At 33.9% G+C, this 115,343-nt stretch carries 109 protein-coding genes and 3 tRNA genes (1 of these 112 running past the window's edge); 65 read left to right on the forward strand and 47 right to left on the reverse strand.

Annotated elements, in window-relative coordinates; all coding sequences use genetic code 11:
• Positions 1 to 144: 144 nt before the first annotated feature.
• The 7 genes from V6246_RS14685 to V6246_RS14715 all read left to right on the forward strand — a co-directional run bounded on the left by V6246_RS14685 (position 145) and on the right by V6246_RS14715 (position 3,745).
• Positions 145 to 312 (forward strand): hypothetical protein, encoded by a 168-nt coding sequence (locus V6246_RS14685; protein WP_341560703.1) that lies wholly within the window; start codon positions 145 to 147, stop codon positions 310 to 312.
• 45 nt (positions 313 to 357) lie between these two features.
• Complete coding sequence (locus V6246_RS14690) at positions 358 to 525, forward strand: hypothetical protein (RefSeq protein WP_341561189.1); 168 nt, start codon at positions 358 to 360, stop codon at positions 523 to 525.
• Between the two features lie 45 nt (positions 526 to 570).
• Positions 571 to 738, forward strand: coding sequence for a hypothetical protein (locus tag V6246_RS14695; protein WP_341561189.1), 168 nt, complete (start codon positions 571 to 573; stop codon positions 736 to 738).
• A gap of 45 nt (positions 739 to 783) precedes the next feature.
• Positions 784 to 951: a hypothetical protein gene (locus tag V6246_RS14700; protein ID WP_341560703.1), complete on the forward strand. Its 168-nt coding sequence runs from the start codon at positions 784 to 786 to the stop codon at positions 949 to 951.
• A gap of 45 nt (positions 952 to 996) precedes the next feature.
• A complete protein-coding gene (locus V6246_RS14705) occupies positions 997 to 1,164 on the forward strand; it encodes a hypothetical protein (protein ID WP_341560703.1) in 168 nt (55 codons plus the stop codon).
• A gap of 67 nt (positions 1,165 to 1,231) precedes the next feature.
• Entirely contained in the window at positions 1,232 to 3,061 is a 1,830-nt protein-coding gene (locus V6246_RS14710; protein WP_341561190.1) for an ATP-binding protein, read from the forward strand.
• A 9-nt stretch (positions 3,062 to 3,070) separates the two neighbouring features.
• Entirely contained in the window at positions 3,071 to 3,745 is a 675-nt protein-coding gene (locus tag V6246_RS14715) for a DNA-binding response regulator (RefSeq protein WP_341561191.1), read from the forward strand.
• Between the two features lie 267 nt (positions 3,746 to 4,012).
• Here the strand turns inward: V6246_RS14715 and V6246_RS14720 are convergent, their stop codons facing one another.
• Positions 4,013 to 4,516 (reverse strand): DUF456 domain-containing protein, encoded by a 504-nt coding sequence (locus V6246_RS14720; RefSeq protein ID WP_159019094.1) that lies wholly within the window; start codon positions 4,514 to 4,516, stop codon positions 4,013 to 4,015.
• Between the two features lie 140 nt (positions 4,517 to 4,656).
• Here V6246_RS14720 and V6246_RS14725 point away from each other — a divergent pair, with 140 nt between their 5' ends.
• From V6246_RS14725 to V6246_RS14735, 3 genes are all read left to right on the forward strand, one after another.
• The gene (locus tag V6246_RS14725; RefSeq protein WP_042496832.1) at positions 4,657 to 5,022 is read left to right on the forward strand and encodes a BlaI/MecI/CopY family transcriptional regulator; all 366 of its coding nucleotides are present in this window, start codon (positions 4,657 to 4,659) and stop codon (positions 5,020 to 5,022) included.
• On the forward strand, positions 5,019 to 6,623 hold the full coding sequence (locus tag V6246_RS14730; protein WP_341561194.1) for a M56 family metallopeptidase: 1,605 nt from the start codon (positions 5,019 to 5,021) through the stop codon (positions 6,621 to 6,623). Before V6246_RS14725 ends, V6246_RS14730 begins: the two co-directional genes overlap by 4 nt.
• A 163-nt stretch (positions 6,624 to 6,786) precedes the next feature.
• A complete protein-coding gene (locus V6246_RS14735) occupies positions 6,787 to 7,263 on the forward strand; it encodes a hypothetical protein (RefSeq protein ID WP_341561196.1) in 477 nt (158 codons plus the stop codon).
• Between the two features lie 38 nt (positions 7,264 to 7,301).
• Here V6246_RS14735 and V6246_RS14740 read toward each other — a convergent pair whose 3' ends face one another.
• Both V6246_RS14740 and V6246_RS14745 read right to left on the reverse strand, forming a co-directional pair.
• Positions 7,302 to 8,429: a glycosyltransferase family 2 protein gene (locus V6246_RS14740; RefSeq protein WP_341561198.1), complete on the reverse strand. Its 1,128-nt coding sequence runs from the start codon at positions 8,427 to 8,429 to the stop codon at positions 7,302 to 7,304.
• Positions 8,426 to 9,391, reverse strand: a complete 966-nt coding sequence (locus tag V6246_RS14745) for a hypothetical protein (protein ID WP_445819001.1) — start codon at positions 9,389 to 9,391, stop codon at positions 8,426 to 8,428. The genes V6246_RS14740 and V6246_RS14745 overlap by 4 nt, the downstream gene beginning before the upstream one ends.
• Before the next feature lie 97 nt (positions 9,392 to 9,488).
• On the opposite strand from V6246_RS14745, the gene V6246_RS14750 reads away from it, so the two are divergent.
• The 10 genes from V6246_RS14750 (at position 9,489) to V6246_RS14795 (ending at position 16,756) form a co-directional block, all read left to right on the forward strand.
• On the forward strand, positions 9,489 to 10,127 hold the full coding sequence (locus tag V6246_RS14750) for an outer membrane beta-barrel protein (RefSeq protein ID WP_341561202.1): 639 nt from the start codon (positions 9,489 to 9,491) through the stop codon (positions 10,125 to 10,127).
• On the forward strand, positions 10,124 to 10,693 hold the full coding sequence (gene ruvC, locus V6246_RS14755) for a crossover junction endodeoxyribonuclease RuvC (RefSeq protein ID WP_042504451.1): 570 nt from the start codon (positions 10,124 to 10,126) through the stop codon (positions 10,691 to 10,693). The genes V6246_RS14750 and ruvC overlap by 4 nt, the downstream gene beginning before the upstream one ends.
• Positions 10,694 to 10,702: 9 nt before the next feature.
• Positions 10,703 to 11,935 carry a radical SAM family heme chaperone HemW gene (hemW, locus tag V6246_RS14760; protein WP_341561411.1) on the forward strand — a complete coding sequence of 411 codons (1,233 nt, stop codon included), beginning with the start codon at positions 10,703 to 10,705 and terminating at the stop codon, positions 11,933 to 11,935.
• Positions 11,936 to 11,949: 14 nt separating this feature from the next.
• Positions 11,950 to 12,702, forward strand: a complete 753-nt coding sequence (locus V6246_RS14765; protein ID WP_042504450.1) for a cyclase family protein — start codon at positions 11,950 to 11,952, stop codon at positions 12,700 to 12,702.
• Between the two features lie 46 nt (positions 12,703 to 12,748).
• Positions 12,749 to 13,357: a DUF4230 domain-containing protein gene (locus V6246_RS14770; protein WP_341561204.1), complete on the forward strand. Its 609-nt coding sequence runs from the start codon at positions 12,749 to 12,751 to the stop codon at positions 13,355 to 13,357.
• Positions 13,358 to 13,368: 11 nt separating this feature from the next.
• Positions 13,369 to 13,770: a GNAT family N-acetyltransferase gene (locus V6246_RS14775; protein ID WP_341561205.1), complete on the forward strand. Its 402-nt coding sequence runs from the start codon at positions 13,369 to 13,371 to the stop codon at positions 13,768 to 13,770.
• Between the two features lie 22 nt (positions 13,771 to 13,792).
• Positions 13,793 to 14,158: an MmcQ/YjbR family DNA-binding protein gene (locus V6246_RS14780; protein WP_341561206.1), complete on the forward strand. Its 366-nt coding sequence runs from the start codon at positions 13,793 to 13,795 to the stop codon at positions 14,156 to 14,158.
• Positions 14,159 to 14,312: 154 nt separating this feature from the next.
• The gene (locus V6246_RS14785; RefSeq protein WP_341561208.1) at positions 14,313 to 15,134 is read left to right on the forward strand and encodes a hypothetical protein; all 822 of its coding nucleotides are present in this window, start codon (positions 14,313 to 14,315) and stop codon (positions 15,132 to 15,134) included.
• Between the two features lie 130 nt (positions 15,135 to 15,264).
• A complete protein-coding gene (locus V6246_RS14790; protein WP_042496858.1) occupies positions 15,265 to 15,843 on the forward strand; it encodes a PhnA domain-containing protein in 579 nt (192 codons plus the stop codon).
• 268 nt (positions 15,844 to 16,111) lie between these two features.
• On the forward strand, positions 16,112 to 16,756 hold the full coding sequence (locus tag V6246_RS14795) for a hypothetical protein (RefSeq protein ID WP_341561210.1): 645 nt from the start codon (positions 16,112 to 16,114) through the stop codon (positions 16,754 to 16,756).
• Here V6246_RS14795 and V6246_RS14800 read toward each other — a convergent pair.
• Together V6246_RS14800 and V6246_RS14805 are read right to left on the reverse strand one after the other, a co-directional pair.
• A complete protein-coding gene (locus V6246_RS14800; protein WP_341561212.1) occupies positions 16,753 to 17,415 on the reverse strand; it encodes a polysaccharide deacetylase family protein in 663 nt (220 codons plus the stop codon). The two genes, V6246_RS14795 and V6246_RS14800, sit on opposite strands and share 4 nt — an antisense overlap.
• Before the next feature lie 3 nt (positions 17,416 to 17,418).
• On the reverse strand, positions 17,419 to 20,802 hold the full coding sequence (locus tag V6246_RS14805) for a glycosyltransferase family 117 protein (protein ID WP_341561213.1): 3,384 nt from the start codon (positions 20,800 to 20,802) through the stop codon (positions 17,419 to 17,421).
• 162 nt (positions 20,803 to 20,964) lie between these two features.
• Here V6246_RS14805 and V6246_RS14810 point away from each other — a divergent pair.
• Positions 20,965 to 21,037: transfer RNA gene (locus V6246_RS14810), tRNA-Gln, on the forward strand.
• Between the two features lie 152 nt (positions 21,038 to 21,189).
• On the opposite strand, the gene V6246_RS14815 is transcribed toward V6246_RS14810, so the two are convergent.
• Positions 21,190 to 21,546 carry a hypothetical protein gene (locus V6246_RS14815; RefSeq protein ID WP_042496862.1) on the reverse strand — a complete coding sequence of 119 codons (357 nt, stop codon included), beginning with the start codon at positions 21,544 to 21,546 and terminating at the stop codon, positions 21,190 to 21,192.
• Positions 21,547 to 21,693: 147 nt separating this feature from the next.
• On the opposite strand from V6246_RS14815, the gene V6246_RS14820 reads away from it, so the two are divergent.
• The 6 genes from V6246_RS14820 (at position 21,694) to V6246_RS14845 (ending at position 28,506) form a co-directional block, all read left to right on the forward strand.
• Positions 21,694 to 22,209 (forward strand): CvpA family protein, encoded by a 516-nt coding sequence (locus V6246_RS14820; RefSeq protein WP_341561215.1) that lies wholly within the window; start codon positions 21,694 to 21,696, stop codon positions 22,207 to 22,209.
• Positions 22,210 to 22,481: 272 nt separating this feature from the next.
• Positions 22,482 to 23,897, forward strand: coding sequence for a PSP1 domain-containing protein (locus V6246_RS14825; protein ID WP_341561216.1), 1,416 nt, complete (start codon positions 22,482 to 22,484; stop codon positions 23,895 to 23,897).
• Positions 23,881 to 24,378 carry a gliding motility lipoprotein GldH gene (locus V6246_RS14830; RefSeq protein ID WP_445819002.1) on the forward strand — a complete coding sequence of 166 codons (498 nt, stop codon included), beginning with the start codon at positions 23,881 to 23,883 and terminating at the stop codon, positions 24,376 to 24,378. Before V6246_RS14825 ends, V6246_RS14830 begins: the two co-directional genes overlap by 17 nt.
• A gap of 48 nt (positions 24,379 to 24,426) precedes the next feature.
• Positions 24,427 to 26,763: a penicillin-binding protein 1A gene (locus V6246_RS14835; protein WP_341561218.1), complete on the forward strand. Its 2,337-nt coding sequence runs from the start codon at positions 24,427 to 24,429 to the stop codon at positions 26,761 to 26,763.
• 299 nt (positions 26,764 to 27,062) lie between these two features.
• Positions 27,063 to 27,764, forward strand: coding sequence for a CoA transferase subunit A (locus V6246_RS14840; RefSeq protein ID WP_341561220.1), 702 nt, complete (start codon positions 27,063 to 27,065; stop codon positions 27,762 to 27,764).
• A gap of 88 nt (positions 27,765 to 27,852) precedes the next feature.
• Positions 27,853 to 28,506, forward strand: a complete 654-nt coding sequence (locus tag V6246_RS14845; protein WP_159019114.1) for a CoA transferase subunit B — start codon at positions 27,853 to 27,855, stop codon at positions 28,504 to 28,506.
• Between the two features lie 347 nt (positions 28,507 to 28,853).
• On the opposite strand, the gene V6246_RS14850 is transcribed toward V6246_RS14845, so the two are convergent.
• The 7 genes from V6246_RS14850 to hemB form a co-directional block, all read right to left on the reverse strand.
• A complete protein-coding gene (locus V6246_RS14850; protein WP_341561222.1) occupies positions 28,854 to 30,530 on the reverse strand; it encodes an ABC transporter ATP-binding protein in 1,677 nt (558 codons plus the stop codon).
• Positions 30,530 to 31,243, reverse strand: a complete 714-nt coding sequence (locus tag V6246_RS14855) for a 3'-5' exonuclease (RefSeq protein WP_159019116.1) — start codon at positions 31,241 to 31,243, stop codon at positions 30,530 to 30,532. Before V6246_RS14855 ends, V6246_RS14850 begins: the two co-directional genes overlap by 1 nt.
• Positions 31,240 to 32,391 (reverse strand): serine hydrolase domain-containing protein, encoded by a 1,152-nt coding sequence (locus V6246_RS14860; RefSeq protein ID WP_341561224.1) that lies wholly within the window; start codon positions 32,389 to 32,391, stop codon positions 31,240 to 31,242. Before V6246_RS14860 ends, V6246_RS14855 begins: the two co-directional genes overlap by 4 nt.
• A 65-nt stretch (positions 32,392 to 32,456) precedes the next feature.
• Positions 32,457 to 32,981: a DUF4442 domain-containing protein gene (locus V6246_RS14865; RefSeq protein WP_341561225.1), complete on the reverse strand. Its 525-nt coding sequence runs from the start codon at positions 32,979 to 32,981 to the stop codon at positions 32,457 to 32,459.
• A 1-nt stretch (position 32,982) separates the two neighbouring features.
• Positions 32,983 to 33,456, reverse strand: a complete 474-nt coding sequence (locus V6246_RS14870) for a methylated-DNA--[protein]-cysteine S-methyltransferase (RefSeq protein ID WP_341561227.1) — start codon at positions 33,454 to 33,456, stop codon at positions 32,983 to 32,985.
• Positions 33,456 to 34,541: a CNNM domain-containing protein gene (locus tag V6246_RS14875; RefSeq protein ID WP_159019120.1), complete on the reverse strand. Its 1,086-nt coding sequence runs from the start codon at positions 34,539 to 34,541 to the stop codon at positions 33,456 to 33,458. The genes V6246_RS14870 and V6246_RS14875 overlap by 1 nt, the downstream gene beginning before the upstream one ends.
• A 189-nt stretch (positions 34,542 to 34,730) precedes the next feature.
• Positions 34,731 to 35,723 (reverse strand): porphobilinogen synthase, encoded by a 993-nt coding sequence (gene hemB / locus V6246_RS14880; protein WP_341561229.1) that lies wholly within the window; start codon positions 35,721 to 35,723, stop codon positions 34,731 to 34,733.
• Between the two features lie 53 nt (positions 35,724 to 35,776).
• Between hemB and V6246_RS14885 the strand changes: the two genes are divergently transcribed.
• Positions 35,777 to 38,404: a DEAD/DEAH box helicase family protein gene (locus tag V6246_RS14885; protein WP_341561231.1), complete on the forward strand. Its 2,628-nt coding sequence runs from the start codon at positions 35,777 to 35,779 to the stop codon at positions 38,402 to 38,404.
• A gap of 15 nt (positions 38,405 to 38,419) precedes the next feature.
• Here the strand turns inward: V6246_RS14885 and V6246_RS14890 are convergent, their stop codons facing one another.
• The 10 genes from V6246_RS14890 to hemA all read right to left on the reverse strand — a co-directional run bounded on the left by V6246_RS14890 (position 38,420) and on the right by hemA (position 48,383).
• Positions 38,420 to 39,193 carry a hypothetical protein gene (locus tag V6246_RS14890; protein ID WP_341561232.1) on the reverse strand — a complete coding sequence of 258 codons (774 nt, stop codon included), beginning with the start codon at positions 39,191 to 39,193 and terminating at the stop codon, positions 38,420 to 38,422.
• 15 nt (positions 39,194 to 39,208) lie between these two features.
• The gene (locus V6246_RS14895; protein ID WP_042496887.1) at positions 39,209 to 39,595 is read right to left on the reverse strand and encodes a YchJ family protein; all 387 of its coding nucleotides are present in this window, start codon (positions 39,593 to 39,595) and stop codon (positions 39,209 to 39,211) included.
• Positions 39,596 to 39,613: 18 nt separating this feature from the next.
• Positions 39,614 to 40,516: an oxygen-dependent coproporphyrinogen oxidase gene (hemF, locus tag V6246_RS14900; RefSeq protein ID WP_341561234.1), complete on the reverse strand. Its 903-nt coding sequence runs from the start codon at positions 40,514 to 40,516 to the stop codon at positions 39,614 to 39,616.
• A 6-nt stretch (positions 40,517 to 40,522) separates the two neighbouring features.
• Positions 40,523 to 41,068: a GNAT family N-acetyltransferase gene (locus V6246_RS14905; RefSeq protein ID WP_341561235.1), complete on the reverse strand. Its 546-nt coding sequence runs from the start codon at positions 41,066 to 41,068 to the stop codon at positions 40,523 to 40,525.
• Entirely contained in the window at positions 41,055 to 41,816 is a 762-nt protein-coding gene (locus tag V6246_RS14910; RefSeq protein WP_341561237.1) for an EI24 domain-containing protein, read from the reverse strand. The genes V6246_RS14905 and V6246_RS14910 overlap by 14 nt, the downstream gene beginning before the upstream one ends.
• Before the next feature lie 158 nt (positions 41,817 to 41,974).
• A complete protein-coding gene (gene hemE, locus V6246_RS14915; protein ID WP_159019127.1) occupies positions 41,975 to 43,000 on the reverse strand; it encodes a uroporphyrinogen decarboxylase in 1,026 nt (341 codons plus the stop codon).
• Between the two features lies 1 nt (position 43,001).
• Positions 43,002 to 43,718, reverse strand: coding sequence for a potassium channel family protein (locus tag V6246_RS14920; RefSeq protein ID WP_341561238.1), 717 nt, complete (start codon positions 43,716 to 43,718; stop codon positions 43,002 to 43,004).
• Between the two features lie 29 nt (positions 43,719 to 43,747).
• The gene (locus V6246_RS14925) at positions 43,748 to 45,499 is read right to left on the reverse strand and encodes a TrkH family potassium uptake protein (RefSeq protein WP_341561240.1); all 1,752 of its coding nucleotides are present in this window, start codon (positions 45,497 to 45,499) and stop codon (positions 43,748 to 43,750) included.
• A 54-nt stretch (positions 45,500 to 45,553) separates the two neighbouring features.
• Positions 45,554 to 47,128, reverse strand: coding sequence for a hydroxymethylbilane synthase (hemC, locus tag V6246_RS14930; RefSeq protein ID WP_341561242.1), 1,575 nt, complete (start codon positions 47,126 to 47,128; stop codon positions 45,554 to 45,556).
• Positions 47,121 to 48,383: a glutamyl-tRNA reductase gene (gene hemA / locus V6246_RS14935; protein WP_341561244.1), complete on the reverse strand. Its 1,263-nt coding sequence runs from the start codon at positions 48,381 to 48,383 to the stop codon at positions 47,121 to 47,123. The genes hemC and hemA overlap by 8 nt, the downstream gene beginning before the upstream one ends.
• 182 nt (positions 48,384 to 48,565) lie before the next feature.
• Here hemA and V6246_RS14940 point away from each other — a divergent pair, with 182 nt between their 5' ends.
• From V6246_RS14940 to V6246_RS14965, 6 genes are read left to right on the forward strand one after another with little or no spacing between them, the layout of a single operon-like run.
• Positions 48,566 to 49,474, forward strand: a complete 909-nt coding sequence (locus V6246_RS14940) for a helix-turn-helix transcriptional regulator (RefSeq protein ID WP_304405947.1) — start codon at positions 48,566 to 48,568, stop codon at positions 49,472 to 49,474.
• Between the two features lie 50 nt (positions 49,475 to 49,524).
• Positions 49,525 to 49,680: a hypothetical protein gene (locus tag V6246_RS14945; RefSeq protein WP_199270281.1), complete on the forward strand. Its 156-nt coding sequence runs from the start codon at positions 49,525 to 49,527 to the stop codon at positions 49,678 to 49,680.
• A gap of 11 nt (positions 49,681 to 49,691) precedes the next feature.
• Positions 49,692 to 50,396 (forward strand): ThuA domain-containing protein, encoded by a 705-nt coding sequence (locus V6246_RS14950; RefSeq protein ID WP_341561247.1) that lies wholly within the window; start codon positions 49,692 to 49,694, stop codon positions 50,394 to 50,396.
• A 5-nt stretch (positions 50,397 to 50,401) separates the two neighbouring features.
• A complete protein-coding gene (hemH, locus tag V6246_RS14955; RefSeq protein ID WP_341561248.1) occupies positions 50,402 to 51,433 on the forward strand; it encodes a ferrochelatase in 1,032 nt (343 codons plus the stop codon).
• 2 nt (positions 51,434 to 51,435) lie between these two features.
• Positions 51,436 to 52,791 carry an MATE family efflux transporter gene (locus tag V6246_RS14960; RefSeq protein WP_341561250.1) on the forward strand — a complete coding sequence of 452 codons (1,356 nt, stop codon included), beginning with the start codon at positions 51,436 to 51,438 and terminating at the stop codon, positions 52,789 to 52,791.
• Positions 52,792 to 52,798: 7 nt separating this feature from the next.
• Positions 52,799 to 53,347: a CopD family protein gene (locus V6246_RS14965; protein WP_341561252.1), complete on the forward strand. Its 549-nt coding sequence runs from the start codon at positions 52,799 to 52,801 to the stop codon at positions 53,345 to 53,347.
• A gap of 51 nt (positions 53,348 to 53,398) precedes the next feature.
• Here V6246_RS14965 and V6246_RS14970 read toward each other — a convergent pair whose 3' ends face one another.
• The gene (locus V6246_RS14970; RefSeq protein WP_159019137.1) at positions 53,399 to 54,223 is read right to left on the reverse strand and encodes a universal stress protein; all 825 of its coding nucleotides are present in this window, start codon (positions 54,221 to 54,223) and stop codon (positions 53,399 to 53,401) included.
• Positions 54,224 to 54,437: 214 nt separating this feature from the next.
• Between V6246_RS14970 and rimP the strand changes: the two genes are divergently transcribed.
• The 4 genes from rimP (at position 54,438) to V6246_RS14990 (ending at position 59,886) form a co-directional block, all read left to right on the forward strand.
• Positions 54,438 to 54,899: a ribosome assembly cofactor RimP gene (gene rimP, locus V6246_RS14975; RefSeq protein ID WP_341561254.1), complete on the forward strand. Its 462-nt coding sequence runs from the start codon at positions 54,438 to 54,440 to the stop codon at positions 54,897 to 54,899.
• 13 nt (positions 54,900 to 54,912) lie between these two features.
• A complete protein-coding gene (gene nusA, locus V6246_RS14980; protein ID WP_042496918.1) occupies positions 54,913 to 56,145 on the forward strand; it encodes a transcription termination factor NusA in 1,233 nt (410 codons plus the stop codon).
• 100 nt (positions 56,146 to 56,245) lie between these two features.
• The gene (gene infB / locus V6246_RS14985) at positions 56,246 to 59,101 is read left to right on the forward strand and encodes a translation initiation factor IF-2 (RefSeq protein WP_341561256.1); all 2,856 of its coding nucleotides are present in this window, start codon (positions 56,246 to 56,248) and stop codon (positions 59,099 to 59,101) included.
• A gap of 95 nt (positions 59,102 to 59,196) precedes the next feature.
• A complete protein-coding gene (locus V6246_RS14990) occupies positions 59,197 to 59,886 on the forward strand; it encodes an aspartate/glutamate racemase family protein (protein ID WP_341561258.1) in 690 nt (229 codons plus the stop codon).
• Here the strand turns inward: V6246_RS14990 and V6246_RS14995 are convergent.
• The 7 genes from V6246_RS14995 to V6246_RS15025 form a co-directional block, all read right to left on the reverse strand.
• Positions 59,883 to 60,785, reverse strand: coding sequence for a serine/threonine protein phosphatase (locus tag V6246_RS14995; protein WP_341561259.1), 903 nt, complete (start codon positions 60,783 to 60,785; stop codon positions 59,883 to 59,885). The two genes, V6246_RS14990 and V6246_RS14995, sit on opposite strands and share 4 nt — an antisense overlap.
• Before the next feature lie 118 nt (positions 60,786 to 60,903).
• Positions 60,904 to 64,350: a hypothetical protein gene (locus V6246_RS15000; RefSeq protein WP_341561261.1), complete on the reverse strand. Its 3,447-nt coding sequence runs from the start codon at positions 64,348 to 64,350 to the stop codon at positions 60,904 to 60,906.
• A gap of 159 nt (positions 64,351 to 64,509) precedes the next feature.
• The gene (locus V6246_RS15005; RefSeq protein WP_341561263.1) at positions 64,510 to 65,688 is read right to left on the reverse strand and encodes an acyl-CoA dehydrogenase family protein; all 1,179 of its coding nucleotides are present in this window, start codon (positions 65,686 to 65,688) and stop codon (positions 64,510 to 64,512) included.
• A gap of 172 nt (positions 65,689 to 65,860) precedes the next feature.
• Complete coding sequence (locus V6246_RS15010) at positions 65,861 to 66,574, reverse strand: tRNA1(Val) (adenine(37)-N6)-methyltransferase (protein WP_341561265.1); 714 nt, start codon at positions 66,572 to 66,574, stop codon at positions 65,861 to 65,863.
• Positions 66,575 to 66,611: 37 nt separating this feature from the next.
• Complete coding sequence (gene rimM / locus V6246_RS15015) at positions 66,612 to 67,142, reverse strand: ribosome maturation factor RimM (protein ID WP_159019145.1); 531 nt, start codon at positions 67,140 to 67,142, stop codon at positions 66,612 to 66,614.
• A gap of 190 nt (positions 67,143 to 67,332) precedes the next feature.
• The gene (locus V6246_RS15020; protein ID WP_159019146.1) at positions 67,333 to 67,848 is read right to left on the reverse strand and encodes a 30S ribosomal protein S16; all 516 of its coding nucleotides are present in this window, start codon (positions 67,846 to 67,848) and stop codon (positions 67,333 to 67,335) included.
• Between the two features lie 118 nt (positions 67,849 to 67,966).
• Positions 67,967 to 69,037, reverse strand: a complete 1,071-nt coding sequence (locus V6246_RS15025; RefSeq protein ID WP_341561267.1) for a lactonase family protein — start codon at positions 69,035 to 69,037, stop codon at positions 67,967 to 67,969.
• Between the two features lie 200 nt (positions 69,038 to 69,237).
• Between V6246_RS15025 and V6246_RS15030 the strand changes: the two genes are divergently transcribed.
• The 7 genes from V6246_RS15030 to V6246_RS15060 all read left to right on the forward strand — a co-directional run bounded on the left by V6246_RS15030 (position 69,238) and on the right by V6246_RS15060 (position 76,978).
• Positions 69,238 to 69,687, forward strand: a complete 450-nt coding sequence (locus V6246_RS15030) for a ferritin-like domain-containing protein (protein ID WP_341561269.1) — start codon at positions 69,238 to 69,240, stop codon at positions 69,685 to 69,687.
• Between the two features lie 188 nt (positions 69,688 to 69,875).
• A complete protein-coding gene (gene dnaE / locus V6246_RS15035) occupies positions 69,876 to 74,264 on the forward strand; it encodes a DNA polymerase III subunit alpha (RefSeq protein ID WP_341561270.1) in 4,389 nt (1,462 codons plus the stop codon).
• A 264-nt stretch (positions 74,265 to 74,528) separates the two neighbouring features.
• Entirely contained in the window at positions 74,529 to 74,846 is a 318-nt protein-coding gene (gene trxA / locus V6246_RS15040) for a thioredoxin (protein ID WP_042496930.1), read from the forward strand.
• 85 nt (positions 74,847 to 74,931) lie between these two features.
• Complete coding sequence (locus tag V6246_RS15045; protein WP_042496933.1) at positions 74,932 to 75,477, forward strand: ClpP family protease; 546 nt, start codon at positions 74,932 to 74,934, stop codon at positions 75,475 to 75,477.
• Positions 75,478 to 75,586: 109 nt separating this feature from the next.
• Complete coding sequence (locus tag V6246_RS15050) at positions 75,587 to 76,516, forward strand: DUF58 domain-containing protein (protein WP_133968982.1); 930 nt, start codon at positions 75,587 to 75,589, stop codon at positions 76,514 to 76,516.
• 81 nt (positions 76,517 to 76,597) lie between these two features.
• Positions 76,598 to 76,671, forward strand: a tRNA-Asp gene (locus V6246_RS15055).
• A 233-nt stretch (positions 76,672 to 76,904) separates the two neighbouring features.
• A tRNA-Asp gene (locus V6246_RS15060) sits at positions 76,905 to 76,978 on the forward strand.
• Between the two features lie 271 nt (positions 76,979 to 77,249).
• On the opposite strand, the gene V6246_RS15065 is transcribed toward V6246_RS15060, so the two are convergent.
• The 6 genes from V6246_RS15065 to V6246_RS15090 form a co-directional block, all read right to left on the reverse strand.
• Entirely contained in the window at positions 77,250 to 78,701 is a 1,452-nt protein-coding gene (locus V6246_RS15065) for a TolC family protein (RefSeq protein WP_341561274.1), read from the reverse strand.
• Positions 78,691 to 81,945 (reverse strand): efflux RND transporter permease subunit, encoded by a 3,255-nt coding sequence (locus tag V6246_RS15070; RefSeq protein ID WP_341561275.1) that lies wholly within the window; start codon positions 81,943 to 81,945, stop codon positions 78,691 to 78,693. The genes V6246_RS15065 and V6246_RS15070 overlap by 11 nt, the downstream gene beginning before the upstream one ends.
• A gap of 28 nt (positions 81,946 to 81,973) precedes the next feature.
• The gene (locus tag V6246_RS15075; RefSeq protein ID WP_341561277.1) at positions 81,974 to 83,056 is read right to left on the reverse strand and encodes an efflux RND transporter periplasmic adaptor subunit; all 1,083 of its coding nucleotides are present in this window, start codon (positions 83,054 to 83,056) and stop codon (positions 81,974 to 81,976) included.
• 149 nt (positions 83,057 to 83,205) lie between these two features.
• Positions 83,206 to 83,637 (reverse strand): hypothetical protein, encoded by a 432-nt coding sequence (locus V6246_RS15080; protein ID WP_341561278.1) that lies wholly within the window; start codon positions 83,635 to 83,637, stop codon positions 83,206 to 83,208.
• A 218-nt stretch (positions 83,638 to 83,855) separates the two neighbouring features.
• Complete coding sequence (locus tag V6246_RS15085; RefSeq protein WP_341561279.1) at positions 83,856 to 84,293, reverse strand: hypothetical protein; 438 nt, start codon at positions 84,291 to 84,293, stop codon at positions 83,856 to 83,858.
• Between the two features lie 104 nt (positions 84,294 to 84,397).
• A complete protein-coding gene (locus V6246_RS15090) occupies positions 84,398 to 85,633 on the reverse strand; it encodes a 3-deoxy-D-manno-octulosonic acid transferase (RefSeq protein ID WP_341561281.1) in 1,236 nt (411 codons plus the stop codon).
• 161 nt (positions 85,634 to 85,794) lie between these two features.
• Here V6246_RS15090 and V6246_RS15095 point away from each other — a divergent pair, with 161 nt between their 5' ends.
• Positions 85,795 to 86,949, forward strand: a complete 1,155-nt coding sequence (locus V6246_RS15095) for a DegT/DnrJ/EryC1/StrS family aminotransferase (RefSeq protein ID WP_341561283.1) — start codon at positions 85,795 to 85,797, stop codon at positions 86,947 to 86,949.
• Entirely contained in the window at positions 86,942 to 87,964 is a 1,023-nt protein-coding gene (gene galE, locus V6246_RS15100; RefSeq protein ID WP_341561285.1) for a UDP-glucose 4-epimerase GalE, read from the forward strand. The genes V6246_RS15095 and galE overlap by 8 nt, the downstream gene beginning before the upstream one ends.
• Positions 87,965 to 88,045: 81 nt before the next feature.
• Here galE and V6246_RS15105 read toward each other — a convergent pair whose 3' ends face one another.
• Positions 88,046 to 88,912, reverse strand: coding sequence for an MBL fold metallo-hydrolase (locus V6246_RS15105; protein ID WP_341561286.1), 867 nt, complete (start codon positions 88,910 to 88,912; stop codon positions 88,046 to 88,048).
• 115 nt (positions 88,913 to 89,027) lie between these two features.
• On the opposite strand from V6246_RS15105, the gene cyoE reads away from it, so the two are divergent.
• The 14 genes from cyoE to tsaB all read left to right on the forward strand — a co-directional run bounded on the left by cyoE (position 89,028) and on the right by tsaB (position 101,341).
• Entirely contained in the window at positions 89,028 to 89,921 is an 894-nt protein-coding gene (gene cyoE / locus V6246_RS15110; protein WP_341561288.1) for a heme o synthase, read from the forward strand.
• 2 nt (positions 89,922 to 89,923) lie between these two features.
• On the forward strand, positions 89,924 to 90,505 hold the full coding sequence (locus V6246_RS15115; protein ID WP_159019165.1) for a cytochrome c oxidase subunit 3: 582 nt from the start codon (positions 89,924 to 89,926) through the stop codon (positions 90,503 to 90,505).
• 316 nt (positions 90,506 to 90,821) lie between these two features.
• On the forward strand, positions 90,822 to 91,814 hold the full coding sequence (locus tag V6246_RS15120; protein WP_159019166.1) for a cytochrome c oxidase subunit 3: 993 nt from the start codon (positions 90,822 to 90,824) through the stop codon (positions 91,812 to 91,814).
• 52 nt (positions 91,815 to 91,866) lie between these two features.
• Positions 91,867 to 92,247 (forward strand): cytochrome C oxidase subunit IV family protein, encoded by a 381-nt coding sequence (locus V6246_RS15125; protein WP_159019167.1) that lies wholly within the window; start codon positions 91,867 to 91,869, stop codon positions 92,245 to 92,247.
• A 191-nt stretch (positions 92,248 to 92,438) separates the two neighbouring features.
• Positions 92,439 to 93,155: a hypothetical protein gene (locus V6246_RS15130; RefSeq protein WP_341561292.1), complete on the forward strand. Its 717-nt coding sequence runs from the start codon at positions 92,439 to 92,441 to the stop codon at positions 93,153 to 93,155.
• 9 nt (positions 93,156 to 93,164) lie between these two features.
• On the forward strand, positions 93,165 to 93,908 hold the full coding sequence (locus tag V6246_RS15135) for an SCO family protein (protein ID WP_341561294.1): 744 nt from the start codon (positions 93,165 to 93,167) through the stop codon (positions 93,906 to 93,908).
• Positions 93,901 to 94,431 carry a DUF420 domain-containing protein gene (locus tag V6246_RS15140; protein WP_304405970.1) on the forward strand — a complete coding sequence of 177 codons (531 nt, stop codon included), beginning with the start codon at positions 93,901 to 93,903 and terminating at the stop codon, positions 94,429 to 94,431. Before V6246_RS15135 ends, V6246_RS15140 begins: the two co-directional genes overlap by 8 nt.
• Positions 94,432 to 94,494: 63 nt before the next feature.
• Entirely contained in the window at positions 94,495 to 94,713 is a 219-nt protein-coding gene (locus V6246_RS15145) for a hypothetical protein (protein ID WP_042496959.1), read from the forward strand.
• A gap of 161 nt (positions 94,714 to 94,874) precedes the next feature.
• A complete protein-coding gene (locus V6246_RS15150; protein ID WP_042496961.1) occupies positions 94,875 to 95,576 on the forward strand; it encodes an ABC transporter ATP-binding protein in 702 nt (233 codons plus the stop codon).
• A gap of 37 nt (positions 95,577 to 95,613) precedes the next feature.
• Positions 95,614 to 96,798 (forward strand): ABC transporter permease, encoded by a 1,185-nt coding sequence (locus tag V6246_RS15155; RefSeq protein ID WP_341561297.1) that lies wholly within the window; start codon positions 95,614 to 95,616, stop codon positions 96,796 to 96,798.
• A 2-nt stretch (positions 96,799 to 96,800) separates the two neighbouring features.
• Positions 96,801 to 98,045 (forward strand): ABC transporter permease, encoded by a 1,245-nt coding sequence (locus V6246_RS15160; RefSeq protein ID WP_159019172.1) that lies wholly within the window; start codon positions 96,801 to 96,803, stop codon positions 98,043 to 98,045.
• Positions 98,046 to 98,057: 12 nt separating this feature from the next.
• The gene (locus tag V6246_RS15165) at positions 98,058 to 99,182 is read left to right on the forward strand and encodes an efflux RND transporter periplasmic adaptor subunit (protein ID WP_341561300.1); all 1,125 of its coding nucleotides are present in this window, start codon (positions 98,058 to 98,060) and stop codon (positions 99,180 to 99,182) included.
• Positions 99,172 to 100,521, forward strand: a complete 1,350-nt coding sequence (locus V6246_RS15170; protein WP_341561301.1) for a TolC family protein — start codon at positions 99,172 to 99,174, stop codon at positions 100,519 to 100,521. The genes V6246_RS15165 and V6246_RS15170 overlap by 11 nt, the downstream gene beginning before the upstream one ends.
• A gap of 139 nt (positions 100,522 to 100,660) precedes the next feature.
• Complete coding sequence (gene tsaB, locus V6246_RS15175; protein ID WP_341561303.1) at positions 100,661 to 101,341, forward strand: tRNA (adenosine(37)-N6)-threonylcarbamoyltransferase complex dimerization subunit type 1 TsaB; 681 nt, start codon at positions 100,661 to 100,663, stop codon at positions 101,339 to 101,341.
• A gap of 94 nt (positions 101,342 to 101,435) precedes the next feature.
• On the opposite strand, the gene V6246_RS15180 is transcribed toward tsaB, so the two are convergent.
• From V6246_RS15180 to V6246_RS15195, 4 genes are all read right to left on the reverse strand, one after another.
• Positions 101,436 to 102,251, reverse strand: a complete 816-nt coding sequence (locus V6246_RS15180) for a mechanosensitive ion channel family protein (protein WP_341561304.1) — start codon at positions 102,249 to 102,251, stop codon at positions 101,436 to 101,438.
• Between the two features lie 321 nt (positions 102,252 to 102,572).
• Positions 102,573 to 104,678 carry a thioredoxin domain-containing protein gene (locus V6246_RS15185; protein WP_341561306.1) on the reverse strand — a complete coding sequence of 702 codons (2,106 nt, stop codon included), beginning with the start codon at positions 104,676 to 104,678 and terminating at the stop codon, positions 102,573 to 102,575.
• 119 nt (positions 104,679 to 104,797) lie between these two features.
• Positions 104,798 to 104,998, reverse strand: a complete 201-nt coding sequence (locus tag V6246_RS15190) for a dodecin family protein (RefSeq protein ID WP_042496972.1) — start codon at positions 104,996 to 104,998, stop codon at positions 104,798 to 104,800.
• 85 nt (positions 104,999 to 105,083) lie between these two features.
• Positions 105,084 to 105,986: a NifU family protein gene (locus V6246_RS15195; RefSeq protein WP_042504340.1), complete on the reverse strand. Its 903-nt coding sequence runs from the start codon at positions 105,984 to 105,986 to the stop codon at positions 105,084 to 105,086.
• A 172-nt stretch (positions 105,987 to 106,158) separates the two neighbouring features.
• Between V6246_RS15195 and V6246_RS15200 the strand changes: the two genes are divergently transcribed.
• Positions 106,159 to 107,163: a PorP/SprF family type IX secretion system membrane protein gene (locus V6246_RS15200; protein ID WP_042496974.1), complete on the forward strand. Its 1,005-nt coding sequence runs from the start codon at positions 106,159 to 106,161 to the stop codon at positions 107,161 to 107,163.
• A gap of 216 nt (positions 107,164 to 107,379) precedes the next feature.
• Here the strand turns inward: V6246_RS15200 and V6246_RS15205 are convergent, their stop codons facing one another.
• Complete coding sequence (locus V6246_RS15205) at positions 107,380 to 108,561, reverse strand: vWA domain-containing protein (protein ID WP_341561310.1); 1,182 nt, start codon at positions 108,559 to 108,561, stop codon at positions 107,380 to 107,382.
• A gap of 219 nt (positions 108,562 to 108,780) precedes the next feature.
• Between V6246_RS15205 and V6246_RS15210 the strand changes: the two genes are divergently transcribed.
• The 3 genes from V6246_RS15210 (at position 108,781) to V6246_RS15220 (ending at position 112,328) form a co-directional block, all read left to right on the forward strand.
• Positions 108,781 to 110,958, forward strand: coding sequence for a histidine kinase (locus V6246_RS15210; protein WP_341561312.1), 2,178 nt, complete (start codon positions 108,781 to 108,783; stop codon positions 110,956 to 110,958).
• Between the two features lie 69 nt (positions 110,959 to 111,027).
• Positions 111,028 to 111,762 carry a LytR/AlgR family response regulator transcription factor gene (locus V6246_RS15215; protein ID WP_341561314.1) on the forward strand — a complete coding sequence of 245 codons (735 nt, stop codon included), beginning with the start codon at positions 111,028 to 111,030 and terminating at the stop codon, positions 111,760 to 111,762.
• 50 nt (positions 111,763 to 111,812) lie between these two features.
• The gene (locus V6246_RS15220; protein WP_341561316.1) at positions 111,813 to 112,328 is read left to right on the forward strand and encodes a gamma carbonic anhydrase family protein; all 516 of its coding nucleotides are present in this window, start codon (positions 111,813 to 111,815) and stop codon (positions 112,326 to 112,328) included.
• 15 nt (positions 112,329 to 112,343) lie between these two features.
• Here V6246_RS15220 and V6246_RS15225 read toward each other — a convergent pair whose 3' ends face one another.
• From V6246_RS15225 to rodA, 4 genes are all read right to left on the reverse strand, one after another.
• Positions 112,344 to 113,636 (reverse strand): integrin alpha, encoded by a 1,293-nt coding sequence (locus V6246_RS15225; RefSeq protein ID WP_341561318.1) that lies wholly within the window; start codon positions 113,634 to 113,636, stop codon positions 112,344 to 112,346.
• A gap of 126 nt (positions 113,637 to 113,762) precedes the next feature.
• On the reverse strand, positions 113,763 to 114,542 hold the full coding sequence (gene murI / locus V6246_RS15230) for a glutamate racemase (protein WP_341561320.1): 780 nt from the start codon (positions 114,540 to 114,542) through the stop codon (positions 113,763 to 113,765).
• A gap of 1 nt (position 114,543) precedes the next feature.
• The gene (gene def / locus V6246_RS15235) at positions 114,544 to 115,179 is read right to left on the reverse strand and encodes a peptide deformylase (RefSeq protein ID WP_341561322.1); all 636 of its coding nucleotides are present in this window, start codon (positions 115,177 to 115,179) and stop codon (positions 114,544 to 114,546) included.
• Between the two features lie 33 nt (positions 115,180 to 115,212).
• A protein-coding gene (gene rodA / locus V6246_RS15240) for a rod shape-determining protein RodA (RefSeq protein ID WP_341561324.1) crosses the window boundary here: on the reverse strand, positions 115,213 to 115,343 show its 3' end. The gene runs 1,147 nt beyond the window's last position; 131 of the gene's 1,278 nt are visible here — the last part of the coding sequence; its start codon lies off the right edge, out of view — the gene reads right to left on this strand; it ends in the stop codon at positions 115,213 to 115,215.

Consider the following 115,343-nt stretch of genomic DNA (forward strand, 5'->3'; position numbering starts at 1 on the left):
GACTTAAACGATGATAGCTTATTAGCCGGAAATGAAACAGAAGTTAACGATACAGGCGGAGACATTGATGAATTTACAGGCGGCGATATCGACGAGTAAAAGATTAGTAACAAATAATACAATTCACCTTAAAACATAAATAACATGAAAGCATTAAAAATTACATTCTTATTAGCACTATTAGTTACCATATTCACATCATGCACAGAGCAAGACTTAAACGATGATAGCTTATTAGCTGGAAATGAAACAGAAGTTAACGATACGGGCGGAGACATTGATGAGTTTACAGGCGGCGATATCGACGAGTAAAATATTAGTAACAAATAATACAATTCACCTTAAAACATATATAACATGAAAGCATTAAAAATCACATTCTTATTAGCACTATTGTTTACCGTATTCACTTCATGCACAGAGCAAGACTTAAACGATGATAGCTTATTAGCCGGAAATGAAACAGAAGTTAACGATACAGGCGGCGATATTGATGAATTTACAGGCGGCGATATCGACGAGTAAAATATTAGTAACAAATAATACAATTCACCTTAAAACATAAATAACATGAAAGCATTAAAAATTACATTCTTATTAGCACTATTGTTTACCGTATTCACTTCATGCACAGAGCAAGACTTAAACGATGATAGCTTATTAGCCGGAAATGAAACAGAAGTTAACGATACAGGCGGAGATATTGATGAATTTACAGGTGGCGATATCGACGAGTAAAATATTAGTAATAAATAATACAATTCACCTTAAAACATAAATAACATGAAAGCATTAAAAATTACATTCTTATTAGCACTATTAGTTACCATATTCACATCATGCACAGAGCAAGACTTAAACGATGATAGCTTATTAGCTGGAAATGAAACAGAAGTTAACGATACGGGCGGAGACATTGATGAGTTTACAGGCGGCGATATCGACGAGTAAAATATTAGTAACAAATAATACAATTCACCTTAAAACATATATAACATGAAAGCATTAAAAATCACATTCTTATTAGCACTATTAGTTACCATATTCACATCATGCACAGAGCAAGACTTAAACGATGATAGCTTATTAGCCGGAAATGAAACAGAAGTTAACGATACAGGCGGAGACATTGATGAATTTACAGGTGGCGATATCGACGAATAACTAGTTAAAAATTTAATCAACTAAGAAAATAATAATACATTTGAAGTAATCATAAAATGCATTATTGTTGAGACTCAGTATATTTATAATATTATTTATCTGTAATTTTTCCTTTAGCCAGCAGGAAGATGCATTTTTAGAAATAGATTCGTTAAAGAAAACCGTTTATAATAATAAAGAACAAGACTCTTCTTTAATCGCGGATACGGATTATTTAATAGCTCATACATTTAGAAAGAATACTACCTATGCCGATAGTGCATACTTTTACTACCAAAAAGCTGAAAAGATATATCGGAACTTAGGTGATAATTTTAAATTAGCCCGTACTATTTATGGTATTGCTGTTATATTAAAAAATGAAAAGGATTTTATAGGGAGTGAGGTTGCTAGTTTTGAAGCTATAGCTTTATTAGAGCCGCTTTATGAAACCAGATCGGTTATAGAAACCAAGTCTTATATTTATAATAATTTAGGTATTGTTTTTAAAGAATTAGATGAATTTGATGAATCTATAGAATACAATAAAAAATCTCTTGAATTAAAATATAGGTTAAATGTTAAAAGCAGTATTGATGCTTCTAAAAACAACTTAGCCAATACTTATAAAAAAAATAAGCAGTATAATCTAGCTCTAAATTATTACAGTGAAATTTTATCCAATAAGGATCTTGTTAAAGAACGTCCAAGGATATTTTCATTGGTGCTTGATAATTATGCACATACACGATTTCTTTCTGGTAACTTGAGAGAGCTTCCAGAGTTATATCACAAAGCTTTAGAAGTTAGTAATAGTGTAGGTAAAGACGATTACTACTCGATAATTATCAACCAACATTTGTCAGAATATTACTTCGACAATAAAAGAAATATTGACTCAGCAAGATACTACGCTTACAGAGCAAAAAATATTTCAGAAAAATATTACACAGACGATTTATTAAAATCCTTACTCTTACTATCTAAAATAGAAGAAGATCACAAGGCTGTAGAACACTTCAACGCTTATATTAAATTGAGTGATAGTCTACAAAAAAATGAACGTGCCATTCGTAATAAATTTGCACGTATTCGTTTTGAAACCGGACAGAAAGAAAAAGAAAATATACAACTAACCAAAGAACGGATGTGGTTGTTTATTATATCTGTTGTTGTTGTAATATCTTCATTTTTATTATATCTCGTAATAACACAAAGAAATAATAATATTGAATTAAAATTTGTTCAAAAACAACAAGAAACAAACGAAGAAATTTATAATCTAATGCTTTCTCAAAACGAAAGTATAGAAGAAGCTAGAGATTTGGAGAAAAAACGTATTTCTCAGGAGCTACACGATGGTGTTTTGGGGCGCTTATTTGGCACCCGTTTAAGTTTAGATAGCCTGAATAGAAACCATAGCGAGGAAGCTATTAAATCGCGAGATTTATATATAACCGAGTTAAAAACTATTGAAGATGAAATTCGAAAAGTATCTCACGAATTAAATACAGATTTTGTTTCAGGTTCAGGATTTATAGATATTATTAAAACGCTTGTCGAAACTCAAACATTGGCTTACGGTTTAGGTTATGATTTAAAGCATGATGAATCCATAAGTTGGGATGATGTTAACAATAAAAAGAAAATACATATTTATAGAATTATACAAGAAACAATGCATAATATTTACAAACATGCCAATGCAGTACATGTAAATATTAGTTTAGAATTAAAAAATGATGTAATTTGCTTGTCGATTATAGACGACGGTTCAGGTTATGATGTAGAGAAAGCAAGGTCGGGTATTGGTTTAAAAAACATGAACTCAAGGATTAACGAAATTAACGGTATATTAAAAATAACTTCAATTAAAAACCAGGGAACAACTGTAATGATTGAGGTACCAATGATCTAACCAAGAAAAATGATTGAAAAATTAAAAATATTAATGATCGATGATCACCCGATGATTATTGAAGGATATCAGAACACATTACTTTTTACTAAAAAAGAAAATCAAGAATTAGAAATAGATATCGCAAATAATTGTGATGAGGCCATTATGTATATGGATCAGGCAGTTGAGAAAAGTTTACCTTATAATGTGCTGTTTGTAGATATTAGTATACCACCTTCTAAAGATGGTATTATGAGTTCTGGAGAAGATTTAGCGGAGTATGCGAGAAAAGTGTTACCGAAAGCCAAAATCATTATTCTAACCATGTTTAATGAGTCTTTTAGAATACATAATATTATAAAAACCATCGATCCAGAAGGTTTTTTAATTAAAAGTGACTTAACATCAAGTGAATTGGCTAGTGCTTTTCAGGCTGTAATTAATAATCCGCCATTCTATAGTGGTACGGTTAACAACCATATTCGTAAATCTATTGTTAGTGATATTGTAATAGATGATAAGAATAGAAAAATACTTCATTTATTATCACAAGGTGTAAAAACTAAAAACCTAGCATCGCATTTAGATATCTCATTAAGCGCCGTAGAAAAGCGTAAAAGACAATTAAGAGATATTTTTGATGTGCAAGACGGTCAGGATGAGACCTTATTGAATGAAGCAAGGAAAAAAGGATTTGTGTAGTTTTTCTTACTAAAACGTTAAGTTTATAAGTTTTTTAGTAAAACTTTAATTTTTTTTTATTCCCGAAAGTAGCGCTATACTTCAATTGTCGTATTTATCCATAAATCCGTTACGGGTTTCCCGCAGTTTGAAAAGAAAAAATATTTTTATCTTTGATGCATCAACACTTCGAAAATTAATTAATCCCTCAATTTTTTTGTTGATAATAGCAATTTACATAAACCCTGTGGAGGTGAGAGACCCACAGGGTTTCTTCTTTATAATAGTTTAATAGGCAAAAATAGCACTTCCGTAGTCTATTAATATCCCAATAAAAAGGCCTAAATAAACAACAGCAACAACAAACTTTATAAACGTTGAGGTTAAAAAACCGATAAACGATCCAAAGGCTGCTTTTGTTGCGGTTTTAGCATCATTTTTATTAATAAGTTCTCCAATTAAGGCTCCAAAAAAAGGACCAATAATAATTCCTCCTGGAATAGGAGCAAATAAGCCTACAATAAGGCCTACCGTTGTACCTATTACTCCATATTTTGTTCCGCCAAAACGTTTTGTGCCAATAGCCGGAATAATATAATCGAGCACCCAAATAGCAATCGCGATAAGCAATGTTATAATTAGAAAAGATTTATTCATGGGTACAGCGTCCGTGAAATGTGCTATTAAAAGTCCAAACCAACTGGTTATTGGTCCGGGTAAAACAGGTAAAAAGCTCCCAATAATACCTAATAATATAAAAAGAGCGGCAATAATAATTAAAATAATATCCATATAAAGTGTTATGTTTTATAATAATAAGACGAAATACTATGCCAAATGTTACATTTTAAACTAAAAGATTAGTTTGAACTAAATATTTAGTTATATTTGTTGAACTAAGTTTTTAGTTGAATAAATAATTCTTATCAAAAATGAAACAACTTACTAAGGCAGAAGAAGATATTATGCAAATACTGTGGCAATTAGAAAAAGCCAATGTAAAGGCAATAATAGAGGAGTTTCCGGAGCCAAAACCAGCTTATAATACAGTATCGACTATTGTGCGTATTTTAGAAAGTAAAGGTTTTGTAGATTATGAAAAAGCAGGAAAAGGCCATGTGTATTTTCCGTTAATGCAACAACAGGATTATAGTAATCAATCTATAAATAAGTTAGTCGATAATTATTTTCAAGGATCATTTAAAAGCATGGTGTCTTTCTTTATGAAGAAAAATGATATTAGTTTAAACGAGCTAGAATCCGTGTTAAGCGAGATTAATAAAAAGGATAAATCATGATACATTATATTATTCAAACTATTGCTTTTCAGGTGTTCTTTTTACTCATTTACGATGTGTTCTTAAAGAAAGAAACCTTTTTTAACTGGAATAGGTTTTATTTAATAATCACGGCGTTAATGTCGTTAGTGATTCCTATTGTAGAGATTGAAAGTTTCAAAAATGTTGTTCCAGAAAATTATATCATTAGGTTACCTGCAGTTATTTTGGGGCAAACACAAGCAAATGTTAAAGCCGAACAAATAAATCAAACCATTTTACCTTCTAACTTTTCTGTTTTAGAATTAATATTTTATGTTGGTGTTGGAGTAGTAGTGTTACTGTTTATCTATAAGCTGAGTAAACTTGTAAGGTTAATTAAATCAAACCCTAAGGAATATAAAAAACAATTTATTATAGTAAGGCTTTTAAAAAGTAGTGCTTCATTTTCATTTTTTAAATACATTTTTTTAGGTGAAAGCCTTAGTTCCGAAGAAAAAATAATCATTTTAAAGCATGAAATAATACATGTAAAACACTGGCATAGTCTAGATTTAATGTGTTTTGAATTGTTACGCGTTCTATTTTGGTTCAATCCGTTAATTTATATTTATCAAAGTAGAATCACAGAATTGCACGAGTTCATCGCCGATGCGGAAGCTGTAAAAATAGAAGGGAAATCAATTTATTATCAAAGCTTATTAGCTCAAGTTTTCGATACCAAAAAAATATCATTCATCAATCCATTTTTTAATCAATCATTAATCAAAAAACGAATCGTTATGTTACAAAAATCAAAATCAAAACAAGTTTATTTATTTAAGTATGCACTGTTAGTTCCTATGGTTTTCGGTATGCTAGTTTATACCTCATGTGCTGATAATACTGGAGAGAAAGAAGTGCCCGAATTAATTAGTCCTGACAATAATCAAGAAACAAAGTTAGTTAAAACAGTTAACGAAGTAAAATATCAAATACAAATTCAAGGTGATATTAGTGATCAGGAAGAAAAAGGACTAGATCTTTTACTTCAAACTGTTAAAGGTTCTGGGTTAAGTAGCTCGTTGGTAAATGATGTGCAAGAATTTATAGCAAATAAAGATGAAACTAAACTAACTGAAAAAATTTCTTATGTCTTTGAGCAAATTCAAGCTAAAGGTGAAGTTAGCGAAGCGGAAACAAAAGCCTTAAAAGGTTTATTAATTTTAACTAGTGAAGATGGGTTTAATGATCCGTTTTTTGCTGATGTTTTAAATGATGTTGAAATACCTTTCGGAATTATCGACCAAGTACCTGTTTTTCCAGGTTGCGAAGATTTAGAGTCTAACGCTGATAAAAAAGCGTGTATGTCCAAAGGAGTTCAAAAGTTAGTTATTCAAAAGTTTAATACTGATTTAGCTGATGATTTAGGCTTGAAGGGTAGACAGCGAATTAATGTTATTTTCAAAATAAATAATGAAGGAGATGTTGTCGATGTTAGAGCTAGAGCACCGCATCCAGCATTATCTGAAGAGGCCATTCGAGTTATAAAAACACTACCTAAAATGATTCCCGGAGAACAAAAAGGTAAAAAGGTAAATGTACCTTATTCATTACCAATAGTTTTTCAAGTGCAGGAATAAAAATAAAATCAATACTATTTTTAAAACCGAAGTGGGAGCTTCGGTTTTTATTTTGCTTTAATTTTGGAAATAAAATGCCATACATCGCTATTAAGTGCCTTATTTTGAACAAAAAGAGTTTAAAAACCAAAAAAATCGTACTTTTCGGCTTTAGTTTTAATCTATGAAACAAATTTGTGTTTTTCTATCTGTTTTAATGCTTTGCTCTTGCGAGTATTTTAATGTGAAAAAAACATCATCAGAAGCTATTTTGAAAGAGGAACTACAAACCTTTAATTGGAATGATGTTGATGCTTATCCTAGTTTTTCGGAATGCGATTCGGTAGAAACTAAAACCGATAAAAAATCTTGTTTTGAAAATGTTTTGACACTGCATATTTGGGAGTTTTTACAACGCGAAAAAATTGTGGTCACTAAAGATGTTAGCGATACTATTATTTTAAGTTTTCGAGTCTCAGAAACAGGCGATTTAAAGCTAAATAATGCTAAAATAGATTCTGTAACGCGTCGTGAAATACCAGAAATAGAAAAGCTGCTGTATAAAAGCTTAGAACAATTACATCCTGTTTTTCCTGCAACAAAACGTGGACAACAAGTTAAAACTGAATTTCAGTTACCAATTATTATAGATATTCAGTAAACGTTTACAAACCAATTTCAAACTAGAACACGGAGTCTTTATTTTTTAAAGGTTCTGCCTTTCCAATTATAGGTTTTAAAAATAGATAAGAAAGCAATGTACACGCTAAAAAACGGATAGATAAAGAATGAAGGCATATAACTTTCAAAAACCTTTTTCTGATTGAAAAAAGTAGCCGTTTTACTTATTAAATAAAAATCGATATTGAATTTAATAACCAAAACATAAAACAAGGCTTTTAAAGGGAAGCACCCGAGTAGTAAAAGTATAATTACTGATATGGTTAAAACATTCATGAGTAAAACAATAAGGCCAGTAATTTTACCAAAACTACTATTGTATGCACTAGTTTTAGAAGCCCACCTTAAGCGTTGCTCTATTAAACTACCCCAAGTAGGTTGGGCATTTGTTTTAACTATGGCTTGCTCGCATTTTAAATAATGAAGCTCGTTGGCACGATTTTTAGCAATTTTTTCTAGCATAAAAACATCATCACCACTAGCAATATCTGTATTACCTTCAAAACCATTTATTGTTTTAAAGATGGCCTTTGTGTAGGCGAAATTGGCACCATTACATAAAAAGGGTTTTTTAATACCAAAGCCACCAATAGTTGCACCTTGTAAACTTAAAATATCTAAAGTTTGAAATCCGTTTAAAAAAGATTTCTCAAGATTGTAGGTTACTGGCGCCGCAATGCATGCTGTATTTGTGGTTTGGATAAATTCATCAAAACTATCGAGCCAATATTTTGGAAGATAACAATCGGCATCGGTAGTAACAATCCATTCATGCTCGGCTATGTTTATAGCTGTGGTAATAGCATCTTTTTTAGGTGAATGCGTTAATCGGTGGTTAGGAATAACTTTAAAATTCTGTTTCTTCTTATTATTAAAAAAAGATGTTATTATTTGCGAAGAATCATCGGTAGATTCATCGTCAATAAAAATAATTTCAAAAAGATGAGTTGGATAATTTAAGTTTTCAATAGATTCTAGTAATGCCGGCAGGTTTTCGGCTTCATTCCTAAAAGCAATTAAAACAGAGAATTTAGTTGTGTGTTCTAGGTTCTTTAAAGTAAAATCGGGAGTTTTACCAAAGCCATAAACAAACCGCCATATCAAAATGAGGTAAACTAAACTTATAGAAATGCTTAATAAAATCATGAGTTTGTTTGGGGTTTGGGCATTTTAAATTGGATTACAAAATAGCTTCCAATAAGACTTGGCAATACAAAGTTGAAAATCCACATAATGGTGATTACACTTAAAACTACCAATTCATTTACGCCCAGAAATTCAAACAAATATACGGCTACGCTTCCTTTAATCACAACATCAAAGATAAAAATTGTAGGAATAATAGACACGAGTAAATACATGGTTGTAATAACCATCATACTATCTAGATAGCTAATTTCAATTTGAAAAATTTGTAGTAAATAGAAAAATTGAAATGAAAAAATTGCATATCTCACAAGAGAAAGACTAAAACCAATACGTATTTTCTCTCTTGGAAAGTTCTTAATGAATACTTTTAGCTTTAGTAAAGGAGTCCATTTTATACCGATTTCATATTGTGCCAATCCTAACAAAATAAGGCTAACCGTAATTATGCCAATCACTACAGTTACAATAAGACGACCATAATTTGCTTCTAAATTGTAAGTATTAATAAAAGCAAATAAACCAATAGCTCCCAAAATAATGGTAATACTCATTTGTTGTAGGTTGCCTATTAAATTTGTAAGCATAACACGTTTGCGTAATTGGGGTAGGTAAAACATGGCTTTTGCTCCATATTCTCCAATACGGTTTGGTGTAATTAGTGATGCGGTTAAAGATCCTAAAGTTTGTTTTGTAGCTTGGTTTAAACTTGTTTTTTTTAAGGTTGAAATTAGAGTTTGCCATTTTATTATTTCAAAAAACCAATTAAAGCCGCTTAAAATCAATAGAATAAGAGTGTTTTGAATTGAAAAAATAGCCTTTGCCGATAGAAATGAAATAAAATTAGAGAAACTGAGTTCACTGTTGTAAGCTAATTTTTGATAGATAAAATAAAAAGCGACAACAACTATGCTCAATTTAATGAGCACAAAAAAGAATTGTTTAGTTTTGTGAAGTCGCATTCAATTAAAATAGTCTTCCATTTAGGTTTGGCAAATCGCATTCGTTTTTAGCCACTTTTCCGGAAGAATAAAGTGCAAATTAAATTAATATTATAACATGGCTCTTATTTTTAAATTTAATAAGCAAAAGCTAATCGCTTTAGTTTTTGTTTTATTTTCATATTTAGGTTTTTCTCAAAGTGATACTAGCACATTTAAAGCACAGTTTGCCTTAGGTGTTAATAGTCCGTCGAGCAACGGTTTTGTAACTAATTTTGAAGCAAATAGTGTTAATTTTCCAACTATTAATTTAGGCTTACAATATATGTTTAAGCCTTTATTTGGTTTAAAGTTAGATTTGGGTTACAACCGATTTTCTAGTGCAGAAAACTCACCAGAATTTAAAACCAATTATACACGTGTTAATGCGCAATTGGTTTACAATGCATCCAACGTTTTAGGTTTATATAACAATCTGGGCATATTTGCTCATGCAGGTCCTGGTATCTCCATGATAAAACCATTGGGAGATTATGGTGAAAACAAAACGAGCTATTTAAACGCTATGGCAGGTTTGGAGTTTCATTATGCGGTTTCAGAAAAATTATCACTGTATTTAGATACGGCTTATATTTTAGGGTTCGGGAAAGATTTTGACCCAGTAAATGATGGTTTTGGTTCGTTTAACGGAAATTTATTAACCATAACCCTTGGTGCATCTATTTCGCTAAGTGGTTGTCAATATTGCGGACAATGAAGCAGGAAAGAATTATTTTAGGTATCGACCCGGGTACAACCATTATGGGTTTCGGACTTATAAAAGTGGTTGGTAAAAAAATGGAGTTTTTGCAATTAAACGAGTTGGATTTAAAAAAATACAGCGATCATTATTTAAAATTAAAACTCATTTTTGAGCGTACTATAGAACTTATAGAAACGCATAATCCAGACGAAATTGCTATTGAAGCACCATTTTTTGGTAAAAATGTACAAAGTATGCTTAAGCTCGGTCGGGCTCAAGGTGTAGCTATGGCTGCAGGTTTAAGTCGCGAAATACCAATAACGGAGTATTTGCCTAAAAAAATAAAAATGGCCATTACTGGGAATGGAAACGCTAGTAAGGAGCAAGTTGCTAAAATGTTGCAAAGTGTGCTAGGTTTAAAAACGCTACCAAAAAATCTGGATTCTACCGATGGATTGGCAGCGGCGGTTTGTCATTTTTATAACTCGAGTAGAGTGGAAGTAGGTAAAAGTTACACCGGTTGGGATGCTTTTGTAAAACAGAATGCAACCCGAGTTACTAAACGAACTTTAAAAAAATAAGTGCTAGAAATAAATAATACTCAAAACAGTGGCAATTCCGAGACATCGGAACAAAAAGCAGGCGCCATTTATATTCATATTCCGTTTTGTAAACAAGCTTGTTTTTACTGCGATTTTCATTTTTCTACATCATTAAAAAAGAAGGATGAATTAATTCAATGCTTAGTAAAAGAGTTAGAATTAAGAACAAGTAAATTTGATGCGGTTACTGTAGAAACCATTTATTTTGGAGGAGGAACACCAAGTTTATTATCTACTGAAGAGATTCAGCTTTTAATAGACACAGTTTATAATAATTACAAAGTTGTAGACAATCCGGAAATAACTTTGGAAGCTAACCCGGACGATTTATCAACAGAAGTTATTCTTCAGTTAGCAAAAAGCCCAATAAATCGATTAAGCATTGGAATTCAATCTTTTTTCGAAGACGATTTAAAAAGCATGAATCGCGCTCACAACAAAGAAGAAGCCTTGCGTTGTTTGGAAGAAGCAACCAAGTATTTTGATAATATTACTATCGATTTAATTTACGGGATTCCAAATATGAGTTTACAAAAATGGAACGAAAACTTAGAGATTGCTTTAAATTTCGGTATTAATCATATTTCTAGTTATGCTTTAACGGTAGAACCAAAAACGGCCTTAGATACGTTTGTTAAAAACGGAAGCTATCCGCCAATAGACGAGGCTTTAGCTTTAGAGCATTTTAACCATTTGGTTGAAAAAACGGAAGCGAATGGTTTTGTACATTATGAAATTTCAAACTTCGGAAAACCTAATTATTTCTCTAAACACAACACCAGTTATTGGCAAGGGAAACCGTATTTAGGTATTGGTCCGTCGGCACATTCTTTTTATGAAAACGAACGGAGTTGGCATGTGGCTAATAATACAAAATACATACAAGCTATTCAAAAAAACGAATTGCCTAATACCTTAGAAATCCTTTCTAAAGAAGATCAATTTAATGAATACGTGATGACGGGTTTGAGAACCATTTGGGGTGTTTCATTTAACAGAGTTCAGGCTGAATTTGGAAATGTATTTCTTCAGCATTTAAAAAAATATTCAGATAAATTTATAAAAGAAAACTTGTTAGTTATTTCTAATAAAAAAGAGCAAATGTCTCAAAGTAAATTGGATACCGATTTAAAAAGTAACGCGAGTAGCCAAATTTTGAAAACAACCCAAAAAGGTAAGTTTCTTGTTGACGGAATTGCTTCCGAATTATTCATGATTTAACTATATTTGATGATATGCAAACAACAATTCAATATAATTCCAGAAAACTTCAAATAGATTTAAAAAAGCCTATAGATATTTCAATCGCAATTCAGGCTTCTAGTAACAGCGTAAATGCATGGTACATCGATGGACCAAAAATTGAGCCTGCAGTAGATGGCGAGTGGATTGCAAGTGTGAAAGAAGGTGCGGCGGTTAATTTTAATAACATCAATTTTAATCCGCATGCGCATGGTACGCATACCGAATGCGTTGGGCATATTACCGAAAAGGTACATTCTATTAACCAAAACTTAAAGCAGTTTTTCTTTTTGGCAGAGGTTATTACTGTAGCGCCAGAACGTTTAGATGACGATTTTGTTATTTCTAAAAAGCAATTACAATATGCTTTAGGGAATAAAAAACGTGATGCTGTAATAATACGTACATTGCCAAATACAAAAGGGAAATTATCGCGTCAATACTCTAATACAAACCCAACTTATATATTAGAAGAAGCTGCTATTTACTTGCGTGAAAAAGGTGTAAAACATTTATTGGTAGATTTACCAAGTGTTGATAAGGAAAAGGATGAAGGCGAGCTTTTATCGCATAATGCCTTTTGGAATACCAGCGGAAAATTACGGATGGACGCTACAATAACTGAATTTATTTATGTAGATAATAGCGTGGAAGATGGTGAGTATTTTTTAAACTTACAAATAGCATCTTTTGAAAATGATGCAAGCCCAAGTAAACCTATTTTGTATAAAGCAGAGCCAGTTTAATAATTTTTGGAACAAAACTTGATTTCAAAAAACTAAAAACGAATTAATGGAAGCATTTTTAGGTATAATAATTGGCATTTTAACAACAATGGGTGTGGTAACTTATACCAAATCGATTAAAAAGAAAAGCTTGGTAAACGCACAGTCGGTTTTATTGCTAGATAAAATTAAAAAAGTGTGCAAGTTTATTACGGTTGAAGGTGATTTTGCTGAAATTTACCATTATGAAGATGTAAAAGAACGTTTTTTAAAACTGGTAAGTAGCCGAAAAAAAGCTTTGGTTATTATTAATGCTAAAGCCCATGTGGGTTACGATTTGGCTAAAATTGATTTAACGGCAGATACTGAAAATAAAAAGATTGTTTTAGAACATTTTCCGCAACCCGAAATTTTATCGATAGAAACAAACTTAAATTATTACGATAAATCTGACGGTATTTTTAACCGCTTTGAAGCTTCAGATTTAACGGGTTTACACCAAGAGGCCAAATTACATATACAAGAGAAAGTACCACAAAGCGGACTGATAGAAATAGCTCAAAAAGAAGCTTTAGAAACCATTTTACTTATGGAAACTATAGTTGAAACTATTGGGTGGAAGCTGGATTATTCAGCTTTAAAAATTGAAGAAAAAGGTACAAAGTTGATTAAATAAATTATTTCATCATGATTGAAATTTCAACAGGTAAAAGTAAACTTCAAATAGATGTTATTCATCAGTTTATCACCAATGCCTATTGGGCAAAAGGCAGAACGGTTGCTGAGGTTAAAAAAACAATAGAACATTGTTTTTGTTTTGGTGTATATTTAGATGATAAGCAAATTGGTTTTGCAAGAGTAGCCACAGATTATACGGTTTTCGCCTATTTAATGGATGTTTTTATTCTTGAAGAACATCGCGGAAAAGGCTATTCAAAAGCGTTAATTGCACGTATACATGAAGCCGAAGAATTAAAATCATGCAAAGTATGGATGTTAAAGACGGCCGATGCTCATGGTTTGTATAAACAGTTTGGTTATACAGCGTTAATGAATCCAGAAAAAGTAATGGAGCGAATTTTGAAATGATTTTCAACTTAAAACCGTTAAAATGAATATTGAACAACTTCGCAATTACTGCTTGAGCAAAAAAGGAACTACAGAAGACTTTCCATTTGATGAAGATACTTTGGTGTTTAAAGTACTGGGGAAAATGTTTGTTTTGGCAGGCTTGTCAAAATGGGAGCGTGGCGAAGCATCCATAAACTTAAAAGCAGATCCTGAATACTCCCAAGAATTACGCGCAGAATATGAAAGTATACGCCCAGGATTTCATATGAGTAAAAAACATTGGAATACTATTTATATGCACGAAGGAGAATTATCTCCTGAATTTATCTATAAACTTATCGATCATTCTTACGATATGGTCTTAAAAGGAATGAGTATAAAAGTGCGAAACACGTTGCTTGATTGAAATGTATGTATTTTTAATTTAGTTATTTTGTTGTATGTTTGTGTGAATCTCTCTCTCTCTCTTCGCAATAAAATTTTAGCATAATCTATCTAGGCTTCTAAGCCTTAAAGTCGTAATTAATTAACCATTATATTAACTTTAAAACTAACAGATTATGAAAAAAACGAGTAAATTATTCGCTACAATTGCTGTGTTATTATTGTTTTGCGTAACAACTCTTCAAGCACAAGAAAAAAAAGAAGTAAAGTATGTTACAGTAACTAAAAGTCATTGGAATCTCGATAAGAAAGATTTTAAAATGTCCGAATGGAAGGCTGCTGAAAAAGAATACTTAGACAAAGTAATCAAGAAAAATGAATATATTTTGAGTGCTTCAACATATATACACAACTTAACGCCCGATAATACTGAAGTTTTAAGCTCTATGAGTTACGCTTCCTGGGAAGATATAGACAAGCAAGTAGAACGAAGTGCTGAGCTTGAGAAAGAGGCTTGGCCAGATGAAGCTGAAAGAAAAGCATTTTTGCAAAATTTAAATTCATACTATTCTAATCAACATTCCGATGAGATTTATAGTTCGCTTTTTGGGGCAAAGTTTTTAACTGAAAGACCCACTAAAGACATGGTGCCTTACGTTCGAAAAAGTTATTTGGCATTTCCAAAAGATGGGACTATGAAAGAGTTTGAGGACTTAAGATTAGAAGGTAACACAATTATCACTCAAAAAAACGAATATATTAAGGGGTATTTTCCTTATGTTCATGCTTGGGGAGCCGATAAAACCGAATATATAGAGGCTTATTTTTTAGATTCACTGGCAGATATAGAAAACATGTTTGATGAAGATGATGAGTTGTTTAAAGCTGGTTATGCAAGGAGTGAAGCGAATAAGGTTAAATTAGAAACGTGGGGTACGTATTTTACGGGTGTTCATGGAGATTATGTGTATACTTTTATTCACGACCTTTTAAAATAAATAATTAGTATTATAATGTTAAAAAAGGACGCGCTATGCGTTCTTTTTTATTTAATAAAAATATTACAGAATCCTAAATTTGTACAATCCTCGATTTTGCTGTACTATTGCAAAAATCAAAATTATACTTATGAGCGTTTTACAAACATTACAAGAGCGAAGCAATTCTAGTTGCGAATTATGTACTTCTAAAGAAGACTTAAACCAATATACAATTCCGCCATCGTTGAACGAAAATGTAGGGAACGATGTTTTGGTTTGTAAAACTTGTTTAGATCAAATTAACGGTGATGTAGATATGGATGCTAACCACTGGCGTTGTTTAAACGATAGTATGTGGAGTGAGCATGTTGCTGTGCAAATTATGGCGTGGCGTATGTTACAAAGGTTAAGAAATGAAGGTTGGCCAAAGGATTTGTTGGATATGATGTATCTTGATGATGATGCTATGGCTTTAGCAAGAGCTACTGGAGAGCATGAAGATGCTGCAAGTAAAATTATTCATCGTGATGTAAACGGTGTTATTTTAGAAGCAGGAGATAATGTAGTGTTAATAAAAGATTTAAAAGTGAAAGGTTCTAGCATGGTTGCCAAACAAGGTACAGCTGTTAGAAATATTAGATTAGATCATGAAAATGCTGAGTTTATAGAAGGTAAAGTTGGACCAACACAAATTGTAATTATTACAAAGTATGTGAAGAAAACATAATTTTTATTCAACTTAAAAATATTTAAACGGTTAAAGTTTTATTGATAATTTCAATAAAGTTTTAATCGTTTTTTTTGTTTCTGTTTTATTCTGAACACCAAATATGTCTTATTGATGCCGGCTTTCTACAATGTTCTAAAAGGTGTAGGTTTTTTGTTTTATATGAAAATTGACAGTTGAGTCTCAAAAAAATACAATTGAGAAATAAAAAATTCTGTAAATTGAAGAATAATCTCAAATTTGAAGTAACAAAACTAATTAACTACAAATGGAAGAAGCGATTAAAATTTTGATTTACATTCATGCCTTTTTTGGTGGCCTTGGATTAATTACAGGAATAGGAAGTGTTATTGTAAAAAAGGGAAGTCGTGCACATAAAAAAATGGGGAAACTATTTTCTATTGGTATGCTGGTGAGTTCTTCTATTTCGTTACCAATTTCGTGTATGCCAAATCATGAAAATGTGTTTTTATTTTTAATTGGCTTATTTACAATTTATCTCGTTTTAGCAGGGAATCGTGCATTAACTTTTAAAACAAAAAAAGAGGCTGACATGAGAGATAAATTGATTTCGGGTTCTATGGTGTGCTTTTCGGTATTAATGATCTTAAATGGTGCTTATGGTATTCTAAATGGTTCTTCTATGAGTGTTCTGTTTCTATTCTTTGGTGGTTTTGGATTATTTATGAGTATTCAAGATTTTCGATTCTATAAAGCGCCTAAAAAAGTTAAGAATACTTGGTTGCGATTACATATCGGAAAAATGATAGGTGCTTTAATTGCATCCATTACAGCTTTTGTTGTTGCAGGTTTGGGTGTGGGCAACATAGTAGCTTGGACGTTGCCAACTATTATCGGGACACTATATATTATATATTGGAAAAGAAAACTGAAACTAGGAACTAAGTCTTAAAAGGCTAAAGATTTAAATTGATAACCTTGCTCGCTAAAATGTTTTAAAACCTTTGGGAGTACATATTGCATGTTTTTTGAAGCCTTTACACTATCATGAAAAACAACAATGCTGCCACTTTTAGTTTTCGAAATAACATTTTTTAAGCAAGTAGTTTCACTTATAGAGTTCTGCCAATCGAAGGATAAAATATCCCACATTATTATTTTGTAGCCAAGGTTAATGAGATTTTTACCTTGTGCTGGTTTTATTTTGCCATAAGGTGGGCGAAATAATTTAATATCACTAGATGTTGCAGTGTGATGTTGAGGTTTTTCTTTTTGAATGTTATTCTCAGCGGCATCAACTTCAGTTAAATAATCGGCTGTTTTAGTTTTCCAACCTTTAACATGGTTTTGAGTGTGGTTCCCAATGGCATGTCCATTTTCTATAATGTCACGGAAAATTCCAGGATGCTTTTCAATGTTATTTCCTATACAGAAAAATGTAGCTTTCGCTTGATAAGCTTTTAATGTATCTAGAGTCCAATTTGTTATTTCTGGTGTTGGACCATCATCGAAAGTAAGATAGATTGTTTTTTCATTTGTTGAGATGTCCCAAATATAATTTGGGAACATCTTTTTTATAACAAATGGTGTTTTTACAGGTGTTAAGGTCATGCCTTATTCTATAGGTTCAATGGTGTCTGTACTTACGCCTGCAGGAATATCTTTGTTTTCTTCTGGAGCGTATTCATCTTGATCACTATCACCATAAAAATATTTAAACATTTTTAGGTGGTCGTTAAAAATATCGCCTTCAGTTTCTGCAAAAGGGATGTCGTATTTTATTAAAACATCAACTAAGCCTTTGTAGCGTTGTATGTCGGTATAAATATCTTCAAACAAACGTTCTTGTTTATCTGTTTTTAACTTACTGTAATATACTAAGTTTTCTTGATATTTTTGAGCAACTTCTTTAAATAAACGCTGTGCTTTTTCTTTATTTCCTACTTCGTAATAAGCACTAATGTAAGGCTCTAAAAGTGTGTAATAACCAAAGAATTCAACAGGCATGTTTTCCATAGCTATATCTGCTATTTCTTCAGCTTTATCTATTTTATCCTCATTGATTAATTGCTCGGTTAATCGTGCTAAATTTCCACGATATGTAATTGAGTTTTTACGAGTTTCAACATCGTGATAAATGTCTGGACTTCCGCTATTTCCCCAGTCCCATTTTTTAACTTTTTCATACATTAAATCGCTGTCTACACGACCCATATCAAACGGGTTCGATCTATCAACTTCCGTTCTAATAGGTACTAGTTTGTAGCACATGCCATCAAGTTGAAGGTAATCTTTCATCCAAATATAATCGTCGTCACCAAAGCTTCCGCCAGTAAAGTAGATTGGGCGATTCCATTCATTGTTAGCTACAATGTCTAACATTAGTAAACGGTTTTTGTATAGCGCACCACCTTTAATTGTAAGGTCTATATAAGGCACAATTTTATCAGCATCTTCGGGTTTAACAATACCCGAGTTTAATGCATTTTGTTTATTTACCGGCAGACGTAATGTTTCGGTAGGTAAATAACTAGCTTTTAGATCTTGTCTTCTTACTTGAGAAATATCGACACCTTGCTGCTCTAAAACATATTTGTATTTAGTTTTAGGATTATCACTTGCAATGAAGTCTAAAAATTGCTTCACTTCAATGGTGTCTTTAGTTACAGGCTCTATCACGATATAATCGTTAGTGCCGTATTTGTATAAATCGTGCGTTAATTGAGACGGTACAGGATCACTTTCGTAAGCCTTGCGTTTCATTTGGTCGATGTACCAATCGGTTTGGAATAAACTTGTGTTTACTACACGTACATCGGTTCTGTAACCTTCAATTTCTTGAGCATACCAAAGTGCGAATGTATCGTTGTCTCCAATGGTAAATAGAATACCATTTTCTGCACAAGAATCTAAATACATTTTAGCCATAGCATTGGCAGTGTATTTTCCAGAACGGTCATGATCGTCCCAGTTACTAGCAGCCATAATTCCAGGGACTAGAATTAAACAGACTATAGTAACTATTGGTGCGGTAAGTTGTTTTGGTAAATATGTTTTAAAGAAATCGTACAATGCGTAAACTCCAAAACCAATCCATAGAGCAAATACGTAATAAGATCCTACAACCGAGTAGTCACGCTCACGTGGTTCAAACGGACGTACATTTGTATAAACTTGTATGGCAATTCCTGTAAACAGAAAGAATACAAGCATTACCCAAAATAATTTTTTGTCTTTATTGTAAAGGAAGAATAAACCAATAATGCCTAGAATAAGCGGAAGCATGTAGTATGCATTTCTCGCCTTGTTGTTTTTAACATCGCTAGGTAAGTGGTCTTGAGAGTAGCCTAAATGCCATTCGTCAATAAATTTAATTCCTGTTATCCAGTTACCGTGATTATCATAACGGCCTTGGATATCATCTTGTCTTCCAGAAAAATTCCACATAAAATAACGCCAGTACATGTAACCCAATTGGTATTCAAACATGTAAATAACATTACTAATTATCGAAGGTTTTTCAACTTCAATTAAACTTTTTTCCTTTTTCAAGAAGTTGTTATAATCTTCGTAATCTACATTGCCTTGTGCCACCTGATTTTTAAAATCATTAAGTTGGGCTTTGTATTTTGTAATTTGATTTAAGGCGTAAGTTTTAGCTTGTTCCTCGGTTGCTCCAGCGTTAATAGCACTTCTATAATATGTGTTTTGTGCATCTGGTTTTACTTTAAAATCTAAAAAGCCAGAAAACATCATGTAATTTTCGGCATGCTCGGCACTCCACATTCTTGGTAGAATAGAAGCGTGTTTAGAGTTGTAGTTCTGTTTTGCTTTTTTCCAATCGTTTACAACAACGTATTCCCCTTTTTCTTCATCTTTCTCATACTTAGGTTTGTCGTCTATGTACGGGTTGTTTTCATCTAAATAAGCATATTGGTCTGTAAACTGAGGTCCGTAAAACAAGTGTGTTTCAGGGTATTGCTCTAAGTTGTAATATGCTAACAATTCTCTTGCACTCGATGGGTTGTTCTCGTTAATAACCACATTAGCATTAGCACGAATTGGTAACATTAACCACGTAGAGAAACCAATAATAACAAAGGTTAAACAAAGAATAGCTGTGTTTAAATGTGCAAAGTGTTTCTTCTTAGTGTATTTTAAGCCGTAAGTAATAAGGCCAACAAGTAGTAAGCCTGCAATAATAGATCCTGAATTAAAAGGCAAGCCAATAGTGTTCACGAAAAATATTTCGAAAGCACTAAATATTTTAAGAATATTAGGAGCCAAAAGTTTAAAAACGAATAATAAAATACCAACCGAAGCAATATTTGCAATAATGAAGTTTTTTATAGTTACGGTTTTATAATTCTTGAAAAAGTAAACCAACCCTATGGCAGGTATGGTTAATAAGCCCATAAAGTGAACTCCAAAAGAAAGTCCGATAACAAAGGCAATTAAAATAAGCCATCGATTTCCTCTTGGGTTATCCATATCTTGTTCCCAACGTAAGCCTAGCCAGAATAAAACAGACATAATTAATGTCGCCATGGCATAAACTTCGGTTTCTACAGCATTAAACCAAAACGAATCGGTAAAAGTAAAGGCTAAACTGCCAACTAAACCACTACCTAAAATTGCATAAGCTTGGTTTTTATTTATCTCACCATCTGCTGTAACCAGTTTTTTTAATAGAATTGTTATGGTCCAAAACATAAAAAGAATAGTGAATGCACTAGAAACAGCACTCATCATATTCATCATCCAGCCAATTAAAGCATTATTTCCAAATGTGAAAATGGAGAAAAAAGCACCTAACATTTGAAATAATGGCGCTCCCGGTGGGTGGCCAACTTGTAGTTTAGAAGAGGTTAAAATATATTCCCCTGCATCCCAAAAACTTACTGTTGGCTCAACAGTTAAGCTATAAGTAATAAGTGCTATTAAAAAAGAGAGCCATCCTAAAATGGTATTCCATTTTTTAAAGTTAAAATTTGCCATAAAAATCTATACATTAATTGCTTTGGCGAATTTAATAATAAATACTTAATACCTTATGTTTTTAAGGAAACGTTAAGTGTTCAAAAAAAATAATTGAAAAAAAATTTAAAAAAGTTTGCACAAAGGAAAAAAAGTTCTAAATTTGCCGTCTCGAATAAAGAATGGCCCATGGTGTAACTGGCAACACGTCTGTTTTTGGTGCAGAAGAGTCTAGGTTCGAGCCCTAGTGGGCCAACTCTGAAACCAACCCTGATTACGAAAGTAATTGGGGTTTTTTTTGTGCTCTACTTTTAAGGTTTTACAGATAAAAAAAAGCTCCATATAAAATTTATGGAGCCTTTAAAAGTATAATTAGCAATTGGTTTTGCTGAAAATTTTAAAAAAGAGTTAATCAATATACTCGGTTTCTAGAAAGTAATTTACAATAGCTTCTTTCATTAAAACACTTTGTTCGCCAGCTTTTAAATGTGGTAAAGCTTCTAGCGCTGTGTAATGTGGCCAACCATCTTTATCTACAAAATCGAGTTGGTAATATCCGTAAGGCATTAATAATTTGCAAATAGCAATATGCATTAAGTCTAATTTTTGATCTTTTTTAAAAGCGCGCTCCAATTGTCCGAGTTCTTGTACGCCTATTAAATATATAATAGCGTCAAGATCTAAGGTGTCTCCATCTGCAAATTGATCAGATAGTTTTTTAACAACCAAGTTCCAGCGTTCCTTTAATTCTTCGTCTCTTGCCATTTTTAGTTTTTGAATTGAAATTTTTGGCAAAGTTAACGAACCTTTTGTTATTCTAAGATAACATAGTAGGCCATTTGCCGTTATTGTTTGTGTCAGCAGGATTAGTGTGTAAATTCTTTTATTTTATATTTGCATTAAATTGTTACTATGGGTGTTATTGATATTGTTTTAGGCGCATTAATTCTATTTGGGTTGGTTCGTGGTTTTATGAAAGGGCTTTTTGTTGAGGTTGCCTCACTGGTTGCTTTGGTGGCTGGTGTTTATGGAGCTATCCATTTTAGTGATTTTGCTGCCGAATTTTTAAATGATAAAACCGATTGGGACGAAAAAACCATTAGTATTACCGCTTTTGCAGTAACATTTATTGTTATTATTTTGGCTATTTCGCTTGCGGGGAAGGCTTTAACGAAGTTGGCTGATTTTGCAGCGCTTGGCATTATTAATAAATTAGCAGGAGGTGTTTTTGGAGCCTTAAAAATTGCAGTTATTTTAAGTGTAGTTTTAATAGTTTTCGATAGAATGAATAGCGCAATTACTTTTGTAGATGAAGAAAATGTGGACGATTCTATGCTTTATATGCCTGTGAAATCTTTGGTGCCTATGATTTTTCCGAATATTTTAACACCAAAAGAAGATACGGAAACTCCTGAAACCGAAGATTAATCTAATAGAGCAGCAGAGAAAAAGGCGTCGTAAATAATTGAAATTTACCAAGATAATTATCATTAATTACTAAAGCAAAAATCTTTGTTTCTAGTCTTTAGAATAATCTTATCTTTACATCTTGAAGTTGTATTTAGTAAACATACTTCATCAACCGTGTTATACTCTTGCTTTCACAGTTAAACAGCTGTAAAGTAAAGATTCAAAATAAATAGTTATAAACCTTCTTCTGGTAAAACTTTGGTTTTATTCAGAATCAATATATAAAATATATGGCTTGCGCAAGTTGCTCAACAAAAGACGGCTCTCCTAGTGGCTGCAAAAATAATGGCACCTGTGGTACAGATAGTTGCAATAAATTAACCGTATTCGATTGGTTAGCAAACATGTCACTTCCAAGTGGCGAAAAACCATTTGATTGGGTAGAAGTACGTTTTAAAAACGGACGAAAAGACTACTATAAAAATGCTGAAAATTTAACATTAAGTATTGGAGATATTGTAGCAACACAAGCACAATCTGGTCATGATATTGGTATGGTTACCCTTTCGGGGGAATTAGTACGCGTACAAATGAAACGCAAAAACATTTCGGTAAAGCCAGTTGAAACATTAAAAATATACAGAAAAGCAAGTCAGAAAGATATTGATATTTGGCAAACAGCCCGTGATAAAGAAGAGCCAATGAAGGTTCGTGCACGTCAGTTTGCAATAGATTTAAAACTCCACATGAAAATTTCGGATATCGAATTTCAAGGAGACGCAAGTAAAGCCACGTTTTATTATACAGCAGAAGAGCGCGTAGATTTCCGTGAGTTAATTAAAGTTTTTGCGCGTGAGTTTAGAACACGTATAGAAATGAAACAAGTTGGTTTCCGTCAAGAAGCATCAAGACTTGGTGGTATTGGTTCTTGTGGACGTGAATTATGTTGTTCTACGTGGTTAACAGATTTTAGGTCGGTAAGCACATCTGCAGCGCGTTACCAACAGTTATCACTTAATCCGCAGAAATTAGCAGGACAATGTGGTAAATTAAAATGTTGTTTAAACTACGAATTAGATACGTACTTAGATGCTTTAAAAAGTTTTCCAAAAACAGATATTAAGTTAAAAACGGGTAAAGGAACAGCAGTTTGTCAAAAAACAGACATTTTCAAAGGGCATATGTGGTATGCTTATGAAGGTGAGTGGATGAACTGGCACAAAATAACTACAGAGCAGGCTAACGAAATTATTGAAGCTAATAAAAAGAACGAACCTATTGCTAGCCTAGAAGAATACGCTTTAGATGTTTTAGAAGATGTTAAAACGGAGTTCGAAAATGTTGTTGGTCAAGATAGTTTAACACGTTTCGATAGTCCAAAACGTAATAATAAACGTAAAAATACTAGAAAGAAGCCGAACCAAAAAGGGGCAGCTCCAAATGCTAATCAAAAACCAAGGCCTAATCCTAAGAGTCCAAATACAGCACCAAAGAAACAAAACCCAAATCAAAAAGGGCCGAATCAAAAAGGTGAAGGAACTCCAAAAGCAGCACCTAATAAAAGAGCTCCAAAGAAAAGAACTGGAGATAATGGACCAGCAAATACGGATAAACCAAATACAAATCCAAACAAGAATAACCGCAACCGGAATAATAAAAGAAAACCAAAACCAAAACCACAAAGCAATAATGATGCTACCGAATAATAGCTTCTTGTTTTTTTTAATAATCGCATTGGTGTTTACATCATGCGATTCTAATCGTGTTTTCGATGAGTATCAATCGGTTCCAAACACTTGGAATAGAGAGAATGTTGTTAGTTTCAATATTACCCCAGTAGACTCTATAAAACCTTATAATTTATTTGTAAACCTGAGAAATACAAATGCTTATAAATTCAATAATATATTTTTAATTGTTGAAATGGTAAACCCGAACGGAAAAATTCAAAAAGATACTTTGGAGTATAAAATGGCCGAACCTAGCGGGAAACTTTTAGGTACAGGTTATACAGATATAAAAGAAAATAAACTTTGGTATAAAAAAGGTTTTGTGTTTAACGAAACTGGCGAGTACAAGGTTAATATACATCAAGCTATGCGCGAACGCGGTAAAGTAAACGGTGTTGTAAACCTAGACGGCATAACCGATGTTGGCTTTAGAATAGAAAATCCCACAATACAGTAATCCCTAATTTTAAAACTTAAATCGCTTATAATTTAAGGCTCTTAAACCATGGCAAAAGCAAAAAAAGAAACAACTACAGTTCAAGATTTCACAAAATACATTCGATGGTTTTGGGTGATATTTTTAGGAGGTATTCTCTCAATTATTTTAGTGTTTTTATTGGCATCTTGGGGTGTTTTTGGCGAAATGCCAGATCACACCGTGTTAGAAAATCCTAAAACAAATTTAGCAACAGAAATTCTTTCTTCCGATGGGCAAACCCTAGGTAAGTTCTATTTTAATGATAACAGGACGCCTGTTGGTTATAATGAGTTACCACAATATTTGGTAAACGCTTTAATAGCAACGGAAGATGCACGTTTTAAAGATCACTCTGGTATTGATGCCAAAGGGACTTTACGGGCAATATTGACGCTTGGTAGTGGTGGTGGAGCAAGTACTATTTCTCAACAATTAGCAAAGCAGTTATTTCATGGTGAAGGCTCTAAAAATATTATAGAGCGTGTTTTGCAAAAAGTAAAAGAGTGGATTATTGCTATTCGTTTAGAACGTCAATACACCAAAGAAGAAATTATTGCACAATATTTTAATATTTACGATTTTTTAAATAATGCGGATGGTATTCGAAGTGCCTCACGTATTTATTTCGGTAAAGAGCCTATAGAGTTAGATTTAAAAGAATCTGCTATGCTTGTTGGTATGTTTAAAAATTCATCTCTATTCAACCCAAGAAAAAGAGTTGAGCTTACTAAAACCCGTAGAAACGTAGTGTTAGCTCAAATGGAGAAATACGATTTTATAGATGAAAAAGTAAAAGATTCTCTTCAAAAAACAGATTTAGATTTAAACTATTCTCCAGAGTCGCACCGTGAAGGTATTGCTACTTACTTTAGAGGATATTTAGATGGTTTTATGAAGGATTGGATTAAAGAAAACCCTAAGCCAGACGGAACAAAATATAATTTATATAACGACGGGTTAAAAATTTATACAACCATCGATTCTCGTATGCAAAAACATGCTGAAGATGCTGTGCAACAACATATGCCAAGACTTCAAGCTGAGTTTTTTAATCAGAATAGCATTAAAAAGAATCCTACAGCTCCGTTTTTAGATCTTGATAAAAATGAAATCACATCTTTATTAAGACGAGGAATGAAACAGTCGGAACGTTGGAGGCATCTTAAATACGATTTAAAAAAATCGGATAAAGAAATAGAAGCTTCGTTTGAAACACCGTCAGAAATGACTGTTTTTGCATGGGAAGATGGTAGAGCGTCAGAAGTAGATACTATCATGAAGCCTATAGATTCTATGCGTTATTATAAATCATTCCTTCGTACAGGTATGATGTCTATGGATCCGCAAACAGGCCATGTAAAAGCTTGGGTTGGTGGTATGAATTACCGTCACTTTCAATATGATATGGTAAACCAAGGAAAACGTCAAATTGGATCTACATTTAAACCTTTCGTTTATACAGCGGCTATGGACCAGTTGCATTTATCACCTTGTGATGAGTTGCCAGATACACCATTTTGTATCGAAGCCAATAAATACGGAAACCCAGAAGAATGGTGTCCTAAAAACTCAGGTGGTGAGTATGGTGGTACACGTTCTTTGAAGAATGCATTAGCTAATTCGGTTAATACCATTACAGCACGATTAATTGATAAAGTGGGACCGCAAACGGTTATAGATTTAGTTAGAAAATTAGGAATCGATTCTGATATTCCTGCTGTGCCTTCTATTGCTTTAGGAACACCAGATATTAGTGTTTACGAAATGGTTGGTGCTTATTCTACTTTTGCAAACCAAGGGGTTTATACCAAACCAGTTATGGTAACAACAATTGCCGATAAGAACGGAACTATTTTATATCAATTTAAACCAGAAACGCGAGATGTTTTAAGTGAAGAAACCGCTTATGTTACCGTAAAACTTATGGAAGGTGTAACCCAATCTGGTTCTGGTGCACGTTTAAGAGGTAAAGGAAGAGATTCTTATAGAAGTGATTATAGAAAAGTAATTACAGGATATCCATACGAGTTTACAAACCCAATTGCAGGTAAAACCGGTACTACACAAAACCAAAGTGATGGTTGGTTTATGGGTATGGTTCCGAACTTAGTAACTGGTGTTTGGGTTGGAGGCGAAGATAGAGCTGTCCATTTTCCTGGTATTACTTACGGGCAAGGTGCAGCAATGGCTCTACCAATTTGGGGTGTTTACATGAAGAACTGTTATGCCGACAAGCATTTAGAAATTTCTAAAGATGCTTTTACAAAACCTAAAAATTTATCTATTAATGTAGATTGCTCTAAGGTTGATAGCGATTCTGATAGTAATCAAGATGATAATACACCTGAAGATTTAGATTTTTAAATCATAAGAACTTAATATAATGTATTAAAAACCATTCTGAAAAGGATGGTTTTTTTTGGTTTAGTTCGTAGCTAATTTGTTAAGTCTTGAATAGGTTTCTTTTCAATAAATTTTTCCGTGTAAACGATACTCATAAATTATTGGAGATGAAAGATTTTAGGGTTCAATTTTATTTAACTAAAACGTTCATAATATTATTTGTTTAAATTTTAATATTCTTTTGAATTATTCGTAAATTTAAGCAGCTTTAAATGATGTTTTTATAAAAACATGAAGCTTAATTGTAAAACGGATTCATAATGATAAATAAAAAAGTAGCTAATGTTGATGCCGCGCTAAATGGTGTAAAAGACAATATGACCTTTATGTTAGGCGGATTTGGACTGAGTGGTATTCCCGAAAATGCTATAGCCAAGTTAGTAAAACTTGGAGTTCATGGTTTAACCTGTATTTCTAATAATGCAGGTGTTGATGATTTTGGATTGGGTTTACTACTTCAAAAAAAACAGATTAAAAAAATGATATCTTCTTATGTTGGCGAAAATGATGAGTTTGAACGCCAAATGCTTTCTGGGGAACTCGATGTTGAACTTATTCCTCAAGGTACATTAGCTGAAAGATGTCGTGCTGCTCAAGCCGGATTCCCTGCTATTTACACACCTGCAGGTTATGGAACCGAAGTAGCCGAAGGTAAAGAAACGAGAGAATTCGATGGTAAAATGTATGTGTTAGAGCATGCCTTTAAAGCCGATTTTGCTTTTGTTAAGGCCTGGAAAGGCGATGCCGCTGGTAATTTGATTTTTAAAGGAACAGCTCGAAATTTTAATCCGGTAATGTGTGGTGCTGCAAAAATAACTGTTGCTGAGGTTGAAGAGTTGGTGCCGCTAGGAAGCTTAGATCCGAATCAAATTCATATTCCTGGTATTTTTGTACAGCGTATTTTTCAAGGAGAACGTTATGAGAAACGAATTGAACAACGCACAGTAAGACCGCGCAGTTAAATTTAGTTATTCTTTTAGGTAGAGTTTTAAAATTAAGAATCCAATTAAGATGTTTTCGCTTTCGCGGAACTAATAAAGACACAAAATCATGTTAGATAAAATAGGTATAGCAAAGCGCATTGCAAAAGAAGTTCAGGATGGTTATTACGTTAATTTAGGAATTGGTATTCCAACCTTGGTAGCAAATTATGTTAGAGAAGATATTGAAGTCGAATTTCAAAGTGAAAACGGCGTTTTAGGTATGGGGCCTTTTCCTTTTGAGGGAGAAGAAGATGCCGATGTTATAAATGCAGGGAAACAAACTATCACGGCTTTGCCTGGGGCTAGCTTTTTCGATTCAGCTTTGAGTTTCGCAATGATTCGTGGTCAGCATGTGGACTTAACTATTTTAGGTGCTATGGAAGTGGCAGAAAATGGAGATATAGCAAACTGGAAGATTCCGGGGCGTATGGTTAAAGGCATGGGAGGAGCGATGGATTTGGTAGCAAGTGCCGAAAATATTATTGTTGCAATGATGCATACTAATAAAAAAGGTGAGTCTAAACTTCTTAAAAAATGTACGTTGCCGTTAACAGGTGTTGGATGTGTTAAAAGAATTGTAACCAACCTTGCTGTGCTAGAAGTAACAGCGGTAGGGTTTAAACTTTTAGAACGGGCTCCAGGTGTTTCTGTAGAAGACATAAAGAACGCAACAGAAGGCACTTTAATTATTGATGGAGACATACCAGAGATGCAATTTTAATAAGCTGTTTTTAGGTGGTTTGTGGGTGTGAGTTGACTTAAATGTTAAAATTTAATGTATTTCATCGATAATATATGTTTTTAAACTGATTTATTCAAAGAAAAGAATATCTTTACAGAGAACAAAGAAACCAAGTTTAATTATAGATTTCCCCCAAATCTACCATAACCTAACCCTTATGAATTTTGCACCAAATCTACCTGAGCAACCTACATTTAAAACAAGTAAATTTCAAGAATCTGTACAAGGAAACTTGCAATTTTTAAAAGGCCTACTTTACTTGACCAAGAAAATTTTCATGCTATAATTTCCCCAAGTTATAGCGTGAATCTATTTCACAATCCTTATTAAATCCCTTTCGGAATAGCTTCAATAAGCTTTTTTGTATAGTCTCTTTTAGGTGCTTTGTAAATAGCATCGGCATCGTCCAATTCTTCAATTTTACCTTTATTCATAACTAATAATTGGTCGCTCATGTATTTTACAACGGCTAAGTCGTGTGAAATAAAGATATAGGTAAAACCGAAATCTTTTTTTAACTCATTTAATAGGTTTAAAACCTGCGCTTGTACCGATATATCAAGTGCAGAAACAGACTCGTCGCAAACAATAAGTTTTGGTTGTAAAGCAATAGTACGAGCAATGCCAATACGTTGGCGTTGTCCTCCAGAAAATTCGTGAGGATATCTATTAAAATAATCTTCAGATAGACCAACACGGTTTAAAATATCAATAACTTTCTCTTTTCTTTCTTTAGTAGAACTGAATAGCCCATGGACTTTCATAGGTTCCATAATGGCTTCTCCAACAGGCATTCTTGGGTTTAATGACGAATAAGGATCTTGGAATATAATTTGAATATCTTTTCTGAGTTTTCTAGTTTCAGTTTTATCTAATTTTGTGATGTCAATACCGTTATACAAAATTTGTCCTGCCGTGGCTTTATCTAATTGAAGGATAGCGTTACCAAGTGTCGATTTTCCGCAGCCAGATTCACCTACTAATCCTAATGTTTCACCAGGATATAATTTGAAACTCACATTATTTACGGCCTTAAAAGATTTCGCTTTTTTAAAGAATCCAGCACTAGAGAAATATTCCTTTTCAACATTAATAACCTCTAATAACGGTGGTTGGCTATAAATTTTGGCATGATTTACTTGCCTGTCATGGTCGGTTACAATTTCGGTAGAGGTTGTATCTTCCAAAAAATCTTTTATGGTTGGTAAGGTTTTTAAGCGCGTATCTAATGATGGACGCGAGTTTATTAATGCTTTGGTGTAATTGTGTTGTGGGTTTTTAAATATGGTTGTAACCAAACCTTCTTCAACTAAATTACCTCTAAACATCACCAAAACATGGTTGGCTATTTCGGAGATTAAAGCCAAATCGTGAGTAATAAAAATAATACTCATTTTGGTTTCAGCCTGTAATTCTTTCAGAAGCTTTATTATATCTTTTTGTACCGTAACATCTAGGGCTGTTGTAGGTTCGTCGGCAATTAAAACATCGGGTTTGCAGGCAATAGCCATCGCAATCATAACGCGCTGTTTTTGGCCTCCAGATATTTCGTGTGGATATTTGGTATAGGTGCGTTTTACGTCGGGTAACTTTACTTTTTCGAATAAAGATAGTGTTTCGTTTTCGGCCTCTTTTTTAGATAGATTGGTGTGCTGTAAAAGAATTTCTTGTACTTGCTTGCCACAAGTCATAGACGGATTTAAAGAACTCATTGGTTCTTGGAAAATCATGGCTATTTTTTTTCCTCTTATATTTTGAAATGCTTTGGATGATAGTTTGGTTAAATCTTCATTATTAAAGAGAATACTTCCTGAGGTTATTTTAGAAATTTTCTTTGGAAGTAAACCTAAAATGGCTAATGAGGATACCGATTTTCCTGAACCAGATTCGCCTACAATACCTAAGATTTCATTTTCCTTTAGGTTGAAAGATATGTTATGGATGACTTCGTTGCCATTAAATGCAATGGATAAATCGGTTACGCTAAGTATGTTTTTCTTCATTAAATATGAATAATTTCGTCGTTTGTTAAAATGGCATCACCTCGTAATCGTAAAAATATTTGGGCCACAGCAATGGTGTCTTTTTCGCAATAAGTAACAATTCTATCAATTTCTTTTTCTTCGTAAAATACACGATAAACCTCGCTGCCATCAATATCATCTTTTGGAGATGGAATACCTAATACGCTAGTTAATAGCTTTAAGGAGGTATAGGTTTTATAATCCCCAAATTTCCATAATTCTAGAGTATCTAGATGTGGTACTTCCCAAGGTTTTTTACCAAATAAATTTAATTTTTGTGGTATTTCAATATCGTTTATAATCATACGTCTAGCTATAAACGGAAAATCGAATTCTTTACCATTGTGACCGCAAAGTAAGTGTTTTGCTTGATTAAAATGAGTGTTTAATAGGGTTTTAAAATCAGTTAAAAGTTTAACTTCTTCGCCATGGAAAGAAGTTGTTCTAAAACTTCGCGACTCATCCGTGATTTTAAAATAGCCCACCGAAATACAAACTATTTTACCAAACTCTGCCCAAATTCCGGCGCGGTTGTAAAATTCTTCAGCGGTTTCATCTTCTTTGCGCTGGTATTTCGATTTGTGTTCCCAAAGCGCTTGTTTTGTTTCATCTAAATCAGAGAAATATTGTGTTTCCGGAACAGTTTCAATATCCAGAAATAAAATGTTTTCTAAGTTAAGTTTACGTATCATTTTTCTAGCATTTTATAGGCTTCGTTTATATACACAGAAATATCGTCGGTAAACGTAGCTACTGTTTTTATTGGTCCTTTAGAGTGTCCTAGCCTTACTATTATTAAATTATCGTTTGGTTCTACAATAACGTACTGCCCTAAGTGACCACGCATCATAAAAAAGTGTTTATCTTTTATTGTTCTTAGCCACCAACCGTAACCATATTCCGGACTGTTTTTAAAGCGTGGTTTAATTGATTTTGCTACAAAAGCGGAGTCTAAAATTTGCTTGCCGTTCCATTTTCCGTGGTCTTTGTAAAGTTTACCAAAGCGCGCAAAATCTTTAGCATTACTCGCTATACAGCAATAGGCTTTTACTAAATCGTGAGTTTCGCTATCTACCTGCCACAAGGTTGAGTTTTCAGAATTTAGAGGTTTCCAAAAGCTTTCGGTTAAATAATTATAGAGTTTTTTGCCTGTAGCTTTCTCTATCACCATGGCTAACATTTGTGTGTCTCCACTGGCGTATTTAAACGACTGTCCAGGAGTCTCTACAACCTTTAAACTATTTGTTACTTTCGCTAGGTCGTCATCAAAATAAGCGCGCGTTGTAATAGATAGAGGCGAGTAGTAGGCTTCGTCCCAATTAGTGCCAGAAGCCATGCTAGATAAATCTCCAACCGTCATGGTTTCTGCTAATCCGTCGCAAAATTCAGGTAAAAAATCGCAAACCGGTTGATCTAAATTTTTTATAAAACCCTCTTGTATCGCTTTGCCTAAAAGTCCCGACACATAGCTTTTTGCCATAGAAAAGGAATTTGATGGTGAGTTTGCGTTAAAACCGTCGTAATAATTTTCGAACCAAATACTATCGTTTTTAATAATCACGTAGGCAATGGTTCCGTTTTGCGAATTGATTTCAGATAGTGTTTCGGTCTCTTTTACAGAATTATAATCTGTATGGTTTGGCCAAGGGATAGGTGTGTCCGTTTCAATCACTCTGTTATCTAGTTCTTTATAATCTTCTAGAAAAGCTGTGGTGTGGCCTTTTAGATATATGGTTCTAACGGCTTTTATTAAGTAATCTGTATCGGTGATATAAAGTACAGCAATAAGTAGAACGATTATTATGGCGAGCCATTTAATAAGTTTTTTAAGGAATGTCATTTATTTGGTTTAGTATAGAAACTAAAGATAATAAAATTCTATTCTAATAAAAAAGAAGGTTTGTTTTAAGCGGGAGAATTTGTTTTACGTTTTCGTTTTTCTTTGTAGTATAATTTATCGGCAACGTAAATAGTTTTTGATAATTCGGCGATAATAGCACCGTTTTTATCTACAATGTTTAGGGTTTTTACCAAATTGAATTCTCCGTTTTTAGAAACTTCAGTTTTAATAAGATTTAAATCTTCTTCGGAAAAAATAAATTCTGCAAACACAGTTTCTTTTGCAGGGCGTTTAAAATTTATGGTGGCGCTTTTATCCCAAACTACATAGTCGTCTCCAAGAATATTCATGAGCTGAATCATGTAAATCGGGTCAGTTGCCGAAAATAGGCTACCGCCAAAAATAGTACCTACAAAATTTCGGTTTTTAATACTTAACGGGATTTTAATTTTAACGTACATTAAATCTTCCGAAACCGTAACTAATCGCCCTGTTGATCTTCTGTACATTGGAGACCAGTTGAACCCATATTTATAAATTTGAGCATCGGTAAAAAAGCGTTTTGCAATCTTTGTTATGGTTCTGTACATTCTAAAAAAGCGATTGTTGTTTGTATGGGCTCTCGTGTTCTATGAGCCATTTTTTTCTGTGAAGTCCGCCTGCGTAACCTGTTAGGCTACCGTTACTGCCAATAACACGATGGCATGGTACAATAATCCAAAGCGGATTTTTACCGTTAGCATTGGCAACTGCTCTAATGGCTTTTACATCTCCTAGTTCTTTAGTAAGGTCTAGGTATGATGTGGTTTTACCATACGGAATTTGCTCTAAGGCATCCCAAACACGCTTTTGGAAATCAGTGCCTTGCGCGTTTAGTTTTAAACTGAACTCTGTGCGTATGCCTTCAAAATATTCTTGAAGTTGCGTTGCGCATTCTTCAAGCTCTATAGGAATAATATCGGTTTCTTTTTCTTCAGAATTTAAAACCGTAACCTGAGTAATACCATCTATATCACCAACAATTTTGGTAAAACCTAAAGGCGATTTGATGATACAGGTTTCCATTAGTTTTTAGGGCTGTCTTCGTCAAGGATACCAAGTTTTTTAGCTCGTGCTTCCCAACTTTTTCTGGCCATAGATTGTAAATCGGATACATTATCGCTTTCGTCCATAATTTCTAAACCTAAAAGCGTTTCAATAACATCTTCCATAGTTACTAAACCACTTACAGATCCATACTCATCGACAACTAAAGCCATATGGTTTCTAGTTTCTACAAGTTGTTCAAAAAGTTTTGGTATTGGTAAATTACGGTCTACAATTATTATGTTTCTTGTAAGTTCAGATAATTTTTTTGTACCATTCCCTAAGGCCATTTCTTTAAAAACTTCATCTTTTAAAACCAAACCTGTAATATTATCTGGGTTCTCAGAAAAAATAGGAATTCTAGAAAAACGTAAGTTTAAGTTTCTGTTAAAAAATTCCTCAACCGTAGCGTTTTGATCTTCGGCAAGCATAACCGTTCTTGGTGTCATCACGTTTTTAGCAAAGACTTCCTTAAAGGTTAATAAATTCTTTATTATTTTACTTTCATTTTCTTGAAAAACACCTTCTTCTTGAGCCATATCGGCCATTACTAAAAAGCCTTCGCGACTTAAAACGCTACCATGGCCTTTACCGCCAATAAGTTTTGTAGTAAGTTGAAGTACCCATAAAATTCCTGTCCATTTTAATGGGAAGATTAAAACAACTAAAGCTTTAGAAGTAAAATTTGCCAATTGTTTCCAGTACATGGCACCAATTGTTTTCGGGATAATTTCCGAAGCCACTAAAATAAGCAACGTCATAATTGCCGAAACAACACCTACGGTATTAATACCCCAGAACTCTATTTTGTATGGTAAACTTTCTGCTTGAATACCCACCATCATAGCACCTAAAGTGTGTGCAATAGTGTTTAAAGTTAAAATTGCAATTAGAGGTTTATCTACATCTTTCTTTAAAGTTTCTAACGTTAAAGCGTAATCTTTGCCTTCTTGCTTTTTAACATTTATAAAGGTTGGTGTTACACTCAGTAAAACAGCTTCGAGTATAGAACATAAAAAAGAAAAGAAAACAGATATGGTTGCCCAGAAAATTAATGCGCTCATTAATGATGATTTTGTTAAATGCTAATTTACAAAATCAAATCAATTTAAAGATGAAATAATACAAGTACCACTAGATTATTATAAAAGCAGGCTATAAGGCGGATAAAAAAGAACAAAAACAAAAAAAATCGTCAACCTAAATATTAACTTATCTAAGTTGACGATTTGTAAATTTATTGGTTTTTGAAACTATCCGTTCAAAATTTTCACGACATCTTTAGCAAAGTAACTTGCGATAATATCGGCACCAGCACGTTTAAAAGCCATGGTGGTTTCCATCATAACTTGGTCATGATTTAACCAGCCTTTTTCAGCTGCAGCTTTTATCATAGCATATTCGCCAGAAACTTGATATACAGCTACAGGAACATCTACTTCATTTTTAATATCTCTTAAAATATCAAGGTAAGATAAGCCTGGTTTTACCATAACAATATCCGATCCTTCATCAATATCCATTAGGGTTTCACGTATTGCTTCTATTCTATTTCCGCAATCCATTTGGTATGTTTTTTTATCTTTTGGTACATCAACTAAATCCACAGGAGCAGAATCTAAAGCATCACGAAAAGGTCCGTAAAAAGCCGATGCGTATTTTGCTGAATAACTCATAATCCCCGTATTTTTAAAGTCTTCGTTTTCTAATAATTGACGAATTTGTAAGGTTCTGCCATCATTCATATCACTAGGTGCTACAAAATCGGCTCCTGCTTGTGCATGTGTTAAAGCCATTTGCGATAATACAGCAGTCGACTCGTCGTTTACTATCATACCATTCTGCACAATACCATCATGTCCAAAAGAAGAATAAGGATCTAGTGCAACATCTGTCATCACTAACATATCTGGACAAACGTTTTTTATTGTTTTAATGGCGCGTTGCATTAATCCGTTCGGGTTTAAAGCTTCAGTACCTTTATTGTCTTTTAAATGATCTGGTACTTTTACAAAAAGTAAAACCGATTTTAGTCCAAGGCTCCAAAGTTCTTTTATTTCGCCTTCTAATAAATCTAAGCTATACCTAAAATAGTTTGGCATCGATGCTATTTCATCTTTAATACCTTTGCCTTCAACCACAAAAAGTGGCACTAAAAAGTCGTTTGGAGTTATTACAGTTTCACGAACTAAACTACGAATAGCTTCATTAGTTCTCAATCTTCTATTTCTTCGTAATGGATACATAGTTTTTATTACTTTTATCGAATACAAAGTTAATAATTTAAACCCTTTTTATCTTGCTCGAATCGTTTCGATTTTTAGAATTTAACTTTCCTTGGCGAAGTTATCAGGCTAATTTGCTAAAACACTTCAATACTCATATTGAGGACAATCATTTTCATGTTATTGCACCTCCAGGATCCGGGAAAACCATTCTAGGCATTGAAATTATTAGAAAGTTAAACAAGAAAACCTTGGTTTTAGCACCAACCTTAACTATTAGAAATCAATGGGAAAATCGCTTACAAACATTTTTTACTAGAGATGAAGATTTCGAGCCGTTTTCTTTCGATTTAAAAGTGCCCAAAGATATCACCTTTTCTACCTATCAATCGTTGCATGCTTTTTACAAAACCTTTGAGGATAAAAATGAGTATTACGCCTTTTTTAAAAAGCATAATATTCAAACTTTGGTTTTAGATGAAGCGCATCATTTAAAAAATGCATGGTGGACTTGCCTAATAGATTTAAAAGAAAATATTCCGTTTCATTTAGTAGCCTTAACCGCTACGCCGCCTTATGATAGTGATAGAACGGAAGTTGCTAAATACTTTAAGCTTTGTGGAGAAATAGACGATGAAATTGCGGTACCGGACTTGGTTCGAGAAACCGATTTATGTCCGCATCAAGATTTTGTTTACTTTTCTAAACCTGAAGATTTAGAGATTAATTTTATAGTTGAATACAGAGAAAAAATAGCAACGTTTAAGGATGAATTAATAGAAGATGAAATTTTTATTTCTTTTCTGAAAGCCCATCGTTTTTATAAAAGCCCGAAGTATCATTTAGAAGCTATTTATAGCAATACTGAATATTTTTCGGCGATTCTTATTTTTTTAAATGCCTGCGGAATTAGTATTGAAAAGGAGAAACTTGAATTTCTTGGTTTTGAGGGAGATGAAACGATTCATTTTCCAGAGCTACAATTAGAATGGTTGGGTGTTTTATTTCAGAATTTATTAGTGTCCGATCGAGAACTTTTGATAGATCACGAGGTGTATTTGATGAGATTGGAAAAGAAACTCCGCCAATTAGATGTGTTTCGAAAAAGAAGAGTAGATTTTATTGGTGAAAATTTGCTGTATAAATCACTCTCAAACAGCCCGAGTAAATTAAAAAGTATTGTTGATATTGTAAAGGCTGAACGCGAAAATTTAAAAGAAGATTTACGCTGCGTTATTTTAACCGATTACATTCGGAAGGAATTTTTAAACACGCAAAAAGAACTTATAAATAGTATTGGTGTTATGCCAATATTTCAATTTATAAGAAGTAGCTGCTCGCATAAAGAAGACCTAGCGGTGCTTTCAGGAAGCTTAGTTATTGTACATAAAAATGTATTGAAGGCTTTTGATAAGATTGAAAGTTGCGATGATTTTTCATTTTCTTCTTTAGAAATTGATGTCGATTTTTTAGTGGTTTCATCTAAAATTAAAACAAAAAATAGCATTGTAAGTATTATTACAAAACTTTTTGAAGATGGAGGTATTAAAGTTCTGGTGGGTACAAAATCGTTGCTTGGTGAAGGCTGGGATGCACCTTCTATCAATAGTTTAATTTTAGCTTCCTTTATTGGTTCGTTTGTTTCATCTAATCAAATGCGTGGTCGTGCTATTAGAAAAGATGCCGATAAGCCTGATAAAACTGGTAATATATGGCATTTAGCCTGTGTAGATGTTACAGATGCAAGCGGTGGGCGAGATGTTGAAGTTTTAAAGCGACGTTTTGATGCTTTTGTAGGTGTTACTAATAATGATGTTCCGTTTATTTCTAACGGCATTGATCGTTTAAATTTTCCTGAACATTTTTTAGAAGAAGATATTGATGTTTTAAATGAAGTGACTTTAAAACGTGCAAAAGATAGAAGTGAAACCACCAAAAAATGGCAAGACTCTATTGGTAAAGGAACAAGATTAACCAAAGATGTGAGGCTGTTTTATATAGGCGATAAACCTTTTACTAGACAGCGACAATTATATTATTTTGATGCTATTCGCTTTTTTGTAGTCGAGTTAATGCTTGCTGTTTCTGTGTTTTATGTCGAGTTTATTTTAAGAGGTATAAACCTCGTGATACAACGTGGTGTGCTATATTTTATTTATGCATTTCTAGCGGCCTTTTTGTTTTCGTTTGGACTTAAGTTATATCGTGCCATAACGCTTTATATAAAACATGGATATCTGTACAAAAAAATACAAAATATGGGACTTTCCATATTGGATACTATGGTTGAGTTGAATTATATAACAACGAATAAAGAGGCGTTAATTGTAACATCTAGTCTTGTAAATAAAGGAGATGTATCGTGCAGTTTACTTGGCGGAAATGCTTACGAGAGTGCTGTGTTTTCTAAAGCGTTAAGCGAAATTATAAACCCAATAAATTCACCAAGATATCTTATTATTAAAAGTAGTTTCTTTAGAAAGGGACTAGATATTGAAAACTTCTATCCGGTTCCTGAAATTTTTGGAGATAAAAAAACGAAAGCTTTAGTTTTTCACAAACATTGGAACATGCATATTGGCAAAAGTAAATTGTTTTACACAAGGCATAGGGAAGGTCGAAGATTACTATTAAAAGCTAGATTGGCGCATGTGCATAATGCTTTTAAAAAAGTATCAAAAGAGGTTATGGTTTGGAAGTAATTAAGTTGAAAAAACTTAATCTAAATTTCTTATAAATTTATCGACATTAATATAAACATCATCTTCACCTTGTTGATCGAAAGGGTTTTCTAAATGCGATTGTATGTTGTCTAGAGCAACTAAAATTACACTAAACATAATAGGCACAGCAAACTCCAACCCGTAGTTATAACTTGTTACGTTGTGCGCAAAATGTGGTCCGTAAATAATTGGTAAAAGCACAATGAAAATATCACTATAGGTACGAAGTGTTCTTGGTGTTCTGTATTGGTAAATATGCTTGATGCGCTCGAATGAAATCATCATTTTACTTAAAAACTGATTAGAACGTGATGCTTCACCAGAAGGTAAGCCGTGTGCACGCATGCTTTTTATAAACTTAGAGAGATCTTCAAAGCTACTGTAGACTCCTTTTTCATTTTCTTCTAGTTGTTCTTTAGGGTGACTAAAAACGTGGCGGCATGAGTTTAAAAGGTTTCTCAGGTTTTCTTTTAATTCATCTTTGAGCTCTTGAGGTGGATTTTCTAGCCAATCGGAAACCGCAAAAAACAACGCGCGGCCATGAGCTTTTATTGAGCCATATTCATCTAAAGCAACTTCACGACGTTTGTAAGCGCCACCAATAGAAAAAACAATTGGGAACACAATAGCAGTACCAATTAAGGTTAATGGGAAATCTGCCTTAATTTCAAAATGTAAGCAAAATGCTGTAGAAGCGATGGATAAACCCGTGATCAAGAGTGTTTTAAAATTAATAATTAAAAACACGCGTTGAAATATTTTACTCATAATGTAGTTTGTTTTCTATTTACTTAGTCCTAAATACGACCATAGATTATTTTCTCGTACAAAAGCCGATTTTTCATGTATCACATCTACTTTTCCGTTTTCGAAAAAATATGCGTTAAATGTAACCGTACCTTTAGCATCGTTTTCTTGTCCTTCGGAAGTTTCTAGAACTTCTAATTTTATCCATTTTACAGATTTCGCCCAGTTTACTATCGCTTTTTTTTCTTTTATTGGGCGTGTAGATGTATGATGCGTAGCCATTAAATAATCGCCATTGGCTAACACAAAAGCACTGTAGCGCGAGCGCATAAGTTGTTCTGCTGTTTTAGCTTCGGCAATATTATGGTGCGCTTTTTGGCAACAATCTGTATAAGGTTTTAAATTTCCGCAGTGGCAATTCATGGTAAAAGCATCAGTATTTTAAACCCAATCTATAGGGTTTTGTAATACGTTTATTAATTTTTCTTCCTCACTGCCGGCTTCTGGATGGTGATCGTAAACCCATTGCACATGTGGAGGTAAGCTCATTAAAATACTTTCTATACGCCCGTTGGTTTTTAATCCAAACAGGGTACCTTTATCATGTACTAAATTGAATTCTACATAGCGTCCACGACGAATTTCTTGCCAAGTACGTTGGGCTTCGGTATATGGTAAATCTTTGCGTTTTTCAACAATAGGCACATAAGCTTCTAAAAAACTATCGCCAACTTCGGTTACAAAATTGTACCAGTTTTCCATGCTCATGGTTTCGGTTTCTTTACAGTAATCGAAAAATAGACCGCCTAATCCACGACCTTCATTTCGGTGTGCATTGTAGAAATATTCATCGCAACGAGCTTTGTATTTAGGATAAAATTCTGGGTTGTGTTTATCGCAGGCTGTTTTACATGTTTGATGAAAATGTTTAGCATCTTCTTCAAATAAATAATAAGGCGTTAAATCTTGTCCGCCACCAAACCAACTACCTACGATCTCTCCAGTTTTATCATACATTTCAAAATAGCGCCAATTGGCATGCACGGTTGGTGTCATTGGGTTTGTAGGGTGAAGTACCAAACTTAAACCACAGGCAAAAAAATCGACATCGCCAACTTTAAAATAGTCTTGCATAGACTTTGGTAATTTGCCGTTTACGCCTGAAATATTTACACCACCTTTTTCGAAAACATTTCCATGTTCTATTACTCGGGTGCGTCCGCCACCGCCTTCTGGACGTTTCCAAATATCTTCTTGAAAGGTTGCTTTGCCATCAATAGCTTCTAGTTTAGAGGTGATACTATCTTGAAGGTTTTGAATATATTGGTAGAATTTGTTTTTCATTATAAATTATTCCATTTCATAATACAACTCGTAAAGTTCCATGTCTAATGGGCTTTCGTTTGGAGGTGTATGTTCGTTTTTTAATGTTTTTATCCAAGTGAAGCTGTTATTCATTGCCACAGCAACACTTGCAAGATTGTCTTTATGTACTATAATTTGAAGCGTTTTTAAGCCTAAAGTTTCAAAAGCATAATCGGATAAAACTCCAACAGCTTTAGTTGTAATGCTTTTGCCTTCAAATTGATAGCCAATGCAGTAAGCGAATTCGGCTTGCTTGGTTGTCCAATCGAGTTCTTTTAGATAAACTAGGCCTGCCACATCGTTAGATCCATTTTCTTTTATGGTGAATAGAAACTCCTTTTTTAATTCAAATTGTTTCACCTTTTTATCGGTGAAGCATTGTGCTAAATCGGGTGTTAAATTTTGCTGCAACGTTTTAGGGAAATACCGTTTTAGGCGGTCGTCGTTTGCGGCCATAAAATTACATAATGGCCAAGCATCTGTTGCTTTTATAGCGTTAATGGTGAAGTTGTTAAAACTAAGCGTTACCATATGTTGTATTGTTTTTTAATTCTAATGCATGAACTGTTTTTACAGTAGCTGCGGTTACCGATAAAGGTAGCACTAAAATAACACCAATAATTGGAATTAATAAAAATAGAATAAAAACAATACCATTACCAATAGCTAAACCACGATTTTTACGTACAAATTGAACACTTTGTTTGTATTTAAAATGACGCTCTAAGGTGTAATCCATATTACCAAAACCTGCATAGTATGCTTGTAAAAGGAATAGGAGTATGGCTGAAAAAATATTTACAACAGGTATGAATTTTAAAATAAGTAACGGGATAGTTAATAGAAGTTCCATTAATAAATTTCGTCCATTTATTTTTATACCACGCATTAATTGTTCTAAAAACGTCGTGTCTCGGTGAGAATGTGGAGCGTTGCCTGTTAGGTGTGCTTCAATTTTTTCTGAAACGGGACTCATAAATGGCGCAGATAGAGCCATTATAATGTGTTTAAACAATATTAGACCTATAACTAGAATAACAAGCCCGCCAATAAAAGTACTGATAGAGGTGAAGGTTTCTTTGCCCCAGTCCCAGATCCAAATTTTAGAGATGAAATTACCAACATTATCAGATAGCCCATAGGCTGAGCCGAATATAATGGTTGCTGTTACAACGCTAATTAGCATAGGTACTGCAAAGAATTTCCAGAGTTTGAGTTTTGATATTAAGCTGAAAGCACCGAAGTATGCTTTTATTCCTGAAATTATATTTTTAATCATTACGTTTATCTTGCGTTAGCGATTGAACGGTCTGTTTAAGCTCCCCGACCTTTTCGGGAGGGAGCGAGTAGTAAAAGCGCGACCTACTTTTTTTACAGCTATATGTATACTGTTTAGATAAAATGTTACTAAAAAAAGTAGGTAACGCCCAAAAAACTTTAAACTTTATATTCTTTCACTGCATCGATAAACGCGCGTGCATTTTCTATTGGGATGTTTGGTAAAATACCGTGCCCTAGGTTTACAATGTATTTGTCTTTACCAAATTCGTTAATCATTTGGTGTACCATTTTCTTGATTTCTGCTGGTGGCGAAAACAAGCGTGTTGGATCGAAATTTCCTTGAAGCGTGATGTTGCCTCCTGTTAAATAACGTGCATTTCTAGCAGAACAAGTCCAGTCGATACCAAGTGCAGAAGCACCAGAATTGGCCATTTCGTTTAGTGCAAACCAACATCCTTTACCGAAAGCGATAACTGGAGTTTCATCTTTTAAAGCATCGATAATTTGTTGGATATATTGCCAAGAAAACTCTTGATAATCTACTGGTGAAAGCATGCCTCCCCAAGAATCGAAAACTTGTACAGCGTTAACACCGGCTTTCACTTTTTCTTTTAAGTAAGCGATAGTTGTGTCTGTAATTTTTTGCAATAAATTATGTGCGGCAACAGGGTTGGTAAAACAAAATTCTTTGGCTTTATCGAAGTTTTTGCTGCCTTGGCCTTGTACGCAATAGCATAAAATGGTCCATGGAGATCCAGCAAAACCTATTAAAGGAATATCGTCGTTTAATTTTTCTTTTGTTGCTTTTATAGCTTGGTAAACATAGTCTAGAGCTACAGTAACATCTGGCACTATAACATTGTCTACATCTTTTTGTGAACGAATTGGGTTTGGTAAATATGGACCGAAATTGGGTTTCATTTGTACCTCGATGTTCATGGCTTGTGGTATTACCAAAATATCACTAAATAAAATGGCAGCATCCATACCAAAACGGCGAATGGGTTGTACGGTAATTTCACTTGCTAATTCTGGAGTTTGGCAACGTGTAAAAAAATCGTATTTTGCTTTAATCTCCATGAATTCTGGTAAATATCTACCGGCTTGGCGCATCATCCAAACTGGAGGGCGCTCTACGGTTTCACCTTTTAATGCTCGTAAAAATAAATCGTTCTTTATCATGTTATATGTTTTTATTTCTTAAATCGTATTCTTCTTGTCCAATGCAGTAATTTTCGATGTCTTTGTTGTTGCCATAAACAACTAAAACATCGTTTTCGAGTACTAAGGTTTCCGAAGTAACACGCCCAATACTTTCTTTTATTATTTGTTTTTTGCCTAAAATATTATGTTTTTCTCTTTCTCTAATTATGGTAATTAAAGTAAGCTGAAATTTGTTTGTTGTATCTAACTCTTTTAATGTTTTACCGAAGAATGCTTTTTTTGCTTTTACTTCTGAAATGGTGAAATTATTATCTAATTGATAGTTTTCTAAGGTAGATTTAAAGTTTATTTGTTTTGTTAATCGTTTTGCTGAATCTTGTTCTGGATGAATAATGCTATGCACACCCATGGCTTCTAGAACAGTATCGTGAATAGGGGAAAGGGCGCGACTAATAATTTTTACATCGGATAATTTTTTTACAATGGCCGTTGTAATTATAGCAGCGCCTTCGTTTTCACCAATGGCTACCACAACCTTATCTGCATCTTTTAGAGGTACGGCGTTGTAGGCAAGTTCGTTTGTTGAGTCCATACAAATGGCATGAGAAACTTGATCTTTGAGCAGGTTAATTTTTTCCATTTGTTTGTCTATGGCAATAACTTCGTTGCCTGTTTCGGTAAGGCTTATTGCTAAGGCATGTCCGAAATTACCAAGTCCGATAACGATTATTTTCATTTTTAAAATTATTTGTTTTTGATGAACTTCTAGTTAATCAAAATATTTTCTTTTGGATACTCGTAAAACTGATGGTTTATTTGGCGTAATAAACCAATCATTAAGTTGAGCATACCTATACGACCAATAAACATGACTAAAATAATAACATATTTACTAGGTTCTGTTAAAGTTGGTGTAAAATTTAAACTTAAACCAACGGTGCTGTAAGCTGAAAAACACTCGAAAGCCACCGTTAATAAAGGTGTACCTTTTGGTTCGAATATTAATAATGCCATTATAGAGAAACCAATAACGATAAGCGAGATACATAAAATAGCAAAGGCTCTCGATGTGGACTCTGATGAAATTCGTTTTCCAAAAATTTCAATACGGCTTTTTCCTCTAGCGACTGCAAATATATTTAATGTTGCCAATGCAAAGGTACTTGTTTTTATACCACCTCCGGTTGATGCTGGTGAAGCTCCAATCCACATTAAAAAGATAACGAACAGTAATGATGGTATAGTCATTTCACTGTAATCTATAACATTAAAACCTGCCGTTCTTGGACTTACCGAGCTAAATGCTGCATTGGTTAGTTTACCAATTAAAGTGGTATGCTCTACCATGGTGTTATTGTATTCTGTTATAAAGAAAACAATCCAACCCACAAATAGTAAAATGGATGTGGTATAAATTACAATTTTGGTATTTAAAGTAATTATAGGCACTCGTTTATGGATGGCTTTTTCTTGAAATAGCTCTAAAAAAGAGATCTTTAATTTTTTATAGAAATTGAAAATAATATTGTGCCCCAAACCTCCAAAGATAATAAGCATCATTATTATCCATTGGAATCCGTAATTAAAACGAATGCTCTCTTCAAACAATCCTGATGGTAAAATGGAAAATCCTGCATTACAAAATGCCGAGATAGAATGGAAAATTGAAAAGAACAGTTTGTCTTTTATTACCTCATTATCGAGTACAGAAAAATATATAAATGCCATGCCTACAAGTTCTAATGCTACCGTAAATGTTACGACGTTTAGTGCAGCTCTAAAGACATCTTTTAAACCTTCTTGAGCAATAAAATCTTTAGTGTTTAAGCCTTCTTTAAATGATGAGCTTCCTCTGAAAAAAAATGCAAAAAAAGAAGTGAATGTTAATATACCTAAACCACCTAATTGAATTAAAACAAGTATAATAGATTGACCAATAATAGTAAAATCTTGACTTGTATCTAAAACGGCTAAACCAGTTACACATACTGAGCTTGTTGCTGTAAAAAGCGCATTTGTAAAACTTATGCCGTTTGTTGTTGCACTTGGTAGCATTAATAAAAAAGCGCCTAAAATGGCTAGTATAAAAAAGCTGCCGACAAAAACAATTGCGGGATTAAAGTAGACCTCGTATATATAGCGTACAAAAACAAGTAGCCTTAATAGGAAATATAAAATAAGCCCGAGTTCGAGTATGGGTTTTATTTTTTGTAAAACAACATGATAATCGTTACTGCTGTGCACTAACCAAACCACCAAAGAACTTAAAAGTAAAATGGAGATAATGGCTATGTTAACTATGGCTACACGCTTATTATTTTTATACTTGTAAATAATAAGTTTTACCGTATTAAATGCCAACAATAAAACAGATAGCGTAAGTAAGCCAAATACATGTGGCGACGTGTAATTATCTGCATGATCGTAACCGAAATCGAAAACAATAAAAAATAATACGATAATATCGAAAAAGCGATACACGTAATTTAATAATGATTGTTTTTTTAATTTAGGCATTTTAAATGTACTGGTTTAAAAAGAAAACCTGTTTTTAAAATAAAAGCTTAGGTATTAAATATAGTGCTCGTTTACTAGCTCAATAACACTTTCTACCGTTGGTACTTTTGCTACACGTACATCATCAAAATGCTTTTTAGCTTCTGCTGCTGTAGTTTCCCCAATACAAAAAGCAATAACTTCTTTATTGTTTTTTTGAGTAAAACTCTCAACCGTAGAAGGGCTATAAAACATAACTGCTTCTACCGAGTCGTTAACTTTTACACCATCGTACTTGGTTTGGTAAGCTTCAATTTCGTTAACTTTCAAGTTGTTTTCACTTAAAATAGTTGGTAAAGCATCTAATCTAATGTCGCTACAGAAATAAGTTGCTTCTGTACCTTCCATGTATTCTACCAGGTATTCCGCTAGTTTTTTAGCGTTGTTTTCGGCACGTGCTACTTTTCCTATTTTGTTTTCAACTAGACGTTTGGTTCTACGACCTACACAGTAAATATTTTTAAACTGTAATTCAATAGCTGAATAATTTGTAGTAAGTGATTCTACTGCGTTTTTGCTAGTAATAATTACGTTTTGTATTTCTTGTTTTAAAAATCTTGGGTGAATACGGTTTAAACTAATTTTAACCACATCTGTACTTTCAGATTTCACTTTTTCATGAAACAATAAACGTTGATCTTCTGTTAAAGATTTTGTAGAATATACATTCGTTTTTCTATCAGCATCTTTTATGCTATCCATTAAGCGTTTTCCGCCACGTTCAATAACAAAATCGGCGCAAAATTGAGCAACATCATTATGTTCTCCTAATTTTTTAACACGAGATACATCGATGCGTTTTGTTCCGTCAGGACTTAATAAAACACCAGTAAAGGTTATTTCTTCGTCTTTAATAAAGGCTAAAGCTCCAATTGGTGCTGTACATCCGCCTTCTAATTTATTTAAAAATTCACGCTCTATAGTGGTGCAAATTTCAGTTTCTTCGTGATTTAATTCTGCACAAATAGCTCTTATATCTTCGTCTTCTTCTAAAGCAGTAATCATAATTGCTCCTTGTGCTGGTGCAGGAACCATCCAATCTAAATTAATAGCATCTTCTGGTCTAATACCAATACGTCCAATACCGGCAGCTGCAAAAATAGCACCGTTCCAATCGCTGTTTTCTAGTTTTTCTAAACGCGAATTTACATTACCACGTAAATCGGTAATAGTATGCGTTGGGAAACGATTTAACCATTGTGCACGTCTACGTAAACTACCCGTTGCAATAACGGCATCTTTAGATCCTAGAAATTCTTCATTGTCTTTAAAAACCAAAGTATCTTTTACATTACCACGTTTTAAAACGGCAGCTTGTACAATACCTTTAGGTAAAAGGGTAGGTACATCTTTTAAGGAATGTACAGCAATATCGATATCGTTATTTAGCATAGCGATATCTAATGTTCTTGTAAAAATCCCGGTAATACCTAACTCGTAAAGAGGTTTGTCTAAAACTAAATCACCTGTAGATTTTACAGGGACTAATTGTGTTTTATGACCTAAATGTTCGAGTTGACTTTGCACTATTTTGGCTTGCCATAACGCTAATTCGCTATCGCGAGTACCAATTTTTATAATTTTAGACATTTTTTGTAGAAGGTTCTAATTGGAACACTTTTTTAATAAGTTCAAGACTTTCGTCTGTAGAAACGTCATCATCTTTTAAATGATGCGCAAAATGGTTTGTAATTTTCTGAATGATATTGTTGCTGATTATCTCGGCTTGCGATTCGTTAAAATCGGATAATTTTTTACGTTGCGTATCTAATTCTGCCGTTGCAAAATCGTTCAGTTTATGTTTAAGAGCTTTAATAGTTGGTGCAAACTTTCTAGTTTCTAACCAACCGTTAAATTCTTCTTTTACTTCTTCTATAATCGCTTCCGCGGAAGGAATATGTTGCTTTCTAGCTTCTAGGGTTCTATCAGTAATTTGAGATAAATGATCTAAATGTACCAATTTAACACCTTCTAATTCTAATACGTTTTCATCTACGTTTTTAGGAATTGATAAATCTAAAATTAAAAGCGGTTTGTTGCTTTGTATAATATGTTTATCAATAGTAGGGCGTTGCGCTCCGGTAGCTACAATTAAAATATCCGAATCGGTTATTTCTTCTTGTAAATTAGAATAGTCTTTAACTAATAAATTGAATTTTCCGGCTATTTGTTCAGCCTTCGTTTTCGTTCTATTTATTAAAGTGATATGTTCGTTTTTAGTATGTTTAACTAAGTTTTCGCAAGTGTTTCTACCAATTTTCCCTGTTCCGAAGAGTAGAATGTTTTTATTGGTAATATCTTCAACTTCATTAAAAATGTATTGTACCGAAGCAAAAGAAACCGAAGTAGCTCCAGATGAAATTTCAGTTTCATTTTTAATACGTTTGCTCGCTTGTATTACAGCGTTTATTAATCTTTCAGAAAAAGGATTAAGTAATCCGTGTTTTCTTGAAAGTTTAGCGCTAATTTTTAATTGACTTATAATTTCGAAATCACCAAGAATTTGGCTGTCTAAACCAGAACCTACACGAAACATGTGAGATATAGCTTCCTTGTTTTTGTATATGTAAGCAACCTCTTGAAATTCTTCAACAGTACCACGTGTATTATCGCAAAGCAATTTAATTAGCTGAAAGGGGTGTTGTGCAAAACCGTAAATTTCAGTTCTGTTACAAGTGGAAGTTACCACCAAACTTTCAATGTTATTTTCTTTGGCTTGATTTAAAAGTGCAAGTTTACCTTCTTCGCTTAGACTAAAATGTCCACGAATATCTGCATCGGCTTTTTTGTAACTTAAACCAATAGCATAAAAGTAATTACTTTTCGAAACGTTATACTTGTGCATGCGCTAATTAAAAATGTGTGGCAAAAATATACGGATGCCGACTTAAAAAGTAACGCTCAAAGAACTTTTAGTGTCGTTTGTGGTTTTTTAACGTTGTTTTTGCTCGAAATGTGATAAATATCATATTTTTGTAGCGATAGAGGATGATTTGGAACGATTAATTTAGAACCAATCTAAATAAGATGAATAAAAATAACGCTGAAGATACCGGTAAAAGTAACGCTCAAAGGTCGTTTTTGGAGACAGAAGTTGGCGAGGGGTTTGTGGTTTTAATGTATAAAAATGATGAGAGTGAAACGCAAAACATTGTAAAAGATATACATAGCGACTTTATACAATTTCACTTTTGTGTAAAAGGTTCTAGCCAGTTTGTTTTTAACGAAGGGCGCTACACTTTAAATATTCTAGAAGAGAATTCTTTACTGTTGTATAACCCACAGCGCGATTTACCAATTAATCTTAAAATTGAACCGAACTCTTGGATGGTTTCTATATTGATTTCAATTAAGAAATTCCATGGTTTGTTTTCTCAAGAGGCTGGTTATATCACTTTTTTAAGTGATGATAATAAGGATAAAAAGTATTATAAAGATGGTGTTATAACGCCTTCTATGGCTATTGTTTTAAATCAGTTGATAAATTATAATCTCAACCTTTCAATAAAAAACTTATATTTCAAAGGTAAAGCGTATGAACTTTTAAGTTTGTATTTTAATAGAAATGAAGATGCCGATGTTGAGCAATGTCCGTTTTTGGTAGATGAAACTAATGTTATAAAAATTAGAAAAGCAAAAGATATTGTGATTTCTAGAATAGCAGAGCCGCCAAGTTTACAAGAACTTGCTGATGAAATAGGATTAAACATTAAAAAATTAAAAGAAGGCTTTAAGCAAATTTATGGCGATTCAGTTTTTAGTTTTTTATTCGACTATAAGATGGAAGTGGCTAGAAAGTTATTAGAAGCCGGTAACGATAATGTAAATGAAGTTGGTTTAAAAGTAGGTTACAGCACATCGAGTCATTTTATAGCGGCTTTTAAAAAGAAATATGGTACTACACCAAAAAAATATGTGATGTCTTTAACAACGTAAACAATAGAAGTAATTATTTAAAAAGGGTTTCTTCTGAAAAAAATATAAAAATGAAATATTTAACACCAGAAATTGCAGCTTTAGCGAAATTTGCAAACACGAAAACTTTAGCGAGGTCGAGTACATCTTGCGGAATTTTTCAAGATTGTGATTATACTGAAGCGCGACCTAAATTATACCACGAACAACTAAATAAAACCAAATAAAAGACAAACAAATGAGAGTATTATTAATTACATTTTTAGCATTTTTTACAATAAGTACTTATGCTGCCGACAAGGTGTTAGTTTTTTCAAAAACAGCGGGATTTAGACATAAATCTATCGAAACAGGTGTAAAAACTATTGAGGCTTTAGGCTTACAAAATAACTTTACAGTAACCCATACTGAAGATGCTGCAGTGTTTTTAGATAAGAAATTAAAAAAGTACGATTTAATTATTTTCTTAAATACCACAGGCGATGTTTTGAATACTGAGGAAGAACAAGCTTTTAAAAAGTATATTAATAAAGGAGGAAGTTTTTTGGGTATTCATGCGGCTACAGATACAGAGTTCGAGTGGGCTTGGTATGGTAAGTTGGTTGGTGCGTACTTTATAAGTCATCCAAAACAAACGGAAGCTACCATGCATGTAAAAGATAACAAGCATGAGGCTACAAAGCATTTGCCTAGTCCGTGGACTCACTATGATGAGTGGTATAATTTTAAAAATATTAATGAAGACTTGCATGTGTTGTTAGAGCTAGATGAATCTAGTTACGAAGGTGGTGAAAATGGTGATTTTCATCCTATAGCTTGGTGTCAGGAATTCGATGGTGGAAAAATGTTTTACACCGGAATGGGGCATACTATAGAATCTTACTCAAATCCAGAATTTAAGCAACATCTTTTAGGTGGAATCTTATATTGTTTAGATAAATAAAATAAATGAAAAAAGGTATATTACTTGTCAATCTTGGTTCTCCGGAGAGTCCAGAACCAAAAGACGTTAAAAAGTATTTAGGTGAGTTTTTAATGGACGAGCGTGTTATAGATATTCCATATATAGCAAGAGCAGCCTTAGTTAAAGGTATTATATTAAAAACGAGACCAAAAGCATCGGCCGCAGCGTACAAAAAAATTTGGTGGGAAGAGGGTTCTCCGCTTATTGTACTTTCAGAAAGACTTCAGAATAAAATTCAAAAAGAAGTAGAATATCCTGTTGCTTTGGCAATGCGTTATGGAAGCATGACTATTAAAAAAGGACTTCAGGAACTTGTTGATAAAGGAGTAGAAGAGATTTTGCTTTTTCCACTTTATCCTCAATTTGCGATGGCAACGACCGAAACTATTACTGTTTTAGCAGAAGAGTTACGTCAGGAGTTTTTTCCTAGTTTAAAAATAGAATCGGTACCTGCGTTTTATAATAAGGCTGATTATATCGAAGTGCTTTCAAATTCAATTAAAAGACATTTAGAAGGTAAAAAATACGATCACGTTTTATTTTCATATCACGGTGTTCCTGAACGTCATATTAGAAAAAGTGATGTTACTAAGTCGCATTGTAAAATGGATAAAAGTTGTTGTGTAACACCTAGTAAAGCGCATGAGTATTGCTATAAACATCAATGTTTAGAAGTAACAAGGTTGGTAGGTGAGAGACTTCAGTTTAAAGAAGGTGCTTTTTCTACATCCTTTCAATCGCGTTTAGGTTTCGATCCATGGTTGCAGCCATATACCGATAGAACGATTGAGCGTTTAGGTAAGAATGGCGTAGAAAATATGGCGATTATTACTCCAGCATTTGTTAGCGATTGTTTAGAGACTTTGGAAGAAATTGCAATGGAAGGTCAAGAAATTTTTCATGAAATGGGTGGTAAAGATTTTACAACTGTGCCATGTTTAAATGATGACGATGAGTTTGTGGCTTTACTGTCTAAATGGATAAATACTTGGGCTGAGTCTAAAACCACTGCTTAATAATGGCAAAAGTATCCTCCGATGGTTTTGGTGCGCAACCTATAAGTAAATTATTGGTAAAGCAAGCTGTTCCTGCATCTATTGGTTTGTTAGTAATGTCACTAAATATTTTAGTAGACACTGTTTTTGTGGGTCAATGGATTGGGTCTATTGCTATTGCTGCCATAAATATAGTCCTGCCTGTTTCGTTTTTTATAGCGGCTCTAGGTATGAGTATTGGCATTGGAGGTGCTTCAATAATATCGCGTGCGCTTGGCGCTTCAAATTACGAAAAAGCTTTAAAAACCTTTGGGAATCAAATAACACTTACGTTGTTAATTGTGGTTTCTATGGTTATTTTGGGTTTGCTTTTTGTAGACGATATTATTTTATCCTTTGGAGGGAAAGGTGCTATTTTCGAACCGGCAAAAATTTATTACAAAATTGTGCTTTATGGTGTGCCGTTTCTAGCATTTTCTATGTTAGGTAACAATGTAATGCGGGCAGAGGGAAAGCCAAAATTTGCTATGTATGCCATGATGTTGCCTTCTGTAGGTAATCTGGTTTTAGATTATATTTTTATTAATGTAATGGGCTACGGTATGGAAGGTGCTGCTTGGGCAACTAGTATTTCTTACCTGTTTTCTTTTGCTTTTATTGTTTGGTTTTTTAGTTCTAAAAATTCAGAATTAAAAATTAGTGTGGTTCATTTTGGTTTAAACCGTTATGTTGTAAAAGAAATAGGTTCTTTGGGTTTTGTTACTCTTGCACGTCAAGCCGTGGTTAGTGTTACCTATTTATTTATGAATAATATTTTATTCGATTTAGGTGGTGAAACATCGGTTACTGCTTACGCCATTGTCGGTCGAATGCTTATGTTTGCGCTATTCCCTGTTTTCGGTATTACTCAAGGTTTTTTGCCTATTGCAGGTTTTAATTATGGTGCTAATAATTACGAACGCGTAAGAGAGAGTATAAATATAGCTATTAAATATGCCGCTATTTTGGCAACACTTATTTTTATCTTACTCATGGTTTTTCCGGAGACAATAACAAGAATATTTACAACAGATCCAGATGTTATTGCGCAAACCCCAAATGCTATGCGTTGGGTTTTTGCAGCGACGCCAATTATAGCTTTACAGCTTATTGGTGCTGCTTATTTTCAGGCTATTGGTAAAGCTACGCCAGCATTATTACTTACATTGTCTAGGCAGGGTTTCTTTTTTATTCCGCTTATATTAATTTTGCCGAAATTTTATGGAGAATTAGGGGTTTGGATGTCGTTTCCAATTTCCGATGTGTTATCAACACTGGTTACTGCATATTTTTTAAATAGGGAAATACGAAGAGATTTAATATTAAAAACTACAAAATAATGCGCTTATGGAATATTATAATTATATAAAATCGTTTCACCTTATTTTTGTTGTTACATGGTTTGCTGGTTTGTTTTACATTCCGCGATTGTTTGTGTATCAAATAGAAGCACATTATAAACCATCGCCAGATAAAGAGATTTTAGGCAAGCAATTGCAAATAATGGCAAAGCGCTTATGGTATATTATAACTTGGCCATCGGCTGTTTTGTGTACTATTTTTGCTGTTTGGTTAATGATTTTACAGCCGTTTTGGTTGCAGCAACCTTGGATGCATGTTAAGCTTACTTTTGTGGTATTGCTTTTTGTTTATCATTTAAAAACACATCAATATTTTAAGCAGTTGCAAAATGGTATAGTGAATAAAACATCCAGTTTTATGCGTATTTGGAACGAAGGTGCTACGTTTATACTTTTTGCTGTTGTGTTTTTAGTTATTCTGAAGAGTGCAATTAATTGGGTTTGGGGTGTAGTAGGAATTGTTGTTTTAGGTGTTTTAATTATGCTTGGCTTTAAAGTTTATAAAAATATAAGAAGTAAAAATCCTGATGCCTAATTAAAAAAACAATCTGCCTTAAGTTTTATTAAAGCAGACTGTTTTATATTTTTAAATTTTGAAAGTAATTACTGGGCGTTTCGCGTGGTTCACTAAATCTTCACTAATACTGCCATTGAAAAAGTGTGAAATACCTTGTCGGCCATGAGTGCTCATGCCTATTAGATTTGCAGAAATAGATTCGGAAAAATTCATAATTCCACTTTCAATACTAATGTCGTTATAAATGTTTTTGCTGAGTTCCGGAAAATCGAAAGCATCTAAAAATGTTTGCATTCTGCCGTTTGCTTCTCCGGAAGTCATAAAATTATTTGGAGTGTTCACTAAAAGTAAATGCACCTTAGCATTGAAAATTTTGGCAAACTGGAGTAGTTTTTCATAACTAGGTTTGCTTTCATCTTTAAAATCGGAAGCAAATACGAAGTTGTCAACTTTAAACGCTTTGTGTTCATTTTTAATAACTAAAACTGGAGCTTCTGAAGTTCTTACAACCTTTTCAGTATTACTTCCAATAAGCATTTCTTTTAATCCGCTTACTCCATTAGATCCCATAATAATTAAATCGATATCATGCTTTTTGCTTACATGAAAAATGCCTTTAAAAATTTCGTGAAAATCAACTGTTTCATGTACTGTTATATCTTTTAGGTAATCTTTCTTTTTTAAGGCTTCAAATTTATTGTGAGCTAACTTCATAAAAAACAGAGCTTCAGGAAAGTCGCTATGCGAGTTTATAGCATCATCTTGGTCTATTGGTAATTCAATAATATGCAATAAATAAATTTCGCAATCATAAGTTCGGGCTAGTTGTGCGGCAACCTTTAGTGCGTTCTCAGCTTGGTCGGAAAAATCTGTGGGTACAAGAATTTTTTTCATAGAATTATGGGGTGTTTAGTTATTTGGTAAGGCATTATCCGCAGAGCAGATATAAAGCTTAAATGTACACTTATTTGTTTGTAACCTAAGCTGTGGCATAGCTAAATTTATGAAATATTCCTTTAAAAATCAATAAAATGTTATATATTTGCACCGTTGAAAGGCGAATTAAGAAAATGAGGGGACGGAAAGTCCCCTCTTTTTATACTAGAAAATGTTAAAAACTACCGTAAAAAACTTACTCGAAGAGGCATTAACAGAGCGACAAGATTTATTTCTTATCAGCTTAACGATTAGTGCAGAAAACCATATAAACATTGTTATCGATGGTGATAACGGCGTTTTAGTTGAAGACTGCATTTTTATTAGCAGATTTGTTGAGAAGGATTTAGATAGTGAAGAGCATGATTATTCTATAGAAGTGATGTCGGCAGGAGCAGCAGCCCCATTGACAGATCGACGCCAGTATGTAAAAAATATAAATAGAACGCTTAGTGTGCGTACAAATGCCGAAGAAATAGAAGGTGTTTTAACAAATGCTACCGAAAACGATATTCAACTAGAATGGAAAGCTAGAGAGCCTAAGCCAGTAGGTAAAGGGAAAGTGACGGTAAATAAGCAAGCGAAAATAGCTTATCAAGATATTGTAGAAGCAAAAGTTGTGATAAAATTTTAAATCGAAACCAGTTATGGAAAATATTGCGTTAATTGATTCTTTTTCAGAATTCAAAGACGATAAGCTTATTGACAGAGTAACGTTAATGGCTATTTTAGAAGATGTTTTTAGAAGTGCTTTAAAACGAAAATTTGGAGATGATGATAATTTTGATATTATTGTAAACCCAGATAAAGGCGATTTAGAAATATGGAGAAATAGAGTCGTTGTTGCTGATGGTGAGGTTGAGGAAGAAAATCAAGAGATTTCGTTATCGGAAGCTCGCAAGATTGAACCTGATTTTGAAGTAGGTGAAGATGTATCGGAAGAAGTAAAACTTATCGATTTAGGTCGTCGTGCTATTTTAGCATTACGCCAAAACTTGATTTCTAAAATTCATGAGCACGATAATACAATTGTCTTTAAGCATTTTAAAGATTTAATTGGCGAGATTTATACAGCAGAAGTTCACCATATTCGTCATAGAGCAGTAATTTTGCTTGATGATGAAGGGAATGAAATTGTACTTCCAAAAGACAAACAAATTCCTTCAGATTTCTTTAGAAAAGGAGATAACGTTCGTGGTGTAATTGATAGTGTAGAGCTTAAAGGAGCAAAACCAACTATTATTATGTCGAGAAGTTCCCCAGTATTTTTGGAGAAATTATTCGAACAAGAAATTCCAGAAGTTTTTGATGGTTTAATTACCATTAAAAAAGTAGTAAGAATTCCAGGTGAAAAAGCAAAAGTAGCTGTAGATTCTTATGATGATAGAATTGATCCAGTTGGAGCTTGTGTTGGTATGAAAGGTTCTCGTATTCACGGTATTGTTCGTGAATTAGGAAACGAAAATATTGATGTAATAAACTATACTAGTAACTTACCATTATTTGTTACTAGAGCATTAAGCCCAGCTCGTGTAACTTCGGTTAAATTAAACGAAGAAACAAAACGTGCTGAGGTAATATTAAAACCAGAAGAAGTAAGTAAAGCTATTGGTAGAGGCGGTCACAACATCCGTTTAGCAGGGCAACTTACAGGCTTCGAGATTGATGTATTTAGAGAAGGCGCAGAGGAAGATGTAGAATTACGTGAATTCTCTGATGAAATCGAATCATGGATTATCGAAGAATTTAGTAAAGCTGGATTAGACACCGCTAAAAGTATTTTAGAACAAGAGGTGAAAGATTTAGTTAAAAGAACGGACTTAGAGGAAGAAACCATTAACGACGTTATTAGGATTTTAAGAGAAGAATTCGAAGAATAATATCGATTTCATAAAAATTATAAGAAATTATCGTTAGATGTTTCTTAATTTTATGATAGAATTGGTATAATATATATATTTGAGTATTTTAAAGGCAATTATGGCTGAAACAATTAGATTAAATAAAGTATTACGCGAGCTTAACATCTCTCTAGATCGTGCCGTAGAATTTTTAGATTCTAAAGGTGTCGAAATAGAGAAGCGTCCGACTACGAAAATATCAAAAGAAACCTATAAGTTTCTTTCTGATGAGTTTCAAACAGACGCTAGTAAAAAAGTGGCATCTTTAGAGGTTAGTGAAGCAAAACTAAAAGAGAAAGAAGTGTTACGTGAGCAACGCGAGCGTGAACTTGAAGAAAAGCAAAAAGCAGCTGCCAAAAGAGAGGAGATTATCAAAGCAACTAAAACACTTAGCGGACCTAAACAGGTTGGTAAAATTGATTTAGACGGTAAAAAAGAAACTCCAAAACCAGCAATCGAGGAGAAACCAGAAGTGGTTGAACCTAAAGTTGAAAAACCAGAGGTTGTTGAAGAAGTTACTAAAGAAGAGGTAAAAGAAGTTGTTAAGGAAGAAGCAATTGTTCCTAAAACAGAAAAACCTGTAGAAGTAGCTAAAAAGGAACCTGTTAAAGTTGAAGTAGCTAAGCCAAAAGTTGTTGAAAAACCTGCGGCAAAGGTTATTGAAAAACCTAAGGTGGAAGAAAAACAAGTTGCTACAGAAAAAATAGAAAAGCAAGAAAGCATTATAGTTGATGGTGAGATTGTTACTCCTGAAGAAAGAGTAAAAACACAATACCAAAAACTTACAGGGCCAAAAATAGCAGGTGATAAAATTGATTTATCTCAATTTAATAAACCTAAAAAGAAACCTGTAGAAAAGAAACCAGCAGCAGGTGCAGCGGCAAACAAGAAAAAACGTCGTCGTATTAGTAAAGCTGGAGCTCCTGGAGATAATAGACCTGGAGGAAATAATAGACCAGGCGGAAACGATCGTTTTAAAGGAAAACCAGGAACTGGTGTAGGACGTCGTAATATTGTTAAAGAAGAACCTAGTGAAGAAGATGTAAAGAAACAAGTGCGTGAAACACTTGAGAAACTTCAAGGGAAATCTAGCAAAGGTCGTGGTGCTAAAAATAGAAGAGATAAAAGAGATAAGCATAGAGAACAAACTGAAATTGATCAGCAAATAGAAGCAGCTGAAAGCAAAATCATTAAAGTTACTGAGTTTGTTACGGCAAGCGAAATGGCGACAATGATGGATGTTGGTGTAACTCAAATTATTTCGGCATGTATGTCGTTAGGAATGATGGTTACCATGAACCAACGTTTGGATGCTGAAACATTATCTATTGTAGCCGATGAGTTTGGTTACCAAGTAGAGTTTGTTACTGCAGATATTGAAGAATCAATTGAAGAGATTCAAGATAAACCAGAAGATTTAAAATTACGTGCTCCAATTGTTACGGTAATGGGTCACGTAGATCACGGTAAAACATCACTTTTAGATTACATTCGTCAAGAAAATGTAATTGCAGGAGAGTCTGGTGGTATTACACAACATATTGGTGCTTATGGAGTAGAATTAGAGAACGGTCAAAAAATTGCCTTCTTAGATACACCAGGTCACGAGGCCTTTACAGCCATGCGTGCTCGTGGAGCTCAAGTTACCGATATTGCTATTATTGTAGCAGCAGCAGATGATGATATTATGCCGCAAACAAAAGAGGCTATTTCGCATGCGCAAGCTGCCGGAGTACCGATTGTATTTGCTATTAATAAAATAGATAAGCCAGACGCTAATCCTGAAAGAATTAAGGAACGTTTAGCTCAAATGAATTTACTAGTAGAAGATTGGGGTGGTAAAATACAATCACACGATATTTCTGCAAAAGTAGGTACTGGTGTTAAAGAATTATTAGAAAAAGTATTGTTAGAAGCTGAGTTGTTAGAGCTAAAAGCAAATCCTGAAAAAGCAGCTGTAGGTACTGTAGTAGAAGCCTTTTTAGATAAAGGTAGAGGTTACGTATCAACTATTTTAGTACAAGCCGGAACACTTCGCGTAGGTGATTATGTTTTAGCAGGTAGAAATAGTGGTAAAGTAAAAGCTATGCACGATGAGCGTGGAAACGATGTGATTGCCGCAGGGCCATCAACACCAGTTTCTATCTTAGGTCTAGATGGTGCTCCACAAGCAGGTGATAAGTTTAATGTATTTGAAGATGAACGTGAAGCGAAACAAATCGCCTCTAAACGTGCACAGTTACAACGTGAGCAATCTGTTAGAACACAACGTCATATTACATTAGATGAAATTGGTCGTCGTATCGCACTTGGTGATTTCCAAGAATTAAATATTATCCTTAAAGGTGATGTTGATGGTTCTGTAGAAGCGTTAACCGATTCGTTCCAGAAATTATCTACTGAAGAAATTCAAGTTAATATCCTTCATAAAGGTGTTGGAGCCATTACAGAAAGTGATGTATTGTTAGCTTCGGCTTCCGATGCTATTATTGTCGGCTTTAATGTTAGACCTGTTGGAAATGCAAGAATGATTGCAGATAAAGAAGAAATCGATATCCGTACATATTCTATTATCTACGATGCTATTAATGATCTTAAAGATGCCATGGAAGGTATGTTATCTCCAGAGTTGAAAGAAGAGATTTTAGGTACAGCAGAAATTAGAGAAATGTTTAAAGTATCTAAAATTGGTACTATTGCAGGTTGTATGGTAACTAATGGTAAAATAACACGTAATGCAGGTATCCGTTTAATACGTGATGGTGTAGTTGTTTACACTGGCGAATTAACATCGTTAAAACGATTTAAAGATGATGCTAAAGAAGTTACTAAAGGTTACGACTGTGGTATGCAAATTAAAAATTACAACGATATTAAGGAAGGCGATGTAATAGAAGCGTTCCATGAAGTAGAGGTTAAGAAAAAATTGAAGTAATTCAATATTAACTTTATAAATTATTAAAAAGCCAGAACGTAAGTTCTGGCTTTTTTTGTTTTGTAGGCTGGAGTAATAGCGCTACTTTTATTAATATGAAAACAATTGGCTTAATTGGAGGCATTACTCCCGAATCTACAATATTATATTATCGTATTTTAAATCAATTAGCAGCGTCTAAATATGGCGAATCACATTCAGCGAAAGTTATCATTAATTCAGTAGATTTTGGTGAAATAGCCCAGTTACAGTCCGAAGACCGTTGGGATCTATTAAACGAAATAATGAGTAAAGCAGCATTGAGTTTAGAGCATGCAGGAGCATCTTGTATTTTAATTTGCGCCAACACCATGCATTTGTCTATTGAAGCCGTTAAAGCAGTTGTAAATATCCCTGTAATTCATATTGCAGAAGCAACTTCAAAACAAATAATAACTGAAGGTTTGAAAAAAGTAGCGCTTCTTGGAACGAAGTACACTATGGAAAAAACATTTTTTATTGATGTTTTAAAAACCTTCGGGATAGAGGCTATAATTCCTGGTTTGCAAGATCGAGAAGACGTACATGGTATTATTTATAACGAGTTATCCAAAGGTATTTTAAACCCAGAATCTAAACTCATTTACCAGGAAGTCATTAAGCGTTTAATAGCTCAAGGAGCAGAGGGTGTTATTTTGGGGTGTACTGAAATACCTTTGCTTATTAAGCAAGAGGATGTAAGCGTACCTGTTTTCGACACCACAAGTATTCATGCAAGTGCAGCTTTCGATTTGGCTTCTAATTAGCTAGAAGTTCTATAAGAAATCAAGGCTCTCGGACCCTCCAAAACATCTTTTATAATTTGTAGTGTGCCATCATCTTTTGTGGCTATGCTCCATTTTATAAGCGATATTTCTCCATTTTCAATTTCTATACCCGTAATACTTCTTGGGTGTACACAGCTTCCGTCGTTAAAAAAAGCAATATCTCCAGGCTCTGGGAAACGAGGCCTGTGGGTATGCCCAACTACGGTTACTAAGTTATTATTATCCGTTATCCAATTTTTTGTTTTTCGCTCTACTTTTATAAGTTCGGTATAGTTTTTAGCAGGACTTGTTGGATCTGCAATACCCATAACATTTAAGGGCTTCCATAGCACACGAACCATAAATCTACTCCATTTCCAGAATAAATAATTCCACCAATCGGCTTGGTGACCATGCGTTAAAAAAACTTCTTGATTTGTAGAACAGTGTTTTAAAATTATGCCTTCATGATAAGTAATATCTTTAAACAACTCTTCATCTTTATCTGTTTTTGCGTCGAAATATGTTGATAAATTTTTTTTTACATACTCAGGGTTTCTGTATACCATATCATGGTTTCCCCAAATCATATGTAGTCTATTTCCTTTATGGAAATTTTTCAAAAGCATATAGACGTTTTTGTGAGCGTCTAAAATAGATTTAAATGATAGGTTTTCCCATAGCTCATCACCATCTCCAATTTCACAGTACTGAAAACCTTCATCAAAATAATGCTTTAAAGCGTGATAATAGATGTTTCTGTTGTTCGAGAAATCGTCAGCGAAACTATTGTCACCGCGATGACAATCACTAAAAAGTATAAATTTACTATCGTCGTCGAACTCAACAACCTTAGCGTTGTTATAAGCGTTATCTAATCTTTTTTTAGCTGAAAACATAGGAGTAAATATAAACAAAAAACGATGGCAGTTTATTTATGCAAACGTGGATTTTTGAAATATTTCTATTTTTAAAAGATAAGAGTAGAACAAAAATAATTTTATTCTACTCTTAAAATTATTTTCTGCACAACGGATCTGCACCTATCGTACCGATAAGGCTATTCAAGTAATTTTCAGATTTAGACTCACTATACAAAGCTTTTACTCGGGTTAATCGATCTTCAATTTTCATGTCATCAACTAAAATTTTATTATTTGGTTTTGCGATAAAGCCTTCTAAATAGTCAATTTGCGAGTCATAAAAATTAATATCCTTTTGTTGTTTTATAGACAATCGTTCTTTGTACCAATCGCTACTTAAAACATAATTTCTATCGAAGTATTTTCGTAATTCTGGATCACTAATTTGTTTACCTTCATAAGAACCATAAGCCATAATATTTAAAAGAATTTTTAATGGTGGTATGGCAGAATTAATACTTCCGTCTTCAAAATAACGAAGTGCTACTTTTTCTTGAGCTTCAACTATATTATTAATACCATCGACATAATCTTCTAAACCTTGAAGTTCTGGTTTTAGCATCTTTTCGTTGAAAACAGCAGTAGGCTCATCAAATAAGCGGTTTAAACATCTTAAAGAAAATATTTTAGTAATCCTATATCCTAAACGACTGGCTAAAATAATTTTACCATCATGCTCGAAATCTTCAATTTTTTCAAGAGCGCCATGCTCAATTAATTTTTTAGGATCTCTATCTTCTGGAGTTAAACGCGACCAGATTTCTGGAATTAATAAGCTAATGTCGTGATCTACTTTATTCTCGCCACCTACATAACCTGCGGCCGTGCTAAAGGCATCATAACCTGTTAATATGTGAGATAGTAAAGCGTTGTTTAAATCGGTTGTTGGTGTTAACATATTGAAAGGGCCTTTAGTTAAAGCACCTTCTGAGCCAGCTCCTGTTGTTGATGGCGATTTGCCTGTTAAACTACAAATAAAATCCATGAATAATTCTGGAGTTTCTTGGTAGTGTATTGGGTTGTAAACAGCCAACGGACGGATACCTGATGCTCTATCGGCAGGGTTGTTTCTTCTGCCTGGTAACACAGCATTTACAACTTGAACTACAGGATCTGTAGATTTTATTTTTCTGAATAAACGAACACCAATTTCACCTAAATAGCTTTCTCTTGTTTCTTCAATATTAATATTTCGTTCTAAATATCTTGGGTTTTTGGTAGGCTCACCATCTACAATTCTGGTATGCGATGGTAGTGCAAAATATTCTTCGTCATTGGGGCTTTCAATAATACTTGTAATTAAATCTTTTACAGGTTGTGTGTATTTATCAAAATTAATAGTGTCTTCGAATATCTCTATAGCATCTTTCTTTTTTAGTAATTCGTAATTGGTTAAATATGTGTTGTCTGAAACAATATCACGCTCTGCATTTTTATCATATCCTCTTATAATGGCTTCGTCTGGACGTTGAAATAAATAAGATTCACAATTTGCCACAACTTTTAAACTCTTGTTTTGGAATTTAGGACTCATATTATTGAACCTTTCTCGAGGCAACGTGATAGATGCAGATATATCATCCTCTGTTTGAACTTTTATACTTGCAGAAAAATCGGATCTTAATTTATTTAATAACCAGTTACCATTTTCATTAAAACCAATTCGTACATAACTACCAACCACACGTGTATTGTGATATAATAAACCTGTTCCTTTTTTGCCATTAATAAATTCTACCGACATGCAATCTTTCCAGTTTAATTCAGCATGATCTTGACGGTATAGTCTTTTTACAAATAGCACCAAGGACCGAATATGTACAGGTATATTAGATACAAACGCGTTGTACTCATCTGTGTTTTTGTCCGATGGTGTTAATAATTTTACGGCAGAGCCTAACGTTCTTCCTTTACTCAAAAAAGATCGAGAAGGTGGTAAAGTTGGGTCGTAATTTGCCCATCGCTTAGCGTAATTGTATTCTATTATTTCGTCTGCTTTTTTAAAATCTTCATCAATATCTCTTATGTTAAATGCACTGTAAGTAATGGCATTTAGCATAGATTTAGATATTTCAGATTTACCACCTCCAGAAACTGTACATGGTTTATGGCAAAAAATCCCTTCTGCCATGGTATTAACTATACGCCATAGTGGTATGGCCGGATGTTTCTCTAATGTGAATTTGTTTCCCGTTGGGTGAACGTATTTTTTCTTTGGATTTAATTTTAGTTTTTGTTCCTTCCCATTATGTTTCCAAGTGATGCTATTGGTGTTTGTGTTGATGTAAGCCGACTCTGGAATGTAAATAATATTTGGATATTTTTTATCTACAGCATAGTACTCTGGCATCACTTCAATTCTGTCTCCTAAAAGGGTTTTAACATCTTCAAAAGAAAACTTATCTCCGTGTTTTTTAGAGAACGACACACCGTCTACAATATCTCCCATAACACCACGAGGATAGGCAATGGCTCCACCAGAATGTTCTTCTTCTACTAAACCAAATAAATTAGCAGAATAGCTTATTTGTGTTTTTATTTCTTTTTTAGAATAGCCGTAATAGTTATCTGCTATAATGGTAACAACAACCCCACGATCATCTCTACAAGTAATTTTGAAGGCACCACCATCGTTGTACAGTTCGTCTTCATTTTTCCAGCACATACCATCTCTTTTTTGACGGTCTGTAGCATCATCAACATGTGGTAACCCTACATCTTTCTTTTTTAAAGTTCTTAATTGAGGGGCTAAAATTATACAGCCTGTGTGGCCTGTCCAATGTTCCGTATCTAATCCAGCATCGTTTTGTGCTAAATTTGGGTTGCCAGCATTTCCAAAAATAGACTCTACAAAGTCTAAATTACTTACTAAACTTCCGGGCGCAAAAAAGCGAACCTCTAAAGATTTTCTAGAAATAATTCCTTTTACTTCTGGGCAAACCATGGGTCTTAATAACATGGAGACCATAGTTTTTGCTTTCTCTTCTTGATTAGATGTGAAGGGTAAGGTGTTTAATTCATTAGAAGGGTTAAATGCCGCATTTAAAAAATGAGGAAAAACAACCTTCGGAACTTCTTGTTTATCTAAAGGAACAGGAAGCTGGCCTTCAACAATATGAAAGGTGCCTTTTGTTGTTCGTTTATCATGTAAAGGGTTGTTTAAAATCCCTTGTTTTATTCTATGAGACGTTACATTATCACTTTTAAAAGAGTTACCATTAGGAGGTAAACTAACCTCTCTGGCGTGCCCTTTTTTTGATAAAATTAAGGTATTGTTGGGTAATACATAAGTTTTATCAATAACGATGTCTTTAAAATAATCGTTTATAAAACTCTGAATTCTAGAATCGACAGGAGAATGGTGCGAGGCTAAAAGTCTCGATTGTTCGCGTAATGTTTTTATTAAACCACTTGTTAGTTCTTCAAATTTAGGATCGCAAAACTTTTCAGAATCCTGAGTTTCATCATGGTAAGTTGGCAGTCCTAATGATGATAATTGTAGATTGATAAATTGAACAACGTCTTTTCTAGATTCTTCCATGCTTGTCTTGTTATTAGTCCTAAATTTTATAAAATAGGATTATTATTCAATCCAAATTTACAATTAGATTAATTTACAAAACATGCTAAAAGTCAGTAATTCTAAATATTTCGTTTTTTTATTGAAAATAAATAAAAAGTGTAGTCGCTTAAAAATTAGTTATTTAAATGCATTTAGGCCTGTGATATCGAAACCGGTAATCAATAAATGTATATCGTGAGTACCTTCATAAGTAATAACACTTTCCAAATTCATGGAGTGACGCATAATCGAGTATTCGCCAGTAATCCCCATGCCGCCTAGCATTTGTCTAGCCTCGCGAGCAATAGTAATTGCCATATCTACATTGTTACGTTTAGCCATAGATATTTGAGCAGATGTGGCTTTATCTTCATTCCGTAAAACCCCTAAACGCCAAGTTAAAAGTTGGGCTTTGGTGATTTCTGTAATCATTTCGGCTAGTTTTTTTTGCTGAAGTTGAAATTGTCCAATAGGTTTACCAAACTGTATACGCTCCTTACTATAGCGTAGCGCTGTATCATAACAATCCATAGCGGCTCCAATAGCTCCCCAAGCAATTCCATACCTTGCAGAATCTAAACAGCCAAGAGGTGCGCCTAAACCAGATTTGTTAGGTAATAAGTTTTCCTTCGGAATTTTAACATTATCAAAAATTAATTCACCAGTAGCCGAAGCTCTTAACGACCATTTATTATGGGTTTCGGGAGTAGAAAAACCTTCCATGCCACGCTCTACAATTAAACCATGAATACGTCCACTTTCATCCTTAGCCCAAACAACTGCAATCTGTGCAAAAGGCGCATTCGAAATCCACATTTTAGCGCCATTTAATAAATAGTGATCGCCTTTATCTTTAAAGTTAGTAACCATGCCTGAAGGATTACTGCCATGGTCGGGCTCGGTTAAACCAAAACAACCAATCCATTCGCCACTAGCTAGTTTAGGTAAATATTTTTGACGTTGCGTTTCGTTACCATATTTCCATATTGGGTACATCACCAAAGAGGATTGTACGGAAGCTGTTGAGCGTACGCCAGAATCGCCGCGTTCAATTTCTTGCATAATTAAACCGTAGCTTATTTGGTCTAAACCGGCGCCACCATACTCTAAAGGAATGTATGGTCCAAAGGCTCCAATTTCTGCTAAGCCACCAATTATTTGTTTAGGAAACTCTGCTTTTTGAGCATATTCTTCTATAATAGGAGAGACATCGCGTTTTACCCAAGCACGAGCCGTATCGCGAACTAATTTGTGTTCTTCGGATAGTAAATCGTCTAAATTATAATAATCGGGAGCTTCAAATAAATCTGGTTTCATAGCTAAGATTTAAGTTTTATTCAAAGCAGAAAGCCTAGCAGAAATAGAATTCTAATAACCACGGTGTACATCTAAAAAGCAAGCGTGATTATAGGTTCTTTACTAAAAAACTTCTTTTTTTAAGAATAAAACAAATTATACTATCAAATTTAAAGAATAATTAGCAAATCGATTACATTTTTAAGTAGAAATCTTTAGTTAAATTAATGTAATCTTGGGTGTATTGATGTCTTTTGGTTTCAATAATAAGTTCTGTAGTAGTAGTTTCGCTTTCGCGGAAGGAAAACGCTAGCATACTTCGTTTAATTTCTGTTTCAGGATTACCTTTAACACGGCAGACTCTTGTAGGATGAAATAAGAAGTCTTTCGCCAATGCGATAAAATTGTCTTCCTCATTAAAAGGAATAATAACATTGAAACTTCCTTCTGGAGATAATAAAATAGAAACACTTTCTAATAAATGATTAAAAGGCATGGCATCCTGAAAGCGTGCTAAATCGCGCGATTCATTTTCGGTTTTATAATCTTCGGCATAAAATGGCGGATTGCAGATTATTAAATCATATTCATCATCGATTTCTTCGGCAAATTCTTCTAAAGAGGCATGGTAACAAAATAAACGATCGCCCCAAGGAGATAACTCGAAATTATCAACACACTGCTCGTAAGCATCATCATCAATTTCTATAGCATCAATAACTTCAGCATGGCTGCGTTGTGCTAACATTAAGCCCAAAACACCTGTACCGGCACCAATATCTAGAATAGCAAACGGATTTGCCTCTAAGCTAGCCCATGCGCCAAGCAAAACAGCATCTGTACCAATTTTCATAGCGCATTGATCTTGATTAACGCTAAACTCTTTGAATTTGAATGGCTTGCTCATAAAAAATGTTTCTTTTTTAAAAGATTTAATACAGAGTTTATTCTTCTAGGTATAAGTCAATTAAACCTTCTGGAGTGTCTACTATAATGGTTTTGTTTTTACGATCAACTTTATTGATAAACTCATCGTTCATTGGTATTAGAATTTCAATACCATCTCGGTCTATTTCAAAAAGTGATTGCGCTGTAGAGTCGTTAATAGCCTTAATAATTCCAACGGTTCCAAAGTTTACATCTTCGACAGTAAAGCCCATAACTTCATGAAAATAAAACTTATCGCCTTCTAGTTTTGGTAACAAATCTAAAGGTAAGTAAAGACCACTTTTCATAATAGCATCGGCATCGGCTTCTTCATCTACATCTTCAAACTTAATACGAAGTAATTCAGATTTGTGTAACTGCGAGCTTTCAATGAAAAAAGGCACCAAGTTATTACGAAGCTCTAAAAATATAGCATCTAAGTTTTCGTAAATATCCGGTTCGTCGGTATCTAGTTTGGCTAAAACTTCTCCTTTAAAACTGTATTTTTTCACAATTTTACCTAAGTAAAAACAATCTTCTTTTTTCATGGAATGCTTGGTTTTTTTCTATTTCCGCGTAAGCGTAAATCTCATTTAACAAATGAGAGTCAAAAGTAATTAAATTTTACAATTAATAGTGTGCGTAATCTAATAGGGTTATTTTCCGAAACCTTAATTTTAGAAAATAAAAAACTCCGATATTGCTATCGGAGTTTAAAAGTATAAAAAATTTTGTTTTTTATTCTTCTTCGTTTGATGCTTCTGCTTCAACTTCAGGAGCAGCTTCTTCAGCTACCTCTTCAACAGCAGGAGTTGCCGCAGCAATTCTAGCTTCGTTAACCGCTTTTTCTGCTGCAAATGCATCAGCTTTCGCTTTTGCTTCTACTTCAGATAAACCATCAGCTTTCGCTTGAACTTTTCCTGTTTTTTCTTCTAACCAAGCTGCAAATTTTGCTTCTGCTTGCTCTTCAGTTAAAGCTCCTTTTCTAACACCACCTGCAAGGTGATTTTTTAGTAAAGCGCCTTTGTAAGACAATAAAGTTTTAGCCGTATCAGTTGGTTGTGCACCGTTTTGTAACCATGTTACAGCACCATCAACGTTTAATTCAACAGTTGCTGGGTTTGTGTTTGGATTGTAGATACCTAATTTCTCTAAGTATTTACCATCTCTTTTTGATCTTGCATCAGCTGCAACGATCCAGTAAAAAGGTTTTCCTTTTTTACCGTGTCTTTGTAATCTAATTTTTACTGCCATAATAATTAATTATTTGAGGTTCGCGACCTCGGTTATTAATAAGGGCGCAAAGATACTATAAAAATTTAATTATCAGCTTATTATTTCTTTTGTAATTACTCTAAAACAAATTCTTCTGTTAGAAAAGTAAACAAACCGGCGTTGGTACTGCGTAATCTTTTAAGAATGTGAGTTTTCCGGTGTCCGAATCGATGCTGTAAACGGAAATGTTATTACTTCTTCTATTGGCTACAAGTACAAATTTACCGGTAGGGTCTAATGTGAAATTTCTTGGCCAATCGCCATGCACGCTAATATTTTGAATTTTATCGATTGTTCCTGTTTTAATGTTTCTTTTAAAAACAGCAATGGAGTTTTCTCCACGGTTAGAACCATATAAAAAACGCTCGTCTTTAGATAAATGAATGTCTGCACAAGAATTTTTTCCGTTATAGTTTTCGTCTAGAGTAGAATCGTAATCTATTTGTTTAAAGTTGTTTTTGGTTCTTTTTACTGTAGTTATCGAACTTCCGTATTCATTTATTATATAGATATACTTTCCGTTTTTACTAATAGAAAAATGTCGAGGCCCAGGGTTGCCTTCCATTTTTACAATAGCAGGAGATTTTAATTTATATTCGTCTTTCTTTAATCGATATTGATATACGGCGTTGCGACCTAAATCGGCAACAAATAAATCTTTTTTGTAGAATTGCGCAGAATGAGCATGCGATTTTTCAGAAGGAGTATTGTGATCGAAAACTTGAGAAGCTTCATTTAAACTTCCATCTTTATTGATGTCGAATAAAGAAACCGTGCCACCTGTGTAATTTGAAACCACAGCTTTTTTTCCTTTTTTATCGATAGAAATGTGGCAAGCGGCAGCACCATGAGCTTTGGCGGTGTTTATGATAGAGAGCGTACCGTTGTCTAAAATTTTATAAGCCGAAACATAATCGTCTTCAGTTTTAGTAGCAGACCTGTTTACGCTGTAAATATATTTTCTATCTGCAGAATATGATAAAAACGCAGGGCTAGATGCCTTAACGACTAAGGTTTTATTAGTAAGTTCTCCTGTTTGCGTGTTAAATTGAAGTTGATAAATACCTTCGCTTTCCATGTCGGTAAAAGTGCCCACATAAAGCGGCGTGTTTTGCGCGTAGAAGCTAAAGAAGGAAAGAAATGTGAGTAATAAAAATATTTTTTTCATGTGCAGTTGGTATGTTTTTCTGAACTTAATTATGCTAATTTATGATAAAATAAGTTGTCTTTTGTTAATCAATCATAAAGTAATTTAAAATACTGTTAAATGGTTTTACAAAAGGTGTTTACGAGATTATATTCGTGTATGCGATGCCATACAATAAGCATCTTTAAATAAGTTGTTGAATTTTTAAATGAAATATAATTATGCATTATTCAGAAAAAATATCGAAGCAGTTAAATAAATTATTAGTTAAAAATTACGATGCCGAGAAAAGTTATCTTAGTGCAGCGGAAAATGTAGAAAACAGAACGTTAATAGAGTTTTTTGTTAGAAAATCTGTAGAACGTAGATTGTTTGCTCAGGATATAAAAAGAGAAATTTTGCGTTATGGCAAAGAGCCAAAAACTTCAGGAAGTTTAATGGGCGATTTGCATAAAATTTCTATCAGTTTAAAAGCCATGTTTACATCAAATAATGTGGATTTGATTTTGCAAGAAGCGGTGAAAAGAGATGTTGCTAATTTAGCTAAATATAACGATGTGCTTAAAGATAGAATTTTACCAACACGTATTATAACGCTGCTAGTAAATCAAAAAAACGCCATCGAAATTGCTATAGCTTCGCGCAAATTTGAAATGAAACTTGTAACCTAGTGGGTATTGTATTCTGTAAGTGCAATTTATGGAGAGATTCTAATTTGTTCAAAACTCTTTAGGGTATCAAGCCAAAAAAGAAAATATTCTCTGTATTTTTATAAACTTTTTCTACTCAAATATTCTTTGTAAAAATAAAGAAGATTTTAAAGGTTAAATAGCTTAATTTCAAAAGACTAAAACACGGCATGTACTTAATTTTCGATACAGAAACTACCGGATTACCAAAGCGTTGGGACGCGCCTATAACAGATACTGACAACTGGCCAAGGTGTATTCAAATTGCTTGGCAACTGCATGACGATATGGGAAACTGTATTGAGCATCAAGATTATTTGGTGAAGCCCGAAGGTTTTAATATTCCCTATGATGCCGAAAAAATTCACGGTATTTCTACGGAATTAGCAAAAGAGCAAGGTATTCCGTTAGCCGAAGTTTTAGAGAAATTTAATGAAGCTTTAGGGAAAACTAAGTTTGTTGTTGGGCAAAATGTAAAGTTCGATTTAAATATTATGGGCGCTGAGTTTGTGCGTGGTGATTTGGAAAACCCATTGCAAGAACTTCCTGTTTTAGATACTTGTACCGAGCATACTGCTAAGTTATGTGAAATTCCTGGTGGACGTTACGGTAAGTTTAAACTACCAACATTATCAGAATTACACGCGCATTTATTTGGGGTAGGTTTTTCTGAAGCGCATAACGCAACGGCCGATGTGGAAGCAACTACGCGTTGTTTTTTCGAGTTGATGCGTTTGGGAGAATATACAAAAGAGCAATTAGATGTTGAGCCTGAGTATTTTCAGGATTTTAATAAAAAGAATCCGGCTAGCATTGATCTTATTGGTTTAAAACACATAAACCTAAAACGCGAAAGTTCTAAAATACTAGAGCGGATCAAGAAAAGTGAAAGCAGTGGTTTGTCTTCCGAAGATATTAAGCAAAATGTTTCCGCTTTAGCCGATGTAGATTTTGTTCATTTACACAATCATTCGCAGTTCTCGGTATTACAATCTACAATGGGGGTTGCTGATATTGTTTCCGCAGCAGCGGAATATAATATGGAAGCTGTAGCGCTTACCGATCATGCTAACATGATGGGGGCTTTTCACTTCGTAAACGCAGTTAATAAGCATAATGGAGGCGTAAAAGCTAAAAAGAAGGAAGCTGAAATTACCGGAGCGACGGTTACTGCAAAAGAAATGAAACCTATTATAGGTTGTGAGTTTTTTGTGTGTGAAAATCACTTAGATAAGTCGAGAAAAGATAACGGTTATCAAATTGTGATAATCGCCAAAAATAAAAATGGATACCATAATCTAGCAAAGTTATCATCGCATGCCTTTGTAAATGGATTTTATTATATACCTAGAATTGATAAGAAGTTAATTGAAGAATATAAAGAAGATTTAATTGTTTTAACAGGAAATTTATATGGTGAAGTACCAAGTAAAATTCTGAATATTGGTGAAAATCAAGCTGAAGAAGCTTTGCTTTGGTGGAAAGAACAGTTTGGCGACGATCTGTATGTGGAGCTCATGCGTCACAATCAAGAAGATGAAGATCGTGTAAACCCAACATTAATTTCATTGGCAAGAAAGCATGACGTAAAATTAATAGCTTCTAATAATACTTATTACAGGAAGAAAGGCGATTCTAATGCTCACGATATTTTATTGTGTGTAAAAGATGGTGAAAAGCAAGCGACACCAATAGGTCGTGGCCGTGGATACCGTTACGGTATGCCAAACCAGGAGTATTATTTTAAATCTCCAGACCAAATGAAGGAACTTTTTAAAGATGTTCCCGAGGCTATTTCTAATGTGCAAGAAGTTGTAGATAAAGTTGAGGCTTATCAATTAGCACGTGATGTATTATTGCCAGCCTTCGATATCCCTGAACAATTTGTTCATGAAGAAGATAAAGAAGATGGAGGTAAACGTGGTGAAAATGCATTTTTACGTCATTTAGTTTATGAAGGTGCTAAAAAACGTTACGGCGAAGAACTCTCGGATGTTGTTATAGAACGTCTCGATTTCGAGTTGGGCGTAATTGAAAAAACAGGATATCCTGGGTACTTCCTTATTGTAGAAGATTTTATTCGAGAAGCCCGAAACATGGATGTTTCGGTTGGTCCTGGTCGTGGTTCTGCGGCAGGGTCGGTTGCTGCGTATTGTTTATGGATTACAAATATTGACCCGCTTAAATACGATTTACTTTTTGAGCGTTTCTTAAATCCCGATCGTGTAAGTATGCCCGATATCGATATCGATTTTGATGATGAAGGTCGAAGTCGTGTTATGGATTATGTAATCGAGAAATATGGTTCCAACCAAGTAGCACAGATTATTACATACGGTACCATGGCGGCAAAATCGTCTATTAGAGATACCGCACGTGTATTAGATTTGCCATTATTTGATGCCGATAGAATTGCGAAATTAATTCCGAATATGTCTAAACTCGGAAAGATTTTTGGTCTTTCGGAAAAGGAACTCGGACAAAAATTTAGAGCAGAAGATTTAGAGAAAGTTAATGAACTTTTAAATATTGCAGATGGTAGTGATTTGCAAGCCGAAACTTTAAATCTAGCTCGAACGCTAGAAGGTTCGGTAAGAAATACGGGTATTCATGCCTGTGGTGTTATTATTACACCCGATGATATTACCAAATTCGTACCGGTGTCATTAGCGAAAGATTCCGATTTATATGTTACTCAGTTTGATAACTCGGTGGTGGAAGATGCCGGATTACTAAAAATGGATTTCTTGGGGTTAAAAACATTAACCCTTATTAAAGATACCGTTAAAATTGTAAAAGCAAAACATGATATTGTTTTGGATCCTGAAACGTTTCCGTTAGATGATGAAGAAACTTATGCGTTATTCCAACGTGGAGAAACGGTGGGTGTGTTTCAGTATGAATCACCCGGGATGCAGAAACACTTACGTGATTTAAAACCTACTGTTTTTGAAGATTTAATTGCCATGAATGCCTTGTATCGTCCGGGGCCGATGGAATATATTCCTAGTTTCGTTCGTAGAAAGCACGGCGATGAAGATATTGAGTATGATTTACCAGCAATGGAAGAGTACTTAAAGGAAACTTATGGTATTACCGTTTACCAAGAGCAAGTAATGCTACTGTCGCAAAGTTTGGCAGGGTTTACCAAAGGTGAAGCCGATGTTTTGCGTAAGGCGATGGGTAAAAAGCAAATTGCCGTTCTTGATAAAATGAAACCTAAGTTTATTGAGCAAGCCAGCGCCAATGGGCACGATGCTAAGATTCTAGAGAAAGTTTGGAAGGATTGGGAAGCTTTTGCTAGTTATGCCTTTAATAAGTCTCACTCCACGTGTTATGCATGGATTGCTTACCAAACGGCATACTTAAAAGCGCATTATCCTGCGGAATATATGGCGGCTGTTTTATCGAATAACATGAACGATATTAAGCAGGTTACATTCTTTATGGAAGAGTGTAAGCGTATGAAGTTAGATGTTCTTGGACCTGATGTAAATGAATCATTTTATAAATTTTCAGTAAATAAGGATTATGCCGTTCGTTTTGGGATGGGAGCTATAAAAGGAGTAGGGCATGGTGCTGTAATGACTATTGTAGAGCATAGGGAAAAAGATGGTGCGTATAAGTCTATTTTCGATTTTGCAAAACGTATAGATTTAAGAGCCGCTAATAAAAGAGCTTTTGAAAATTTAGCTTTAGCTGGTGGTTTTGATGGGTTATCGGATACACATCGCGCACAATATTTTCATGATGATGGCGATGGTATTACCTTTTTAGAAAAAGCAATTAAATACGCACACAAGCACAAAGAAAATGAAAACTCGGCACAAGTGAGTTTGTTTGGAGAAGCTAGTGATGTACAAATACCAGAACCCGAAGTTCCGCCTTGCGAAGAGTGGGGGACTATGGAAAAACTGAGCAAGGAACGTGAAGTGGTTGGGGTTTATATTTCTGGGCATCCGTTGGACGACTTTAAAACAGAGATGAAAACCTTCTGTAATGGTACTATTAGTATGTTTAATGACTTAAATCTTTACGTAAACCGAGAAATTGTTTTTGGAGGTGTGGTTACCGATGTGCAGCATCGTGTAAGTAAGCAAGGTAAAGGTTGGGCTATGTTTACTATTGAAGATTATACCGATAGTTTTGAATTTAGAGTTTTTGGTGAAGAGTATTTAAAATTTCGACACTTTTTTATGATTAATAGCTTTGTGTTTGTAAAAACCTTTGTTCGAGAAGGTTGGACTAATAAAGATACTGGTAAGAAAAGTGATCCGCGATTGCAGTTTAATAGTTTTCAGCTATTGCATGATGTTATGGAGAATTATGCCAAAAAACTATCCATTCAATTAGATGTTAGAGATTTAACCGAACAAAAAATTATGTCTCTAAAGGAATTACTAAATGAGCACCCGGGAAGTCAGGCGCTTAATTTTTTGGTTTATGATATGAAAGAAAAAATTAAGTTACCTATGATTAGTAGAAAACAAAAAGTAAAAGTATCTCAAGAACTAATAACAGAATTAGAGGTGCAACAGGTTAAGTATAAGTTGAATTAGTTTTAAAGATTTAATCAAAAAGCCAAACCTTAAAACCCATTCTAAATAGCGCTAGGGATTGAACGGCATGTTTAAGCTCCCTGACGGTAGGAGGGAGCGAGTAGTGAAAGCCCGACCCTTGGGGTAGCGCCAAAATAAACTATTAAATAGCTGTACTCAATGCCATTATAGGGAAAACAAATGATAGCTTTGTAAGGATTCGAGAAATTTTTGACTAAATTTGTGTTATTAAAATGAATTAAGAACATTAAAAATATAAATATTATGGCATTAGAAATTACGGATGCAACGTTTGAGGAAACGGTTTTAAAAAGTGATAAACCGGTATTAGTTGATTTTTGGGCAGCTTGGTGTGGACCATGTAGAATGGTTGGACCAGTTATTGAAGAAATTAGCAGTGAGTACGAAGGAAAAGCCGTTGTTGGTAAAGTAGACGTAGATGCAAATCAAGAATTTGCTGCAAAATACGGAGTGCGTAACATTCCTACAGTTTTGGTTTTTCAAAACGGTGAGGTTGTTGGTCGTCAAGTAGGTGTAGCGCCTAAAGCGACTTACGCAGAAGCGATTGATGCGCTTTTATAACATATACTAAAAGAAAAATTGAAAAGGTTTGCCGTAATGGTGAACCTTTTTTTATTTTAGATGAAAATTAAAAGATATTAAAAAGATGAGTGGACATAAAAAAATTCAAGACGCAATAGATAGTAATTTTATAGAGCAACGTAAAGTATTTTTATGGGGCCAGGTTGACGATGATTCTGCTAAGCATGTTGTAGATAGATTGATGTATTTAGATGCTTTAGGTACTGAAGATATTACACTTTATATTAATAGTCCAGGTGGTTATGTAACTTCTGGTTTTGCTATTTACGATTGTATTAAGTCTTTAAAAAGTGAAGTTTCTACAGTTTGTACTGGTTTTGCAGCATCTATGGGATCGCTAATTTTGTCTGCAGGGCAAAAAGGAAAACGTTTTATCCAACCTCACGCTCGTGTTATGATACACCAACCAAGTGGTGGTGCTCGTGGACAAGCTAGTGATATTGAAATTACGGCTAAAGAAATTGTAATTACTAAAGAATTAAGTGCTCAAATTTTAGCAGACAATTGTGGGCAAACATTTGAAAAGGTAATGAAAGATTTTAATCGTGACCATTGGATGGGAGCAGATGAGTCTGTGGCTTACGGTATTGTAGATCAGGTTGCTAAATAAAAAAAAACAATTTTTTAGAACTATTAAACAGACTGGCTTGTTGAGTTAAACTTCACAATTAGGTCTGTTTTTTTTGTTTAACAAGTAAAGTGTAATTAACTGTTGTGATATGAATTTGCAAAACGAACTAAATAAAGCTGAGGGTTTTAAAAATCTTGGATTACTTGCAAAGCAGGTAGTCGAGGGGTTTATTGCTGGTATGCATAAAAGTCCGTTTCATGGATTTTCGGCAGAGTTTGCAGAGCATAAAATTTATAATCCAGGAGAAAGCACAAGGCATATTGATTGGAAGCTATTTGCCAAAACGGAAAAGCTGTACACCAAACGGTATGATGATGAAACTAATTTACGCTGCCACATTATTTTGGATAACAGTAGTTCTATGCATTATCCGGAGTTAAATAACTTTTCTATTACTGAATTAAATAAAGTTGGATTCTCTGCCTTAGCATCTGCAGCTCTAATGCATATGCTAAAAAAACAACGTGATGCTGTAGGCTTAAGTATATATAGCGATGCTTACGATTTTTATGCTTCGGAAAAAGGAAGTGAGCGCCACCATCAAATGCTTTTACATGAGTTAAGTAATGCGGTACTCTCGAAGCCGCTAATGAAGCAAACGGAAACTTATAAGTACTTACACGAAATAGCAGAAAACATCCATAGACGCTCCTTAATATTCTTGTTTACCGATATGTTTCAAACTTCGGAAGATGAGGTAAAGCTTTTTGAAGCATTACGTCATTTAAAATACAATAAACATGAGGTAGTTTTGTTTCATGTTTTCGATAAGGAAAAAGAATTGAATTTTGATTTTGATAATAGACCAAAACGTTTTATTGATGTCGAAACTGGCGAGCATATTAACCTGTATGCCGATTCCATAAAAGAAAACTATAGTAAAACGGTAAATAACTATTTTTCTAATTTGAAGTTGAAATGCGCACAATACAAAATAAAATACGTTGAAGCGGATATAAATAAAAATTTTAATAACATCCTGACAACGTACATGGTAGAGCGACAGCGGTTTGTTTGATAGAAATTTTTTCAAAAAAATAATAAAAAAAGTTTGTGTGATTTAAAAAAGCGTGTATCTTTGCACTCGCAATAACGCAACGGTCTGGTAGTTCAGCTGGTTAGAATGTCGCCCTGTCACGGCGAAGGTCGCGGGTTCGAGTCCCGTCCAGACCGCTAAAATTGCAAACAAAGAAGCTCTGAGAAATTAGGGCTTTTTTTGGCAATAAGAAGTTGTGTTGTTCCCGAATTTATTCGGGGAAGTAGTTTGCCAAATTCAATTTGGTAATCCAATGAGAAGCTTTCCTTTTTTCTGTGAAGAAGATTGGGATGCTTTTTTGTTTTAATTGTAAAATTAAAATTGGTTAGATTATAATAATAGTGTATATTCGCACTCGCAATAATGCAACGGTCTGGTAGTTCAGCTGGTTAGAATGTCGCCCTGTCACGGCGAAGGTCGCGGGTTCGAGTCCCGTCCAGACCGCTAAAATTGCAAACAAAGAAGCTCTGAGAAATTAGGGCTTTTTTTGTGCAATAAGAAGTTGTGTTGTTCCCGAATTTATTCGGGGAAGTAGTTTGCCAGATTTAATTTGGTAATCCAATGAAAGGCTTTCCTTTTTTCTTTTAAGAAAATCGGAATGCTTTTTTATTTAGGACATAACCTTCAGAATAATATTTAAAAATTAAAAGCCGTTTTACAGATGTAAAAACGGCTTTTTTTAACTAAAAAGATCTGCTATTAATCTATTTAAGTATTATTTCCAACCTCCACCTAATGCTTTGTAGATATTTACATGGGCCAATAGTTGTTCTTTTTTTGTTTCTATTATTTCTATTTGAGAATCTAGAGCCTCTCGTTGTGTTAATAGTACTTCGGTGTATTCTGCTCTAGCAGATTTAAAAAGTTTCATCGCGATATCAATAGATTCATTTAAAGCCTTTACTTGTTGGTCTCTCAAAGCATAACTTTTATTTAGATTATCTATGTTCGAAAGGGCATTAGATACTTCAATATAAGCATTCAGAATCGTTTTTTCATATTCGTAAACAGCTTGCAGTTGTTTTGCATTAGCGTTGGCATATTCAGCTTTAATAGCATTTCTATTAATTAACGGTCCAACCACATCACCAACTAAAGAATAAACTAAAGACTCTGGTGTGTTTGTTAAAAACTTAGGTTTAAAAGCTTGTAAGCCTACACCAGCAGAAATACCAACAGAAGGATAGAAATTGGCTTTAGCAACTTTTGTGTTTAGCTTTAATGCAGAAAGTTCTAATTCGGCTTTTCGGATATCTGTTCTGTTTTGTAACAACTGCGATGGAATACCCGCATTTATAATTCCGATATCTTTATTAATAAAGTTTTTAGAACTACGCTCAACATGTTGTGGATAGCGCCCAACTAAAAAGTTGATTCCATTTTCAACTTCTACAATGTTTTGCTGAATATCGAATTTGCTACTTTGGTTTTTTAAAACTTCAGCTTCAAATCGGCGTACAGCCAACTCAGTTGCTCTAGCTGCCTCTTTTTGAATTTTCACCATATTTAAAGCGTTTTGTTGTAGCTCTAAATTTTGGTTAATAATATCTAACTGATTATCTAAAGCCATAAGTTCGTAATATGAATTGGCAATTTCTGTAACAAGATTTGTTATCATAAAGTTTTTTCCTTCCACAGATGATAAATATTCTAAAACAGCGGCCTTTTTGCTGTTTCTAAGTTTCTTCCAAATATCGAGTTCCCATGAAGCGGAAAGTCCAATAGAATAATCTTGTAAAGGTTCAGGAAAAGCATCTTCTTCATGCACTTTTAAGTTTTTTTCAACAGCGCCGTTTCGAGTAAATTCGCCAACTTTTTCTACTTCCGCTCCAGCGTAAGCATTTACAAATGGTAAGTATTCACCTTTACGAGCTTTAATTTCGTTTTTAGCCATATTTATTTGCTGTAACATCATGTTAAGCTCTTGGTTATTGGCTAGTGCTGTATCTATTAAAGCTGTTAAATTGGGGTCTGTAAAATAGTTTTTCCAATTTATGCTTGCTGTATTTATAGTGTCTAACGATTGGTTTTGATAACCTTCGGGGGTAGACATGTTAGCTTCTCTTATGCTTTTTGTTGGTACACAAGAAAACGCAAAAGCCATAATAAAAACACCAACCAACATAGTTGGGAGGTGTTTTAGTCTATTTTTTATGTTATACTTCATCATTATTTTTTTTAGTGAGTTTTTTCAATAATTTAGTAATCTTGCTAATTTTAGTAGCATTTACTTCACTTTGGTTTTTGCTTTCGCTTAAATGCATTAATTCATCTGTTACAGAAGTTGAGGCTTCATCTTTAATAAGACTTCTACCGTCTGCTAATTTTGCGAAGACATAATATAAACCAGGTATAATGATTACTCCAAATACAGTACCTATAAACATACCTCCCATTGCAGATCCACCAATGGTTCTGTTTCCGATAGCGCCTGCTCCAGAAGCCATAACCAACGGTACTAAACCAGCTATAAAAGCAAAAGAGGTCATTAAAATAGGACGGAACCTAGCTCTCGACCCTTCGATAGCGGCTTCTAATATGGTAGCGCCTTGTTTGCGTTTTTGTACTGCGAATTCTACGATTAATACGGCGTTTTTACCGAGTAACCCAACTAGCATAATAACTCCAATTTGAGCATACACATCATTTGCTAAACCCATACCTTTTAGTAGAATAAACGAACCAAAAACTCCAACGGGAAGTGATAAGATTACCGCAAACGGCAGTAAGAAACTTTCGTATTGAGCGGCAAGTACGAAGTATACAAAGATTAAAACAATAGCGAAAATATAAATAGACTCGCTACCACGACTTGCTTCATCGTAAGTTAAACCTTCCCAGCCAATATCGTAACCTCTTGGTAATTGTTCTTTGGCTACTTCTTTAATCGCTTTAATGGCGTCTCCACTGGTGTAACCTGGTGCAGGCAATCCGCGAATAGCTGCAGAATTATAGAGGTTGTAACGCGTAATTTCATTTGGACCTAAAGCTTTTTCCATAGTCATAAACGCAGAATATGGTACCATTTCACCAGATTCGTTCTTCACGTAAAGTTTTTGAAGATCGGAAGGTAATCCGCGATATTCTGGAGCGGCTTGTGTATAAACTTTAAAAAAACGACCAAAACGGATAAAACCTTGCTCGTAAGTACTACCTATTAGAATGTTGAGGTTTTCCATAGCTTTACCAATAGTAACGCCTTTTTGCATCGCTTTTTTATTGTCAATTTTTAATTTGTACTGCGGATAGTTTGCAGAGAAAAAGGTAAATAAACCCGTTAACTCTGGTCGCTTGGATAGGGCTGCCATAAACTCATTGTTGATTTTCTCGAAATGATGATAATCTGTAGAGTTTGTTTTATCTAATAAACGCATAGCAAAACCTCCCGAAGATCCAAAGCCTGGCACGGCTGGTGGCTCGAAGTATTCAATTACGGCTCCTAAGTCGCGAGTTTCTTCTTCTAACTCTTCCATGATTTCGTGTACGGTGTGTTCACGATCGGACCATGGTTTTAAGTTAATTAAACATGTTCCTGCATTAGAGCCACGACCTTCCGTCATAATTTCGTAACCTGCTAAAGAGGAAACAGATTCTACACCTTCGGTTTCTTCACAAATTTTCTGAAGTTTTTTTGCAACTTCATTCGTGCGTTCTAAAGTTGCTCCTGGAGGTGTTTGAATGATGGCGTAAATCATCCCTTGATCTTCATTTGGGATAAATCCAGCCGGTAATACTTCATTTGTAAAATATATACCAGCGCAAAAAGCGATTAGCATACCAAATGTTACAATACGTCGTGCCGCAATTTTGTTTAATAAGTTAACATAACCACCTGTAAGGCGCTCAAAACCTTTATTGAACCAAGCAATAAACTTATCTATGGCCGATTTCTTTTTTGCTTTGCCGTGGTTGTTTTTTAATAGCATGGCACAAAGTACGGGTGTAAGTGTTAAGGCTACAATAGCTGAAATAACAATTGATCCTGCCATGGTAATAGAGAATTGGCGATAGAAAACCCCAACTGGCCCCGACATAAATGATGTTGGTATAAATACCGAAACCATAACTAAGGTAATCGCGATAATAGCACCTCCAATTTCACTTAGTACAGCAGATGATGCTTGGTAAGGTGAAAGATGTTCTTCTTCCATTTTAACGTGTACCGCCTCGACCACTACAATAGCATTATCGACCACAATACCAATGGCGAGTACTAAAGCGAAAAGTGTAATTAAGTTAATGGATAGCCCGAAAAGTTGCATGACGAAAAAGGCGCCAATTAATGATACGGGAACGGCGATAATAGGAATTAAGGTAGAACGCCAATCTCCTAAGAATAAGAAAACCACAATTGCTACAAGGATAAAGGCATCGCGTAGTGTGTGGATAACTTGCTCTATGGAAGCATCTAAGAAGTTAGAGACATCATAACTAATTTGAAAATCCATACCCGGTGGTAAGTCTTTTTTTAACTCGTCTAATTTTTCTTTAACAGAAGTAATAACGTCGCTACCATTACTTCCAAAAGTTTGTTTTAATACAATGGAGGCCGATGGTTGTCCGTCTAAATTTGAATAAATATCGAAAAATTCACTACCAAGATTAACATCGGCAATATCTGATAGTTTAATGATTTCACCTTCTTCATTAGCTCGAATTATGATCTCTTTGTATTGATCCGGCTCGTTATAGCGGTTTTCGTAGGTTAGTACATATTCTAAAGATTGTGCTGTTTTGCCTGAGCTTCTACCAATTCTACCCGGTCTAGCCAAAATACTTTGGTCTTCCATGGCTTCTAGAACTTCTTCGGCTGAAATATTATAGGCACGCATACGGTCGGGTTTTAACCAAACACGCATGGCATATTTTCTGCTTCCTAAAATTTTAGCACTTGCTATACCATCAATACGTTGAATTTCTGGTATTACTTTAGTGTAAGCGTAGTTGAATAAGAATTTTTCGTCGTTGTCTTTCTTCTTACTAAAAAGATTTACATACATCAACATACTTGGTTGCACAGGCGTAATAACCACGCCTTCTCGCTGTACCAATTCTGGTAACAACGGCATAACCTGATCGACTCTTGTTTTTACGCGAACTACAGCCTCGTTGGGGTCGGTTCCGGGTTCGAAAATAACACGTAAAGTACCTTCTCCTGCACTGGTAGCATCAGATGCTATGTAACGCATATCTTGCACGCCATTAATAGCGGTTTCTAGCGGTATTAATGTTGAATTTACCAATACATCGGCACTAGAACCAGGATAGGCAATGAAAATATTAACAGTGGTTGGTGCAATTTGCGGAAATTGCGAAATGGGTAATTGCTTAATAGCAAGCAACCCCGTAAATACGATAATGACCGAAATGACGATGGCCAAAACGGGTCTTTGTATAAATTTTTTAAACATGACTTTTTTTGATATTTAGTAGAAGTAATTACTCTGCATACATTTCTAAGTTTGCTAATACCTCGTTAGGTTTTACAAACGTCGTGGCAATTTTTTCTTGGTCTTTAACCATTCTAATGCCTTCTAGCAAAATTTTATCGTTTATTGATAGGCCCGTTTTTACTACAAATAAGTGCGGTAATTCAGCTTCTACCGTAATTTCTCGCTGTTTAACCACGTTGTTTTTATTGATTACAAAAACATATTTTTTATCTAAAATCTCAAAAGTTGCTTTCTGTGGAATAATGATAGCATCTTTAAAAGGAACTTTCATTAAAACACTTCCGGTTTCGCCATGACGTAAAATGCCATCTGGGTTCGGGAAGGTTGCTCTAAAAGCAATGTTACCGGTTTCGCTATTAAATTCACCTTCTATAGTTTCTACTATTCCGGTTTGGTTAAAAGGTTTGTTGTTGGCAAGTAGCAAGTCTACTTCCTTTTTTGCGTCTTTATCTTTGCTAATAATGTAGTCGAGATATTCGGCTTCGGGTACGTTAAAGTAAACCCACATTTTACTGTTGTCTGATAAGGTTGTTAATAGTTCGCCTTCGTCTAATAAACTTCCTTGTCGTGCTTCGAGATGATCCATAATACCATCGAAAGGCGCCCTAATGTCTGTAAAACCTAAATGGGTTCTAGCTAGAGAAACTTCAGCTTTAGCTTTTTCAACATTGGCTTTGGCTAAGGCTAATTCGTTTTTAGAGACCACGTTGCTATCCGCTAAAAATTGGGTGTTGCTCAATTCTATTTCTGCAGTATGTTCTTCTGCAGTCGCTTTTTGTAATTCCGCCTTGTATACATTTGGCGAAATTTGGAACATATGTTGGCCTTTCTTTACGTGTTGGCCTTCGTCTACAAAAATTTGTTTTAAATAGCCTTTTTCTAGCGCTCTTACTTCAATATGTTGATAAGCGTGAATTTGACTCACATAGTCTTTTGTAATTGAGGTATCTTTTTTTATAGGATTTGTTACTAGAAATTTAACTTCTTCGGCTTTCTTTTCGTGTTTTTTTTCACAGCTTGTATTAAATAGAAATACAAGCGCACCAATGTAAATGAAGGTTTTCTTCATGGGTATACGTCTTTAAATAAGTGGTTAGATAAAATAATTTGTTAAGACAATAGCATCATTTGTAGATGCATTATCTCAGTGTTTTAATTGAAATACTAATGTGTAAGTAATTGACAATCCATGGAGTTTTGGATTGTTTTAAAACAAAATCAAATTATAAAAACCTGAAATTTAGCGTGAAGCGGTATTGAAGATTTGCTATAGTTGTAAATATAGCGTTGGGTGTTTTCTTTTAGTTCGCAGGTTAAGCCATCAAGTAGTTGTGCATAAAAAATAGATGCTATTGGGCAACTAAAATTAAATGGTTTAAAATCTACGTTTAGTTTCTCTTCATCATCTTCTTCAAAATTTTCTTCATCTACATATTCCGAATACGTTTTGCGTTCGTTGTTTGAGCTTGAAGTATTAAATTGAAGTTGATTAAAACTGTGTGTAGTAGAAGAGTTGGTGGCTTGCGCCGAAGTATTACTAGTTTTAAGAATAGCTGTGTTCTGTATATCTGAGTTTGCGTATAAATTTGCAAATCCAGTTAACAGAATGATGTTTAATAAAAACAAATATTTCTTAAAGGCGTTTTTCATCTAGGCCGTAAAACTATATCAATTGAATAATATTACCAAAGGAAAATTTTATTAAAAGCTTCTTGATATTAATAGTTTATATAAAAATTAACATTTGGTAAGGAATATTAAGTCTTTTTAACATTCGTAGCGTTTTATTTAAGAATATCCTAAAAATAGGGCATAAAAAAAGCCACCTTAAAAAGGTGGCTTTTGAAGTTTTAAAGTAATAATAAATATTAGTGCTTTAATTTATCAGCTTCAGCTTTTACAGCGTCAGCAGCTTTGTCTAATTTTTTACCAGCAGCATCAACAGTTTTGTCAACAGCTTCTCCAGTTGCTTTAGCAGCATCATTTACCGCTTCACCAGTTGCGTTTGCAGCGTTTCCAGCAGCATCAACAGCTCCGTCAACAGCATCACCAGTCGCTTTTGCAGCACCTTCTACAGCATCACCTGTAGCTTCAACAGCACTATCAACAGCTTCTCCAGTTGCAGATGCAGCGTTATCAACAGCATCACCTGTAGCTTCAGCAGCATTCTCAATAGCATTTCCAGTTGCATCAGCAGCGTTTTCCATTGCGTCTTGAATAGAATCTCCTTTTTTCTCATCTCTACAAGATGTGAAAGATGCACTTAAAGCTACTAATAAAGCTGTACTTAATAATAATTTTTTCATTTGTTTGTGTTTTAGTGTTTTATTTTAATTCTGCAAATCTAATATCTTTTAAATCAGATTTGTTAAAATCTGTTAATATTTGCAATTTTCATACTAGATTCACGTTATATACGCAGATAATCGAGGATTTGGATGACGGCACCCTTGTTTTTTTTGATAAAAGAAGAATTATTTTGTCCAGATTGTTCGCGAAAAGTAGAATCTTCAATCAATTTATCTAGAATTGTGTTAAATTCCTGTTGTTTTTCTATTGAAAATAAGCCTTTTGCGTTTATCATGGCTTGAGCTTCTGGAAATTTTTTATGATTATTTCCAATTATAATTGGAATTCCAAACACAGCAGGTTCTAAAGTATTGTGTAAACCTGTAGTTCCCAATGCACCTCCCACATAAGCAATGTCGGCATAACTGTAAATTTTTGTAAGGATCCCAATGGTGTTTACAATAAATACCTGGGCGGCTTTAAGATTTTTGTTTTCTTTTTCTGAAAATAGAACCGAATTAACCTTTAAGTTTTGCTGTAACTGATTTATTTGTACATCTTTTATATTGTGAGGCGCAATAATAAATTTCACATAGTCTAATGGTCGAGAATTTATGTAATTGGTTAAAAGTTTTTCTCCTTCTGGCCAAGTGCTTCCTGCTACAACGCAAAGTTTATGGTCTTTAAAAATTTCAATAAAATCTAGGTTGTTATCTAATTCTAGCTGGCTAGTAACTCTATCAAAACGTGTGTCTCCAGATACTGAAACCGAATTGTATTGTATAGACTCTAGTAAGATTTTTGAGCTTTCGTTTTGTGTAAAAATGTGCTCGAATGCAAATAAGGCATTTCGTAAATTACTACCATAGAATTTAAAATACGATTGATTTTTTCGGAATGCAGCCGAAATGAGAATAGCACGCAGTTTTCTTTTTCTTACTTCATTTAAAAAGTTTGGCCAAATATCATATTTCACAAAAATGGTAAGTTCCGGGTTTACAAGGTCTAAAAAGGTCTTGGCGTTCTTTTTTGTGTCTATTGGTAAATAGATTACCACGTCGGCAATTGGTGAGTTTTTCCTGATTTCGTAACCCGATGGCGAAAAAAAGGAAAGTACAATTTTATGGTTAGGGTAGTGCGTTCTTAATTTTGTAAAAACAGGTAAACCTTGCTCATACTCTCCTAAAGAAGCGCAGTGAAACCAAAGGGTTTTGTCGGTTTTTTTGAGTGCGGTTTTTAAAGTTTTAAACGTGTTTTGTCTCCCAATAACGCCACTTTTAATTTTGGAGTTAAATGGCGAAATGGCTCTAAGAGCGCCGTCTGCTAGTTTTATGAGTATGTTATAAATAAAAGCCAATTTTTTTCTTTGGTGCTAAAATACATTCTTTAAAAGGAATTCATTGCTTAACGTTTATGAATTTTGTAATTTCGTAGCTGTTTAAATTAAAATAAACAAACTAAAGGAGTTCATTAAAATGAGTCTTTCATTCAGAAAAAAAAGACTTTAATTTATTTTAGATGAAGAAAATTCAAATGGTTGACCTTAAAGGTCAGTACAACGATATTAAAGATGTCGTTAATCCTTCTATACAAGAAGTTATTGAAACCACCGCATTTGTAAACGGACCACAAGTTCACAAATTTCAGAGTAATTTAGAACAATATTTAGGAGTAAAACACGTAATTCCATGTGCTAATGGTACCGATGCTTTACAAATAGCCATGATGGGGTTAGGTTTAAAACCAGGTGATGAGGTTATTACGGTAGATTTTACCTTTGCAGCTACCGTTGAGGTAATTGCTTTACTGCAATTAACACCTGTTTTGGTTGATGTAAACGAAGATGACTTTAATATTAATATTGAAGCTTTAAAAAATGCCATTACATCAAAAACTAAAGCTATTGTGCCTGTGCATTTATTTGGACAATGTGCCAATATGGAAGCGGTAATGGAAATAGCAGAAGCTCATAATTTATTTGTAATTGAAGATAATGCGCAAGCTATTGGAGCCAATTATACTTATAGTAATGGTGAAAAAGTAAAAGCAGGAACTATTGGTAATGTTGGTGCAACGTCTTTCTTTCCTTCTAAAAACTTAGGATGTTATGGAGATGGTGGCGCTATTTTTACAAACGATGATGCTTTAGCGCACACCATTCGTGGTATTGTAAACCATGGTATGTACGAGCGTTATCACCACGATGTTGTTGGTGTAAATTCACGTTTAGATAGTATTCAGGCCGCAGTTTTAAATGCTAAGTTGCCGCACTTGGATAACTACAATAAATCGAGACAAGCATCTGCTAGAAAATATAATAAAGCTTTTAAAGGTATCGCGAGTATTGTGACGCCTAAAGTTTCAAATAATTGTTCTGAAATTTGCGACACATGCGATTGTCATGTTTTTCATCAATATACTTTGCGAGTAAAAGGTATCGATCGCGATGCTTTGGTGAAACATTTACAAGCGAATGATATTCCTTGTGGTGTGTATTATCCAATTCCGTTGCATAAACAAAAAGCGTATTTGGATTCTCGCTACAACGAAGCCGATTTTGGTGTAACCAACCAATTGGTTAAAGACGTTATTTCTTTACCAATGCATACTGAGTTAGAAGATGATCAAATTGAATTTATAACATCAACTATAATAAAATTTATAAATGGATAAGATATTAGTAACAGGAGGTCTCGGTTTTATCGGGTCTCATACGGTTGTAGAATTACAAAGCGAAGGTTACGAAGTTGTAATTATTGACGATTTATCAAACTCTTCAGAAAAAGTATTAGATGGTATTGTTGCCATTACTGGGAAGAAACCCGTGTTTGAAAAATTAGATTTAAAAGAAAAAGATAAAGTTGAAGCCTTTTTTGCAAAGCATAGCGATGTAAAAGGTGTAATACATTTTGCAGCAAGTAAAGCGGTTGGAGAAAGTGTAAGTGAACCATTGAAGTATTATGAAAATAATATTGGAACGTTAGTTTACATTTTAAAAGAATTAAGAAAACTGCCATCTGCAGGATTTATTTTTAGTTCATCTTGTACTGTTTATGGACAAGCAGATGAATTACCTATAACAGAAAACGCACCGGTAAAGCAAGCAGAGTCTCCTTATGGGAACACGAAGCAAATTGGTGAAGAAATTATAAAAGACACATGTAAAGTATCACCTAACTTAAAAGCGATTGCCTTACGTTACTTTAATCCGGTTGGAGCTCACGAATCTGTAGAGATCGGAGAGTTGCCAATAGGAGTGCCACAAAATTTAGTGCCATTTATTACGCAAACTGGTATTGGTTTACGTGATGAGCTTTCTGTTTTTGGTGAAGATTATCCAACACCAGATGGAACGTGTATTCGCGATTATATTCACGTGGTAGATTTAGCAAAAGCACACGTAATTGCTTTAAAACGTTTACTGGAAGGTAAAAATAAATCTAGTTACGAAACATTTAACTTGGGTACAGGAACAGGGAGTTCTGTATTAGAAGTTATAAAATCTTTCGAGAAAGTTTCTGGTAAAAAACTGAATTATAAAATTGTAGGTAGAAGAGAAGGTGATATTATTTCAGCTTATGCAGATACTAATAAAGCAAATAATGAGTTAGGTTGGAAAACAGAATTATCTTTAGATGATGCTATGCGTTCTGCATGGAAATGGGAATGCAAAGTAAGAGGTAAATAGATTCTTAAAGAATTAATATATTTAAAAAGCCGTTTGAAACAAGTGTTTCAAACGGCTTTTTAATTTGGGTTCAGTTTTACTTTAATTTTTTAAACTTTGGTAAACGGTACGTCTCATTTTTTCGCTGTTAATAAAATGGTCGCCATAGCCTAAATCGTCATATGTTTTGGTTAGCGATGTGTTTGCAGAAACTTCATCTTCGGTTTTCCCGTTTTCAATTTCTTTTAAAACAGCAGCTTTAACTGTTTCTAGCATGTTTAAAAACGTTAAGTATTCAGCTTTGTTAGATAGATTTCCGTGTCCGGGAATAATTTTAGTATCATTATCAACAACCATTAATCCCGATTTTACTGCATTTATATAGCCGTTTATGCTTCCGCCAGAATTAATATCTATATATGGATAACGCGCGTTAAAAAAAGTGTCACCAGTATGTAAAACATTGCTTTCTGTAAAATATAGCATAGCATCACCATCGGTATGGGCATTTTCAACATGAAAAATAGCAACCTGTTCGTTGTTCATTTGTATGTTTAACTTGTCGTTAAATGTAATTACGGGTATTGCTGATTTTGCGCTGTTTTCTATAAGACGCTTTCTAACATTTTCGTGAGCAATAATAGTAGCTCCTAGGTCTCCGAGGTTTTCGTTTCCACCTGTATGATCGCCATGATGATGGGTGTTTGCAACAATTTTAACGGGTTGATCGCTTAGTTTTTTTATTGCAGATAAAATTTTTGGTGTTAAGGGAGCAAATTGTGTGTCGATTATAAAAACACCATCGTTCCCGACTGAAACACCAATGTTTCCGCCGCTGCCTTCGAGCATGTAGATGTGATCGGATAATTTTGTAGTTTTTATGTTAACCTTATCGAATTTCGATTGGGCATTGATAGAAACATTAAACAAAAAGAAAAAAATAATGAGGGATAATTTTAAAAATTTCATGATAAACGGTTTTACTTAATTTATAAAGGTATTAAAAATGCAATCAATATTGCTCAAATTATTAATATAGAGTATCTTTGCACTCGCAATACAAAATGCACTATTACAGACAAGTTTGAGCAGATCGAAAACAACTATAGAAAATCCTGGTTTAATTTCAGATTTTAAGGAAATTACAAAAATGCGATTAGCATTAAGTGTTGTGTTTTCTTCACTTGCTGGTTATTTGCTTGGTGTCGATACAGTCGATTTTAAAACCTTAACCTTACTTGCCTTTGGTGGTTATTTTATGGTAGGCGCTTCTAATGCCTTTAACCAGATTATAGAAAAAGATTTAGATGTTTTAATGGATAGGACTAAGAATAGGCCAATTCCTGCAGGGCGCATGTCTGTAAATACAGCATTTGCCATAGCAACTATTTTTACTGTTTTAGGTCTTGCTATTTTGTACAGCATAAACAAGCAAACAGCTATGTTTGGTGCTATTTCTATATTTCTATATACTTGTGTTTATACGCCTTTAAAAACAAAAACGCCTATTTCTGTTTTTGTTGGAGCTATTCCGGGTGCTATTCCGTTTATGTTAGGTTGGGTAGCAGCTACTAATGATTTTGGTATTGAGCCAGGAACGTTATTTGCTTTGCAGTTTTTTTGGCAGTTCCCTCATTTTTGGGCTATTGGCTGGTTTTTGTTTGAAGATTATAAACGTGGTGGCTTTTTTATGTTACCTACAGGAAAACAAGATAGAGGTACCGCTGTACAAGTTATTATGTACACGATATGGACTATTTTAATTTCAATAATTCCGGTATTTGGATTTACTGGGCGTTTGCACCTTTCTATTGTTGCAGCAATTATTGTGTTTATTCTTGGGTTAGGTATGTTGTATTATGCAATTCAATTATTTAAAAAAATGACAGAGCAATCTGCGAAACAACTTATGCTATCTAGTGTAGCTTATATTACGTTGGTGCAAATTGTTTATGTAATCGATAAATTTATAAGTTAATCATGGATTTAACTCAAGGAACAAGAGAAGAGAAGACAGGCAGAGCAAAAAAAATGATGCTTTGGTTTGGTATTATTTCGTTAATCATGTCTTTTATGGGCTGGACGAGTGCTTTTATTGTAAGTAGCTCACGTCCCGATTGGTTAAGTGATTTTAGATTACCAAATGCTTTTATTATTAGCACAGTGGTTATTGTGGTTAGTAGTATTACTTTTTTATTAGCCAAAAAATCACTTAAAAATGGCCAGCACAAGGCAACAAGCTTATGGTTGTTGGTAACCTTAGTTTTGGGTGTTGTGTTTATTTATAACCAGTTTGCTGGTTTTAGACAAATTATAGATTTGGGGTATAATTTTACCGGACCAACGAGTAATGTTACCATGTCGTACATTTATTTAATTGCTTTAGTACACATTTTACACGTTGTGGCTGGGTTAATTTGTCTGTTGGTTGTAATTTATAATCATTTTAAACAAAAGTATAGCGCAACAAATATGTTAGGCTTTGAGTTGGCAGCAACCTTCTGGCATTTTATAGATATTCTTTGGGTTTATTTATTTTTGTTTTTATACTTTGTAAGATAGGTTTTTGTTTACGGATGAATCGTGATCGCTTATTTTTAAAGGTGTTTAGCGGTGAGTTTGCATATGTAAATATACCTTGAATATTAAGTTGAAATTTGACAAGTAGGCCCGCGTTAGGGATTGAACGGCTTGTTTGAAATCCTTTTTATTTTCATTAAAAATAAAAAGATTGAGTAGTGAAAGCCCGACCCTTGGGGAACGCCCAAAGGTTTTCGAGGCAGGAATATGGGATAATATTAATTTTTATTGTTTCATATTTTATTAGATAAATAAATTGATTATTTTTGTCCAACTTTTAAATAACAACCAATTATATATGAGTACAGCAGTAGCAGAAGGCAAAACTTGGAATGGCGGGAATGAACCGTTAAAGGCAAGTTACGGTAAAATGATGATGTGGTTTTTCATCGTTTCGGATGCTTTAACATTTTCGGGGTTTTTAGCAGCTTACGGATTTTCTAGATTTAAATTTATTGATGCTTGGCCAATTGCCGATGAAGTGTTTACTCACTTTCCATTTTTACATGGCGTAAATGCACCGATGTATTATGTGGCGTTTATGACGTTTGTACTTATTATGTCGTCGGTAACGATGGTATTAGCGGTAGATGCGGGACACCATTTAAACAAAGGTAAAGTTACTATTTACATGTTTTTAACCATTATTGGTGGTATAATATTCGTTGGTTCTCAAGCTTGGGAATGGAACACGTTTATTAAAGGTGAATATGGAGCTGTGCAAACGCAAGGTGGAAACATTTTACAGTTTGGTGAGTATGTAACTGTAGATGGTGAACAAGTTTTTAAACGTGTTGCTGTAAAGGATTTTGCTGTTGTAAACACACATAAAGAAAGAAGTGCTCACGAAAGCAAAAACGGACTTTGGTTTCAAAGTGAAGGTGCTTTACCTGCTTACGATGTCGATGAGGTTGTAAAAGGTTTAGAAGCGCATGAAAATGTTTTGATTAGAACTCAAATATTAAATGAGGAAGGTGAAAAAACAGTATTAACTAGAGCTGAATCTTTAAAGTCTTTAAAAGATAACGGTAGATTATATGTTGAGGGTGCTAACTTACAAGTTAACGAATATGGTTCTCCGCTGTTTGCCGATTTCTTTTTCTTTATTACAGGTTTCCACGGTTTTCACGTATTATCTGGTATTATTATTAACATCATTGTTTTCTTTAATGTGTTAGTAGGGACTTACGAAAAACGTAGAAGTTACGAAATGGTAGAGAAAGTTGGTTTATACTGGCACTTTGTAGATTTAGTTTGGGTATTTGTATTTACATTCTTCTACCTAGTTTAACAAAAAATATATTTTTCAGTTCCTTTAATTAGGAGATATAAAAGCATTTAAAATGGCACACGAACATAAATTAGAAATATTTAAAGGTTTAGTTAAGTTTAAATCTAATACTCAAAAAATTTGGGGCGTATTAGCGCTACTTAGTTTTATAACTATTGTTGAGGTTATATTAGGTATTATTAAACCTGAAAGTTTAATGGGACCTGTTTTAGGTATGAAACTTTTAAACTGGATTTTCATTATCTTAACAATTGTAAAAGCTTATTACATTACTTGGGATTTTATGCACATGCGTGACGAAACTGCTGGTTTGCGTCGTGCTGTAGTATGGACTGCTATTTTCTTGATATTATACCTAGTATTTATTTTATTACAAGAAGGTGGTTACGTTTTTAGAGTATATGATAACGGATATATTAAAAGAGATTTTTAATAAGACACAGAGAATTTAAACAGTGCTTTTTATGCCTTTTAAATTATAGATATAAAGTAATCCCGCTGAAAGGCGGGATCTTTTTTTTTAAAGTGATCTTATTAAGATAAATTAACAAAGTAAAGACGGTTTTTAGACCGTCTTTTTTTATTTTTGCAACGTGCTAAATAAAGCCAAAAACGGAGTGAATTATGGATAGAAAAAAAGTGGGCCGCTATGCTGTATTGGGAATATTATTTTTTCTTCCTGTTGCGTTTTTATTGATTTTATATCCTTCTACGCACAACTACCAACCATTAGATATTGTACAAGAGCAGGTTTTAGATTTAGAAGCCTTTACATCGGATACCGATGAGCCTGTGGTTTTAAAAAACCATATTACTGTTTTAGGTTTTTTAGGTACAGACCCAATGAAAAATGCTATTGAGGCATCTAACCTTAAAGAATTAATTTACGATAAGTTTAAAGGCTTTAAAAAGTTTCAGTTAGTAATATTGATGCCTAAAGGAACCGAAGAAGCTGTAAAGGAACTTATAGCTGAAATAAACTCTTATGATGATATAAGATTCTGGCATTTTGTTTACGGTAACCCTGCAGATATAAAACGTGTTTATTTTAGTTTGAAAAGTAAAACGGATTTAAAACCAGATTTATCTACTGCTGATGTTTTTATTATTGATAAAGACTTAAATCAACGTGGTCGTTTAGACGATAGAACGGATAAAGAACTAGAAAAAAACAGTCCGATTTACGGACTAAACGGATATGATTGTATTGAAGTTGCTGAAGTTAAAAACAAAATGAGCGACGATTTACGTATTGTATTTACAGAGTATCGACAAAAACGTAAAGGAGAATTTAATTCGGATATTAGACGTGCAGGCGATTTAAAAGGAAGCACAAAATAATTTTTTAAAATGAAGAAAAAGAATAATTATTCATACATCGGTATTGCTTTTGTAATTTTAATCTTTGGAATTATTTTTATTCCAAAGATTGTAGATCGAATTTCTAATAATGATGTGTCTAGACAATCAGGAAGAAGTGACCAAAAAATTGCGGCTTCTAAAGTGTCCGATTTAGCCTTTATTGAAATAAATGGTGAGTCTAAAAAAGTACCTGCTTTTGCATTTACTAATCAAAACGGTGAAACTATTACCAACAAAGACTATGAAGGCAAGGTTTATGTTATTGAGTTCTTTTTTACAACCTGCCCAACCATATGCCCTAGAATGAGTCAGAATTTGGTTCAAATTCAAAATACTTTTGAAGACTTTGAAGATTTTGGTGTAGCATCATTCACTATAAATCCGAGTCATGATACGCAAGAGGTTTTAAAGGCTTACGCCGAAAAATACGGTGTTACTAACCCAAACTGGCATTTAATGACAGGAGAAAAAGAAACCATTTATGAGTTGGCCAATCAAGGTTTTAACTTGTATGCAGCCGAAGCAGAAAATGTAGCTGGTGGTTTTGAACATTCTGGAAACTTCGCGTTAATTGATAAAAATGGTTTTATTAGATCTAGAATGGATGATTATGGGAACCCAATTATATATTACAGAGGTATTGTGTCGGAATCTGAAAAAGTTGATGACGACGGCGTAAAAGAAGAAATTAGCGCTTTAAAATCAGATATTAAAAAATTACTGAATGAATAAAGATAATAATACTCTAGACGATAAAAAATACAACAAACTTATTGTTGTACTTTCTGTAGCTATTCCTGTGGTTGTGGCTATTTTATTTGGGGTTAAAATCGACGCGGAATTACCTGTATTTTTACCACCTATTTATGCTTCTGTTAATGCATTAACGGCTTTTGTTTTGGTATTGGCATTTATTGCAATTCAGAATAAAAAAGTTAAACTGCATGAAAAATTAATGAAGTTTGCTATCGGACTTTCGGTTTTGTTCTTAGTGATGTATGTGGCTTACCACATGACGAGCGATTCTACTAAATACGGTGGTGAAGGCTTTATTCGCGTGCTTTACTATTTTATATTAATTACGCATATTTTAATGTCTATTGTGGTTATTCCGTTTGTTTTAATAACTTATGTACGTGCTATTACAAACAATATAGAAAAGCACCGTAAAATCGCGAAAATTACTTTTCCGCTTTGGTTATATGTGGCAGTATCAGGTGTAGTTGTTTTTATAATGATATCGCCTTATTATTAAATCGTTTCGCTTACTAAGCTTATGTTGTAATCGGTTGGTTAGGCTAGCCCATTAATAAATAATATGAAAACTAAAATAATATTTTTTCTCTTTACACTGTTTTTCTTTCTAGAAACCAATGCGCAATGCGCTATGTGTAGAGCGGTTTTAGAAAGTGAAGAAAGTGGAGCAGCAGCTAAAGGTATAAACGATGGTATTGTTTATCTAATGGCTGTACCGTATGTATTAGTAGCAGGAATTGCTTTTGCTATTTATAAAAAGTATAGTAAAAAAGAAGTGTAATTGTTTGATTTTGAGATTTCTATTTTATTTTTGATGCTGTTAAAAAAATAATAATTATTTTTTTTATCGAATATTGTAACATTTCTTTGTTTGAGTAGTCTTACTATAAAGTCGTTCTTTTTAACGAAAAGTGAAACGATTTTATCAATCAATCAAAACATATGTTAGAAATCCGTCAATTGCACAAATCCTATCCCATAGGAGATTCAAGTTTACATGTTTTAAAAGGTATCGATTTATCGGTAGAAAAAGGAGAAATGGTCGCTATTATGGGCTCTTCTGGATCTGGGAAATCTACATTACTGAATATTATTGGTATGTTGGATGAGGCTGATGAAGGCGAATACATTTTAGACGAATTACCTATTAAAAATCTTACCGAAAAAAAAGCAGCTGTTTACAGAAACAAATTCTTAGGCTTTATTTTTCAATCTTTCAACTTAATAAATTACAAATCGGCACTCGAAAATGTGGCGCTTCCGTTGTACTATCAAGGTATGAAGCGTAAAGAACGTTTAGAGCTGGCTATGTTTCACTTGGAAAAAGTTGGTTTGGCCGATTGGGCAAAACACTTGCCTAAAGAACTTTCTGGAGGGCAAAAACAACGTGTTGCTATTGCGAGAGCTTTAGCGGCAGATCCTAAATTATTATTAGCCGATGAGCCAACAGGAGCATTGGATACTAAAACATCTCACGAAATAATGGATTTTATCCAACATCTTAATGATGAAGGAAAAACTATTTTAATGGTAACCCACGAAGAAGATATCGCAGCCATGTGTAAACGTAATGTTAGACTTCGTGATGGTGTTATTATTGAAGATGTAAAAGTGGAACAAGTTAGAGCCAAGTTATATGTTTGATTTAGATCTCTGGCGAGAAATATTCCAAAGTATTAATATGAATAGAACTCGGAGTTTGCTCTCTGGGTTTACTGTGGCTTTCGCTATTTTGCTATTTGCCATTTTATTTGGTATAGCAAATGGTTTACAAAACACCTTTCAGGAGGCTTTTGGAACCGATGCCAACAATTCTATTATTGTCTACCCAGGAAGAACAACCAAAGCACACAAAGGTTTGCAGGTTGGTAGAAGAATTCAGTTTAAAAATGAAGATCGCGAATTCTTAAAAGAAAAATACGGCGATAAAGTTCAGTTTATAACATCTAAAGTTAATAAAAGTGTTAATGCTTCTTTTAAAGGCGAAAAGAATACATATCAACTTCATGGTATTTCTCCAGAATACATGTTTATTGAAAATAATGTAGTTAAAGAAGGCCGATACATTAATCAAAACGATTTAAAGCATAAAACTAAAGTTGTTGTTATTGGTAAAAAGGTTGAAGATGAATTGTTTTTTAAAGAAACCGCTATTGGAAAATATATTAACCTTAGCGGAATTCAATACAAAGTAGTTGGTGTTTTTACTGATGATGAAGGCGATAGTGAAGAAAGTATCATTTACATGCCGATAACCACCATACAGCGTGTTTATGGTAATAACGATTTGGTAGATTTATTGCATTTAACGTATAACCCAGAAATGAATTCTACCGAGGCCCTTGCTTTTGGAGTTTCTATTGAAAAAAGTTTAAAAGAAAAGTTTGATGTTGCCAGAAGTGATCAACGCGCAATCCGAATTAGGAACATGGCGCAAGGCACACAACAAGTAGATATGATGACAACTAGTTTATCAATTATAATACTTGTTATTGGTTTCGGAACTTTAATTGCGGGTATTGTTGGTATTAGTAATATCATGATTTTTATTGTTAAAGAACGTACTAAAGAAATTGGTATTCGTAAAGCACTAGGTGCATCACCAAGATCTATTGTTTCCATTATTCTATTAGAATCTATAATTATCACAGCCATTGCTGGATATGTTGGTTTATTGGTTGGTGTAGGTGTTTTAGAACTCGCCACACCGGTTTTAAAAGACTATTTTATAAAAGACCCAGGAGTAAGTAACAGCTTAGTAGCAGGAGCAACCATAACATTAATAGTTGCGGGAGCCATTGCAGGGTATTTACCAGCAAAAAGAGCATCACAAATTAAGCCTATTGTAGCTTTAAGAAACGATTAACTATGTTTAAATTTTTACTAGAGAAAGATACCTGGCAAGAAGTTTTCGATAGCTTAAGCAAAAACAAACTACGGTCTATTTTAACCATGGTTGGTGTTTGGTGGGGTATTTTATTACTTATTGGTTTACTAGGTTCGGCACGTGGTTTAGAGAATTCTTTTAACGTGTTGTTTGGAGATTTTGCAACAAACAGTGTTTTTGTTTGGGGGCAAAGTACAGGAAAACCTTTTAAAGGTTTTCAAGAAGGTCGAGAGGTGAAGTTATCTTTATCCGATGCTAAAAAAATCGAAGAAAATGTTGAAGGTATCGAGTTTGTACTTCCTAGGAATCAAAGAAGCGCAACGGTTACAAAAAACTTTTTATCTGGTAGTTTTCAAATGGCAGGCGATTATCCGCTTTTAGATAAACTTCAGAAGAAAAAATTAATACACGGCCGTTTTATCAATCAGAATGATATTGATGACAATAAAAAAATTGTAGTCATTTCAGAAGATGCATATAAACAGCTTTATGAAAAAGATGCTGAAGCAATTGGGACGTATTTAATTATTAATGATATCAATTTTAAAGTTGTTGGAATGTTCGATTCTGGTAACGTTAATATGGGGCCATCTACAGATATGCATATTCCGTTTACTACCTATCAGCAAATTTACAATCAAGGCGATCGTATAGGTTGGATGATGATTACCGGAAAACCAGAATATGATATTAAGCAAATAGAAGAAGATTCTAAACTATTACTTAAAAACTTAAACAATATTCACCCAGAAGATAAACGTGCATTTGGAAGTTTTAATTTAGGGAAAGAGTTTTCTAAAATGACAGGCTTTTTAACTGGGATGCAATTTTTAACATGGTTTGTGGGTATTGCCACATTAATAGCAGGTGTTTTTGCTATTGGTAATATTTTATTAATAACCGTAAAAGAGCGTACTAAAGAAATTGGAGTACGTCGCGCATTAGGTGCAACACCATTCGAAATTAAAAGACAAATAGTTGTTGAGGCTGTGTTTTTAACACTGGTAGCAGGCTTATTTGGTATTATTTCGGGAGGCTTAATTTTAATACTACTCGATAATCTTTTTGGGCAAGGAGCAGATGCTGCCTTGGTAAACGCATCTGTATCTATAGGTGTGGTATTTACAGCCTTATTGATATTAGTAGTTTTAGGGACTTTAATAGGCCTAATTCCAGCAACAAAAGCAACAAGTATTAAACCAATAGAAGCTTTAAGAGAAGAATAAACAATCAAAAAAATGAAAAAAACAGTAAAAATTATTGCAGTAATAGTAGTCATCTTACTATTAGCCTTTGTATTAAAGTATTTTAAGGATGCAAATTCTAAAGGTATTGAAGAGTTTAAGGTCGAGTCACCTTTTTATACATCAATTAATACAAAAGCCGTTGCCACAGGGAAATTAAATCCTGAGGAAGAAATTGAATTGAAACCTCAAATTCCTGGTATTGTAGATAAGATTTTAGTTGAAGAAGGAGACAAGGTTAAAAAAGGAGATTTAATTGCTACTATTAGAGTAGTACCAAACGAGCAAAGTTTGGTAAGTGCAAGTAGCCGTATATCATCTACCAAATTGTCTTTTGAGAACGCAAAAGTGTTGTATAATAGAAACAAAGCCCTTTTTGAAAAAGGTGTTATTTCTAAGCAAGATTTTGAGAACAGTGAGTTAGGTTACAATCAAGCCAAAGAAACTTACGGACAAGCGCAAAACGATTACCAAATCATTAAGCGTGGTTCTATTTCTGGCGGAAGTTCTGCAAATACTAATATTGTTGCTCAAATCCCTGGTACTATTTTAGAAATTCCGGTAAGAGAAGGCGATCAAGTAATTCAAAGTAATAACTTTAATGCAGGAACAACTATCGCGACTATTGCCGATATGAGTTTAATGATTTTTGAAGGTAAAGTTGATGAAGCTGAAGTAGGAAAATTAAAAGAAGGCAAAGTGATTAAAGTTGTTTTAGGAGCTATTGCTAACAAAGAATTTCCTGCAAAATTAACTTTTGTTGCACCAAAAGGTATTGAAGAAAATGGAGCAGTACAGTTTACTATTAAGGCCGATGTTGAAATAGATTCTACAACAAATATTAGAGCCGGTTATAGCGCTAATGCGGAAATAGATATTGAAGCTAAAGATAGTGTGTTAGCAATTAGAGAAGCTTTACTACAGTATAACAGAATTACCGAAAAACCTTTTGTTGAAATATTTGAAGGTGATAATAAATACCGTAAAGAAAACGTAGAGTTAGGCTTATCTGATGGTATAAACGTAGAAATACTAGAAGGTGTTAAAGAAGGCGACAAGATTAAAGTGTGGAATAAAGCATCAAAAGATAACGAAGATGAGGACGAAGATGAAAACTAAAAACACCAAATTACAAGGTTTTAAAAGCTTAATCGTTTTAGCTGTTTTATGTATTTCGGTGTCTTCCTTTTCGCAAGAAAAAATATGGACGTTACAGGAATGTGTAAATCATGCACTAGAACATAATATTACTATAAAGCAAGCTGAAAATTCGCTATTAACTAGCGATCAAGATATAGTTGCAGCAAAAGGGCAATTTTTGCCATCGCTAAGCGCGAGTACATCTCAGGGTTTAAGTTTAGGAACTTCTTTAGTGGCAGAAGGTATTTTTGCGAATAGAACCAGTCATTCTACCAATGTGGGATTAAGTGTTTCTCAAACGGTTTTTAATGGTTTTAGAAATTTAAATAACAAAAAATCGGCGTTGTTAAATCGTGAAACCAATGGGTTAGAGCTTAACAGAATTAAAGATGATATTTCACTCAATGTTGTGAATGCATATTTAAATGTACTTTTTAATAAGGAAAATTTAGAAACCGCTCAAGCGCAAATACTGTTTAGTGAAAAACAACTAAATCAAGTAAAAAGCTTAGTTGATGCTGGAGTGCAACCTAAAGCTAATATTTACGATGCTGAAGCTACTTTAAGTCGCGACGAGCAACAAGTAACCTTAGCCGAAAATAATTTCAACTTAGCATTATTATCATTATCACAACTTTTACAAGTGCCTTACAATGGTTTTAATGTTGAAATAATTGATATTGATTCACCTTCTGAAGCGGTAATGTACGATAGCGTAGATCCTGTTTTAAATTATGCTTTAGAAAATAGAAATGAAATTAAAATTGCGGAAAAGAATATTGAAAGTGCAGAGTTAAATACCGAAATTTCTAAAGGAGGTTACTTGCCGTCGGCATCTTTAAGTTACGGTTTTGGTACCAACGCCTTTTATTCGAATTTAAGCGCTAATGAAGAAGCTTTTTTAGACCAGTTAAATAATAATAAAGGACACAGTTTTAATTTAGGTATTAGTATTCCTATCTTTTCAAGATTTCAAAATAAAACGAATGTTGCAAAATCTAAAATTCAAGAAGATAATTCTAAGTTGCGTTTACAACAAGCTAAAATAGATTTAGAGTCCAATATTCAACGTGCTTATACCGATGCACAAGCGGGTTTAAAAGCGTATTTAGCAGCGAAAAAATCTTTAGAATCTCAAACTTTGGCCTTTAATAACTCTAAAGAGCGTTTTGATATTGGAGTACTAACCAATTTCGATTTAGAGCAAGCTCGTGTACAGCTTATAAATGCAGAATCGTCGCTAATTAATGCCAAATACGATTTCGTTTTTAAAACCAAAGTATTAGATTTTTACATGGGTAAATCGTTAATAAACTAGTTTTCGGTTTAGCTCAATTTTAAATAATAAATTAAGGCTGTCATTTTAAATAAATGATGGCCTTTTTACTTTTTATAGAACAGTAATATTTTTCTAATAATAAAAACAATATTTTTGCAATTCCAATGAAAATGAAAACATGAGTACATTCATATTAAATATAGAAACAGCAACTACAAATTGTTCGGTATCCATTGCTAAAGATGGTGAAACTATTGTTTTAAAAGAAGATAACGATAAAAGTTATTCGCATGCCGAGAGACTTCACGTTTATATAGACGCCGCTTTAAAAGAGGTAGGAATTACCGGAGCCGATTTAAGCGCGATAGCGATTAGCAAAGGCCCTGGGTCTTATACTGGTTTACGTATTGGGGTTTCTACCGCTAAAGGGCTTTGTTTCGCTTTAGATAAGCCATTAATTGCTGTGCCAACCTTAGAGGCTTTGGCAAACCAAGCGCCTGTTAACCATGGTGTGGTTGTGGCTATGCTAGATGCGCGACGTATGGAAGTGTATTCTGCTATTTACGATTCTAATTATAATGAGATTAGAGCCACTGAAGCTCAGATTTTAGATGAAAACGCTTTCGCGGAAAATTTACAGAACGGAAAAGTATATTTTATAGGAAACGGTGTTGAAAAAACAAAAACACTTATTACAAACCCTAATGCCATTTTTATTGAAGATAAATTGCCATCGGCTAATGAAATGAGTGCTTTGGCTTATAAAAAATATCAAAACAATAATTTTGAAGATGTGGCTTATTTCGAACCTTATTATTTAAAAGATTTTGTGGCTTTGAAGCCTAAGGCGAAAACATAGTAATACTAATAGAGTTTATTTGTTAAATTAAAAAAAGACCTGATAGTTAAAACTATCAGGTCTTTTTCAATTAATAAGTTTTAAGCGTAATGGCTTATCCTTCTTTATGTATTTCAACTTGGTGTGGGTAAGGAATTTCAATTCCAGCTGCATCAAGAGCTTCTTTTACATTTTCAGTAATACCAAAATAAACATCCCAGTAATCTGCAGTTGTACACCATGGTCTAACGGCAAAGTTTATTGAACTGTCAGCCAATTCCGATACGTTTACAGAAGGTGCAGGAGTTTGTAATACTTTAGGGTGAGATGTTAATACATCCATAAGTACTTGTTTTGTTTTCTTAATATCAGAGTCGTAACCAACACCGAACGTTAAGTCTACACGACGTGTACCTTCCGTAGAATAGTTAATTATATTTCCGTTAGATAAAGAACCGTTTGGAATAATAATTTCTCTATTAGATAGGCCTGTTAATTTTGTAGTGAAAATTTCAATTTCTTTTACTACTCCAATTTCACCTTGAGCTTCAATTAAATCACCAATTTTAATAGGTTTAAAAATCATAAGTAAAACACCTCCAGCAAAATTCCCTAGAGAACCTTGTAAAGCTAAACCAACAGCTAAACCTGCGGCGGCTATAATAGCAGCGAAAGATGTAGTTTCTACACCAACGGTACCTAGAACAACAATGATTAGAATAATTTTTAATCCCCAACCAGATAAGTTTAATAAGAATTTTTGAAGACTTATATCGTAATTTCCTTTAGACATAACCTTTTCGGCAGCCTTTAATATCTTTTTAATAACCCAAGAGCCAATAATCCATATGGCAATGGCACCAATAATTTTAATACCATATTCTGCTGCTAGAGCAATCCATTTTTCTGTGTCAATGTTTTCTAAATCCATAAATTCTTTTGATTTGTTTTTTGCAAAATTAAAAACTAATATGCTGCTTTGTTTACTTTTTTATGATAAAAAATTATTAAATTAAACTTAGTATTAGTGCAATTATAACAAGAATGAATTGCTCTCAAAAAAGTTTAATCTGCTTTGTAGATTAAGACCCGAATATACCAGTAATAGTCACATATATTAAAAAGAAAATTATAAAAGGTTGACTTCTATAAAAATGGCAAGCAGAATAGAGGTCTCAATAAATTCATTATGCAGTTCTTGCTGAGCTGTTAATGCTTTAATTTCTTCTAAAAATACTGTTGGTTTTGTATTTTATTTAGTGAGTAATTTTTTAGCATCGCTTACTTCCGAAACGGGGAGTTTACAAGCTTGATTAACACATACATAAATAAGTGTATTACTAGGGCTAAATCTGTTTTTTAGTAAAGGCATTTCGTTTTCAGTAAGGCTACCTGCAATAAGTTTATTAGGAATATAACTTTTGCTGAGTTCCTTTATTTTTTCTTTTGCTTTTGGACCAACTATAGCAACTTCGTAAAACGGATTGGAATAATTGAGCATTAAATCGAGCCAGTTGGAGTAGCCAGAAGCATACTCCTGTATTTCGGGTTTTACGTTATTTAACATGCTTTGTGCTGTAGTTTGATAATGTGCATCGTCAAAATAATGAGATAACTTAAACAGGTTTTTTGCCATGATTGAGTTACTCGCCGGAATAACATTGTCGCGATATTCAATACTTCTGGTTACTAAAGAAGCATCACTGTTAGAGGTGAAATAAAACATGCTACTTTGAGCATCATAAAAATAATCGAAAACGTATTTGGTTAAGTTTTTTGAGGCATTAAGCCATTTTTCATCTAGAGTGTTTTCATAAAGCGCTAAAAAAGCATCGATAGTGGTGGCGTAATCTTCTAGATAACCATTAATGTTGCTTTGTCCATTTTTATAATTATGAAATAAGCCGCCATCCTCTTTTAATTGCGTTTTTAAAATGAAGTTACCGTTTTTTTCCGCGGAAGCGAGATATTCTGGATTTCCAAAAACACGATAAGCATCGGTGTAACCCTTTAGCATTATGGCATTCCATGAAGTAAGTGTTTTGTCGTCTAATCGTGGTTTGTCTCTTTTGTTTCTAGCTTCTAATAGGGTTTGTTTCCAAGTGCTTTTCTTTTCATTTAAAACCTCTAGCGTTATTTTATGTTTTTTAATAATAGTGGCATCATCACCTTTTCTAATTAACACATAGTTATTATGTTCCCAATGCCCAAAGTTATTTATATTATAATAATCGGCGAACAATTCAAAATCTGTTGGTATTAAGTTTTTGAGTTCATCTTGTGTCCAAACATAAAAGGCGCCTTCTTCAAGTTCGCCTTCGGTATTGTGACTATCGGCATCTAATGAAGAATAAAAAGCACCATTTTCAGCAGTCATGTTCTGTTTTACATACGCTAAGGTTTCCTCAACTACATTTTTATACAGTGTATTATTAGAATTTAAATAAGCATCGGCGTATAAACTCACTAATTCCCCATTATCGTACAGCATTTTTTCAAAGTGAGGCACGTGCCATTTGTTGTCTACGGAATATCGAGAAAAACCACCACCAATTTGATCAAATACACCACCATAAGCCATTTTTTGTAACGTTAGGTTTATGTAGTCTTGTAGTTTTTTATCGTCAGTTTGGTAAGCATAGCGCAACAGAAAATGATAGTTGTTTGGCATCATAAATTTAGGCGCGCGGTCTAGGCCTCCAAATTTATAATCAAATTGTTTAGACCATTTAGAAACGGCCTCAGCAATAAATTCCGCTTCAAAAACAGGCGCGTTGGTATTCACTTCTATAACATCCATAGATTTTATGCCGTGTTCTAACTTATCGGCATATTCTATTAATTTTTCTGGTTTTTCAATGTATAATTTTGAAATTTGATCTAAAGCATCCAACCATTGTTCTTTTTTAAAATAGGTGCCACCCCAAACAGGTCGGCCATCGGGTAGGGTAATAACATTCATGGGCCAGCCGCCACTTCCTGTCATGAGTTGTACCGCACTCATATAAACCTGATCCACATCTGGGCGCTCTTCGCGATCTACTTTTATGTTTACAAAGTTTTTATTCATTACTTGCGCCACCAAACTATCTTCAAAGCTTTCGTGTTCCATAACATGGCACCAGTGGCAAGCAGCATAACCTACACTTAACAAAATTAATTTGTTTTCGGCTTTGGCATGTGCTAAGGTTTTATCGTTCCAAGGATTCCAGTTTACGGGATTGTGGGCGTGTTGCAATAAATAAGGACTCGTTTCATGGATTAAAGCATTGGTGTGTTCATGTTCTATTGGAGAGGCATTTTGACCTTTGCAACCTATAATTAAAGTAAAGAATGCGAGTAGTATAAGGTGTTTCATTTATCAAAGTTAGTTAAATATTGTTAAACCATGTTAGGCTTGTTTTTCTGAAAAATTAGACATAAAAAAAAGCGTTCTATAAATTTATAGAACGCTTTTTGTTTTATTTTAAAATGAAATTAGTTCACTTCAAAAGTAATTTTTAAGTTTACTCTAAAGTCTGCCACTTCGCCATCTTTTACACTTGCACTTTGGTCTTGCACGTATACCGAACGAATATTTTTAACGCTTTTTGATGCGTGTTTTACTGCTTTTCTAGTTGCATCTTCCCAGCTTTTTTCTGAGTTTGCTAATACTTCAATTACTTTTAATACTGCCATGATATAAAATTTATTTAGTTAAAATAATAGTTACCTCTAAAGATAACTAAAATTAAGACCCTAAATAAATTAAAACGTCACTTTTTTAGCCATTAATAGCTTCTACCATAGCGACTTTGCCTGGTAACATTTCTTTTAGCATGTTCTCAATACCACTCTTTAAAGTGTATGTAGACGATGGACAACCACTACAAGCGCCTTGTAAAAGGACGCTTACATTTTTTGTTTCTTCATCATAAGATATAAACTGAATATTACCACCATCACTAGCTACAGCAGGTTTTACATATTCTTCAAGAATATTTATAATTTCTTTAGATGTATCATCAAGCGTATCAAAATGTGTATCAACGTGTTCTGTAGATTTTTTTAGAGTTTCTACTGCTTCCGGTAAAACAACTTCTTTTCCATCTTCAATATAACTTCTAATAAATTCACGAAGCTCTAAAGTAATACCATCCCATTCGGCAATATCATATTTTGTAATAGAAACGTAATTTTCATCAAGAAAAACGCTTTTTACAAAAGGAAAATGAAACAACTCGGTAGCCAATGGCGAAAGTTTTGCCTCATCAATAGAAGTGAATTCAAAAAGAGCTGTTACTATTTTTTTATTAGCAACAAACTTTATAACAGCAGGGTTTGGTGTACTTTCTGCGTAAACAGTAACTGGAACTTTTTTAGGAGCTGCCGATTCTTCCATTACAATACCGTTATCATTTAAATAGGCTTCAATTTGTTCAGCCATTTCATCTTGCACATCGGTCCATTCTACAATACTGTAACGTTCTACAGCAATAAAATTACCCGAAATGTAAACCTTTTTTACAAAGGGTAAATAAAATAATTGTTGCGCTAAAGGCGAACCTTTTGCCTCGTCAATATTATTAAATTCAAAACTTTGGTGCTGTGTAATAAATTGATTTAACTCAAATTTTACTATGCTATCGTTAGATGTTTCTTTAATAGAAACCTTGAAATTACTCATTTTAGCTATTTTTTTACAAAAATACTAAAAGAAAACTTTAGATATCCATATATTTGAGTTTTGTTGCCCAATTGTAGAACTGAACCAAGTATGTAATTACTAGTAAGTTTAAGGCTATAATTTTTTAATAATCAAGGCGTTTATAATAGCAAACATACCTCGTGTACAAGTTATGAGATTAAAATTTAGTTTTATGGTAATTGCAACAATGTTGTTTTCCAACATGGCAACTTCTCAAGAAGGATTACCAATTTATACAGATTATCTAACCGATAATTATTATTTAATTCACCCATCTATGGCAGGAGCCGCAAATTGTGCAAAGCTACGCCTTACAGCTCGCCAACAATGGTTTGGGCAAGAAGATGCTCCAAAATTAATGACCATGAGTGTTAATAGCCGTATTGGCGATACACCATCGGCAGTTGGGGGAATTTTGTACACCGATAAAAACGGATATCACTCGCAAACTGGAGCTTATGCAACTTATGCGCATCACCTTATGTTTTCGCGTTCTCCGGTAGATTTAAATATGCTTTCTTTCGGTTTAAGTGCCGGAATTATTCAATATAAATTAGATGAGACTTCTTTTCTTTTCGATGGTCCAGACCCAATAATCGATGGTACAGTACAAAGTGAAACCAACTTCAATTTAGATTTCGGTTTTTCTTACCAGTTTTTAGATTATTATGCTCACGGTACGGTTAAGAATTTAATTAAAAACTCAGGAGTAAATAGCGACCAAAATATTACAAGTAATTTAAGACGTTACCTATTTTCTTTAGGAGCTGTTTTTGGTAGCTATGGAAGTACTTGGAGTTACGAGCCATCAATAATGTTTCAATATCGCGATGCTACAAAAGAGGGTGGTATAGATATTAATGCCAAGGCATACAAACAAATGGATTTTGGTAAAATTTGGGGAGGGATTTCATACCGTCAAAGTAGTGATGGTGCGGAATATTTAACCTCTACCAATTCGGTTAAAAGTCAAAAACTACAGCAAATTACACCAATTTTAGGGGTTAATTTTAATGAGTTTATGTTTGCTTACACATACACCTATCAATCAAACTCTTTAGTGTTTACAAATGGTGGTTTTCACCAATTTACGTTAGGTTACAACTTTAATTGCAGAAAAGAGGCTTACCATTGTAACTGTCCGGCAGTTAATTAAAATAAAGACATTACAATTCAATACATAACAACAAATCCCACTAAGTCATTAGTGGGATTTGTTGTTTAATAACTTCTTAGCTTGGGCGTGTCACCTCCTAAGGTCGGCGCCGGGCTTTTACTGCTCGCTCCCTTCCTTTGGTCGGGGAGCTCAAACAGGCCGTTCAATCCCTCACGCATTATCCGCATCGGTAGTTTACTAAACCATTAATACGGTTTACTTCCAAGTATAATTTTTCTTTTGGGCTTGTGCTTTAATAGCGTTAGTCATGGCATTTTCTAAACCATTATTTCCCTCTGTTTTTTGTTTCGAAATAAAAACTTTACGTTTCGCATTAAGTTCTTGTATTTCATTCTGAATATCCTCACGTTCCTTACGTTTTGTGTCAATATAACCTTTAATTTCCTCAGTAGATTTTCCTTTTAATTCTGCTGGTAAAGCATCATCTTTTAAATCCGATATAACAACTTCGTCCATTTCTTCAGCATCTACTAAATCCCAAGATTTGTTTTTGTACAAATGCGAACTTTTACTAACCGATCTACTCACGGCATTTGCTTTACTGTAACCGGCAGCATTTTTATCTTGTTCGGCTTGCATTTCCATTTTGCGTTGCCCTTTAGAACCGTAAGTCACGTAAGTATTATTTAGTTTTTTGTTCAAAATTAAAATAGTATCATCATAAGGCGATGCAATATGTACCGTTTTGGTGTTTTGTTCAATAGCCATATAGTCGCCTTTTGTTAACTGTGCACCAGCTTGCCATTTACTAGAAATACCTTGTCTGTAATTACCACAAAAAATGGTGTTTACAGTAACATCTTTTTCGTTTGCATTTGTGGTTGCATCTTGATAATTCACCTTTCCTTGTGTAAAAGCTTCGTTTCCAGCAATAAAAATAAGCTTTAAGTCGTCTGGGTTTTTACCCCAATTTAATTGGTTTAATGAGGTTTGGATAACCTGTCCGCAATATTCTTCACCGCCATTTGTGGTTAACGAAAATAACTCTTTAGAGATATCATCTAAATCATCACTAAAAGCTAATACTTGTTTAATGTAGCCTTCATCTCCGTTTAAATTATCATTGCCATATTCATATAGAGCAATTTGTAAATTTGGCTTGTTTGTTCCGCATTTAGCATAAGATAGCTCGTTTACAATATCCCAAAGTTGAGCTTTAGCCTGATCTATTAAACCGTCCATGCTATTACTGGTATCTAATAAAAGTGCCACTTTAATGAATTGTTTATTAGGTTCCTTGTCGTTCTTTTCCTTTTCAATTTCGTGCTCAACGGTATGTTCAGCATAAAGTTTAGGTTGTTTTTTATTATTAGCGTTACAAGAGGTGAAACCAATTAATGCAGCGCAAAAGGCGAATGTTTTTAAGTGTGTTTTCATAGTTTTTGTTTTTTAAATGAGAAAGATTTCAATACTGTAAAACTAAATTCAAACCAGCTCATAATAAAACAGTAATGCGTAGCACGGGCATTTCAATGCGTGACATTAACCTTTTAATTAGTAAACGCTACTTTTAGGCTGTTAAAAGGCTATTATTTCTAAAACCATCATTTTATTATACCAAGTAAAGTGCGTAAGTTTATCGTTGTGAAAATTATAATGAATACTTATTTAAAATATATAGCGCTTTTAAGCTTTGTTCTGTTCAGTACGTTCGTGTTGGCACAGAATAACGGTGGATTAAATATTCGGGGTGAAAGATTTACTGTGCGTGGTTCAGTGATTGAAAGTGATACTCGAAATCCAATTCCAGATGTAAACATTGAAGTTAACGGTGGCGGATATGCAACCACCGATATTATGGGCGATTTTAGAATTGAGGTGCGTATTGGTGATGAGCTTACCATTCGATACAAAGATTTTGAAACCGTTTATTATACCATAAAAAGTAACGAGCGTATCGAAGTTCAGGTAGAAACGAATAAAAAAGAACGTACTTTATCTAAGTATAGTAAACGATTACGGAGTAATCCTGAATCTTTTAAATCGCTAATAGATTCGGCAGATGTCTATTTAAAAAAAGATGCTCGAAAAAGTATTCAGTTTATTTCTGAAGCTTTAGTTGAAGCCAATTCTGCCAAAGAAAATGGTATTGCTTACGAGTCTTTAGGCGATATTTATTTTTATTGGAAACAGTACGATTTAGCAGTTTCTAATTATAGAATAAGCCTCCAAAGCACCAACAGTAACGAGGTGTCTTTAAAGCTTGCAAATGCTTATAAACTCAATAAAAACTACCAAGAAAGTATACAAACCTATAAAGCACTCGATAAAAAAGAACTTACCAATTGGCAGTTAGTATCGCTTTACGAAGGTTTGGGCGATGTGTATTTGTTAACTAAAGACTTCAATACATCTATAGATAATTATAAGCAAGGTTTAACCGTGGCTCAAAACCATTTAATAAAACCTAAAGAAACCGATTTAAACTCCAAAATAGCGCAGGCTTATAGTGCAAAAGGAGATGCAGATAAGGCAAAAGGTTTTTTTTATAAGTCATTAAACCTTGCCAATAGCGAAAATAAAAAAAGAGCCGTTTCAGAAAAATTAAAGGTAGCCGATTTTCAAAATGATATCAGCGATTATTCTGAAGAAATTCAGCTTAGAAAAGAGGCCTTAAATACTATTAGTGAAATTGAAGCCGATTCTGTTTTCGATAATGAAAGCCCGTTAACGCCACAAAAACAAAACTATAAAATTGGAAATGCTTACGCCTCACAAGGTGATGTAGGTAATGCGATAAGTTACCTTGAAAAAAGTATTGTTGAAGCTGAAAGTAAATCGGATTTAATTGTAAAAAAAGATGCCACTCGAAGATTATCTGAGGTTTATCAAACAGCCGAAGATTACGAGAAATCATTAAAGGCATTCCAAGATTATGTAGATTTAGTAGATCAGGTTTATGCTAAAAAAGAACAGCAAATTTCGCAAGCTGCGCGCTTTAGTAAGGAGTTGTCGACTAAGCAAAATAGAATTACTAGCTTAGAGAGCGATCGAGAATTATCAGAGAGTAAATACCAACTTTCTACAGAGCAAACTAAGCGTCAAAAACTTATTATTTATTCATTAATTGGTGGTTTAGCTTTGTTATTACTCGCCGCTTTTTTAATGTTTAAGTATATTAAACAACAACGATTAGCAAATAATTTGTTGGCTTTAAAAAGTTTACGAAGCCAAATGAATCCACACTTTATTTTTAATGCGTTAAATTCTGTAAATAGTTTTATAGCTTCTAATGACGAACGTACGGCAAATAAATATCTAACCGATTTTTCACTGTTAATGCGTGCTGTTTTGGAAAATAGTGAGCAAGATTTTATTCCTTTAGAAAAAGAAATTAAGCTATTAGAACTGTATACTAAATTAGAACATTTTCGATTTAAAGATAAGTTTGATTATACCATTAAAGTGGATGAAAACATCAATGTGAACGATTTTGTAATTCCGCCTATGTTGCTTCAACCTTATATAGAAAATGCGGTTTGGCACGGATTGCGTTATAAAAAAACAAAGGGAAATTTAGAAATAGCTATTAATCAATCTAACCCAAATGAAATTACGATAAGTATTATAGATGATGGTATTGGACGCACACAGTCTAAGGCTTTAAAAACCGAGCATCAGCAAAAACAAAACTCAAAAGGAATGGGGAATATTAAAAAACGTGTTTCTATTCTAAATGAGATGTATAAAGATAAAGTTGATGTGTCTATTGGTGATTTTCAAGATGAAGTCGATACCGGAACAAAAGTTATTGTAACGCTCAAAAAAGATTAAAATAAGCTTGAAGATGAAGGTAGGAACTAAATAGGTCTGCTGAAAATATTCAACTTAAAATTTATAGATATGAAATTAACTTCCATAATTGTTGAAGACGAAGAAACCAGTAGAGAAATTCTAAAAAATTATATCAAAAAATACTGTCCGAATGTTGTTGTTTTAGGTGAAGCATCAAACGTGGAAGAGGCTTTGGTTTTAATTCGAAATAACGATTTAGATTTGGTGTTTCTAGATGTGGAAATGCCTTATGGTAATGCTTTTGATTTACTAGATAAGGTAGGCGATGTTAATTTTGAAACCGTATTTGTAACGGCCTATAATCATTATGCTATCGAGGCTTTAAATGCTCACGCGAGTTATTATTTAATGAAACCAATTTCTATAGATGAACTTATAAAGGCAGTAGATTATGTTACTGAAATAAGAACTAAGGAAAATGCGTTGCAAGATGAAGTGTTAGTGCCTAAAACCAATAGTATTAGTGGGAAAATAACGATTCCGCAACTCGATGGATTCGAAATTCTGAACACTGCAGATATTTTATATTGCAAAGCCGATGATAACTACACTGAAATTTATTTAAACAATAATAAAAAGAAACTAGTTAGTAAAACACTTAAGTATTTTGAGGAAGCGTTAACGGGTTCTAGTTTTGCTCGGGTGCATAAATCGTATTTGGTAAATGTAAACGAAGTTGTAAAATACTTAAAAGGAAAGGGCGGAAGTGTTTTACTTAGCAACGGAAAAGAAATTATGGTTTCAGCATCTAAAAAAGCTCAGTTGTTATCTTATTTTAAATAATTTTACGATATTATTTCCGCGAAAGCGTAACCTTAAAAACTCAATTTATTATGTCTATTATAAAAACTATAAACGGAAAAACACCTCAATTACCAAGCGATTGTTACATAGCAGAAAATGCTGTAATAGTTGGCGATGTTACTGTTGGAACACAATGTAGTATTTGGTTTAGTGCCGTAATTCGTGGCGATGTGCATTACATAAAAATGGGGAATAAAGTAAACGTTCAGGATGGAGCAGTAATACATGCTACGTATCAAAAATCGCCAACAACTATAGGTAATAATGTATCTATTGGGCATAATGCCATTGTACATGGGTGCACCATTCACGATAATGTTTTGGTTGGAATGGGCAGTATTATTATGGACGATTGCGTAATTGAAAGTAATAGCATTATTGCAGCTGGAGCTGTGGTTACCAAAAATACGCGTGTAGAATCGGGTAGTATTTATGCCGGTGTACCTGCTAAAAAAGTTAAAGATATTAGCGAAGAATTGATCTCGGGAGAAATAAATCGTATAGCCGATAATTACATTAAATATTCGAGTTGGTTTAAAGAATAGTTTTTTTGAATGAAGTTATTGTGGTCTGAAAAACAAGGTATACATGGTGCCAGTTGTTCCTGCACCACCGCCAAAATTTATAGCCATAGAACCATCTCCTTTTAAATCACCTCCATAAGAAATTGAACGAGAAAAACGGCCTTCTGCTTCTAATGTGAGGTTAAAACCGCCTTCGGTATTATTTATTCTATCGAACGATTTTACAGTTTTATCGGCGTTTAAATACAGCACATAACCCCAACCTTCATATTGTTGGTTTGCACCCGTAACTAAATCTGCTATACCATCGCCATCTATATCGCCAGGCGCACACATAGCATGACCTAAGTTGGCTCCAAAAGTTCCGTTAGGATTAATATCCGTAACTAATTCGTCTGTAAAGCCATTTAACCCTTCTGTTATTTTTGTTTTAGATACGACGTTGTAAGTTGTAGAATCTAAAGATAGAATCCAGATGGCACCTTTTCCTCCATCGGACATAAAAGCGCCTACAGCTAATTTTTTATTGCCATCATTGTTGAGATCTCCGAGCATTGCAACTTCTCGACCACCAAACTGATCGTTATCTTCTAAACCATCGCCAAAGCCACCTTGTGTTGAACTAATGGTTACTTTGGTGGTATAAATTACTTGAGAATTGGCATTTAAAAATAAAATATCTATAGCGCCTCTATTACTGCCTCCATCGTTAGAACCTGGAGCGCATGCTACTAAATCGATTCTACCATCGTTATTTAAATCTCCTATTGCAGATAATCCATTGGCATTAATATTTTCGTTTTTTACAAAGTCTTTAACGGTACCATCGGCTTTTAGATGAATAATATATAAAGCATTATTTGGAGCAACGGGAGCAGCAACGGCAATATCAGGAATGCCATCGGCATCATAATCTCCAATGCCTGCAACGCCATAACCGAAAAAATTGCCTTCATTTAAAACTTCTGAAAAACCACCAGAAAGCATCGATATTTTTTGATTGGCTTTTACTGTTCCATCATTATTCATAAATAAAATGTAAACGGCTCCCGCATCGGTTTCTCCATCATCATCAGATCGAGCGCCAACTACAAAGTCTATAACCCCATCACCATCAACATCACCAATTTTATCATGGTCGCGCCCAAAGCGATCTCCACTTTCTAAACCAGCGACTAAGCCTCCAGAACCTTCTGTGATAGTAACAGAGCCTTCAGGTTGATATTGTAATATGTTTTCAGGGATGACTTCTTCAGAATCATTTGAGTTTTTATTATTAGAACAAGATATAAAGGTTAGTGCTACTAAAAGTACAGCTAGAATTTTCATGGTTTGAATTTAATTAATCTTTAGACCTCTACTTTTATAAAAGGTTTAATCTACCGCGGATTTACTAACTGCTAATCGGTATTAGAGTGAAAGTTTGGAAATTACATCTTGAATTGTACTTACTAATTAGAAATCGGAAATTTCAATATTGAATTTTTTGTTTAACAGGGTATGCATGATTTCTGGATTACCGTTAGTTAAAAACCGATTTTTAGTAAGACTTGTTGATGTGTTTAATAAGTTATTTTGTTGTAAAATAGCTTTAGTTTGGCGTGCTACGGCTTCACCGGAATCTATTATTTTGACGTGATTTGGCAAGATGTCGAGTAGTAATGGCATTAAATATGGGTAGTGCGTACAGCCTAAAACCAGATGGTCTATGTTGGCAGCTATCATGGGGCTGAGGTAGATTTTTAATAGAGATTTCATTTCTGGAGAATCTAATTTTCCCGTTTCAATGAGGTCTACAATGCCTTCTCCAACCTGCTCGATAATATGTACGCTTTTTGAAAATATTCCTGCTGTTTTTGAGAATAATGCGCTGCTTAATGTGCCTTGTGTTGCCAAGATACCGATGGCGTTTGTTTTGGTTTGTAGGGCTGCTGGTTTAATGGCGGGTTCTATGCCTATAAACGGGATTTTGTATTGGTCGCGCAGATAATCTATAGCATTTGTGGTTGCTGTATTGCAAGCTACTACTATTATTTTACAGTTTTTATTGAGTAAATATTCGGTGTTTTTTATGCTTAAATCTATAATAGCATCTTTACCTTTAGAACCGTAAGGCGCGTGTTTGCTATCGGCTAAATAAAGCGTGTTTTCGTTTGGTAAAAGCGCGTTAATTTCTTTCCAGATGGAAGTTCCGCCAACTCCAGAATCGAAAATACCTATAGAGTTTTTATTCATTTTAAAGCTTGTTTTTTTTGGCGTCGCGTATGTCTTTTTCGAGATGATCTAAATATAAAATACCACTTAAATGATCTATTTCGTGTTGAAATATTACTGCTGTAAAATCGCTTATGGTTTCAGTTTTATGTTCGGCATTCATGGTATCGTATTCAATTTCTATTGAAAAGGAACGACTATTAAGCATATCACTACGGTCTGGAATGGATAAACAGCCTTCTTTTACCGATTGTTTCTCTGTTGAATATTTGGTTATTCGTGGATTTAAATAGACCTCGAACGGGAGGTTCTCTTTATCGAAACGCTGTACCCATATAATGTTTTTTAGAATACCTACTTGCGGCGCGGCAATACCAACACCCATAGATATACTGTCTCTAACTGTAGCATAGAGCCTGCTAACAAAGGTTTTTAAAACAACATTGTTTGGCGATGGTTTTACGTATGCACTTTTTGAACGTAGTAAAAGTGAATCTTTTTTGTTAGTTATTTTAAAAACACGCATGGGTGCTAAACTATTGGCACTTGAAATTAACTGCGTTTGCTCTTTGGAAAAACTTTGATTTATAAGAGATTTACTGCCAGAACAGCTAGCTAAAATGATTAGTAATAAAAGAGTGTATATTTTATTTTTCATTAGAGTAAACATAATAAAATAAGAACGGTTAAACTACCATTCGTTTATTTTGTTGGAGTCTAATTTAATAAAAATAAAGATTAAAATAGTAAATGCCCAAAGTCCAGAGCCACCATAACTAAAAAGTGGTAATGGAATACCGATGGTTGGAATTAAGCCCATAA

It is taken from the genome of Algibacter sp. TI.3.09 (assembly GCF_038154905.1).
Lineage (GTDB): Bacteria > Bacteroidota > Bacteroidia > Flavobacteriales > Flavobacteriaceae > Algibacter.

Coding starts and splice junctions, on each gene's coding strand:
- V6246_RS14685 (WP_341560703.1), top strand. CDS start 145: ATGAAAGCATTAAAAATTACATTCTTATTAGCACTATTAGTTACCATA.
- V6246_RS14690 (WP_341561189.1), top strand. CDS start 358: ATGAAAGCATTAAAAATCACATTCTTATTAGCACTATTGTTTACCGTA.
- V6246_RS14695 (WP_341561189.1), top strand. CDS start 571: ATGAAAGCATTAAAAATTACATTCTTATTAGCACTATTGTTTACCGTA.
- V6246_RS14700 (WP_341560703.1), top strand. CDS start 784: ATGAAAGCATTAAAAATTACATTCTTATTAGCACTATTAGTTACCATA.
- V6246_RS14705 (WP_341560703.1), top strand. CDS start 997: ATGAAAGCATTAAAAATCACATTCTTATTAGCACTATTAGTTACCATA.
- V6246_RS14715 (WP_341561191.1), top strand. CDS start 3,071: ATGATTGAAAAATTAAAAATATTAATGATCGATGATCACCCGATGATT.
- V6246_RS14720 (WP_159019094.1), bottom strand. CDS start 4,516: ATGGATATTATTTTAATTATTATTGCCGCTCTTTTTATATTATTAGGT.
- V6246_RS14725 (WP_042496832.1), top strand. CDS start 4,657: ATGAAACAACTTACTAAGGCAGAAGAAGATATTATGCAAATACTGTGG.
- V6246_RS14730 (WP_341561194.1), top strand. CDS start 5,019: ATGATACATTATATTATTCAAACTATTGCTTTTCAGGTGTTCTTTTTA.
- V6246_RS14735 (WP_341561196.1), top strand. CDS start 6,787: ATGAAACAAATTTGTGTTTTTCTATCTGTTTTAATGCTTTGCTCTTGC.
- V6246_RS14740 (WP_341561198.1), bottom strand. CDS start 8,429: ATGATTTTATTAAGCATTTCTATAAGTTTAGTTTACCTCATTTTGATA.
- V6246_RS14745 (WP_445819001.1), bottom strand. CDS start 9,391: ATGCGACTTCACAAAACTAAACAATTCTTTTTTGTGCTCATTAAATTG.
- V6246_RS14750 (WP_341561202.1), top strand. CDS start 9,489: ATGGCTCTTATTTTTAAATTTAATAAGCAAAAGCTAATCGCTTTAGTT.
- ruvC (WP_042504451.1), top strand. CDS start 10,124: ATGAAGCAGGAAAGAATTATTTTAGGTATCGACCCGGGTACAACCATT.
- V6246_RS14765 (WP_042504450.1), top strand. CDS start 11,950: ATGCAAACAACAATTCAATATAATTCCAGAAAACTTCAAATAGATTTA.
- V6246_RS14770 (WP_341561204.1), top strand. CDS start 12,749: ATGGAAGCATTTTTAGGTATAATAATTGGCATTTTAACAACAATGGGT.
- V6246_RS14775 (WP_341561205.1), top strand. CDS start 13,369: ATGATTGAAATTTCAACAGGTAAAAGTAAACTTCAAATAGATGTTATT.
- V6246_RS14780 (WP_341561206.1), top strand. CDS start 13,793: ATGAATATTGAACAACTTCGCAATTACTGCTTGAGCAAAAAAGGAACT.
- V6246_RS14785 (WP_341561208.1), top strand. CDS start 14,313: ATGAAAAAAACGAGTAAATTATTCGCTACAATTGCTGTGTTATTATTG.
- V6246_RS14790 (WP_042496858.1), top strand. CDS start 15,265: ATGAGCGTTTTACAAACATTACAAGAGCGAAGCAATTCTAGTTGCGAA.
- V6246_RS14795 (WP_341561210.1), top strand. CDS start 16,112: ATGGAAGAAGCGATTAAAATTTTGATTTACATTCATGCCTTTTTTGGT.
- V6246_RS14800 (WP_341561212.1), bottom strand. CDS start 17,415: ATGACCTTAACACCTGTAAAAACACCATTTGTTATAAAAAAGATGTTC.
- V6246_RS14805 (WP_341561213.1), bottom strand. CDS start 20,802: ATGGCAAATTTTAACTTTAAAAAATGGAATACCATTTTAGGATGGCTC.
- V6246_RS14815 (WP_042496862.1), bottom strand. CDS start 21,546: ATGGCAAGAGACGAAGAATTAAAGGAACGCTGGAACTTGGTTGTTAAA.
- V6246_RS14820 (WP_341561215.1), top strand. CDS start 21,694: ATGGGTGTTATTGATATTGTTTTAGGCGCATTAATTCTATTTGGGTTG.
- V6246_RS14825 (WP_341561216.1), top strand. CDS start 22,482: ATGGCTTGCGCAAGTTGCTCAACAAAAGACGGCTCTCCTAGTGGCTGC.
- V6246_RS14830 (WP_445819002.1), top strand. CDS start 23,881: ATGATGCTACCGAATAATAGCTTCTTGTTTTTTTTAATAATCGCATTG.
- V6246_RS14835 (WP_341561218.1), top strand. CDS start 24,427: ATGGCAAAAGCAAAAAAAGAAACAACTACAGTTCAAGATTTCACAAAA.
- V6246_RS14840 (WP_341561220.1), top strand. CDS start 27,063: ATGATAAATAAAAAAGTAGCTAATGTTGATGCCGCGCTAAATGGTGTA.
- V6246_RS14845 (WP_159019114.1), top strand. CDS start 27,853: ATGTTAGATAAAATAGGTATAGCAAAGCGCATTGCAAAAGAAGTTCAG.
- V6246_RS14850 (WP_341561222.1), bottom strand. CDS start 30,530: ATGAAGAAAAACATACTTAGCGTAACCGATTTATCCATTGCATTTAAT.
- V6246_RS14855 (WP_159019116.1), bottom strand. CDS start 31,243: ATGATACGTAAACTTAACTTAGAAAACATTTTATTTCTGGATATTGAA.
- V6246_RS14860 (WP_341561224.1), bottom strand. CDS start 32,391: ATGACATTCCTTAAAAAACTTATTAAATGGCTCGCCATAATAATCGTT.
- V6246_RS14865 (WP_341561225.1), bottom strand. CDS start 32,981: ATGTACAGAACCATAACAAAGATTGCAAAACGCTTTTTTACCGATGCT.
- V6246_RS14870 (WP_341561227.1), bottom strand. CDS start 33,456: ATGGAAACCTGTATCATCAAATCGCCTTTAGGTTTTACCAAAATTGTT.
- V6246_RS14875 (WP_159019120.1), bottom strand. CDS start 34,541: ATGAGCGCATTAATTTTCTGGGCAACCATATCTGTTTTCTTTTCTTTT.
- hemB (WP_341561229.1), bottom strand. CDS start 35,723: ATGTATCCATTACGAAGAAATAGAAGATTGAGAACTAATGAAGCTATT.
- V6246_RS14890 (WP_341561232.1), bottom strand. CDS start 39,193: ATGAGTAAAATATTTCAACGCGTGTTTTTAATTATTAATTTTAAAACA.
- V6246_RS14895 (WP_042496887.1), bottom strand. CDS start 39,595: ATGAATTGCCACTGCGGAAATTTAAAACCTTATACAGATTGTTGCCAA.
- hemF (WP_341561234.1), bottom strand. CDS start 40,516: ATGAAAAACAAATTCTACCAATATATTCAAAACCTTCAAGATAGTATC.
- V6246_RS14905 (WP_341561235.1), bottom strand. CDS start 41,068: ATGGTAACGCTTAGTTTTAACAACTTCACCATTAACGCTATAAAAGCA.
- V6246_RS14910 (WP_341561237.1), bottom strand. CDS start 41,816: ATGATTAAAAATATAATTTCAGGAATAAAAGCATACTTCGGTGCTTTC.
- hemE (WP_159019127.1), bottom strand. CDS start 43,000: ATGATAAAGAACGATTTATTTTTACGAGCATTAAAAGGTGAAACCGTA.
- V6246_RS14920 (WP_341561238.1), bottom strand. CDS start 43,718: ATGAAAATAATCGTTATCGGACTTGGTAATTTCGGACATGCCTTAGCA.
- V6246_RS14925 (WP_341561240.1), bottom strand. CDS start 45,499: ATGCCTAAATTAAAAAAACAATCATTATTAAATTACGTGTATCGCTTT.
- hemC (WP_341561242.1), bottom strand. CDS start 47,128: ATGTCTAAAATTATAAAAATTGGTACTCGCGATAGCGAATTAGCGTTA.
- hemA (WP_341561244.1), bottom strand. CDS start 48,383: ATGCACAAGTATAACGTTTCGAAAAGTAATTACTTTTATGCTATTGGT.
- V6246_RS14940 (WP_304405947.1), top strand. CDS start 48,566: ATGAATAAAAATAACGCTGAAGATACCGGTAAAAGTAACGCTCAAAGG.
- V6246_RS14945 (WP_199270281.1), top strand. CDS start 49,525: ATGAAATATTTAACACCAGAAATTGCAGCTTTAGCGAAATTTGCAAAC.
- V6246_RS14950 (WP_341561247.1), top strand. CDS start 49,692: ATGAGAGTATTATTAATTACATTTTTAGCATTTTTTACAATAAGTACT.
- hemH (WP_341561248.1), top strand. CDS start 50,402: ATGAAAAAAGGTATATTACTTGTCAATCTTGGTTCTCCGGAGAGTCCA.
- V6246_RS14960 (WP_341561250.1), top strand. CDS start 51,436: ATGGCAAAAGTATCCTCCGATGGTTTTGGTGCGCAACCTATAAGTAAA.
- V6246_RS14965 (WP_341561252.1), top strand. CDS start 52,799: ATGGAATATTATAATTATATAAAATCGTTTCACCTTATTTTTGTTGTT.
- V6246_RS14970 (WP_159019137.1), bottom strand. CDS start 54,223: ATGAAAAAAATTCTTGTACCCACAGATTTTTCCGACCAAGCTGAGAAC.
- rimP (WP_341561254.1), top strand. CDS start 54,438: ATGTTAAAAACTACCGTAAAAAACTTACTCGAAGAGGCATTAACAGAG.
- nusA (WP_042496918.1), top strand. CDS start 54,913: ATGGAAAATATTGCGTTAATTGATTCTTTTTCAGAATTCAAAGACGAT.
- infB (WP_341561256.1), top strand. CDS start 56,246: ATGGCTGAAACAATTAGATTAAATAAAGTATTACGCGAGCTTAACATC.
- V6246_RS14990 (WP_341561258.1), top strand. CDS start 59,197: ATGAAAACAATTGGCTTAATTGGAGGCATTACTCCCGAATCTACAATA.
- V6246_RS14995 (WP_341561259.1), bottom strand. CDS start 60,785: ATGTTTTCAGCTAAAAAAAGATTAGATAACGCTTATAACAACGCTAAG.
- V6246_RS15000 (WP_341561261.1), bottom strand. CDS start 64,350: ATGGAAGAATCTAGAAAAGACGTTGTTCAATTTATCAATCTACAATTA.
- V6246_RS15005 (WP_341561263.1), bottom strand. CDS start 65,688: ATGAAACCAGATTTATTTGAAGCTCCCGATTATTATAATTTAGACGAT.
- V6246_RS15010 (WP_341561265.1), bottom strand. CDS start 66,574: ATGAGCAAGCCATTCAAATTCAAAGAGTTTAGCGTTAATCAAGATCAA.
- rimM (WP_159019145.1), bottom strand. CDS start 67,142: ATGAAAAAAGAAGATTGTTTTTACTTAGGTAAAATTGTGAAAAAATAC.
- V6246_RS15020 (WP_159019146.1), bottom strand. CDS start 67,848: ATGGCAGTAAAAATTAGATTACAAAGACACGGTAAAAAAGGAAAACCT.
- V6246_RS15025 (WP_341561267.1), bottom strand. CDS start 69,037: ATGAAAAAAATATTTTTATTACTCACATTTCTTTCCTTCTTTAGCTTC.
- V6246_RS15030 (WP_341561269.1), top strand. CDS start 69,238: ATGCATTATTCAGAAAAAATATCGAAGCAGTTAAATAAATTATTAGTT.
- dnaE (WP_341561270.1), top strand. CDS start 69,876: ATGTACTTAATTTTCGATACAGAAACTACCGGATTACCAAAGCGTTGG.
- trxA (WP_042496930.1), top strand. CDS start 74,529: ATGGCATTAGAAATTACGGATGCAACGTTTGAGGAAACGGTTTTAAAA.
- V6246_RS15045 (WP_042496933.1), top strand. CDS start 74,932: ATGAGTGGACATAAAAAAATTCAAGACGCAATAGATAGTAATTTTATA.
- V6246_RS15050 (WP_133968982.1), top strand. CDS start 75,587: ATGAATTTGCAAAACGAACTAAATAAAGCTGAGGGTTTTAAAAATCTT.
- V6246_RS15065 (WP_341561274.1), bottom strand. CDS start 78,701: ATGAAGTATAACATAAAAAATAGACTAAAACACCTCCCAACTATGTTG.
- V6246_RS15070 (WP_341561275.1), bottom strand. CDS start 81,945: ATGTTTAAAAAATTTATACAAAGACCCGTTTTGGCCATCGTCATTTCG.
- V6246_RS15075 (WP_341561277.1), bottom strand. CDS start 83,056: ATGAAGAAAACCTTCATTTACATTGGTGCGCTTGTATTTCTATTTAAT.
- V6246_RS15080 (WP_341561278.1), bottom strand. CDS start 83,637: ATGAAAAACGCCTTTAAGAAATATTTGTTTTTATTAAACATCATTCTG.
- V6246_RS15085 (WP_341561279.1), bottom strand. CDS start 84,293: ATGAAAAAATTATTATTAAGTACAGCTTTATTAGTAGCTTTAAGTGCA.
- V6246_RS15095 (WP_341561283.1), top strand. CDS start 85,795: ATGAAGAAAATTCAAATGGTTGACCTTAAAGGTCAGTACAACGATATT.
- galE (WP_341561285.1), top strand. CDS start 86,942: ATGGATAAGATATTAGTAACAGGAGGTCTCGGTTTTATCGGGTCTCAT.
- V6246_RS15105 (WP_341561286.1), bottom strand. CDS start 88,912: ATGAAATTTTTAAAATTATCCCTCATTATTTTTTTCTTTTTGTTTAAT.
- V6246_RS15115 (WP_159019165.1), top strand. CDS start 89,924: ATGGATTTAACTCAAGGAACAAGAGAAGAGAAGACAGGCAGAGCAAAA.
- V6246_RS15120 (WP_159019166.1), top strand. CDS start 90,822: ATGAGTACAGCAGTAGCAGAAGGCAAAACTTGGAATGGCGGGAATGAA.
- V6246_RS15125 (WP_159019167.1), top strand. CDS start 91,867: ATGGCACACGAACATAAATTAGAAATATTTAAAGGTTTAGTTAAGTTT.
- V6246_RS15130 (WP_341561292.1), top strand. CDS start 92,439: ATGGATAGAAAAAAAGTGGGCCGCTATGCTGTATTGGGAATATTATTT.
- V6246_RS15135 (WP_341561294.1), top strand. CDS start 93,165: ATGAAGAAAAAGAATAATTATTCATACATCGGTATTGCTTTTGTAATT.
- V6246_RS15140 (WP_304405970.1), top strand. CDS start 93,901: ATGAATAAAGATAATAATACTCTAGACGATAAAAAATACAACAAACTT.
- V6246_RS15145 (WP_042496959.1), top strand. CDS start 94,495: ATGAAAACTAAAATAATATTTTTTCTCTTTACACTGTTTTTCTTTCTA.
- V6246_RS15150 (WP_042496961.1), top strand. CDS start 94,875: ATGTTAGAAATCCGTCAATTGCACAAATCCTATCCCATAGGAGATTCA.
- V6246_RS15155 (WP_341561297.1), top strand. CDS start 95,614: ATGAATAGAACTCGGAGTTTGCTCTCTGGGTTTACTGTGGCTTTCGCT.
- V6246_RS15160 (WP_159019172.1), top strand. CDS start 96,801: ATGTTTAAATTTTTACTAGAGAAAGATACCTGGCAAGAAGTTTTCGAT.
- V6246_RS15165 (WP_341561300.1), top strand. CDS start 98,058: ATGAAAAAAACAGTAAAAATTATTGCAGTAATAGTAGTCATCTTACTA.
- V6246_RS15170 (WP_341561301.1), top strand. CDS start 99,172: ATGAAAACTAAAAACACCAAATTACAAGGTTTTAAAAGCTTAATCGTT.
- tsaB (WP_341561303.1), top strand. CDS start 100,661: ATGAGTACATTCATATTAAATATAGAAACAGCAACTACAAATTGTTCG.
- V6246_RS15180 (WP_341561304.1), bottom strand. CDS start 102,251: ATGGATTTAGAAAACATTGACACAGAAAAATGGATTGCTCTAGCAGCA.
- V6246_RS15185 (WP_341561306.1), bottom strand. CDS start 104,678: ATGAAACACCTTATACTACTCGCATTCTTTACTTTAATTATAGGTTGC.
- V6246_RS15190 (WP_042496972.1), bottom strand. CDS start 104,998: ATGGCAGTATTAAAAGTAATTGAAGTATTAGCAAACTCAGAAAAAAGC.
- V6246_RS15195 (WP_042504340.1), bottom strand. CDS start 105,986: ATGAGTAATTTCAAGGTTTCTATTAAAGAAACATCTAACGATAGCATA.
- V6246_RS15200 (WP_042496974.1), top strand. CDS start 106,159: ATGAGATTAAAATTTAGTTTTATGGTAATTGCAACAATGTTGTTTTCC.
- V6246_RS15205 (WP_341561310.1), bottom strand. CDS start 108,561: ATGAAAACACACTTAAAAACATTCGCCTTTTGCGCTGCATTAATTGGT.
- V6246_RS15210 (WP_341561312.1), top strand. CDS start 108,781: ATGAATACTTATTTAAAATATATAGCGCTTTTAAGCTTTGTTCTGTTC.
- V6246_RS15215 (WP_341561314.1), top strand. CDS start 111,028: ATGAAATTAACTTCCATAATTGTTGAAGACGAAGAAACCAGTAGAGAA.
- V6246_RS15220 (WP_341561316.1), top strand. CDS start 111,813: ATGTCTATTATAAAAACTATAAACGGAAAAACACCTCAATTACCAAGC.
- V6246_RS15225 (WP_341561318.1), bottom strand. CDS start 113,636: ATGAAAATTCTAGCTGTACTTTTAGTAGCACTAACCTTTATATCTTGT.
- murI (WP_341561320.1), bottom strand. CDS start 114,542: ATGAATAAAAACTCTATAGGTATTTTCGATTCTGGAGTTGGCGGAACT.
- def (WP_341561322.1), bottom strand. CDS start 115,179: ATGAAAAATAAAATATACACTCTTTTATTACTAATCATTTTAGCTAGC.